The organism is Microbacterium sp. AISO3 (assembly GCF_002204305.1).
GTDB classification, from domain to species: Bacteria; Actinomycetota; Actinomycetes; order Actinomycetales; family Microbacteriaceae; genus Microbacterium; species Microbacterium arborescens.
Genome location: NZ_NHRF01000002.1, coordinates 156,681 through 272,023, shown reverse-complemented (window position 1 = coordinate 272,023; position 115,343 = coordinate 156,681). Strand labels below are relative to the sequence as shown.

General features: G+C 69.4%; 107 protein-coding genes and 3 tRNA genes (2 of these 110 cut by a window edge). 49 read left to right on the top strand and 61 right to left on the bottom strand.

The annotated features are described in order from the left end of the window. The 17 genes in view from CBF90_RS04135 to pyk are tightly spaced (at most 52 nt apart) and all read left to right on the top strand, a layout consistent with a single transcriptional unit that may run on beyond the window. On the top strand, window positions 1–279 hold the 3' portion of the coding sequence (locus CBF90_RS04135) for a hypothetical protein (RefSeq protein ID WP_088379976.1). It extends 1,686 nt beyond the left edge of the window; only the last 279 of its 1,965 coding nucleotides appear in the window; its start codon lies off the left edge, out of view; it ends in the stop codon at window positions 277–279. 8 nt (window positions 280–287) lie between these two features. After that, window positions 288–1,205, top strand: coding sequence for a methionyl-tRNA formyltransferase (gene fmt / locus CBF90_RS04130; RefSeq protein ID WP_064956544.1), 918 nt, complete (start codon window positions 288–290; stop codon window positions 1,203–1,205). Continuing rightward, entirely contained in the window at window positions 1,202–2,554 is a 1,353-nt protein-coding gene (locus tag CBF90_RS04125; protein ID WP_023950616.1) for a transcription antitermination factor NusB, read from the top strand. Before fmt ends, CBF90_RS04125 begins: the two co-directional genes overlap by 4 nt. A gap of 17 nt (window positions 2,555–2,571) precedes the next feature. Then, window positions 2,572–3,249, top strand: a complete 678-nt coding sequence (rpe, locus tag CBF90_RS04120) for a ribulose-phosphate 3-epimerase (RefSeq protein WP_023950617.1) — start codon at window positions 2,572–2,574, stop codon at window positions 3,247–3,249. 52 nt (window positions 3,250–3,301) lie between these two features. Next, the gene (locus CBF90_RS04115) at window positions 3,302–3,565 is read left to right on the top strand and encodes a phosphoribosyl-ATP diphosphatase (RefSeq protein WP_023950618.1); all 264 of its coding nucleotides are present in this window, start codon (window positions 3,302–3,304) and stop codon (window positions 3,563–3,565) included. A gap of 40 nt (window positions 3,566–3,605) precedes the next feature. Next, window positions 3,606–4,448 carry an ATP phosphoribosyltransferase gene (hisG, locus tag CBF90_RS04110; RefSeq protein ID WP_023950619.1) on the top strand — a complete coding sequence of 281 codons (843 nt, stop codon included), beginning with the start codon at window positions 3,606–3,608 and terminating at the stop codon, window positions 4,446–4,448. A gap of 1 nt (window position 4,449) precedes the next feature. Next, window positions 4,450–5,214, top strand: a complete 765-nt coding sequence (gene hisF / locus CBF90_RS04105; RefSeq protein ID WP_088379975.1) for an imidazole glycerol phosphate synthase subunit HisF — start codon at window positions 4,450–4,452, stop codon at window positions 5,212–5,214. Beyond that, window positions 5,211–5,567 (top strand): phosphoribosyl-AMP cyclohydrolase, encoded by a 357-nt coding sequence (hisI, locus tag CBF90_RS04100; RefSeq protein ID WP_023950621.1) that lies wholly within the window; start codon window positions 5,211–5,213, stop codon window positions 5,565–5,567. Before hisF ends, hisI begins: the two co-directional genes overlap by 4 nt. Next, the gene (locus CBF90_RS04095) at window positions 5,564–6,169 is read left to right on the top strand and encodes a Trp biosynthesis-associated membrane protein (RefSeq protein ID WP_088379974.1); all 606 of its coding nucleotides are present in this window, start codon (window positions 5,564–5,566) and stop codon (window positions 6,167–6,169) included. Before hisI ends, CBF90_RS04095 begins: the two co-directional genes overlap by 4 nt. 47 nt (window positions 6,170–6,216) lie before the next feature. Beyond that, on the top strand, window positions 6,217–6,444 hold the full coding sequence (locus CBF90_RS04090) for a DUF6704 family protein (RefSeq protein ID WP_023950623.1): 228 nt from the start codon (window positions 6,217–6,219) through the stop codon (window positions 6,442–6,444). Between the two features lies 1 nt (window position 6,445). Further along, complete coding sequence (gene trpC / locus CBF90_RS04085; protein ID WP_023950624.1) at window positions 6,446–7,222, top strand: indole-3-glycerol phosphate synthase TrpC; 777 nt, start codon at window positions 6,446–6,448, stop codon at window positions 7,220–7,222. Further along, complete coding sequence (gene trpB, locus CBF90_RS04080) at window positions 7,219–8,478, top strand: tryptophan synthase subunit beta (protein ID WP_023950626.1); 1,260 nt, start codon at window positions 7,219–7,221, stop codon at window positions 8,476–8,478. Before trpC ends, trpB begins: the two co-directional genes overlap by 4 nt. Beyond that, window positions 8,475–9,269 carry a tryptophan synthase subunit alpha gene (gene trpA / locus CBF90_RS04075; RefSeq protein ID WP_071918073.1) on the top strand — a complete coding sequence of 265 codons (795 nt, stop codon included), beginning with the start codon at window positions 8,475–8,477 and terminating at the stop codon, window positions 9,267–9,269. The genes trpB and trpA overlap by 4 nt, the downstream gene beginning before the upstream one ends. A 43-nt stretch (window positions 9,270–9,312) precedes the next feature. Continuing rightward, the gene (lgt, locus tag CBF90_RS04070) at window positions 9,313–10,287 is read left to right on the top strand and encodes a prolipoprotein diacylglyceryl transferase (protein ID WP_088379973.1); all 975 of its coding nucleotides are present in this window, start codon (window positions 9,313–9,315) and stop codon (window positions 10,285–10,287) included. Window positions 10,288–10,339: 52 nt separating this feature from the next. After that, on the top strand, window positions 10,340–14,920 hold the full coding sequence (gene gltB / locus CBF90_RS04065) for a glutamate synthase large subunit (RefSeq protein ID WP_036304573.1): 4,581 nt from the start codon (window positions 10,340–10,342) through the stop codon (window positions 14,918–14,920). Then, on the top strand, window positions 14,913–16,379 hold the full coding sequence (locus CBF90_RS04060; protein ID WP_023950634.1) for a glutamate synthase subunit beta: 1,467 nt from the start codon (window positions 14,913–14,915) through the stop codon (window positions 16,377–16,379). The genes gltB and CBF90_RS04060 overlap by 8 nt, the downstream gene beginning before the upstream one ends. A gap of 44 nt (window positions 16,380–16,423) precedes the next feature. Then, entirely contained in the window at window positions 16,424–17,872 is a 1,449-nt protein-coding gene (gene pyk / locus CBF90_RS04055; RefSeq protein ID WP_023950636.1) for a pyruvate kinase, read from the top strand. A 58-nt stretch (window positions 17,873–17,930) separates the two neighbouring features. Here pyk and CBF90_RS04050 read toward each other — a convergent pair. Next, window positions 17,931–18,011 (bottom strand) — tRNA-Leu (locus tag CBF90_RS04050). Window positions 18,012–18,091: 80 nt separating this feature from the next. Between CBF90_RS04050 and CBF90_RS04045 the strand changes: the two genes are divergently transcribed. Further along, a complete protein-coding gene (locus CBF90_RS04045; protein ID WP_023950638.1) occupies window positions 18,092–18,709 on the top strand; it encodes an ANTAR domain-containing response regulator in 618 nt (205 codons plus the stop codon). A gap of 63 nt (window positions 18,710–18,772) precedes the next feature. On the opposite strand, the gene CBF90_RS04040 is transcribed toward CBF90_RS04045, so the two are convergent. Beyond that, window positions 18,773–19,204, bottom strand: coding sequence for a hotdog fold thioesterase (locus tag CBF90_RS04040; RefSeq protein WP_023950640.1), 432 nt, complete (start codon window positions 19,202–19,204; stop codon window positions 18,773–18,775). A 57-nt stretch (window positions 19,205–19,261) separates the two neighbouring features. Here CBF90_RS04040 and polA point away from each other — a divergent pair, with 57 nt between their 5' ends. From polA to CBF90_RS04010, 6 genes are all read left to right on the top strand, one after another. Beyond that, the gene (polA, locus tag CBF90_RS04035) at window positions 19,262–21,901 is read left to right on the top strand and encodes a DNA polymerase I (RefSeq protein WP_088379972.1); all 2,640 of its coding nucleotides are present in this window, start codon (window positions 19,262–19,264) and stop codon (window positions 21,899–21,901) included. A gap of 36 nt (window positions 21,902–21,937) precedes the next feature. Beyond that, on the top strand, window positions 21,938–23,614 hold the full coding sequence (locus CBF90_RS04030) for a DUF885 domain-containing protein (protein WP_088379971.1): 1,677 nt from the start codon (window positions 21,938–21,940) through the stop codon (window positions 23,612–23,614). 73 nt (window positions 23,615–23,687) lie between these two features. Further along, window positions 23,688–24,728 (top strand): LLM class flavin-dependent oxidoreductase, encoded by a 1,041-nt coding sequence (locus CBF90_RS04025; protein WP_088379970.1) that lies wholly within the window; start codon window positions 23,688–23,690, stop codon window positions 24,726–24,728. Window positions 24,729–24,771: 43 nt separating this feature from the next. Continuing rightward, a complete protein-coding gene (locus CBF90_RS04020) occupies window positions 24,772–26,124 on the top strand; it encodes an MFS transporter (RefSeq protein WP_023950648.1) in 1,353 nt (450 codons plus the stop codon). Next, window positions 26,114–26,884 carry an SGNH/GDSL hydrolase family protein gene (locus CBF90_RS04015; protein ID WP_172407783.1) on the top strand — a complete coding sequence of 257 codons (771 nt, stop codon included), beginning with the start codon at window positions 26,114–26,116 and terminating at the stop codon, window positions 26,882–26,884. The genes CBF90_RS04020 and CBF90_RS04015 overlap by 11 nt, the downstream gene beginning before the upstream one ends. A gap of 88 nt (window positions 26,885–26,972) precedes the next feature. Next, window positions 26,973–27,233 (top strand): DUF6458 family protein, encoded by a 261-nt coding sequence (locus tag CBF90_RS04010; protein WP_023950652.1) that lies wholly within the window; start codon window positions 26,973–26,975, stop codon window positions 27,231–27,233. A gap of 30 nt (window positions 27,234–27,263) precedes the next feature. Here the strand turns inward: CBF90_RS04010 and CBF90_RS04005 are convergent, their stop codons facing one another. Beyond that, the gene (locus CBF90_RS04005; RefSeq protein ID WP_023950654.1) at window positions 27,264–28,592 is read right to left on the bottom strand and encodes a nitrate/nitrite transporter; all 1,329 of its coding nucleotides are present in this window, start codon (window positions 28,590–28,592) and stop codon (window positions 27,264–27,266) included. A 147-nt stretch (window positions 28,593–28,739) separates the two neighbouring features. Here CBF90_RS04005 and CBF90_RS04000 point away from each other — a divergent pair, with 147 nt between their 5' ends. Beyond that, entirely contained in the window at window positions 28,740–30,641 is a 1,902-nt protein-coding gene (locus tag CBF90_RS04000) for an alpha-amylase family protein (protein WP_084670278.1), read from the top strand. A 14-nt stretch (window positions 30,642–30,655) separates the two neighbouring features. On the opposite strand, the gene CBF90_RS03995 is transcribed toward CBF90_RS04000, so the two are convergent. The 3 genes from CBF90_RS03995 to CBF90_RS03985 all read right to left on the bottom strand — a co-directional run bounded on the left by CBF90_RS03995 (window position 30,656) and on the right by CBF90_RS03985 (window position 32,645). Then, a complete protein-coding gene (locus CBF90_RS03995; RefSeq protein WP_023950656.1) occupies window positions 30,656–31,120 on the bottom strand; it encodes a hypothetical protein in 465 nt (154 codons plus the stop codon). Between the two features lie 91 nt (window positions 31,121–31,211). Then, window positions 31,212–31,517: a hypothetical protein gene (locus tag CBF90_RS03990; RefSeq protein ID WP_242435580.1), complete on the bottom strand. Its 306-nt coding sequence runs from the start codon at window positions 31,515–31,517 to the stop codon at window positions 31,212–31,214. Window positions 31,518–31,793: 276 nt separating this feature from the next. Further along, entirely contained in the window at window positions 31,794–32,645 is an 852-nt protein-coding gene (locus CBF90_RS03985) for a phosphatase PAP2 family protein (protein ID WP_088379968.1), read from the bottom strand. A gap of 89 nt (window positions 32,646–32,734) precedes the next feature. Here CBF90_RS03985 and CBF90_RS03980 point away from each other — a divergent pair, with 89 nt between their 5' ends. Both CBF90_RS03980 and CBF90_RS03975 read left to right on the top strand, forming a co-directional pair. Continuing rightward, window positions 32,735–33,652 (top strand): AEC family transporter, encoded by a 918-nt coding sequence (locus CBF90_RS03980; RefSeq protein WP_023950668.1) that lies wholly within the window; start codon window positions 32,735–32,737, stop codon window positions 33,650–33,652. Window positions 33,653–33,771: 119 nt separating this feature from the next. Next, the gene (locus CBF90_RS03975) at window positions 33,772–34,323 is read left to right on the top strand and encodes an HdeD family acid-resistance protein (RefSeq protein WP_088379967.1); all 552 of its coding nucleotides are present in this window, start codon (window positions 33,772–33,774) and stop codon (window positions 34,321–34,323) included. 13 nt (window positions 34,324–34,336) lie between these two features. Here the strand turns inward: CBF90_RS03975 and CBF90_RS03970 are convergent, their stop codons facing one another. Further along, a complete protein-coding gene (locus CBF90_RS03970) occupies window positions 34,337–36,319 on the bottom strand; it encodes a S9 family peptidase (protein WP_088379966.1) in 1,983 nt (660 codons plus the stop codon). Between the two features lie 2 nt (window positions 36,320–36,321). Continuing rightward, the gene (locus tag CBF90_RS03965) at window positions 36,322–37,086 is read right to left on the bottom strand and encodes an SDR family oxidoreductase (protein WP_036304576.1); all 765 of its coding nucleotides are present in this window, start codon (window positions 37,084–37,086) and stop codon (window positions 36,322–36,324) included. Between the two features lie 124 nt (window positions 37,087–37,210). Between CBF90_RS03965 and CBF90_RS03960 the strand changes: the two genes are divergently transcribed. The 4 genes from CBF90_RS03960 to CBF90_RS03945 all read left to right on the top strand — a co-directional run bounded on the left by CBF90_RS03960 (window position 37,211) and on the right by CBF90_RS03945 (window position 39,876). Then, window positions 37,211–37,696 (top strand): NfeD family protein, encoded by a 486-nt coding sequence (locus CBF90_RS03960; RefSeq protein ID WP_023950676.1) that lies wholly within the window; start codon window positions 37,211–37,213, stop codon window positions 37,694–37,696. Beyond that, window positions 37,689–38,636, top strand: coding sequence for an SPFH domain-containing protein (locus tag CBF90_RS03955; protein WP_023950679.1), 948 nt, complete (start codon window positions 37,689–37,691; stop codon window positions 38,634–38,636). The genes CBF90_RS03960 and CBF90_RS03955 overlap by 8 nt, the downstream gene beginning before the upstream one ends. Further along, window positions 38,633–39,403, top strand: a complete 771-nt coding sequence (locus CBF90_RS03950; RefSeq protein ID WP_023950681.1) for a glycerophosphodiester phosphodiesterase family protein — start codon at window positions 38,633–38,635, stop codon at window positions 39,401–39,403. Before CBF90_RS03955 ends, CBF90_RS03950 begins: the two co-directional genes overlap by 4 nt. Window positions 39,404–39,513: 110 nt before the next feature. Then, window positions 39,514–39,876, top strand: a complete 363-nt coding sequence (locus tag CBF90_RS03945) for an RNA polymerase-binding protein RbpA (RefSeq protein WP_023950683.1) — start codon at window positions 39,514–39,516, stop codon at window positions 39,874–39,876. 50 nt (window positions 39,877–39,926) lie between these two features. Here CBF90_RS03945 and lnt read toward each other — a convergent pair whose 3' ends face one another. From lnt to CBF90_RS03900, 9 genes are all read right to left on the bottom strand, one after another. Next, window positions 39,927–41,486, bottom strand: a complete 1,560-nt coding sequence (gene lnt, locus CBF90_RS03940) for an apolipoprotein N-acyltransferase (RefSeq protein ID WP_242435579.1) — start codon at window positions 41,484–41,486, stop codon at window positions 39,927–39,929. Between the two features lie 10 nt (window positions 41,487–41,496). Further along, entirely contained in the window at window positions 41,497–43,971 is a 2,475-nt protein-coding gene (locus CBF90_RS03935) for an RNA helicase (protein WP_088379965.1), read from the bottom strand. Continuing rightward, the gene (gene tatC / locus CBF90_RS03930) at window positions 43,968–44,747 is read right to left on the bottom strand and encodes a twin-arginine translocase subunit TatC (RefSeq protein WP_052007547.1); all 780 of its coding nucleotides are present in this window, start codon (window positions 44,745–44,747) and stop codon (window positions 43,968–43,970) included. The genes CBF90_RS03935 and tatC overlap by 4 nt, the downstream gene beginning before the upstream one ends. A gap of 66 nt (window positions 44,748–44,813) precedes the next feature. Continuing rightward, entirely contained in the window at window positions 44,814–45,062 is a 249-nt protein-coding gene (locus tag CBF90_RS03925; RefSeq protein ID WP_023950691.1) for a twin-arginine translocase TatA/TatE family subunit, read from the bottom strand. Between the two features lie 61 nt (window positions 45,063–45,123). After that, window positions 45,124–46,083 (bottom strand): YafY family protein, encoded by a 960-nt coding sequence (locus tag CBF90_RS03920; RefSeq protein ID WP_064956560.1) that lies wholly within the window; start codon window positions 46,081–46,083, stop codon window positions 45,124–45,126. Next, complete coding sequence (locus tag CBF90_RS03915; protein WP_088379964.1) at window positions 46,080–47,081, bottom strand: YafY family protein; 1,002 nt, start codon at window positions 47,079–47,081, stop codon at window positions 46,080–46,082. The genes CBF90_RS03920 and CBF90_RS03915 overlap by 4 nt, the downstream gene beginning before the upstream one ends. 35 nt (window positions 47,082–47,116) lie before the next feature. Further along, complete coding sequence (locus CBF90_RS03910; protein ID WP_023950697.1) at window positions 47,117–48,079, bottom strand: FKBP-type peptidyl-prolyl cis-trans isomerase; 963 nt, start codon at window positions 48,077–48,079, stop codon at window positions 47,117–47,119. A gap of 9 nt (window positions 48,080–48,088) precedes the next feature. Then, window positions 48,089–49,099 carry a tRNA (adenine-N1)-methyltransferase gene (locus CBF90_RS03905; RefSeq protein WP_088379963.1) on the bottom strand — a complete coding sequence of 337 codons (1,011 nt, stop codon included), beginning with the start codon at window positions 49,097–49,099 and terminating at the stop codon, window positions 48,089–48,091. Then, window positions 49,096–49,776, bottom strand: coding sequence for an HAD family phosphatase (locus CBF90_RS03900; protein WP_088380055.1), 681 nt, complete (start codon window positions 49,774–49,776; stop codon window positions 49,096–49,098). Before CBF90_RS03900 ends, CBF90_RS03905 begins: the two co-directional genes overlap by 4 nt. Window positions 49,777–49,898: 122 nt before the next feature. On the opposite strand from CBF90_RS03900, the gene CBF90_RS03895 reads away from it, so the two are divergent. Beyond that, window positions 49,899–50,765: a PAC2 family protein gene (locus CBF90_RS03895; protein ID WP_023950703.1), complete on the top strand. Its 867-nt coding sequence runs from the start codon at window positions 49,899–49,901 to the stop codon at window positions 50,763–50,765. 27 nt (window positions 50,766–50,792) lie between these two features. Here the strand turns inward: CBF90_RS03895 and CBF90_RS03890 are convergent, their stop codons facing one another. The 4 genes from CBF90_RS03890 to CBF90_RS03875 form a co-directional block, all read right to left on the bottom strand. After that, a complete protein-coding gene (locus CBF90_RS03890) occupies window positions 50,793–51,626 on the bottom strand; it encodes an undecaprenyl-diphosphate phosphatase (RefSeq protein ID WP_023950705.1) in 834 nt (277 codons plus the stop codon). Window positions 51,627–51,636: 10 nt separating this feature from the next. Further along, window positions 51,637–52,935 (bottom strand): M20/M25/M40 family metallo-hydrolase, encoded by a 1,299-nt coding sequence (locus tag CBF90_RS03885; RefSeq protein ID WP_023950707.1) that lies wholly within the window; start codon window positions 52,933–52,935, stop codon window positions 51,637–51,639. A 72-nt stretch (window positions 52,936–53,007) separates the two neighbouring features. Beyond that, window positions 53,008–53,092 (bottom strand) — tRNA-Leu (locus CBF90_RS03880). Window positions 53,093–53,188: 96 nt separating this feature from the next. Continuing rightward, window positions 53,189–55,030 carry a DEAD/DEAH box helicase gene (locus CBF90_RS03875; protein ID WP_023950709.1) on the bottom strand — a complete coding sequence of 614 codons (1,842 nt, stop codon included), beginning with the start codon at window positions 55,028–55,030 and terminating at the stop codon, window positions 53,189–53,191. A gap of 80 nt (window positions 55,031–55,110) precedes the next feature. On the opposite strand from CBF90_RS03875, the gene CBF90_RS03870 reads away from it, so the two are divergent. Next, window positions 55,111–55,956 carry an SGNH/GDSL hydrolase family protein gene (locus tag CBF90_RS03870; RefSeq protein WP_023950711.1) on the top strand — a complete coding sequence of 282 codons (846 nt, stop codon included), beginning with the start codon at window positions 55,111–55,113 and terminating at the stop codon, window positions 55,954–55,956. On the opposite strand, the gene CBF90_RS03865 is transcribed toward CBF90_RS03870, so the two are convergent. Then, the gene (locus CBF90_RS03865; protein WP_088379962.1) at window positions 55,957–56,748 is read right to left on the bottom strand and encodes an RNA methyltransferase; all 792 of its coding nucleotides are present in this window, start codon (window positions 56,746–56,748) and stop codon (window positions 55,957–55,959) included. A 55-nt stretch (window positions 56,749–56,803) separates the two neighbouring features. Here CBF90_RS03865 and CBF90_RS03860 point away from each other — a divergent pair, with 55 nt between their 5' ends. From CBF90_RS03860 to CBF90_RS03850, 3 genes are all read left to right on the top strand, one after another. After that, window positions 56,804–57,652: a Sir2 family NAD-dependent protein deacetylase gene (locus CBF90_RS03860; RefSeq protein WP_023950715.1), complete on the top strand. Its 849-nt coding sequence runs from the start codon at window positions 56,804–56,806 to the stop codon at window positions 57,650–57,652. Between the two features lie 37 nt (window positions 57,653–57,689). Continuing rightward, a complete protein-coding gene (locus tag CBF90_RS03855) occupies window positions 57,690–58,292 on the top strand; it encodes a histidine phosphatase family protein (protein WP_088379961.1) in 603 nt (200 codons plus the stop codon). Window positions 58,293–58,359: 67 nt separating this feature from the next. Continuing rightward, window positions 58,360–58,830, top strand: coding sequence for an Lrp/AsnC family transcriptional regulator (locus CBF90_RS03850; protein ID WP_036304578.1), 471 nt, complete (start codon window positions 58,360–58,362; stop codon window positions 58,828–58,830). On the opposite strand, the gene CBF90_RS03845 is transcribed toward CBF90_RS03850, so the two are convergent. Then, the gene (locus CBF90_RS03845; protein ID WP_088379960.1) at window positions 58,796–59,803 is read right to left on the bottom strand and encodes a DMT family transporter; all 1,008 of its coding nucleotides are present in this window, start codon (window positions 59,801–59,803) and stop codon (window positions 58,796–58,798) included. The two genes, CBF90_RS03850 and CBF90_RS03845, sit on opposite strands and share 35 nt — an antisense overlap. A gap of 74 nt (window positions 59,804–59,877) precedes the next feature. On the opposite strand from CBF90_RS03845, the gene CBF90_RS03840 reads away from it, so the two are divergent. Continuing rightward, on the top strand, window positions 59,878–60,438 hold the full coding sequence (locus CBF90_RS03840) for a CGNR zinc finger domain-containing protein (RefSeq protein WP_088379959.1): 561 nt from the start codon (window positions 59,878–59,880) through the stop codon (window positions 60,436–60,438). On the opposite strand, the gene CBF90_RS03835 is transcribed toward CBF90_RS03840, so the two are convergent. Then, window positions 60,398–61,297, bottom strand: coding sequence for an alpha/beta fold hydrolase (locus CBF90_RS03835; RefSeq protein ID WP_071918096.1), 900 nt, complete (start codon window positions 61,295–61,297; stop codon window positions 60,398–60,400). The genes CBF90_RS03840 and CBF90_RS03835 overlap by 41 nt on opposite strands. A 111-nt stretch (window positions 61,298–61,408) precedes the next feature. On the opposite strand from CBF90_RS03835, the gene CBF90_RS03830 reads away from it, so the two are divergent. Continuing rightward, window positions 61,409–62,110: a 3'-5' exonuclease gene (locus tag CBF90_RS03830; protein WP_242435589.1), complete on the top strand. Its 702-nt coding sequence runs from the start codon at window positions 61,409–61,411 to the stop codon at window positions 62,108–62,110. Window positions 62,111–62,205: 95 nt separating this feature from the next. On the opposite strand, the gene leuA is transcribed toward CBF90_RS03830, so the two are convergent. Next, entirely contained in the window at window positions 62,206–63,966 is a 1,761-nt protein-coding gene (leuA, locus tag CBF90_RS03825; protein ID WP_088379957.1) for a 2-isopropylmalate synthase, read from the bottom strand. A 205-nt stretch (window positions 63,967–64,171) separates the two neighbouring features. Here leuA and CBF90_RS03820 point away from each other — a divergent pair, with 205 nt between their 5' ends. Then, window positions 64,172–64,774 carry a hypothetical protein gene (locus tag CBF90_RS03820; RefSeq protein ID WP_036304579.1) on the top strand — a complete coding sequence of 201 codons (603 nt, stop codon included), beginning with the start codon at window positions 64,172–64,174 and terminating at the stop codon, window positions 64,772–64,774. Here CBF90_RS03820 and era read toward each other — a convergent pair. The 11 genes from era to lepA form a co-directional block, all read right to left on the bottom strand. Then, complete coding sequence (era, locus tag CBF90_RS03815) at window positions 64,771–65,670, bottom strand: GTPase Era (RefSeq protein WP_088379956.1); 900 nt, start codon at window positions 65,668–65,670, stop codon at window positions 64,771–64,773. The two genes, CBF90_RS03820 and era, sit on opposite strands and share 4 nt — an antisense overlap. Beyond that, window positions 65,667–66,995, bottom strand: a complete 1,329-nt coding sequence (locus CBF90_RS03810) for a hemolysin family protein (protein WP_088379955.1) — start codon at window positions 66,993–66,995, stop codon at window positions 65,667–65,669. The genes era and CBF90_RS03810 overlap by 4 nt, the downstream gene beginning before the upstream one ends. Continuing rightward, the gene (ybeY, locus tag CBF90_RS03805; protein ID WP_023950734.1) at window positions 66,992–67,456 is read right to left on the bottom strand and encodes an rRNA maturation RNase YbeY; all 465 of its coding nucleotides are present in this window, start codon (window positions 67,454–67,456) and stop codon (window positions 66,992–66,994) included. The genes CBF90_RS03810 and ybeY overlap by 4 nt, the downstream gene beginning before the upstream one ends. After that, on the bottom strand, window positions 67,453–68,490 hold the full coding sequence (locus tag CBF90_RS03800) for a PhoH family protein (protein WP_233494928.1): 1,038 nt from the start codon (window positions 68,488–68,490) through the stop codon (window positions 67,453–67,455). The genes ybeY and CBF90_RS03800 overlap by 4 nt, the downstream gene beginning before the upstream one ends. Before the next feature lie 46 nt (window positions 68,491–68,536). Then, on the bottom strand, window positions 68,537–68,884 hold the full coding sequence (locus CBF90_RS03795) for an HIT domain-containing protein (RefSeq protein WP_023950736.1): 348 nt from the start codon (window positions 68,882–68,884) through the stop codon (window positions 68,537–68,539). A gap of 48 nt (window positions 68,885–68,932) precedes the next feature. Then, window positions 68,933–69,661 (bottom strand): 16S rRNA (uracil(1498)-N(3))-methyltransferase, encoded by a 729-nt coding sequence (locus CBF90_RS03790; RefSeq protein ID WP_064956571.1) that lies wholly within the window; start codon window positions 69,659–69,661, stop codon window positions 68,933–68,935. Window positions 69,662–69,665: 4 nt separating this feature from the next. After that, entirely contained in the window at window positions 69,666–70,787 is a 1,122-nt protein-coding gene (dnaJ, locus tag CBF90_RS03785; RefSeq protein ID WP_064956572.1) for a molecular chaperone DnaJ, read from the bottom strand. 40 nt (window positions 70,788–70,827) lie between these two features. Further along, window positions 70,828–71,865 carry a heat-inducible transcriptional repressor HrcA gene (gene hrcA / locus CBF90_RS03780; protein ID WP_088379954.1) on the bottom strand — a complete coding sequence of 346 codons (1,038 nt, stop codon included), beginning with the start codon at window positions 71,863–71,865 and terminating at the stop codon, window positions 70,828–70,830. A gap of 80 nt (window positions 71,866–71,945) precedes the next feature. After that, window positions 71,946–73,163 (bottom strand): radical SAM family heme chaperone HemW, encoded by a 1,218-nt coding sequence (hemW, locus tag CBF90_RS03775; protein WP_023950744.1) that lies wholly within the window; start codon window positions 73,161–73,163, stop codon window positions 71,946–71,948. Further along, window positions 73,163–73,822, bottom strand: a complete 660-nt coding sequence (locus tag CBF90_RS03770; protein WP_023950746.1) for a DUF1990 family protein — start codon at window positions 73,820–73,822, stop codon at window positions 73,163–73,165. The genes hemW and CBF90_RS03770 overlap by 1 nt, the downstream gene beginning before the upstream one ends. Window positions 73,823–73,848: 26 nt before the next feature. Then, window positions 73,849–75,699, bottom strand: a complete 1,851-nt coding sequence (lepA, locus tag CBF90_RS03765) for a translation elongation factor 4 (protein WP_023950748.1) — start codon at window positions 75,697–75,699, stop codon at window positions 73,849–73,851. Between the two features lie 270 nt (window positions 75,700–75,969). On the opposite strand from lepA, the gene CBF90_RS03760 reads away from it, so the two are divergent. The 3 genes from CBF90_RS03760 (at window position 75,970) to rpsT (ending at window position 82,076) form a co-directional block, all read left to right on the top strand. Beyond that, window positions 75,970–80,844: an ExeM/NucH family extracellular endonuclease gene (locus CBF90_RS03760; protein WP_242435578.1), complete on the top strand. Its 4,875-nt coding sequence runs from the start codon at window positions 75,970–75,972 to the stop codon at window positions 80,842–80,844. A gap of 117 nt (window positions 80,845–80,961) precedes the next feature. Further along, window positions 80,962–81,699, top strand: a complete 738-nt coding sequence (locus CBF90_RS03755) for an alpha/beta fold hydrolase (protein WP_023950752.1) — start codon at window positions 80,962–80,964, stop codon at window positions 81,697–81,699. Between the two features lie 116 nt (window positions 81,700–81,815). Next, complete coding sequence (rpsT, locus tag CBF90_RS03750) at window positions 81,816–82,076, top strand: 30S ribosomal protein S20 (protein WP_023950754.1); 261 nt, start codon at window positions 81,816–81,818, stop codon at window positions 82,074–82,076. A 61-nt stretch (window positions 82,077–82,137) separates the two neighbouring features. On the opposite strand, the gene holA is transcribed toward rpsT, so the two are convergent. Together holA and CBF90_RS03740 are read right to left on the bottom strand one after the other, a co-directional pair. Next, window positions 82,138–83,178 carry a DNA polymerase III subunit delta gene (gene holA, locus CBF90_RS03745; RefSeq protein ID WP_088379953.1) on the bottom strand — a complete coding sequence of 347 codons (1,041 nt, stop codon included), beginning with the start codon at window positions 83,176–83,178 and terminating at the stop codon, window positions 82,138–82,140. A 42-nt stretch (window positions 83,179–83,220) separates the two neighbouring features. Further along, entirely contained in the window at window positions 83,221–84,336 is a 1,116-nt protein-coding gene (locus tag CBF90_RS03740; protein WP_088380053.1) for a zinc-binding alcohol dehydrogenase family protein, read from the bottom strand. Between the two features lie 92 nt (window positions 84,337–84,428). Between CBF90_RS03740 and CBF90_RS03735 the strand changes: the two genes are divergently transcribed. Then, window positions 84,429–84,998 (top strand): TetR/AcrR family transcriptional regulator, encoded by a 570-nt coding sequence (locus tag CBF90_RS03735; protein ID WP_064956577.1) that lies wholly within the window; start codon window positions 84,429–84,431, stop codon window positions 84,996–84,998. A 35-nt stretch (window positions 84,999–85,033) separates the two neighbouring features. On the opposite strand, the gene CBF90_RS03730 is transcribed toward CBF90_RS03735, so the two are convergent. The 8 genes from CBF90_RS03730 to CBF90_RS03695 all read right to left on the bottom strand — a co-directional run bounded on the left by CBF90_RS03730 (window position 85,034) and on the right by CBF90_RS03695 (window position 96,183). Further along, on the bottom strand, window positions 85,034–87,361 hold the full coding sequence (locus CBF90_RS03730; RefSeq protein WP_242435577.1) for a ComEC/Rec2 family competence protein: 2,328 nt from the start codon (window positions 87,359–87,361) through the stop codon (window positions 85,034–85,036). Next, a complete protein-coding gene (locus CBF90_RS03725) occupies window positions 87,358–87,972 on the bottom strand; it encodes a ComEA family DNA-binding protein (protein WP_023950759.1) in 615 nt (204 codons plus the stop codon). Before CBF90_RS03725 ends, CBF90_RS03730 begins: the two co-directional genes overlap by 4 nt. Window positions 87,973–88,040: 68 nt before the next feature. Beyond that, window positions 88,041–89,600, bottom strand: a complete 1,560-nt coding sequence (locus CBF90_RS03720; protein ID WP_088379952.1) for an amino acid permease — start codon at window positions 89,598–89,600, stop codon at window positions 88,041–88,043. Between the two features lie 11 nt (window positions 89,601–89,611). Next, window positions 89,612–90,985, bottom strand: coding sequence for a glutamate decarboxylase (locus CBF90_RS03715; RefSeq protein WP_088379951.1), 1,374 nt, complete (start codon window positions 90,983–90,985; stop codon window positions 89,612–89,614). A 204-nt stretch (window positions 90,986–91,189) separates the two neighbouring features. Beyond that, entirely contained in the window at window positions 91,190–91,705 is a 516-nt protein-coding gene (locus CBF90_RS03710) for a DUF4395 domain-containing protein (RefSeq protein ID WP_023950764.1), read from the bottom strand. A 1-nt stretch (window position 91,706) separates the two neighbouring features. Continuing rightward, window positions 91,707–92,135 (bottom strand): thioredoxin family protein, encoded by a 429-nt coding sequence (locus tag CBF90_RS03705; RefSeq protein WP_036304871.1) that lies wholly within the window; start codon window positions 92,133–92,135, stop codon window positions 91,707–91,709. Window positions 92,136–92,208: 73 nt separating this feature from the next. Next, window positions 92,209–94,791, bottom strand: coding sequence for a leucine--tRNA ligase (gene leuS / locus CBF90_RS03700; RefSeq protein ID WP_088379950.1), 2,583 nt, complete (start codon window positions 94,789–94,791; stop codon window positions 92,209–92,211). 51 nt (window positions 94,792–94,842) lie between these two features. Then, entirely contained in the window at window positions 94,843–96,183 is a 1,341-nt protein-coding gene (locus CBF90_RS03695; RefSeq protein ID WP_088380051.1) for an anthranilate synthase component I family protein, read from the bottom strand. A gap of 42 nt (window positions 96,184–96,225) precedes the next feature. Here CBF90_RS03695 and CBF90_RS03690 point away from each other — a divergent pair, with 42 nt between their 5' ends. The 4 genes from CBF90_RS03690 to CBF90_RS03675 are packed head-to-tail and all read left to right on the top strand — an operon-like array spanning window position 96,226 to window position 99,658. Then, on the top strand, window positions 96,226–96,906 hold the full coding sequence (locus CBF90_RS03690; RefSeq protein WP_036304580.1) for a DedA family protein: 681 nt from the start codon (window positions 96,226–96,228) through the stop codon (window positions 96,904–96,906). A 4-nt stretch (window positions 96,907–96,910) separates the two neighbouring features. Further along, window positions 96,911–97,945 carry an App1 family protein gene (locus CBF90_RS03685; RefSeq protein ID WP_071918110.1) on the top strand — a complete coding sequence of 345 codons (1,035 nt, stop codon included), beginning with the start codon at window positions 96,911–96,913 and terminating at the stop codon, window positions 97,943–97,945. A 44-nt stretch (window positions 97,946–97,989) separates the two neighbouring features. Continuing rightward, window positions 97,990–98,697, top strand: a complete 708-nt coding sequence (locus CBF90_RS03680; RefSeq protein WP_088379949.1) for an SOS response-associated peptidase — start codon at window positions 97,990–97,992, stop codon at window positions 98,695–98,697. Window positions 98,698–98,734: 37 nt separating this feature from the next. Continuing rightward, entirely contained in the window at window positions 98,735–99,658 is a 924-nt protein-coding gene (locus CBF90_RS03675) for a hypothetical protein (protein ID WP_023950776.1), read from the top strand. Between the two features lie 355 nt (window positions 99,659–100,013). Here CBF90_RS03675 and CBF90_RS03670 read toward each other — a convergent pair. The 10 genes from CBF90_RS03670 to rplU all read right to left on the bottom strand — a co-directional run bounded on the left by CBF90_RS03670 (window position 100,014) and on the right by rplU (window position 106,838). Next, a tRNA-Ala gene (locus tag CBF90_RS03670) sits at window positions 100,014–100,086 on the bottom strand. Between the two features lie 27 nt (window positions 100,087–100,113). After that, entirely contained in the window at window positions 100,114–100,503 is a 390-nt protein-coding gene (gene rsfS, locus CBF90_RS03665) for a ribosome silencing factor (RefSeq protein WP_023950777.1), read from the bottom strand. Beyond that, window positions 100,500–101,669: a hypothetical protein gene (locus CBF90_RS03660; protein ID WP_088379948.1), complete on the bottom strand. Its 1,170-nt coding sequence runs from the start codon at window positions 101,667–101,669 to the stop codon at window positions 100,500–100,502. Before CBF90_RS03660 ends, rsfS begins: the two co-directional genes overlap by 4 nt. Next, window positions 101,666–102,262: a nicotinate-nucleotide adenylyltransferase gene (gene nadD / locus CBF90_RS03655; protein ID WP_023950780.1), complete on the bottom strand. Its 597-nt coding sequence runs from the start codon at window positions 102,260–102,262 to the stop codon at window positions 101,666–101,668. The genes CBF90_RS03660 and nadD overlap by 4 nt, the downstream gene beginning before the upstream one ends. Before the next feature lie 10 nt (window positions 102,263–102,272). Further along, complete coding sequence (locus CBF90_RS03650) at window positions 102,273–102,500, bottom strand: hypothetical protein (RefSeq protein ID WP_023950781.1); 228 nt, start codon at window positions 102,498–102,500, stop codon at window positions 102,273–102,275. Between the two features lie 47 nt (window positions 102,501–102,547). Further along, window positions 102,548–103,810: a glutamate-5-semialdehyde dehydrogenase gene (locus tag CBF90_RS03645; protein ID WP_088379947.1), complete on the bottom strand. Its 1,263-nt coding sequence runs from the start codon at window positions 103,808–103,810 to the stop codon at window positions 102,548–102,550. A gap of 38 nt (window positions 103,811–103,848) precedes the next feature. After that, a complete protein-coding gene (gene proB, locus CBF90_RS03640; protein WP_088379946.1) occupies window positions 103,849–104,673 on the bottom strand; it encodes a glutamate 5-kinase in 825 nt (274 codons plus the stop codon). Then, window positions 104,670–106,181: a GTPase ObgE gene (gene obgE / locus CBF90_RS03635; protein ID WP_088379945.1), complete on the bottom strand. Its 1,512-nt coding sequence runs from the start codon at window positions 106,179–106,181 to the stop codon at window positions 104,670–104,672. The genes proB and obgE overlap by 4 nt, the downstream gene beginning before the upstream one ends. 73 nt (window positions 106,182–106,254) lie before the next feature. Continuing rightward, window positions 106,255–106,512 (bottom strand): 50S ribosomal protein L27, encoded by a 258-nt coding sequence (gene rpmA, locus CBF90_RS03630; RefSeq protein ID WP_023950785.1) that lies wholly within the window; start codon window positions 106,510–106,512, stop codon window positions 106,255–106,257. Between the two features lie 17 nt (window positions 106,513–106,529). After that, on the bottom strand, window positions 106,530–106,838 hold the full coding sequence (gene rplU, locus CBF90_RS03625) for a 50S ribosomal protein L21 (protein ID WP_023950787.1): 309 nt from the start codon (window positions 106,836–106,838) through the stop codon (window positions 106,530–106,532). Window positions 106,839–107,070: 232 nt separating this feature from the next. On the opposite strand from rplU, the gene CBF90_RS03620 reads away from it, so the two are divergent. Continuing rightward, window positions 107,071–107,343 (top strand): DUF4031 domain-containing protein, encoded by a 273-nt coding sequence (locus tag CBF90_RS03620; RefSeq protein ID WP_064956589.1) that lies wholly within the window; start codon window positions 107,071–107,073, stop codon window positions 107,341–107,343. 34 nt (window positions 107,344–107,377) lie between these two features. On the opposite strand, the gene CBF90_RS03615 is transcribed toward CBF90_RS03620, so the two are convergent. Continuing rightward, window positions 107,378–109,756 (bottom strand): Rne/Rng family ribonuclease, encoded by a 2,379-nt coding sequence (locus tag CBF90_RS03615; protein WP_088379944.1) that lies wholly within the window; start codon window positions 109,754–109,756, stop codon window positions 107,378–107,380. A gap of 278 nt (window positions 109,757–110,034) precedes the next feature. Between CBF90_RS03615 and CBF90_RS03610 the strand changes: the two genes are divergently transcribed. Continuing rightward, entirely contained in the window at window positions 110,035–110,634 is a 600-nt protein-coding gene (locus CBF90_RS03610) for a vitamin K epoxide reductase family protein (protein WP_088379943.1), read from the top strand. Between the two features lie 63 nt (window positions 110,635–110,697). Here CBF90_RS03610 and ndk read toward each other — a convergent pair whose 3' ends face one another. The 4 genes in view from ndk to ileS are tightly spaced (at most 1 nt apart) and all read right to left on the bottom strand, a layout consistent with a single transcriptional unit that may run on beyond the window. Continuing rightward, window positions 110,698–111,114 (bottom strand): nucleoside-diphosphate kinase, encoded by a 417-nt coding sequence (gene ndk / locus CBF90_RS03605; RefSeq protein ID WP_023950795.1) that lies wholly within the window; start codon window positions 111,112–111,114, stop codon window positions 110,698–110,700. 1 nt (window position 111,115) lies between these two features. Further along, window positions 111,116–111,517, bottom strand: a complete 402-nt coding sequence (locus CBF90_RS03600) for a DUF4233 domain-containing protein (protein ID WP_023950797.1) — start codon at window positions 111,515–111,517, stop codon at window positions 111,116–111,118. Next, window positions 111,505–112,857 (bottom strand): folylpolyglutamate synthase/dihydrofolate synthase family protein, encoded by a 1,353-nt coding sequence (locus CBF90_RS03595; protein WP_088379942.1) that lies wholly within the window; start codon window positions 112,855–112,857, stop codon window positions 111,505–111,507. Before CBF90_RS03595 ends, CBF90_RS03600 begins: the two co-directional genes overlap by 13 nt. Beyond that, window positions 112,854–115,343, bottom strand: partial view of an isoleucine--tRNA ligase gene (gene ileS, locus CBF90_RS03590; protein ID WP_088379941.1) — the 3' portion only. The gene runs 888 nt beyond the window's last position; 2,490 of the gene's 3,378 nt are visible here — the last part of the coding sequence; its start codon lies beyond the right edge, outside the window; it ends in the stop codon at window positions 112,854–112,856. Before ileS ends, CBF90_RS03595 begins: the two co-directional genes overlap by 4 nt.

Genomic DNA, 115,343 nt, shown 5'->3' with positions numbered 1-115,343 from the left:
GCGGTGGAAGGAACCGCGGCAGCCGTCGCCGAAGCGATCGCGCAGCTGCGGGCCGATGTGCCGGCGCTGACCGAGACGTCGATTCTCGGGCCCGTGGCGCGCGAGGACTCGGTCCGCGCGCTCGTGCGGTTCGAGTACGCGCTGGGGCGCGCGGTGGCCGAGTCGCTTCGGGCGTCGGTCGTCGCTGCGGCGCTGCGGGGGCGGCGTCGGCGCGGGGCGCCGTCAGGACAGCGCAATACACTCAGAGTACGTCTCGACGTGCCCGATCTCGATCTGTGAGGAGCGCCATGCGCATCGTCTTCGCCGGGACCCCGGAACCCGCCCTGCCATCGCTCAGACGACTCGCCGCGTCGCGGCACGAGATCGTGGGCGTCGTCACGCGCCGCGATGCGCCGCTCGGGCGCAAGCGCGTGCTGACGCCGTCGCCGGTCGGATCTCTCGCGGCCGAGCTCGGCCTGCCGGTGCTGAAGACCGACCGGCTCGATGCGGAGGCGACCGAGACAATCACGTCATGGGGCGCCGACCTCGGCGTCATCGTCGCGTACGGCGGACTCGTGCGCGAGCCGCTGCTGTCGGCACCGCTTCACGGGTGGATCAACCTTCACTTCTCACTGCTGCCGGCCTGGCGAGGCGCCGCGCCCGTGCAGCATTCGCTCATCGCGGGCGACCGGGTCAGCGGCGTGAGCGTGTTCCAGCTCGTCCCTGAGCTGGACGCGGGCGATGTCTTCGCACAGACCCGACACCCGGTGGATCGCGGAGCCACCGCCGGTGACCTCCTGGCGGCGCTTGCCGACCTCGGCGCAGACACCCTCGCGGATGTCGTCGACGCCATTGCCGACGGCGCCGCGAATGCCGTCCCGCAAGCGGGCGAGGCGTCCCTCGCGCCCAAGCTGACGCTCGCCGACGGACTCCTCGATTTCGCGCTGCCCGCCGATACGGTGCTCGATCGCTTCCGCGGTACGACCCCCGAGCCCGGTGCGCACACCACCATCGCCGGTCAGCGGCTGAAGGTGCTGGCGGCACGCCGCGGACCGGATGCCCCGCTCGCTCCGCGCGAGATCCGCCTCGTCGGCAAGGACGTGCTCGTCGGAACCGCGGACGGAACGATCTCGCTCCTGTCGGTGCAGCCCGCGGGCCGCGGCGCCATGCCGGCTCCCGACTGGTGGCGAGGGCTGCGCGCCGAGAGCATCGAGGCGGGTTCGTGAACCCCGCACGTCGCGTCGCGTTCGACGTGTTGCGCGCGGTGGCCGACTCCGACGCGTACGCGAACCTCCTCCTGCCGCAGGAGCTCCGGCGGGCGGGACTCAGCCCCGCCGACGCCGGCCTCGCCACCGAGCTGACGTACGGCACTCTGCGCCGCCAGGGAACCTATGATGCGATCATCGAGCAGGCATCGGGGCGCTCGATCGACACGATCGATCCGCCTGTGCGCGACGCGCTGCGCCTCGGCGTCCACCAGCTGCTCTCGACGAGGGTCGCGTCTCACGCCGCGGTGAACGAGAGCGTCGAGCTCGTACGGCGCGCGGGGGCGGCGAACGCGGCCGGCTTCGCCAACGCGGTCCTGCGGCGCATCGCCCGGGACAACCCGGGGGACTGGCTGCAGCGGGTGGATGCCGGTGCTCGATCCGACGACGAGCGGCTCGGCCTGCGCTTCTCCCACCCGGTGTGGGTCATCCGCGCGTTCCGTCGGGCGCTCGCGGCCGAGGGGCGTGCAGAGGAACTCGACGAGCTGCTGGCGGCCGACAACGTCTCGCCGAGTGTCACCATGACTGCGCTTCCGGGCCTCGCAGACCTCCCGGCCGACCGGACGCGGACCCCGTACTCACCGCTCGGCTTCCGCCTCGACGGCGGCGACCCCGAGCCGCTGGTGCGTCGCGCGGAGGGCCGCATCCGCGTCCAGGACGAGGGTTCCCAGCTCGCGGCGCTCGCGCTGTCGCGCGCGCTCCCGGTCCGCGGCGGTGAGCGCTGGCTCGATCTGTGCGCCGCGCCGGGCGGCAAGACCGCTGTCCTGGCCGCCGAGGCCCTGGCGGGCGGGGCCGTGCTCGAAGCCAACGAGATCTCGCCTGCGCGCGCACGTCTCGTTCGATCCTCGGTCGCCGGCGTTCCGCTCGAGGTGCCGGTGTCGGAGGAGGACGGGCGCGAGCGTGCCGGCCGAGGTCGTTATGACCGCATCCTCGTCGATGCGCCCTGCACGGGGCTCGGCGCGCTCCGTCGCCGGCCGGAGGCGCGCTGGCGCAAGAGCCCCGCGGATGTCCCCGATCTCAGCGCCCTCCAGCGCGAACTGCTCTCCGCCGCCGTCGCAGCGCTGGCCCCGGGCGGGCTCGTGGCTTATGTGACCTGTTCCCCGCACCTCGCCGAGACCGCGGTGGTCGTCGCCGACGTGCGAGCCGCCCACCCCGATCTCCGGGAGCTCGATGCCCGCGAGGTCGTCCGGGCGGTCAGTCGGGGAGACATCGACCTGCCCGACCAGCAGGACGGGTCGGGCCGCGCTCAGCTGTGGCCGCACCGGCACGGCACCGATGCGATGTCCATCACGCTCCTGCAGAAGCCGTGACCGGCGATAATGGGGGCGTGAGCGACGCCGACGCCCTGCGCATCAACCCCAGCATCCTGGCCGCCGACTTCGTGAACATGCAGACTGAGCTCGGCCGCATCCGGTCGGCCGACTTCGTGCACGTCGATGTCATGGACAACCACTTCGTCCCGAACCTGACGTTCGGGCCGCAGATGGTGGAACGGATCCAGGCCACGAGTCCCGTTCCGCTCGACGTCCACCTGATGATCTCGGACGTCGACCGCTGGGGTCCCGGCTACGCCGAGCTCGGGGCGGCGAGCGTCACCTTCCATCTCGAGGCCGCCACGGATCCCGTCGCGCTCGCCCGCCGGCTGCGGTCGATCGGCTCGCGTGCCGGCGTCGCCGTCAAGCCCGCGACGCCTGTCGAGGGACTCTTCGACGTCCTCGACGAGTTCGACCAGATCCTCGTGATGACGGTCGAACCGGGTTTCGGGGGGCAGAGCTTCATGGCCGACCAGATGCCGAAGCTCCGTCGACTCGCCGACGAGACGCGCCGGCGCGGGTCTTCGGTCTGGCTGCAGGTCGACGGCGGGATCTCCGAGTCGACGATCGCACAGGCGGCCGAGGCCGGAGCCGACACGTTCGTGGCCGGTTCGGCGGTGTTCGGCGCTGCCGATCCGGATGCCGCGATCGCGAGCCTGCGCGACCGGGCCCAGCGGGCGCACCGCCACTGATCCATCGGCCACTGCGGTCGGAGCGCCCGTCGCGGGCCGGTACCCTGGCTAGGTGAAGACGTTCGACGCGCTGTTCGCAGAGCTGACCTCAATCGCCGAAACGCGGCCCGAGGGCTCGGGCACGGTCGCGCAGCTCGACCGCGGTGTGCATGCCATCGGCAAGAAGATCGTCGAAGAGGCCGCCGAGGTCTGGATGGCGGCCGAGTACCAGTCCGACGCCGAGACGGCCGAGGAGATCTCGCAGCTGCTCTATCACCTGCAGGTGCTCATGATCAGCAAAGGTCTGAGCCCCGAAGACGTCTACCGACATCTCTGAGCGACGCCCCGCCCTCCCGCTCCGAGACAGAAAGACCCCCATGCTGCGCATCGCCGTCCCGAATAAGGGATCGCTCGCCGAGACCGCCGCCGAGATGCTGGCCGAGGCCGGCTACACCGGACGCCGCGACTCGAAGGACCTCCACGTCATCGACCCCGTCAACGAGGTCGAGTTCTTCTACCTGCGACCGAAGGACATCGCCACCTACGTCGGCTCGGGTGCCCTCGACGTCGGCATCACCGGTCGCGACCTGCTGCTGGACGCCCGCATGCCGGGCGCACGTGAGATCGAGCGGCTCGGCTTCGCCGGTTCGACCTTCCGCTTCGCTGCGCCGACGGGAACGTTCGCCGACGTCGCCGAGCTCGCGGGCAAGCGCATCGCCACGTCGTACCCCGGACTCGTCGATGCGTTCCTCGACGAGCGCGGGATCGCCGTCGACCTCGTGCCGCTCGACGGTGCCGTGGAGTCGGCGGTGCGCCTCGGCGTCGCCGACGCCGTCGCCGACGTCGTCGAGACCGGCACCACCCTCCGTCAGGCCGGGCTCGAGGTGTTCGGCCCCGAGATCCTGCGTTCCGAGGCCGTCCTCATCGCCGGCCCACACGATGCCGATGGCACCGAGCGGCTGCTGCGCCGGCTCCGCGGCGTGCTCGTGGCGCGACGCTATGTGCTGGTGGACTACGACCTGCCGGCCGCCCTCGTCGACGAGGCCGTCGCGATCGCCGGCGGCATCGAATCGCCCACGATCTCGCCGCTGCGCGACCCCGAGTGGGTCGCGGTGCGGGTGATGGTGCCGCGCGCGAGCGTGAACACCACGATGGACGAGCTCTACGCGATCGGCGCACGTGCGATCCTCGTCACCGCGATCCACAACGCGAGGCTCTGACATGACGCTGGCACACCGCGTCATCCCGTGCCTCGACGTCGCCGCGGGGCGCGTGGTCAAGGGAGTCAATTTCGAGAACCTGCGCGACATGGGCGATCCGGTAGAGCTCGCCCGGCTGTACTTCGAGCAGGGGGCCGATGAGCTGACCTTCCTCGACGTCACCGCGACCGTCGATGGCCGAGCGACGACGTATGACGTCGTCCGTCGCACGGCGGAGCAGGTGTTCATCCCGCTCACGGTCGGGGGCGGTGTGCGCTCGGTCGACGACGTCGCGCGTCTGCTCTCGGTCGGTGCCGACAAGGTCGGCGTCAACTCGGCGGCCATCGCCCGCCCCGACCTCATCGGCGAGATCGCCGACCGCTTCGGCGCGCAGGTCCTGGTGCTCTCGCTCGACGTCAAGCGTGCGCCGGGCACGGAGTCGGGCTTCGTCGTCACGACCCACGGCGGGCGCTCCGCCACCGCCATAGACGCCCTCGCGTGGGCGCGCGAGGCGATCGAGCGGGGTGCGGGGGAGCTGCTCGTCAACTCCATCGACGCCGACGGCACCAAGGACGGGTTCGACCTCGAGCTCATCTCGCTGATGCGCGAGGCATCGTCCGTTCCCGTGATCGCCTCGGGCGGTGCCGGAGCGACCGAGCACTTCGTCCCGGCCATCGAAGCGGGCGCGGATGCCGTGCTCGCGGCATCCGTGTTCCACTCGGGCCAGCTCACGATCGGCGACGTGAAGGATGCGCTGACCGCTGAAGGCATCGAGGTGCGGCGATGACCGAGAGCATCGACGAACGCATCGCCCGGGTCTCGTTCGATGCGAACGGGCTCGTCGCGGCGATCGTGCAGCAGCACGACACGCGCGAGGTCCTCATGCTCGCGTGGATGGATGCCGAGGCGCTGCGCCGCACGCTCACGAGCGGGCGCGTAACGTACTGGTCGCGCTCGCGCCAGGAATACTGGCGCAAGGGCGACACCTCCGGCCACATCCAGCTCGTCCGCGGCGCGCGGCTCGACTGCGACGGCGACGCGGTGCTCCTGCTCGTCGAGCAGGTGGGTGCGGCATGCCACACCGGCACCCGGACGTGCTTCGACGCGGACGACCTCGACCCGGTCGTCGCGGTGTCATGAGACGCCGTTCCCGCATGATCGCCGTGCTCGCGGCCGTCGTCGGCGGCGGCCTCGCGGTCATCGGCGCGACGCAGCCGTGGCTCGAGGCGACGCTGCGCGACGGTGCTCAAGCGGTTCTCCCCGTGCCCGGCACCGAGGCGCTTCCGCTCGTCACCCCGCTCGGGCTGGCGGCCCTGGCTCTCGGCCTCGCGCTCTCGATCGTCGGCACGGTCCTCCGTTACGCCTTCGGGGTCATCGGGGTGCTCATCGGCGCTTCCCTCCTCGTCGAGTCACTGCGCATCGCCCTCACCGCACCGCCGGAGGCGGTAGTCAGCGTCGTCGCCGACGCGACGGGCCTGGCGGGGGTCGAGGCGGTCGGAACACTCGTGTCGGCGATCACCGTCACCGCCTGGCCGTGGATCACGGCGGTCGGCGCGGCGGCGGTGTGCGCAGGCGGCGTGCTCACCCTCGTGACGGCACGCTCGTGGCGCAGCACGGCGCGCCGCTACCGCACCGACGCCGCTGCCGAGGCCCAGCGCCCGGGCGGGTCGCGGCCGCATGATTCGCACGATCCGATCGATTCCTGGGATGACCTCAGCCGCGGGTCCGATCCAACTGTCTGAGCCCCGGTAGACTGACCTCAGCCCGAGAAATCCCGCGAAGGAGAACAATGAGCAACATCGGCGACCCCGGCCACGGACACTCCCCGGCGGCGTGGACCGCTGTGGTGATCATGCTCCTGGCGTTCGCGCTGGGCACCCTGTTCTTCTGGCTCGATATGCCGGTGCTCGTCTGGGCCTCCGCGGGTCTTCTCGTCGTCGGCCTGATCGTCGGCTGGGCCATGGCGAAGGCCGGCTACGGCGCGTACGGCGACAAGTACACCCCGAAAGCGCACTGACGTGCTGGCCGGTCTCACGGCCGGCGCCGTCGAGGATGCCGAGGCCCGTGCGGCCGAGCGGCCCCTCGCCGTCGTCGAGCGCGACGCGCTCGCTCAGGCTCCGGCCCGGGACGCCCTCGCGGCGCTCGCGCCCGCCGAGCGGGTCAAGATCATCGCCGAGGTCAAGCGGGCGAGCCCCTCTCGGGGCGACCTCGCCGCGATCCCGGATCCCGCCTTCCAAGCGGCGCGTTATCAAGAGGGCGGCGCTTCCGTCATCTCGGTGCTGACCGAGGGGCGGCGCTTCAAAGGAAGCCTGGCCGACCTCGAGGCCGTTCGGGCGGAGGTGTCGATCCCCGTTCTCCGCAAGGACTTCATCGCAGGCGCCTACCAGGTGTTCGAAGCGCGCGCGGCCGGCGCGGACCTGGTCCTCCTCATCGTCGCCGCGCTCGAGCAGCCGGTGCTGGCCGAGCTCCACGAGCTCGTGCTCGAACTCGGCATGACGCCGTTGGTCGAGACCCACTCGCTCGACGAGGTGCACCGCGCCGCCGACATCGGCGCGCGTCTGGTGGGCGTCAACGCGCGCAACCTCTCGACGTTCGAGCTCGACCGCGACCTCTTCGGCCGACTCGTCGAGCACCTTCCCGCTGACGCCGTGAAGATCGCGGAGTCCGCCGTCCTCACCCCCGACGACGTGGCCCACTATCGTCGTGCCGGTGCTGACGCCGTCCTGATCGGCGAGGCGCTCGTGACCAACGACCCGGTGACCACCCTGCACGCATTCCTGGAGGCCGGCGCGTGAGCCTGCGAGAACAGCACGGTCCCTTCTTCGGCGAGTTCGGCGGCCGGTTCATGCCCGAGTCCCTCATCGCCGCGATCGACGAGCTCACGGCGGTCTACGAGTCGGCGATGGCCGACCCGGAGTTCGCGGCCGAGCTGGCGCGCACTCTCGCGACCTATGCGGGTCGTCCCTCGGCGCTGACCGAAGTGCCCCGCTTCGCGGAGCACGCGGGTGGCGCGCGGGTCTTCCTCAAGCGCGAGGACCTCAATCACACGGGCTCGCACAAGATCAACAACGTCATCGGCCAGGCGATGCTGACGAAGCGTCTCGGCAAGACCCGCGTCATCGCCGAGACCGGCGCCGGTCAGCACGGCGTCGCGACGGCGACGGCAGCCGCCCTGTTCGGGTTCGACTGCACGATCTACATGGGCGAGGTCGACACCGAGCGGCAGGCGCTGAACGTCGCGCGCATGCGCTTGCTCGGCGCCGAGGTCGTTCCGGTCACGACGGGGTCGCGCACCCTCAAGGATGCGATCAACGAGGCGTACCGCGACTGGGTCGCCTCGGTCGAGACCACCAACTACATCTTCGGCACGGCGGCGGGGCCGCATCCGTTCCCCGCGATGGTGCGCGATTTCCAGAAGATCATCTCCGAAGAGGCCCGCGAGCAGCTCCTCGCCGAGACCGGGCGGCTTCCGGATGCCGTCGTCGCGTGCGTCGGCGGCGGCTCGAACGCGATCGGCATGTTCGACGCGTTCCTCGACGACGAGGGCGTCGCCCTCTACGGTGTCGAGGCGGCCGGTGACGGCGTCGACACCGAGCGCCACGCCGCGTCGATCGAGCGGGGGCGCCCGGGCGTCCTGCACGGGGCGAAGACCTTCGTGCTTCAGGACGAGGACGGTCAGACGGTCGAGTCTCATTCGATCTCGGCGGGGCTGGACTACCCGGGCGTCGGGCCCGAGCACGCGTGGCTCGCCTCGATCGGCCGCGCGTCGTACATCCCGGCGACCGACACCGAGGCGATGGAGGCCCTGCGGCTGCTCAGCCGCACCGAGGGAATCATCCCCGCGATCGAGTCGGCTCACGCCCTCGCCGGCGCCCTGCGGATCGGGCGCGAGCTCGGTCCCGACGCCATCATCGCCGTCAACCTCTCCGGCCGTGGCGATAAGGACATGGACACCGCGGCGCGCTGGTTCGAGCTGTACGACGACGGCGCCGAGCCGGTGGTCGAGCCCGGACACGACGAAGCCGCATCGGGCGAGGGAGTGGAACTGTGACCTCCCGCGTCGCCGCAGCGATCGACGCCGCACACGCCGAGGGCCGTGGTGCGTTCGTGGGCTACCTCCCGTTGGGCTTCCCCGATCTCGAGACGAGCATCGAGGCGGCCGTGGCGCTGGCCGAGTCCGGCGCCGACGTGCTCGAGCTCGGACCCCCGTACTCCGACCCCGTGATGGACGGCGTCGTCATCCAGGAGGCGACGCAGGTCGCGCTGGCCGCGGGCTTCCGCCTGCGCGACACCTTCACCGCGGTGCGGGCGATCGCGGCGCGCGTCGACATCCCGATCCTCGTGATGACCTACTGGAACCCCGTGCTGCAGTACGGCGTCGACCGCTTCGCCGACGACCTCGCCGCCGCCGGCGGCGCCGGCCTGATCACACCCGACATCACCCCGGATGCCGCGCCCGATTGGCTTGCGGCATCCGAGCGCACGGGGCTGGACCGCGTCTTCCTCGCGGCCCCCACGTCGACCGACGAACGACTGCGCATGATCGTCGAGGCTTCGACCGGATTCGTGTACACGGTCTCGACGATGGGCATCACGGGGGAGCGGACCGAGCTCGACGCGGCGGCCCGGACCCTGGTCGGCCGGCTCCGCGAGCTCGGCGCGGTCCACGCCTGCGTCGGCATCGGCATCTCCACGCCCGATCAGGTCGCCGGAGTCGTCGACTACGCCGACGGCGCGATCGTCGGAACCGCGCTCGTGCGCGCTCTGCGCGACGGGGGAGTCGCGGGGCTCGCCGACACCGCGCGCGCACTCGCGGCGGGCACCGCCCGCGCGCGCGTCTAGACTTTTCCGGTCGCACGACCGCCGAATTCCGAGGGACGATCCGATGATCCACGCCGCACACACGCTCGTCGCGAGCATCCCGAGTCCGTCGGTGAGCTACATCGACCTGGGTCCGCTGCGCATCCACTTCTACGCCCTGTGCATCATCGCCGGCATCATCGTCGCGACCCTGATGACCAACTACCGCCTCACGCGGCGCGGCGCCGAGCCGTGGGTCGTCATCGACATCGCACTGCTGGCCGTGCCACTGGCTCTGGTGGGAGCACGGGCGTTCCACGTGCTCACGCACCCGGGGTTCTACTTCGGCGCCGACAAGAACCCGTGGGCCGTCCTGTTCATCTGGGAGGGGGGCATCGCGATCTTCGGCGCCCTCATCGGCGGCGCGGTGGGCGCCTACCTCGGCTGCAAGTGGACCGGCATCCGGTTCTGGAGCTTCGCTGACGCTCTGGCTCCGGGCATCCTGCTGGCGCAGGCCATGGGGCGCTTCGGCAACTGGTTCAATCAGGAGCTCTTCGGGCTCCCCACCGACCTGCCATGGGGCCTCGAGATCGATCGATCCAACCCGGCGTTCCCCGCCGGGCTGGCACCCGACACCCTCTTCCACCCCACCTTCCTCTACGAGGTGATCTGGAACGGCCTGGGCGTGCTCGTCCTGCTCTGGATCGGCCGTAAGACGTGGGCGCAGTGGGGCAAGCTCTTCGGTCTGTACCTCGTCTGGTACGGGGCGGGCCGTATCGTCTGGGAGTCGATCCGCATCGATCCGAGCGAGATCATCCTCGGCCTCCGTACGAACGTCTGGGCGGCGATCTTCGCCGTGGTCGTCGGAATCGCGATCATCGTGGTCCAGACGCGCCGCCACACCGGCGACGAGCCTTCGCCTTATCAGCTCGGTCGCGAGTGGGTGGCTCCGAGCGCGCTACAATCGCAGAGCACCGAAGACTTCGTGGATCTGAGCGCACCCCCGACGCCCGAAGCTCACGCAGACAGCGCCACAAGCGCAGTCACCTCGAAGCAGTAGTTCCCCAGGGCCGACGTCGTCCCGGTTCAGCACCAATGTGAGGACGGTCAGTATGGCCTCGAGCCCTCGACCCCAAAAGTCCGGATTCGCTTCCTTCCCTCCCCAGCAGGGCATGTACAACCCTGCCTTCGAGAAGGACGCTTGTGGTCTGGCGATGGTCGCCACGCTGCGCGGCGAGGCCGGGCACGACATCGTCGAGCTCGCCTTGACGGCGCTGCGCAACCTCGAGCACCGCGGCGCGATCGGCTCCGACGCGGGCACCGGCGACGGCGCCGGCATCCTGACGCAGATGCCCGACGCATTCCTCCGCGCGGTCGTCGACTTCGACCTGCCGCCCGCCGGCGAATACGCGGCGGGCATGGCTTTCCTGCCGCGCGACGCCGACGAGCGTCAGGCGCTCAAGGCCGACATCGAGACGCTCGCGGCATCCGAGGGCCTGACGGTCCTGGGCTGGCGCGAGGTGCCGACCGAGGACGAGAACCTCGGAAAGCTCGCCTTCGCCGCCCGTCCCGCCTTCGAGCAGCTCTTCGTATCGCGCCCCGCGGTGGGCGACGCGCCCGCGCTGGCGGGCATCGAGCTCGACCGACGCGTCTACCGGCTGCGCAAGCGCGCCCGTCACGAGCACGACGCGTACTTCGTCTCGCTCTCGAGCCGCACGCTCGGGTACAAGGGCATGGTCACGACGCTGCAGCTCGAGCCGTTCTACCCAGACCTGCAGGACGAGCGCTTCGCGTCGGAGCTGGCGGTCGTGCACTCCCGCTACTCCACGAACACGTTCCCGTCATGGCCCCTCGCACAGCCGCTGCGCATGCTCGCCCACAACGGCGAGATCAACACGGTCAAGGGGAACCGCAACTGGATGCGGGCCCGGCAGTCGCAGCTCGAGTCGGAGCTGCTCGGAGACGTGCAGCCGCTGCTGCCGATCTGCACCGACGGTGCGAGCGACTCCGCCTCGTTCGACGAGGTGCTCGAGCTGCTCACGCTCACCGGGCGCAGCCTGCCGCACGCCGTCATGATGATGGTGCCCGAGGCATACGAGAAGCAGACCGACATCGACCCGGATCTGCGGGCGTTCTACGACTACCACTCGATCCAGATGGAGCCGTGGGACGGGCCGGCGGCCCTCATCTTCACCGACGGCACGCTCGTCGGTGCCACCCTCGACCGCAACGGACTGCGTCCGGGACGGTGGACCGAGACCACCGACGGACTCGTCGTCATCGGCAGCGAGACCGGCGTGCTCGACTTCGCGCCCGAGCGGATCAAGCGCCGCGGGCGCCTGCAGCCCGGTCGCATGTTCGTCGTCGACACGTCCGCGGGCCGCATCGTCGAGGACGAGGAGATCAAGCGCGAGCTCGCCACGCTGCATCCGTGGCAGGAGTGGCTCGACGCCGGTCGCGTGCGACTCAAGGACCTCCCCGAGCGCGAGCACATCGTGCACCCGATCGCCTCGATCACGCGGCGTCAGCGCACCTTCGGCTACACCGAGGAGGAGGTGCGCATCCTGCTGACCCCGATGGGGCAGGTAGGCGCCGAGCCGCTCGGCGCCATGGGCAGCGACACCCCCGTCGCGGTGCTCAGCGAACGTCCGCGGCTGCTGTTCGACTACTTCACGCAGCAGTTCGCGCAGGTGACCAACCCGCCGCTCGACTCGATCCGCGAAGAGGTCGTCACCTCACTGTCGCTCGGTCTCGGTCCCGAGGCCAACCTGCTCTCGTGGGGCCCGGAGCACACGCGCACCGTGACGCTCGACTTCCCGGTGATCGACAACGACGAGCTCGCGAAGATCCAGCACATCGACACCGCGCTCAAGGGCCGGTCGTCGGTGACCATCCGCGGCCTGTACCGCGTCGAAGCCGGCCACAAGGGCATGCAGAAGCGCCTCGCCCAGATGTGCGCCGAGGCGGACCAGGCCATCGAGGACGGCGCGGAGTTCCTCGTGCTCAGCGACCGCGACTCGAACAAGGACCTCGCGCCGATCCCGTCGCTGCTCATGCTCGCGGCGGTGCACCACCACCTCATCCGTCAGCAGACCCGCATGCGGGTGGGCCTGGTGGTCGAGGCCGGAGACGTCCGCGAGGTGCACCACGTCGCGACGCTCCTCGGCTACGGCGCCTCCGCGGTCAACCCCTATCTGGCGATGGAGACGGTGGAGTACCTCGTCCGGGCGGGATACATCACGGGTGTCTCGCCGGAGAAGGCCGTCAAGAACCTGATCTACGCGCTCGGCAAGGGCGTGCTGAAGATCATGTCCAAGATGGGCATCTCGACGGTGTCGTCGTACGCCGGGGCTCAGGTTTTCGAAGCGGTCGGTCTGTCGGACGAGTTCGTGTCGAAGTACTTCACCGGCACCGAGACGAAGCTCGGCGGTATCGGCATCGAGGTCATCGCGGCCGAGAACGCCGCGCGGCACGCCTACGCGTATCCGGAAGACGCCGCGGTCCGCGCCCACGAGCGGTTGTGGACGGGCGGCGAGTACCAGTGGCGCCGTGACGGTGCCCCCCACCTGTTCAATCCCGAGACGGTGTTCCGGCTGCAGCACGCGACGCGGACGCGCCGATACGACATCTTCCGCGAATACACCAAGCTCGTCGATGACCAGGCTGCGGAGCTGAAGACCCTGCGCGGCATGTTCAAGCTGCGCACGGGCGTTCGCCCGCCCGTGCCGATCGACGAGGTCGAGTCGGTGGCCTCGATCGTCAAGCGTTTCTCGACCGGGGCCATGAGCTACGGCTCGATCTCGAAGGAAGCGCACGAGACCCTGGCGATCGCCATGAACCGGCTGGGTGCGAAGTCCAACACCGGCGAGGGCGGTGAGGACGTCGAGCGGCTGCTGGACCCCGAGCGCCGGAGCGCGATCAAGCAGGTCGCGTCCGGACGCTTCGGTGTGACGAGCATGTACCTCACGCACGCCGACGACATCCAGATCAAGCTCGCCCAGGGCGCCAAGCCCGGCGAGGGCGGTCAGCTGCCGCCCGGCAAGGTCTACCCGTGGATCGCGCGCACCCGCGGCGGCACGCCCGGCGTCGGCCTCATCTCACCTCCGCCGCATCACGACATCTACTCGATCGAAGACCTGAAGCAGCTGATCTTCGACCTCAAGCGCGCGAACCCGGCTGCCCGCGTCCACGTCAAGCTCGTGAGCCAGTCGGGAATCGGGGCGGTCGCGGCGGGTACCGCCAAGGCCCTCGCCGACGTCATCCTCGTGTCGGGTCATGACGGCGGCACCGGTGCGAGCCCCCTGAACTCCCTCAAGCACGCGGGAACGCCCTGGGAGCTCGGCCTCGCCGAGACGCAGCAGACGCTCATGCTCAACGACATGCGCGACCGCGTCGTCGTGCAGGCCGACGGTCAGCTCAAGACCGGCCGTGATGTGGTCATCGCGGCGCTGCTCGGCGCCGAGGAGTTCGGCTTCGCCACGTCGGCACTGGTCGTGGAAGGCTGCATCATGATGCGGGTCTGCCACCTCGACACCTGCCCCGTGGGCGTCGCGACCCAGAACCCCGTCCTGCGCGAGCGCTTCACCGGCAAGCCCGAGTTCGTCGTCAACTTCATGGAGTTCATCGCCCAAGAGGTCCGCGAGTACCTCGCCGAGCTCGGTTTCCGCTCGCTCGACGAGGCGATCGGACGCAACGACGTCCTCGACGTCGATGGCGCGATCGAGCACTGGAAGGCGAGCGGCCTCGACCTCGGACCGATCCTCACCGGCCCGGCATTCGCCGACGACGCCCCGCGCCGTCACTACCGCGCGCAGGACCACGAGCTCGACGAGCACTTCGACGTCCAGCTCATCGAGCGGGCGCAGGACGTCGTCGCGCACGGCGGTCACGTCGAGATCGACCTGCCGATCCGCAACACCGAGCGTGCCGTGGGCACGATGCTGGGCAACCGGGTCACGCTGGCTCACGGCGAGAACGGCCTTCCCGCGGATTCGATCGTGGTGAACCTCACGGGCTCGGCCGGTCAGTCGTTCGGAGCGTTCCTCCCCGCGGGCATCACGCTGCGCCTCGAGGGCGACTCGAACGACTACGTGGGCAAGGGTCTCTCGGGCGGTCAGATCGTCGTGCGGCCGCCGCGCGACGCCGCGTTCGACGCTTCCGAGAACGTCATCGCGGGCAACGTCATCGGCTACGGCGCGACGCAGGGAACCATGTTCCTGCGTGGCGTGGTGGGGGAGCGGTTCCTCGTGCGCAACTCCGGCGCCACGGCGGTCGTCGAGGGCGTGGGCGACCACGCGCTCGAATACATGACCGGAGGCCTCGCGGTGATCCTCGGAGCCACCGGGCGCAATCTCGGCGCCGGGATGTCGGGTGGGAACGCCTACGTCTACCGCCTCGAGACGGCGAACGTGAACCGCGAGGCGATGGCCAGCGGCGAGCTCGTGCTCGAGGAGATGGGATCCGGCGACGCCGAGATCCTCCGCGATCTGCTCGAGCGCCACGTCGCCGAGACGGGGTCCGAGCTGGCAGCGCGCCTGCTCGAGGACTTCGAGACTGAGATCGCCAACTTCGTCCGTGTGGTGCCGCGCGACTACGCCGCGGTGCTCGAAACCCGACAGACGGCGGCCGCCGAGGGGCTCGACCCCGACGGCGACGAGGTCTGGAGCCGCATCCTGGAGGTGACCCGTGGCTGACCCCAAGGGCTTCCTGAAGATCACGGAGCGTGAGCTCCCCAAGCGCCGCCCGGTGCCGGTCCGCATCATGGACTGGCGCGAGGTCTACGAGCCCGGCGACAGTGCGGTGCTCCGCCGCCAGGCGGGACGCTGCATGGACTGCGGCGTGCCGTTCTGCCATCAGGGATGCCCGCTGGGCAACCTGATCCCCGAGTGGAACGACCTCATGTGGCGGGGCGAAGGACGTTCGGCCATCGAGCGTCTTCACGCCACGAACAACTTCCCGGAGTTCACCGGCCGGCTGTGCCCCGCCCCGTGCGAGAGCGCCTGCGTGCTGGGCATCAACCAGCCGCCGGTCACGATCAAGCAGATCGAGGTCTCGACGATCGACGAGGCCTTCGCGAACGGCTGGGTCGAGGCCGAGCCCCCCGGACGGCTGACCGGCAAGACGGTCGCCGTCGTCGGCTCGGGTCCGGCCGGACTGGCCGCGGCGCAACAGCTGACGCGCGCGGGCCACACCGTCGCCGTCTACGAGCGCGACGACCGTATCGGTGGCCTGCTGCGCTACGGCATCCCCGACTTCAAGATGGAGAAGCGCCACATCGAGGCACGTCTGCGTCAGATGCAGGACGAGGGCACGCGTTTCCGCGCCGGTGTCGAGATCGGCAAAGACATCTCCTGGGACGCGCTGCGCGCCCGCTACGACGCGGTCGTGGTGGCGACGGGATCGACGCTGCCGCGCGACCTCGCCATCCCGGGCCGCGACCTCGCCGGGGTGCACTTCGCCATGGAGTACCTCGTCGAGTCGAACAAGGCGGTCGCGGGCGACCAGGTCGCCAACCAGATCCATGCCGAGGGCAAGCACGTCGTCGTCATCGGCGGCGGCGACACCGGCGCCGACTGCATCGGCACCGCTCACCGGCAGGGTGCACTCAGCGTCACGAACCTCGCGATCGGCAAGCAGCCGCCGTCGGACCGGCCCGACACCCAGCCCTGGCCGATGATGCCGACCGTCTTCGAGGTCGCCTCCGCGCACGAGGAGGGCGGTGAGCGCAGCTACCTCGCGTCCACGGTCGAGTTCCTCGGGAACGAGGCGGGAGAGGTGCGCGCGCTCCGTGTGGCCGAGACCGAGTTCGTCGACGGCCGCCGCGTCCCCAAGAGCGGTACCGAGCGCGAGATCCCCGCCGACCTCGTCCTGATCGCGATGGGTTTCACCGGCCCGGAGCGCACCGAGCTGGAGGCCCAGCTGGGTACCGTGTTCACCGATCGCGGCAACGTCGAACGTGCCGACGACTACCAGACGACAGCGCCGGGCGTGTTCGTGGCCGGCGATGCCGGGCGCGGGCAGTCGCTCATCGTGTGGGCGATCGCGGAGGGCCGCGCTGCGGCAGCCGCCGTCGACCGCTACCTGATGGGCGACACCGACCTGCCGGCGCCGGTGCGTCCGACCGACGTCGCGATCGGGCTCCAGCGGGCATAGGCTGGACCCAACCCCCCTCCCGACCCGAGACCACCGGAGATTCAGTGAGACGCGCCAAGATCGTCGCCACCCTGGGACCGGCCACAGCCAGCTACGAGATGGTGCGAGCCATCATCGACGCCGGCGTGGACGTGACCCGATTCAACCTCAGCCACGGAGACTATTCGGAGCACGAGGTCCGCTGGGCCAACGTGCGCAAGGCCGCCGACGACGCGGGCCGTCCCGTGGCGATCCTGGTCGATCTCCAGGGGCCGAAGATCCGCCTCGGCAAGTTCGAGAACGGACCCCACCAGCTCGCGGTCGGCGACATCTTCAAGATCACCACCGATGACATCCTCGGCACCAAGGAGATCGTCTCGACGACCTTCAAGGGCCTGCCCGGGGACGTCAAGCCCGGCGACTTCCTTCTCATCGACGACGGCAAGGTCCGCGTCGAGGTCGTGTCGGTCGAGGGCTCGGTCGTCACGACGAAGGTCATCGTCGCCGGCCCCGTCTCGAACAACAAGGGCATCAACCTGCCCGGTGTCGCCGTGAGCGTTCCGGCGCTGTCGGACAAGGACGAGGCGGACCTGCGCTGGGGGCTGCAGCAGGGCGCCGACATCATCGCGCTCTCGTTCGTGCGCGACGCCGCGGACGTGACGCGGGTGCACGAGATCATGGCGGAGGAGGGCCGCAAGGTCCCCGTCATCGCGAAGATCGAGAAGCCGCAGGCGGTCGAGAACCTCGAGGAGATCATCGACGCCTTCGACGGCATCATGGTCGCGCGCGGCGACCTCGGCGTGGAGCTTCCGCTCGAGGCCGTGCCGATCGTCCAGAAGAAGGCTGTGGCGCTGTGCCGCCGCATGGCCAAGCCGGTCATCGTCGCGACGCAGATGCTCGAGTCGATGATCGAGAACCCCGTGCCCACGCGCGCCGAGACGAGCGACGTCGCCAACGCCGTCCTCGACGGTGCCGACGCGGTCATGCTCTCGGGCGAGACGAGCGTGGGCAAGTACCCCGTCGTCGTCGTCGAGACCATGGCCCGTATCGTCGACTCGACGGAGACCCACGGTCTCGAGCGCATCGCACCGCTGACGGCGAAGCCGCGCACGCAGGGCGGTGCGATCACGCTCGCCGCCATGGAGGTCGCACAGTTCATCGAGGCGAAGTTCCTCTGCATGTTCACCGAGTCCGGCGACACGGCGCGCCGCATGTCGCGGCTGCGCCCCGAGATCCCGATGATCGCGTTCACGCCGGACCCGGCGATCCGTCGTCGCATGGCCCTCACCTGGGGCATTCGCTCCAGCCTGGTCGAGCAGGTCGCTCACACCGACCTGATGTTCCACCAGGTCGACGACTACTTCCTCTCGAACGGCCTCGCCGAGGTCGGTGACAAGGTCGTCGTCATCTCCGGGTCCCCTCCCGGAATCCAGGGATCGACCAACGACATCCGCATCCACAAGATCGGCGACGCCGTCAACGGTCGCGCGCCGATCTACCAGGCGGTCCAGTGACCACCGTGTGAATGCCGAAGGGCGGGCACCTCTCCACGAGGTGCCCGCCCTTTCGTCGTGCCGGTGGTGGGAGTCGAACCCACACGTCCGAAGACAACCGAGTTTGAGTCGGTCGCGTCTGCCATTCCGCCACACCGGCGCACGCACATCGACAATACCGTCTCGTGCGACGTCGCCCGACGGAGACATGGCCGGAACGCCATACCGTAGGATCGAAAGGTGACAGAGCAAGAAGAGGCCCCCACGTCGGCCGCTCCCGCACCGCGTCGTGTCGTCGTGGCCGAAGACGAGTCGCTCATCCGACTCGACATCGTCGAGATCCTTCGCGACAACGGATACGACGTCGTCGGTGAAGCCGGAGATGGTGAGACCGCCGTCCAGCTCGCGACCGAGCTTCGTCCCGATCTCGTGATCATGGACGTCAAGATGCCCGTCCTCGATGGCATTTCGGCCGCCGAGCGGCTCGGCAAGGCGCACATCGCCCCCGTCGTCCTGCTGACCGCGTTCAGCCAGAAGGAGCTCGTCGAGCGGGCGACCGAGGCGGGTGCCCTCGCCTACGTCGTCAAGCCGTTCACGCCGAACGACCTGCTCCCCGCCATCGAGATCGCGCTGGCCCGCTACGAGCAGATCATCACCCTCGAGGCCGAGGTCGCCGACATGGTCGAGCGCTTCGAGACCCGCAAGCTGGTCGACCGGGCGAAGGGCCTGCTCAACGAGAAGATGGGTCTGAGCGAGCCCGAGGCGTTCCGTTGGATCCAGAAGGCGTCGATGGACCGCCGCCTGACGATGCAGGACGTGGCCAAGGCGATCATCGAGCAGCTCGCGCCCAAGAAGTAACCCGCGCCGACGCCGACGACGAGAAAGCCCCCTCCCGGATCGGGAGGGGGCTTCGTCGTCGCATCAGGATGCTGCCGGAGCGTCCTTGATGAGGTTCGTGATGCGGATGGTGGAGCAGCGGCGCCCTTGCTCGTCGGAGACGACGATCTCGTGGACCGTCATCGAGCGGCCGAGGTGCAGAGGAGTGCAGACCCCGGTGACGATCCCGCTCGTCGCCGAGCGGGTGTGCGTGGCGTTGATGTCGACACCGACGGCGAGCCGGCCCGGACCGGCGTGCATGTTGGCCGCCATGGAGCCGAGAGACTCGCCCAGAACGACGTACGCACCGCCGTGGAGAAGGCCGACCGGCTGCGTGTTGCCCGCGACGGGCATGGTGGCGACGCAGCGCTCGGTGGTGAACTCCGTGAACTCGATTCCCATGCGCTCCGCGAGCGCGCCTTTGCCGCGGCCCTGCGCCCACGCGAGGCCGGTGTCGGTATCGGTGTTGTCGGGCATGCTCCACCCTCGGTCGCAGCGGGTCGTGGTGTCCGTGGTCGTCGTTAGGCTGGACGGGTGACGGACTCGCCAAAGCCTACCCTTCTCGTCGTCGACGGCCATTCGCTGGCCTACCGCGCGTTCTTCGCGCTGCCGGTCGACAACTTCACCACGAAGGACGGCCAGCACACCAACGGCATCTACGGCTTCCTGTCGATGTTCGTCAACCTGATCAAGGCGGAGAAGCCGACGCACCTGGCTGTCGCTTTCGACACCTCCCGGCAGTCGTTCCGCACCCGCGAGTACACGGAGTACAAAGCGAACCGATCCGAGTCGCCCGCCGAGTTCAAGGGGCAGATCCCGCTGCTGCAGGAGTGCCTCGCCGCCATGAACGTGACGGTGCTGACGAAGGAGGACTACGAGGCCGACGACATCCTCGCCACCCTCGCGACGCAGGGCGCCGCAGAGGGCTTCGACGTCCTCGTCTGCTCGGGCGACAGAGACACCATCCAGCTCGTCACCGACGACGTGACCCTGCTCTACCCGAGTGTCCAGGGTGTGTCTCAGCTCAAGCGCTACACCCCTGAGACAGTGGTCGAGAAGTACGGGCTGCCGCCGCAGAACTATCCCGACATCGCCGCTCTCGTGGGCGAGACGAGCGACAACCTTCCCGGGGTGCCGAAGGTCGGCGAGAAGACCGCGGTGAAGTGGCTCACGCAGTGGGGATCTCTCGACGCGCTGCTGGAGAACGCCGACAAGATCGGCGGTGTCGTGGGAGGCAACCTGCGCGAGCACCTCGACGACGTTCGGCGCAATCGTTCGCTGAACCGCCTGCTGCGCGACGTCGAGCTCGGAGTCACGCCCGCAGACCTCGCGGTCGGACCGATCGACGCCGAGGCGGTGCGCGACATCTTCGCCCGGCTCGAGTTCCGTACGCTGCTCCCGCGCGTCTTCGAGGCGGCGGGGGCCGATCCCGCGATGGCCGTCGAGACCGCCGCCCCGGCCGTTCCGGCGCCGACCGCCGCCGAGCTCTCCGCCGCCGACATCGGCGCCTGGGCCGCGGCCCGCACCGGTGACGTCGGCGTCACCGTCGTGGTCGCCGGTGGCTTCCCGCAGCGCATCGGCCTGGCCGATGCCGACGAAGCGGTCGAGGCCACGTGGAGCGACGACGTCGCCGAGGCCTTGCGCCCGTGGCTCGAGTCCGACGCGCCGAAGGTGCTCTCCGACGCGAAGCTGCAGGTCAAGGCGCTTCGGCGTGGCGGGGTGCGCCTGGGCGGTCTCGTCTTCGATCCGATCCTGGCGGGATGGCTCCTCCGGCCGAGCTTTCCCGACAAGACCCTCGCCGACCTCGTACACCGGTATCTCGACGAGAAACTGCCCGAAGCCGACCCGACCCAGCTCGTTCCCGAGACCGAGGGCGCGACGCCGGGCCAGCTGTCGTGGTTCGCACTGCGCGTCGCAGAGGCGGTGCGCACGGAGATGCCCGCTTCGGTGCTGTCGGTGCTCACCGGCATCGAGCTGCCCACGCTCGACGCCCTCGCCGATATGGAGCTCGCCGGCGTCGCGGTCTCGCACGAGAAGCTCTCCACCTTCTCCGCCGAGCTCGCAGCGCGCGCTGACGACATCGCGCAGCGTGCCTACGCGACGATCGAGCGCGAGGTCAACCTCGGTTCTCCCAAGCAGCTGCAGGAGGTGCTGTTCGAGCAGCTCCAGCTGCCGAAGACCCGCAAGACGAAGACGGGCTATTCCACGGATGCCGCCGTACTGGCAGACCTGCAGGAATCGAACCCCCACCCCTTCCTCGAGCTGCTCCTCCAGCACCGGGAGGCCACGAAGCTGCGCCAGATCATCGAGTCGCTCGACACCGCGATCGCCGCAGACGACCGCATCCACACGACCTACGTGCAGACGGGAAGCCAGACCGGGCGGCTTTCGAGCACCGATCCCAACCTGCAGAACATCCCGATCCGCAACGAAGAGAGCCGGCGCATCCGCGCCGCGTTCGAGGTCGGCGAGGGATACGAGACCCTGCTGACCGCCGACTACTCGCAGATCGAGATGCGCATCATGGCGCACCTCTCCGAAGACCCGGGTCTCATCGAGGCCTTCGTGTCGGGCGAAGATCTCCACCGCTTCGTCGGCGCGCGCGTCTTCGGCGTCGAGCCGGCCGACGTGACACCGGCCATGCGCACGAAAGTCAAAGCCATGTCGTACGGGCTCGTCTACGGGCTGTCGGCGTTCGGTCTCTCGAAGCAGCTGCGCATCGAGCAGTCCGAGGCCAAGCAGTTGATGCTCGAGTACTTCGCCCGTTTCGGGGCGGTGCGCGACTACCTGCGCTCGAGCGTCGAGCAGGCCCGCATCGACGGTTACACGGAGACGATCTTCGGCCGGCGCCGTCCGTTCCCCGACCTCGCGAGCCCGAACCGGGTCCTGCGCGAGAACGCGGAGCGTGCGGCTCTCAACGCTCCGATCCAGGGCAGCGCCGCCGACATCATGAAGATCGCGCTGTTCCACATCGCTCGTGAATTCCAGGCCGAAGGGCTCCGGTCCCGCGTGCTGCTGCAGATTCACGACGAGCTCGTCGTCGAGGTCGCGCCCGGGGAGTGGGATGCTGCCGAGCGCATCGTCCGCGACCGCATGGGCGACGCCGCCGAACTGACCGTCCCTCTCGACGTGCAGATCGGTCGCGGCGGCGACTGGGACGTCGCCGGTCACTGATCTGATCGCGCGGGGGTGCCGCAGTAGGCTCGGAGGATGACCGAAGCACAGCGCACCCCCACGCCGATCGACCGGATCGCCGATGCGTGGGTCGACACTCTGGCAGAGCTCTCACCCGGGCTCGCGACGTACATCGGCCGTTTCGAGCACAACGCACGACTCGACGACTACTCGCCGGCCGGCACCGCCCGAGCCCTCGAGGCCGCTCGCGGCACTCTCGCCGCCCTCGAGGCAGCCGAGCCGACCGACGACGTCGATGTCGTCACGAAGGCCGACCTCTCCGGCGATCTGCGTCTGCAGATCGAGCTCGCCGAGGCCGGCGCGCACCTGCGCGACGTCAACGTCATCGCCTCGCCCGCTCAGGAGATCCGGAACACCTTCGACCTCATGCCCACGGCCACGGTCGACGACTGGAGCGTGATCGCCGCGCGTCTGGGTGCGGTTCCGGCCGCGATCGACGGCTACATCGAGACGCTCCGCGAAGGTATCTCCCGAGGCATCGTCCCGGCGCGCCGTCAGGTTTCCGAGGTAGCCACGCAGATCGGTCGTTACACGGCGGACACCGGCTTCTTCGCGACGTTCGCCGCTGAGGCCGCGCCCACCGAGGGGGGCCTGCCCGCGTCACTGGCCCGTGAGCTCGCCGACAACGCGAATGCGGCTCGCGTCGCCTACGACGCGCTCGCCTCGTTCTTCACCGGCGAGCTGCTCCCCGAGGCGGGCGAGACCGACGCGGTCGGGCGCGAGCTGTACGCCCTGCACTCCCGCCGTTTCCTCGGGGCCACGATCGACCTCGACGAGACCTACGAGTGGGGCCTCCAGGAGCTGGCCCGCATGGTCGCCGAGCAGGAGTCCATCGCGAACGAGATCCTCCCGGGTGCGACCGTGGAAGAGGCGGTGACGCACCTCGAGAAGGACGAGTCGCGAAAGCTCTACGGCACCGAGGCTCTGCAGAAGTGGATGCAGGAGACGAGCGACCGGGCCGTCGAAGAACTGGGTCGTACCCACTTCGACATCCCCGAGCCCATCCGCACGCTGGAGTGCATGATCGCCCCGACCAACGAGGGCGGCATCTACTACACGGGCCCGACCGACGACTTCTCGCGCCCCGGTCGCATGTGGTGGTCGGTGCCGGAGGGCGTCGACTCGTTCGACACCTGGCGCGAACTCACGACGGTGTATCACGAGGGCGTCCCCGGTCACCATCTCCAGATCGCGCAGGCGGTGTACAACCGTTTCGAGCTCAACTCGTGGCGCCGCCTGCTCGCCGGATCGAGCGGCCACGCCGAGGGCTGGGCGCTGTACGCCGAGCGCCTGATGGAGCAGCTGGGCTACCTCGACGACCCGGCAGACCGGCTGGGCATGCTCGACGGCCAGCGCATGCGGGCCGCTCGCGTCGTCCTCGACATCGGTGTGCACCTGGGCAAGGAACGCCCCGACGGTGAGGGCGTGTGGGATGCGGACTACGCGCTGGAGTTCATGAAGCGCAACGTCAACATGCCCGAGGAGTTCATCCGCTTCGAGGTCAACCGGTATCTCGGCTGGCCGGGCCAGGCGCCGTCGTACAAGGTCGGTCAGCGCATCTGGGAGCAGATCCGCGACGACTTCGCGGCGCGGGCGGGCGACCGGTTCGACGTCAAGGCGTTCCACATGAAGGCGCTGCGGCTCGGCGGTGTCGGGCTCGACACGTTGCGCATGGCGCTCGCGCAGAACTGACAGCACCGACGACGGGGCGGGAATACTCTTCCCGCCCCGTCGTTGTATGCGGATGAATGAAAGGTGGGCCCCCATGACCGCGACATCCGTCCAGTTCGCCCTCGACACGTTCGGTGACGTCACCCGCGGCGCCGACGGCGAGCTGCTCTCCGACGCCCAGACCATCCGAAACGTCGTCGACCAGGCGGTGCTCGCCGACGAGGTCGGCCTGAGCTTCTTCGGGGTGGGGGAGCACCACCGGCGTGAATTCGCCGTCTCGAGTCCCGAGATCGTGCTCGCCGCCGCCGCGGCGCGTACGAAGGAGATCCGCCTGGGCACCGCGGTCACGGTCCTCTCGAGCGACGACCCGGTGCGCGTCTACGAGCGTTTCGCGACCCTCGACGCCGTCTCGAACGGCCGTGCCGAGATCATCCTCGGGCGGGGCTCGTTCACCGAGTCGTTCCCGCTGTTCGGGTTCGATCTCGCCGACTACGAGATCCTCTTCGAGGAGCGCCTCGACCTCTTCGGACGGCTGCGGTCCGAGCAGCCCGTCACCTGGCAGGGTCGGACTCGACCCGCGCTGACGGACGCGGATGTCTTCCCGAAGACCGAGAACGGCCTCCGTGTGTGGGTCGGCGTCGGCGGCTCGCCCGAATCGGTGCTGCGAACCGCCCACAACGGGTACGGCCTGATGCTGGCGATCATCGGCGGCGGTGCGGCGCGGTTCCGGCCGTACGTCGATCTCTTCCACCGCACGCGGGACGCGATGGGCGCCGATCGGCTGCCCGTCGGGGTCCATTCTCCCGGCCACGTCGCCGACAGCGATGAGCAGGCCTGGGAGGAGCTCTTCCCGGCGATGAAGGTCAACCGTGACGCGATCGGTGCCGAGCGTGGCTGGCCGCCGTATTCGCGCCTGCAGTTCCAGCACGATCTCGGCCCCGACGGCGCCGTGTACGCGGGCTCGCCCGAGACGGTGGCGCGCAAGCTCGCCCAGACGATCCGCACGCTGGACCTCGACCGGTTCGATCTGAAGTTCTCGCACGGGACGCTCGCGCACGAGAGCATGATGCACTCGATCGAGCTCTACGGCACCAAGGTCGCTCCTCTCGTGCGAGAGATGCTCGCCGACGACTGACCGGGTGGCGCGCGAGGTCGTCGCGGATCAATAGCATGGTCGAATGACCGATACCGCGACGCCCTCGGTGGCGCGCCGCCTCGACGATCTGCCTTTCGGTCGTCGGCACCTGCGGATCCTGACCGGATCCGGACTGGGATGGGCCCTCGACGCGATGGACGTCGGGCTGATCTCGTTCATCATCACGGCGCTCATCGCGCAGTGGTCGCTCGACACCTCGCAGGCGTCGTGGATCGCATCGGCCGGGTTCGCGGGCATGGCGATCGGCGCGAGCGTCGGCGGGCTGCTGGCAGACAGATTCGGTCGGCGCTCCGTGTTCGCGGTCACGCTTCTCGTCTACGGAGTCGCCACCGGCGCGAGCGCTCTGGTCGGCGGGCTCGCGATGCTCCTCGTCCTGCGCTTCCTCGTGGGGCTCGGTCTCGGCGCCGAGCTGCCGGTCGCGAGCACGTATGTGAGCGAGTTCGCGCCCGCCCGCATCCGCGGCCGGGTCATCGTCATCCTCGAAGCCTTCTGGGCCGTCGGCTGGACCGCGGCCGCACTGATCGGCTACTTCGTGATCCCGCAGGTCGACGAAGGATGGCGCTGGGCATTTGTCGTTGGCGCGATCCCCGCGGTGTACGCGCTGGTCGTGCGCTGGGGGCTCCCCGAGTCGGCCCGGTGGCTCGAACGCCGCGGCCGGCACGCCGAGGCCGAGGCGGTCGTCCGGAGCTTCGAGACGACCAGCGCGACCGCGTCGCGCGAGGTCGGCGTCTCCGCCGGCCCGGAAACGATCGCCGCGCCCGCCGCCGTGTCGTCGACCGGCCGGCTCCGGGCGCTCTGGTCGCCGGAGTTCCGCGGCCGCACCGCGAGCCTGTGGCTGGTCTGGTTCTGCGTCAACTTCTCGTACTACGGCGCCTTCATCTGGATCCCGACGATCCTGTACACGCAGGGTTACGACCTCGTGCGTTCGTTCGGGTTCACCCTGATCATCACTCTCGCTCAGCTCCCTGGCTACGCCGTCTCGGCCTGGTTGATCGAGGTGTGGGGCAGACGCCTGACCCTGTCGGTGTTCCTCATCGGCTCCGCGGCATCCGCCGTCGTGTTCGGCACGGCCGGGACCGAGGCCGTCATCATCGGCGCAGGTATGGCGCTGTCGTTCTTCAACCTCGGCGCCTGGGGTGCGCTCTACGCCGTGACGCCGGAGATGTACCCGACATCGCTGCGCGGCACCGGTGCCGGATGGGCCGCGGGCGTCGGCCGGATCGCATCCATCCTCGCTCCGCTGTCGGTGCCGCCCCTGCTGATGTGGGGTGGCGCGCCCATGCTCTTCGTCGTGTTCGCCATCTTCTTCGTCCTCGCTGCCGTCGGCGCGTGGGGACTCGTCGACCGCAGGGGAGTGTCGCTCGATGACCGCTGAATCACAGGTGCGCTACGTGGCCATCGGCGACTCGTTCACCGAGGGCGTGGGAGACGAGCTGCCCGACGGCGCCGTGCGCGGCTGGGCCGATCTCGTCGCCGCCGGCTGGGCGGACGCGACGGGGCGAGCCGTGCAGTACGCCAACCTCGCGATCCGCGGCAAGCTCGTGCGGCCCATCGTCGACGAACAGCTCGAAGCCGCCCTCGCGCTGCGCCCGACCCACCTGTCGTTCAACGGCGGCGGCAATGACATGCTGCGCCCGCGCACGTCCATCGCGCATATCGTCGACGCCTTCGTGCAGGTGCTGCGCCGGTGCGGCGAAGAAGGCGTCAGCCTCATCCTGCTGTCGGGCGCGAACCCGTCCGCGCAGCTGCCGCTGGGAGGCCTCATCAATCGGCGCGGCGATGCGCTCTCGGATGCCGTCGTCGAGCGCATCGCGGATCGCGACGACGTCGTCCGCGCCTTGAACTGGTATGACCGGGCCCTGACCCATCCGTCGTACTGGTCGGCCGATCGGCTCCACATGAACGCCCGCGGTCACCACCGCGTCGCCGCTCGGGTTCTCGGTTCCCTGGGTCTCGAGGCGCCGGGGGAGTGGTGGTCGCTTCGCGTCGACGAGCAGCCGCCTGCGCTCGCGCGCGGCGAGTACTTCCGCGAGCACCTCGCTCCCTGGGTCCGTCGGCGACTCACCGGACGTTCATCCGGCGACAACCGGCAACCGAAGTTCGGCTCCTGGATCGAGGTCGCGCCGCGCTCGTGACACGCCGCGAGAGCCGGTGTCAAGCCGGTGCACGGTGCTGCGCCCACGCGCCAGGATCGACGGGTCCGCACACCCGAAGGGAACTGACATGAGCATTGGTGCCGGAATCGCTTTGTTCGTCATCGGCGCGATCCTCGCGTTCGCCGTGAACGTCGAGGTCGAGTGGGTGAACCTCGACCTCATCGGCTACATCCTGATGGGTGCAGGAGCCCTCGTCTTCCTCATCGGCCTCATTCTGATGGTGCGCCGCCGCCAGACCGAGACCGTCAGCCGCACCGCCGTCGATCCCGCCAGCGGCCAGCGCGTCACCCGCAACAGCACGAGCACGTCGGGCGACCCCATGCTCTGATGCATCTGCTGCGAAACGGCCGCGGTGGGCTTACGCCCGTCGCGGCCGTTTCGGTAGGTCCATCCCGATGTGGATACGGGTGCGCTTGCGCTCGATCGCGATGAACGTACCGCCGATGAGCCACAGCGGCACCTGGGTGAGGAACGCGACGCGGAACGCCTCGAGCGAGTACGTCGCCGGTGTTCCGGCGCCCTGCAGGTCGAGCGCCACCCCGATGCTGAACACGGCGATGAGTGCGGCGAGGAAGCCGCCGGCGTTCGTGAGCCCCGTCGCCGTGCTGAGGCGATGCGAGGGATTGTGCGTGCGGGCGTGGTCGAAAGCGATCATCGAGGCCGGCCCCCCGGTGGCGAGGGCGATCGCCAGAGCCACCAGCAGCCACGCCGGCGCGGTCCCGGGCCAGAGGATCACCGCCGTCCAGGCGACGAGCTGGACGCCCACGGCGGGAAGCACGAGCGCGCGCGATCGCAGGTTGGGGATGCGGCGAGAGAGCTCGCCCATGATCGGCCCGAGCGCCATACCGGCGAAGACGTAGAGCGTCGTGATGAGCGTCGCTTCGGACTGCGTGCGTCCCTCGCCGGCGGTGAGGAACGGAATGCCCCACAGCAGGATGAACGCCGTGCCGGCGAACGGGGTCGTGAAATGCGACCAGAACGCCAGCCGGGTACCCGGATGCGCCCAGGCCGCGCGGATGCCGACTCCCGTGTCGACGCTCGAGGTGACGACGCGAATGGCTCCGGTGTCGGTGTCGACGCTGACGTCGCGATCGACCTCCGGCGGGTGGTTGCGCACGAGCAGGAACACCAGGACGGCGAACAGGACACCCAGTCCCGCGACGCTGCCGAAGGTCACCGACCAGCTGGTGGCGTGCAGGAGAGCTGAGAGGGGGATGACGGCGACGAGCTGGCCGGCCTGACCGAGGATGCCGGTCATCTGCACCATCAGCGGCCCGCGCTGCGCCGGGAACCAGGTCGCGACGAGTCGGAGGACCGCCGGGAAGATGGCGGCGTCGCCGGCGCCGAGGAGCATGCGCGCGACGATGGCGACCCCGACGCTGGGGGAGAGGGCCATCGTCAGTTGGCCGACCGCCATGAGGATCATGCCGATGGTCATGATGGGGCGCGAACCGTATCGATCGAGCAGGACGCCGATGGGGATCTGCATCCCGCCGTAGACGGCCAGCTGGACGACGGCGAACATCGATAGCGTCGCGGCATCGGCCTGGAAGCGCTCGGCGGCGTCGACGCCCACGGCCGCGAGCGACGTCCGGTTCGTGATGGACAGGACGTACGCCGCCACACCGGTTCCCCAGACGAGCCACGCCCGGAGCCCGGGGCCGCTCATCCGTGCTGCGGCCGTCATCGGCCGATCCGTCGGAGCAGGGGAGGCGCCGGGAAGATCACCCTTCTACGCTACTCCGGCGTCTGCGTCTACCCGCACGGCCCGCGGTGTCCGGTGCCCCGGTCGTTCTGCCATGATGCGGAGCATGAGTGCTCCGGTGGTCCCGCGATGACCGCGCTGTCGGCTCTCGAGACCGACGCCGCGATCCTCGTCGAGCACGTCGCACGGCGTGAGCAGCCGGCCGACGGCGAGACGGTCGCGCGGCTTCGCGCGGAGTTCCCGAGATTGCACGGGCTGTTCCGCGCGCTCTACGGCGATCGCGCGACCTCACTCGAGTCGCTCCTGACGCTCATCGACGCCGTGCTCGATGCACGTGCCGATCGGCCCGCCGAACTGCGGCGACTCGACCGCGACCGCGCGGCGCGGCCGACCTGGTTCGAATCGGAGCGGATGCTCGGCGGTGTCTGCTACGTGGACCGGTTCGCCGGTGACCTCGACGGCGTGCGCAAGATGATCCCGTACTTCCGGGAGCTCGGTCTCACCTATCTGCACCTCATGCCGCTGTTCGCCAGCCCAGAAGGTGACAACGACGGCGGATACGCGGTCTCGGACTATCGCACCGTCGACCCGGCTCTGGGGACGATGGCCGACCTCCGCGCGTTGGCCGCTGATCTCCGCGACGCGGGGATCTCCCTCGTGCTCGACTTCATCTTCAATCACACCTCGAACGAGCACGAGTGGGCGACGCGCGCCCTCGCCGGCGACCCGGTGTACGAGAACTTCTATCTGATCTTCCCCGACCGCGAGCTTCCTGATGCGTACGAGCGGACCACGCGCGAGATCTTTCCGGACGACCATCCGGGCTCGTTCGTGCCGCTTCCCGATGGCCGGTGGATCTGGGCCACCTTCTACCGGTTCCAATGGGATCTCAACTACGCGAACCCCGACGTATTCACGGCGATGGCGAGGGAGATGCTGTTCCTCGCGAACCAGGGTGTCGAGATCCTCCGGATGGATGCGGTCGCCTTCATCTGGAAGCGTCTCGGGACGACGTGCGAGTCCCTGCCCGAGGCTCACCTGCTCCTGCAGGCGTTCAACGCGGTGCTGCGCATCGCGGCGCCGGCGGTGCTGTTCAAGTCCGAGGCGATCGTCCACCCCGACGAGGTGCAGGACTACATCTCGCCCGACGAGTGCCAGCTCTCCTACAACCCGCTGCAGATGGCGCTGACCTGGGAGGCGCTGGCGACCCGTGACGCCCGGCTACTTCAGCTCGCGCTCGACGAGCGCCACGAGCTTCCTCCCGGGACCGCGTGGGTCAACTACGTCCGAAGCCACGACGACATCGGTTGGACGTTCGCGGACGAGGATGCCGCGCGCTTCGGGATCGACGGCGGGCCGCATCGGCGCTTCCTCAACGACTTCTACATCGGCCGCTTCGCCGGCTCGTTCTCCCGGGGCTTCCCGTTCCAGGAGAACCCGCGCACCGGCGATGCCCGGATCGCAGGCACAACGGCCTCGCTGGCGGGGATCGCGGCGGGCGACGACGGCGGTGAGGACCGGGTGGTGCTCGCGCATGCGCTCGCGATGTCCACCGGCGGCATCCCGCTGCTGTACCTCGGCGACGAGGTGGCGCAGCTCAATGACGACACGTTCCAGGACGACCCGGCGCGGCGAGGAGACAGCCGGTGGGCGCACCGGCCCGAGCGACCCTCCGAGCGGTACGAGGAGCGGCGGGACGAGTCCACGGTTGCCGGACGGGTCTTCACGAGGCTCCGGCACCTGATCGACGTGCGCCGAGCCACGACGGAGTTCGCCGGGAACGAGCTCATCCCCTTCCACACCCCCCACGCCGCGGTCGTGGGGTTCATACGTCCGGCGACGGATGAGCACGGGGGAGCGGTGCTCGTGCTCGCCAATGTCGCTGACGAGCCGGCGGCGATCCCCTCCGAGACCGTGAGCGGGCTGGATGAGTCGGCGTGGGACCTCATCCGGGACTCCGCGGTGGGGCTCGGGAGCGGCCTCGTGCTGCCGGCGCACGCGTTCGTGTGGTTGCGCGTCCGCCGGCTGTGAGGCGGGCTACACCGTCAGAGGACGTCCTCGAGTATCAGCTCGCGCAGAGTGACGCGTCGAAGGTCCCGGGCGGTGACGACCGTGCCGTCGCCGAGGTTGCTGCGGCCGCTGAGGTGCTCGGCGATACGGCGCGCCACGAGCGCGCGGTCCTGGTCGTCGTCCAGGACGATGCCGACAGCGGTCAGGTCGCGGCCCAGCGAATTGCTCGAGTGAACGCTCGCGTGGTCGATCAGCTCGCTCGCGAAGGCGCGGCCTTCGTTCAGTCGACTCGCGGCGTGGACGACGGCGACGAGGATGCGCGGTGACACGCGGCTCAGCTCGCGTTCCAGGAGTGCGTCGACGTCGGCGATGCACGCCGGGAGCTCGTCGGGGGAGTCGGGGAGCGACACCCCGATCGTGAGTGCATCGGGCCGGTGATCCGGCGTCGAGACCTGCGTCAGTGCGTCGATGATGTCGGCATCCAAGCCGGCGATGTGCATGGCCGTCTCCCTTCGTCGCGCTCCGTTCGAGCGAGGATGACCGATTACTGTACCAGCTGGACGGTACGAATGCAGGTCGGCGCGACGAGGCTCACCCGGAGGTGACCAGAGTGCGACCCGGGCCGAGGGGAACCAGGGGGGAGCGATAGGAGAGGCCGGTGTCCGCGGGATGCAGCACCACTCGAGCCTCGCCGAACCGCCACAAGCGATTGAAGAGGAAGACGGTGATCTCCACGGCCTCGTCGTCGGGCACGAGCCAGGTGCCGACGCCCCATTGCGCGGGCTGTCCGCGGCCGTCGATCACGACCGTCGGTCGGACGCCGGGAATCAGGTGCAGCATCGGCCGGCGGAGATTCAGCGTGACGCGTCGTCCCTTCGATGCGGCGTCGCCGGTCACGCTCGTTCCGCGCGGGGGTGTGTCGGTGTCATCATCGCACCACGGTATCGGCAGGCGCGCCGGTCACCTACCGGCGGTCCGACCCCGATACGCAGTTATGGGCGTCTGCGGCGGGCGACGAACGCGATTCCGAGAAATAGCAACAGCATGCCGGCGTGCGTCCGTGCGAAGACATCAGACGAGGACAGATGCGGCTCCAGGGGCTGACCGCAACGCGGAACTGACATAATGTGCATTATCGGATGCGGCGAACGGAGCGCGCTGTTTGGCACCAGCTCACACCCGTGGGACGAGCGCGCGACCGCGCGGCCGGCTTGACGGCAGTCCGCCGCTGACTGCGAGAGCGCCGAGAACGGTTGCCGTGATCGTCGACACCGTGAGAAGAGCCGACGCGAGCGTGCGCTCCGACCCCGATGCGTACGACGCGCACAGCGCGACGGCGGTGATCGCCGCCAGCAGGATCAGGACGGGTGTGAGTCCGCGCAGTCGGCGCTGCGCTGTCGTGAGCACGGCCGAGCCGCGTTCCCGGCGATGACGGGCTGCGCTGACCAGGAGCGCAGCGATCGTGCACCAGAAGCCCACGACGAGACTCGCCGTGACGACGTCGCTCGGTCGGTGCCAGCCGGCGGCGATGACGCCCATGCCGGCGACGGTGGCCCACACGACGAGCACAGGCGCGAGGACGAACTTCATCCGCGTCGGGGCGGCGAACAGCGCGGCGCAGGCTGCCGCGATCGCGATGGTCGCATGACCCGACGGCAGGGAGTTGTGGTAAGTGCCCCAGCCGCTGGCGAGATCGGGGCGCGCGATGATGTCGTGCTTGAGCACCTGCGTCACGATGCTCGCGCCGACGAAGACGACCGACGCTGCGCCCGCCTCCGCGAACCGGCGGGTGACGAGCGCCGTTGTGATGCTGACCACCATCGTCACGGCCGCCACGATGAGGATGTAGTTGGCGCTCACGTGCTGCGCCGCCAGCAGGATCGGGTTGCTCGACGATGTCGTGGCGACCATCGCCGCCTGATCGGCGTGCTGTCCGGAGGTCGTGAACACGCACACCGCGATCGTCACGGCGATAGCCGCCAGCTGGACGGCGGCCAGCGGGATGTAGCGCACGCTGCGTCTCATGTCGTCACCTCTTCCACGTCTGAACAACCGTACGAACCGGAGCCTGTGAGCGGGGTCAACGCCTACCCGCACTCCCCTAGGCTCGAAGGGTGCAGGTCGTGACCGGGTTCGTCGTCGTCGGGGTCGCGATCGTCGTCGGTTACGTCATCGGCCGCATCGATCTGCTCGGACCTCACGGCCGTCCCGTGCTCGCGCGCCTGATCTTCTTCGTGCTGTCGCCGTTCCTCATGTTCGTCGTGCTCTCGCAAGCCGACGTGTCGACCCTGTTTTCCGCGTTGCTGCCCGTCTCAGCGATCGCCGCCGTCTCGATGTTCGTCGTCTACGCGTTGATCGCGCGGCTCGTGTGGCGCCGCTCTGTCGGCGAGACGCTCATCGGCATGCTCTCGGCCGGGCAGGTGAACTCCAACAACATCGGCATCCCGCTGTCGCTGTATCTGTTGGGGTCGGCCGCGTTGCCGGCGCCCGTCATCCTGATGCAGCTGATCGTCTTCACCCCGATCACGATGGCGATCCTCGAGGCCGTCACGACCGGACAACGCAAACCGTTGCCGATTTTGAAACGGACCGTCGGCAACCCGATCGTCATCGCCTCGGTGGCGGGAGTGATCGTGTCCGTCTCGGGACTGCGGTTGCCGCCGATCGTGCTCGACCCGCTGCAGCTGATCGCGGACGCCTGTGTGCCGGTGCTCCTGATCGCGTACGGGATGTCGCTCCACGGACAGCGCGTGCTGTCGGCATCCGGCCGTCGCCGCGACATCCTCCTGGCATCGGGGCTCAAGCTCATCGCGATGCCCCTCGTCGCCTGGGCGGTCGCCGCGCTCGCGTTCGGCCTCTCCCCCGCCGACACGTTGGCGGTCACGGTCCTCGCGGCCCTCCCGACCGCGCAGAACGTCTTCAACTTCGCCCAGCGCTACGACATCGGCGAGACGATCTCGCGCGACACCGTGTTCCTCACCACGCTCGGCTGCGTCCCCGTACTCCTCGCCGCGACCCTGCTCCTCGGCTGAGTGCCTCTCACCCCGCGCCACTCCCCCGGCGCTGCACCGCGCGCTCTGATGCCGCTTCGTCATGTCCAGTAGCGTGAGGCGAGACGGGAGCGTCCGACTTCCGTGAAGGAGGCCCTGCCATGACAACTGCGGAGAACATCGCCGGACGATTCATCCGATCGCTGCGGACATCGTTGATCCTGACCGGCGTCCTCACCCTGGTTCTCGGCCTGCTGATCCTCATCTGGCCCGGGCGGACGGCCCAGGTGCTGACGGGCATCATCGCGGCGTACGCGATCGTCGCGGGTGTCGTCTACGCCGCGCTCGGCGTCTTCTCGCGGACGAAGGACGGTTGGGCGCGCGTCGGACACATCGTGCTCGGCATCTTCTTCGTGGTCGTCGGCGTCGTGGCGTTTGCTAACCTCGCCGCGTTCACGGTGTCGTTCGCTGCGTTCCTCGGCGTCCTGGTGGGCATCATGTGGATCATCGAGGGCGCGGTGTCGTTGTCCGTCGTCGGTGAGTCGTCGTCGCGAGGCTGGACGATCGCGTTCGCGATCCTCTCGATCATCGCCGGCGTCCTGCTGCTGTTCACGCCCCTGTGGGGCGTCATCGTGCTCTGGTGGCTGCTCGGCATCTCGGCTGTCGCCCTCGGAATCGTCAACATCATCCGAGGGCTCGCGCTGCGCCCCTGACAGGTGGGGTGCGTCACACCGGGAGGTGGCGCCCCCACCAGTCGAGGATGGCCTCGAACCGTTCCACGCGGTGTCGGGGCCGTCCCGAGCGGGTGAGCTCGTGGTCCTCGCCGGGGAACACCAGCAGCTCGGCCTCCGTGCCCTGCCGACGCAGGGCGGTGTAGTACCGCGTCGCCTGTTCGAGCGGGCATCGGAAGTCCAGCTCGGAATGGATGACGAGCGTGGGGGTGTCCACGCGGCCGACCATGGCCATCGGGCTTTGCGCCCGGATCGCGGCAGGATCGGTGCCGACGTACTCGTCGCCGAAGAACGAGCCGATGTCGCTCGTTCCCTGGAAGGTCTCCGGGTCGAGGAAACCGCGCTCGACGATCGCCGCGGCGAACCGGTGGTCGTGCGCGATCGTCCAGGCGGTCAGATAGCCGCCGTACGACCCGCCCATGATTCCGACCCGTCCACCATCGAGCCGTGCGTCAGAGGCGACTGCTCCGTCGAGGAACGCGAGGACGTCGACGAGGTCGTCGGTGCCCATGCGCCCGCGGATGCTGCGCCCGTGAGCGCGACCGTATCCGGCGCTGCCCCGCGGATTGCAGTACACGACGGCGTAGCCGGCATCGACCAGCACCTGCGTCTCGTCGAAGAGATGGATGCCGTACGAGGCATACGGGCCGCCGTGGATCTGCAGAAGCACGGGGAACGGGCCATCGCCCTCGGGTGTCGCCACCCATCCGTGCACGCGATAGCCGTCGGGTGCCGTCACCTCGAGCTCGCGCGGAACGACGAACCCCGCTCGGCTCGCGGCATCCCCGAAGGAGGTCAGCAACCGCGCGTCCACGCCGTCGGCGTCGAGGAGAAGGAGCTCGCCGGCCGACCGATTGGTCGCGACGGCGCAGACGATTCGCCGGCCTGCAGCGTCAGCGCCGTGGCCGGTCACTTCCATGCCCCGGCGCAGGCGCACGGCGGCGCCGTCGCGCGAGACGCGGAGCAGGTGCACCTCTCCGCGGGTGCGGTTCTGCACCAGGAAGTCGTCGCCCACTGCCGTGATGTGCGAGCCCACTTCCCCGAGGTCGATCGTCTCGGGATCGGTCAGTCTCCGAGGGCCATCGCCCTCGAGGATCCACAGCGCGACGCCCGGCGCGACGAAGTCCGTGCCATCGGCGCCCGCGTCGGAGGCGAGGAGGGCGATGCTGCCGTCGGGGGCGACGGCGACGTCGGCGATCGAGAGGGTCGCGGGCAGCACCACGCGCTCCCCCGTTCCATCGACGCTGATCGCGATCAGGGGCGAGCGGAGGTCGCGACGTTCGCGCTCGATCTCATCCGTGGTGGTGAGGATCTCCGAGCCGTCGGCGGTGAAGACGACACCGTCATGGGAGAGCTCGCCCGAGGTCAGCTGGCGCGCCTCCGCCGGCACGCGCGGTGCAGGCGCGGACGAGCCTCCCTGCGGCTCGGGGGCGGGAGCGTACGCGGGCTCGGAACCGAGGTCCGGTGCGGCGACGACGAAGACCTGAGCGGGGCGGTCCGCGATGTAGCCGATGCCGTTCGCATGCCACCGGACGCCCGTGATCCGCCGAGGAGATTCTGCTTCGGCGGCGAGTCCTTCCACCGAGCCGTAGCGGCCCTGCTCGGGAATTCGCGCGGTGAAGGCGAGGAGATCGCCCGCGGGTGACCACGCGAACGCCCCGACACCGAGGGGCGCGTCGGTGACCTGGACGGGCTCCGAGCCGGATGCCGCGATCACGTGGATCTGCGGCTTACCGCCGGCGTCGCCGCGGATGAACGCGACACGGCGGCCGTCCGGCGAGAGGCGCGGCGAGGAGTCGGCCACGCCGCGGGTGAGCCGGTGAGCCTCGCCCGAGGGCAGCTCGATACGCCAGAGCTGTCCCACGTTCCGGTTCGCCGAGATATCGGGCCGTGACGTCGCGAACACGGCGAACGAGCCGTCGGGGGCGACCGTCGGACGCCCCACGGCGATGAGAGCCTCGATGTCCGTGGGGCGCATGGTCACTCGCCGCCGAAGGACGAGATGTCCCCGACGAGACGGGTGTTGTCGGAGGGGATCGGCTCGACGGCGGCGAGGGCGATCTCGGCGGCGAATTCCGACACGTTGTACAGCTTGCCGGCCGACTCGCGCCGCGTGGCGATCGCCCCCGGATTCGCGCGCTCGAGCAGGGTCGCGGTGATCGTGCCCTCGATCATGTCTCCCGACACGACGACGAATCCGATGCCGCGCTCCGAGAGCTCGCCGATGCGCTCGCGCAGAGCGTCCTCGCCGGCCCGCTTCGACAGGGCGACGGCCTCGTACTCGGGCATCGTCGGGGTCGTGCGGATGAAGTGAGCCTGGTGACTCGTGACGAACACCACGCGCGACCCATCCTCGAGCAACGGCAGCGCCGCGTCGAGGGTGCCGAGCTGCGCGTCGCGGTTGAGGGTGAGGGCGTAGTCCTCGGCCATGCCTCCCTCCATGCCGCCGGATGCGTTCAGCACGAGCAGATCGAGGTGGCCGAACGTGTCGCGCACAGCGGCGAACATCTCGTCGACCGAGGCGCGATCGGTGAGATCGGCTCCGACGACGAGCACCTCGACGCCGAGGTCGCGGAGCTCGGCCGCGAGCTTCTCGGCGCGGGGCGCCTTGTTGCGGAAGTTGATGACGACGTTCGCCCCCGCCTGCGCGAGGTACCGCGCTGTGTCGGCGCCGATGCCACGCGACGATCCGGTCACCAGTGCCGTGCGACCGGTGAGGGTTCCGGCGGGAAGGGGCTGAGTCATGTGACGCTCCTGCGGGGAAGAAAGGCTCTCGGCACGGCGGGCCGCCGGCACCGCACGAGCCTATCAACCGGTCCGGATCGCACCCCCGACTGATAGGTTCGGGATGAGGGACGAAGGAGCGCCGATGTTGCCCGATCTCACGCAATACCTGTGGATAGCGTGGCTCGTGCTGGCCCTGATCTTCGTCATCGTCGAACTGCTCACTCTCGAGTTCACGTTCCTGATGCTCGCCGGCGGCACGCTCGTCGGCGGTCTGGGCACGAACCTCCTGTCCGCTCCGTGGTGGCTGCAGGTCGCCGCGGCGGCCGCCGTGTCGGCACTGCTGCTGTTCACCATCCGTCCGCTGCTCCTTCGCGCCCTGCATCGCAGCAGTCAGCACATACCGACCAACGTGGACGCTCTCGCGGGCCTCGGCGCTCGCGTCCTGGTCCCGTTCGTCGACGGGGCGGGCGCGGTCAAGCTCGACAACGGCGAGACGTGGACTGCTCGACTCGTCGACGACAGCGCAGACGTGTCCGTCGGCGCCCGCCTCGTCGTCCGCGCCGTGCGCGGCGCGACCGTCGAGGTCGGCATCCCCTCCCCCGACCCGAAGGAGAACACCCGTGGTTGACGTCGGCGCTTTCGTGGGGCAGATCTTCGTGATCGTCCTACTCGTCGTCCTGGCGATCTTCGTGATCGTCGTGCTTTTCCGCTCGATCCGGATCATCCCGCAGGCCTATGCGGGCGTCGTCGAACGGCTCGGCCGCTACCAGCGCACCCTCTCGCCCGGGCTGAACCTGCTGGTGCCGTTCATCGACCGGGTCCTGCCTCTCGTCGACATGCGTGAGCAGGTCGTGTCGTTCCCGCCGCAGCCGGTCATCACCGAAGACAACCTCGTCGTCTCGATCGACACCGTCGTGTACTTCCAGGTGACCGACGCCCGTGCCGCCACCTACGAGATCAACAACTACCTGGGCGCCGTCGAGCAGCTGACGACCACGACGCTGCGCAACGTCGTCGGCGGTCTGAACCTCGAGGAAGCCCTCACCAGTCGCGACAACATCAACGGGCAGCTGCGCATCGTGCTCGACGAGGCGACGGGAAAGTGGGGCATCCGAGTATCGCGCGTGGAGCTCAAGGCGATCGATCCGCCCACCTCGATCCAGGACTCGATGGAGAAGCAGATGCGCGCCGAGCGCGACCGTCGTGCCGCGATCCTCACGGCCGAAGGGTCCAAGCAGTCGCAGATCCTCGAGGCGGAGGGCCGTCGTCAGGCGGAGATCCTCAAAGCGGAGGGCGACAAGCAGGCCCAGATCCTGCGCGCCGAGGGCGAGTCCGCGGCGATCCAGTCGGTGTTCCAGGCGATCCACGAGGGCAATCCCGACGAGAAGCTCCTGGCGTATCAGTACCTGCAGACGCTGCCGAAGATCAGCGACAGCGCGTCGAGCAAGCTGTGGATCATTCCGAGTGAGTTCACCGAGGCGCTCAAGAGCATGAGCGCCGGGTTCGCGGGTCGCCGCGACGACCACCCGACCCCGTCGGCGGAGCGGTCGGCGCCGCCCGCACCGTGACGCACCCCTACTTCGCATCGGAGCGCCCGAGGATCCTGGCGCACCGCGGGTTCGTGCCGCCCGACTCCGAAGGCATCGTCGAGAACACCTTCGCCGCGTTCGCGGCCGCCCACGCCCTCGGCGTGCGCTACGTCGAGTCGGACTGCCACCTGAGCGCCGACGGCACGGTGATCCTCTTCCACGACGCCGACCTCTCGCGAGTGACGGGCGACCCCCGTCCCATCGCTGATGTCGGCGACCGAGAGCTGGAGGCGCTCATGGCCGACCGCGGGGGGCTGGTGACGCTCGCTCAGGCGCTCGACGCCTTCCCCTCGCTGCTGTTCAACCTCGATGTGAAGGCCGACGCGGCGGCGGAGAGGGTCGGCCAGCTGGTGGCTCCGTACGCGGATCGGGTTCTCCTCACGAGCTTCTCGGATCGAACGCGCGAACGTGCGCTCCGAGCCGCTCGCGCCGCCGGCGGACGACCGGCGACATCTGCGGGAACGATCCGGATCGCGGCGCTCGTCGCCGCCGTCGCGTCAGGTGTGCCATGGTTGATGAGTCGTGCGCTGCGCGGCATCGACGCGGTACAGGTTCCCGAGCGCCGGGGTCTTGTCCGCATCGTCTCCCCCCGAATGATCCGCGCGGTCCACCGTGCGGGTGTCGAGATGCACGTCTGGACGGTCAACGATGCGGACGGCATGAGACGCCTGCTGGCGGCCGGCGTCGACGGCATCGTCACGGACCGAGCCGACCGCGCCATGACCGTCGCGGCGGGAGAGCGCTGAATACCCCGACACGCTGAACATCGGCTGTGAAACCCCGATGACGAACCGTTGTTCGGATGATGCACACAGCTGCGCACGTTACAACTGATAGCCGACGAGAGGACCACACAATGGCAGACCGCAGCTTGCGCGGCATCCGACTCGGCGCCTCGAGCCTACAGAGCGAAGAGGGCGTCGTCTTTCACGACCGGGTCAACCACACGTATGTGTGTTCGCGCTGTGAGCACGAGACCGTCATGACGTTCGCCGCTGACGCGGAAGCGCCCGAGACCTGGGAGTGCCGCGCGTGCGGCGCCGAGGCTCTCCTGCGCGTGGGCGAGGGCGTCGTCGAGGTCGATCACTCGGGCGACAAGGCCGCCCGCACGCACTGGGACATGCTGCTCGAACGCCGCACGATCCCCGAGCTCGAGGAGCTGCTCGAGGAGCGTCTGGCCATGCTCCGCGAGCGCCGCGGCTCCCGTCTGAGCGCCTGAGCCTCCAGCTCTGAGCGAATGCCGTCGTCCCCTCGGGGCCGACGGCATTCTCATGTCCGGGACGCGCTGGTCGAGCGCCGCCTCGCGATCGCGACGGCGACGCCGCAGACGACGAGCGCCAGGATGCTCCCCCACCCGAGCACGACCTGCACCGCTCCGCCGATGATCACGGCGGGCGTCAAGCCCGTGCGCAGGGGCACGTCGGTGATCATCGCACCGGCTTCCGCCGCCGGTAGGCCGTCGATCTCCGTGCCATCGGGCGCGATGACCTGGCTCGTGCCGACCGTGGAGATGTTCACGACCGCCCGGCCGGTCTCGATCGCGCGCATGCGTGCGAAGGCGAGCTGCTGGAGGTTCTCATCGGTGTCCCGGAAATCGGCGTTGTTCGTTTGGAAGACGTAGACCTGGGCCCCGTCACGCGCGCCCGTCCAGATGACGTCGTCGTAGAGCACGTCGAAGCAGATCGCGAGTCCTACCCCGACTCCCGAGACATCCATGAACGGAGGATTCGTGCCCGGCGTGTACTCGCGCTGGATGAGACCGATGAGGTCGGGGACGATCAGCTCGAAGAACCACCGGTCGGGGACGTACTCCCCCATGGGTACGGGCCGTGATTTGTCGTGGATCGCGACGGGATTATCGGCGCCGGCCCGCCAGAGCATGGAGGTGTTGTAGATGTCGTCGCCGCGCTCCGTCGCGGCGTTGACCAGCAACGGCGCCCCGATGCGCTCTGACAGCCGATCGAGCGTGTCGGCGACGGACGCGTTCGACAGCGGGTCCGCGTCGATCCCGCCCTCGGGCCAGACGAGCAGATCCATGGGTTCGTCGATGATGGGCTGCGTGGCCTCCAGCTGCGACCGCAGAACGCCGTACGCCTCGCGGGAGTCGAAGTATCCGGCCGGACCGTCGCCCTGGACCGAACCGATGCGGTAGGTCCCGGCATCCGTGGTCGGGAAGGCGGGCACGGCGACGAGAACGACCGCGACGACGGCGGCGGGGACTGCCGTCCGGATGTCGCGCAGCCTGCCGAGCCGGAGCCACTCGATGCCGGCGGACGTGACGAAGACCATGAGGAACGTCAGGCCTGCCACCCCCGTCCAGGACGCGATGTGGGCGAGCGGGCTCTCGGACTGGCTCATCCCGATCCGGCCCCAGGGGAAGCCGGTGTAGGGCCACGACCCCATGAAGAGCTCGCGAGCCGTCCACAGCCCCGCCACGAGGGCGGGGAGGGCGACCAGTCGCCCTGCCATGCCGGGCAGCAGACGCGGGACCCAGCGGTACGCCAGGGCGATGGGGATCGAGCCGACCGCGAAGAAGAGCGTCTCGATGCCGGCGAGTCCGAACCACGGGATGGGTCCGAGATAACGGGTGATCCACGAGATGTGGATGAAGTAGAAGGACGCCCCGAAGACGGCTCCGACCGCGAGTGCACCCCACGACGAGCGCCCGATCAGACCGACGAGGGCGAACGCGACACCGACGAACGCCAGCGGCCACCACCCGATGTCGGGGAACGCGGCGTCCAGGACCGCACCGCCGACGATGGCGCCGATCAGTGCCAGCCACAGCGGTATCAGAGGCCGCGCGGCGGCCGGAGACGAGTCGGGCACGTGTTCGAGCCTAAACGGCGGAGTAGGCCACGATGCCGCGGCGGACGGCATCCAGCGCCGCACGCGCCGTCCGTGCCACGTCGGGGTCGGCGACGAGGGAGAGCTGATCCAGGAGATCGATCGTCTGCTTCGCCCAGCGCACGAAGTCGCCCGCGGCCATGTCGGCCTCGAGCAGGACGCGGTCGAGCATCACGCCGCGTGCCCACGAATGCATGGCTTTCGCGAGGCCCGTCGCCACCGGTTCGGTGCCGGGCAGGCGGTGGTCCTGTTCGAGGTCGTCGAGGACGGCCCACAGCTCCTGCGTTTCGGCCAGTGCTGTTCGGAAGGCGCCTCGCGGAAGCCCGTACTCGCCGGGACCGTCGCCCTCGCGGCGCGGCTCGTACACGAGACTGCACGCGAGGGCCGCCAGACCGGCCGGATCGAGGTCGCGCCACAGACCGCGGCGGAGCGCCTCGGCCACCAGGAGGTCGCGTTCACCGTAGATCCGACGCATCGTCGAACCCGCCGACGTCAGGACGGTGGTGCCATCGGCCCCGACGGTGACGTAATCGAGCGCCGTCAGGACGTCGACCACCCGGTCGAAAACGCGCGCGACCGTTCCGGTCCGGGTGTCGATCTGCTGCCGCAGCTTCTGCACGTCACGGCGCAGCCGCCAGTAGCGTTCCGCCCACCGGGCGTGGTGCTCCCGATCCGGGCAGTCGTGGCAGGGATGCCGCTGCATTCGCTTACGCAGGCCCGCCAGCTCGTCCTGACGACGCTGTCGGATGCGGGCCGGCGCGGTGCGGTCGTTGCGGTTGAGCTTTTCGAGGTCGCTGAGCTCCCGACGGATGCCGGAGTACTCCGCGAAGTCCCCCCGATCGCACGTCATGGAGCGGGCGTAGCCGTCGAGCGTCTGTTCCTTCTCCTTGACCTGGCGCGCAAGCCCGACGACCGATCGGTCGGCCTGGAACTGGGCAAACGACGACTCGAGGATCTCCCGCGCCCGGTCGCGACCGAAGCGATCGATGAGATTGACGGCCATGTTGTAGGTGGGGCGGAAGCTCGAATTCAGCGGATATGTGCGACGCGATGCCAGCGCGGCGACCGCCTGCGGGTCGAGCCCATCGCTCCACTGGATGACCGCGTGCCCCTCGACGTCGATGCCCCGCCGGCCGGCGCGTCCGGTCAGCTGGGTGTACTCGCCCGAGGTGATCGCCACGCGCGCTTCCCCGTTGAACTTCTCGAGCTTCTCGAGGACGACGGTGCGGGCAGGCATGTTGATGCCCAGTGCCAGCGTCTCCGTCGCGAAGACGGCCTTCACCAGCTTGCGCTGGAAGAGCTCCTCGACGACCTCCTTGAACGCCGGAAGCAGACCGGCGTGGTGGGCCGCTACGCCGCGCTCGAGGTTGTCGCGCCATTCCCAGAAGCCCAGGACGGCGAGATCCTCCTGAGCGAGCGCGCGGGTGCGCCGGTCGACGATCGCCCGGATCTCGTCGCGTTCCTCGGCCGTCGTGAGTCGCAGGCCCGACCGGCGCACCTGCTGCACGGCACCGTCGCAACCGGCGCGGCTGAAGATGAAGAAGATCGCCGGAAGCAGGTTCGACCGGCCGAGAAGCTCGACGACAGCGGGACGATCGATGCGCTCGAGGCGCTGCAGCGCCGACGGGCGAGCCGGCGCGGTGCCCCCGCGGTGCTTGCGATGCGCTTCGCGGCCTCCTCCGCTGCGGTGAGAGTGCGCGCGGCGGTTGTTCTCGTAACGCTGGCCCTGGGGCGAACGCAGCCGCGTCAGCTCCCGGTTGACCTGCGCCGTCGCGACGCCGGCGCGATCATCGAAGAGCGGAAGGAGGTCGCCGCGCACCAGGACGTGCTGTTCGAGAGGAACGGGCCGGATCTCGGAGACCACGACCGCGGTGTCGCCTCGAACGGTGTCGAGCCAATCGCCGAACTCCTCGGCGTTGGAGACGGTCGCCGAGAGCGCCACCATCCGTACCGACGGGTGGAGGTGGATGATGACCTCCTCCCACACGGCCCCGCGGAAGCGATCGGCGAGATAGTGGACCTCGTCCATGACGACGTAACGGAGGCCGCGCAGGGCCGGCGAGTCGGCGTAGAGCATGTTCCGGAGCACCTCCGTGGTCATGACCACGATGCGAGCGCTGCCGTTGATGTTGGTGTCGCCGGTGAGGAGGCCGACCTCGTCCTCACCGTAGACGTCCACCAGCTCGCGGAACTTCTGGTTCGACAGAGCCTTCATAGGGGTCGTGTAGAACGCCTTGGTGCCGGGCTCGAGCATCGCGAGGTGCATGGCGAACTCGCCCACGATCGTCTTGCCGGCGCCCGTCGGGGCGGCGACGAGCACGCTCCTGCCGTCCTCGAGGGCGTGGCATCCGGCGACCTGGAAGGGGTCGAGGTCGAAGCGCTGCATGCCCGCGAAGGCGGTGGTCAGCGGATGCGCCCGCGCAGACTGCGCCGCCAGGAAGCGCTCGGCGGGACTGGAGTCGCTCACGCGAGCGGATCGGTCGTCGGAGGCGGACCGGGAACGGTCAGCTCGGGCGCGCGGCGCGACCGTCGCAGGTCGAGCAGGAGCGAGAGGGCCGCGGCGGCGAAGTAGAGGACGGTCAGGATCGAGGCCAGCATCAGCATGCTCACGATGTCGGCGGCCGGTGTTGCGAGGCCCGAGAATACGACGGCGATGAGGATGGCGACGCGCCACCCCTTGAGGATCGCCTTGCCGCTCATGATCCCCGCGAAGTTCAGGGCCACGAGGAACACGGGGATGATGAACGCGACACCGACGACGAGCAGCAGCTTGAAGACGAAGTCGTAGTAGTACTTGCCCTCGTAGAAGTTGGCGGAGGCCTCCGGCGAGAACGTTGCCATGATCTCGACGATGTGGGGCATCACGAGCCATCCGGTGTAGACGCCCGCGAAGAAGAGCGGAACAGCGGCGGAGACGAAGCCGACCGTGTACCGGACTTCTTTGCGCGTGAGCCCCGGCATGAGGAAGGCCCAGATCTGCCAGAGCCAGATCGGCGCGGAGAGGATGATGCCGACGGAGAACGAGATCCGCAGCCGCATGTCGAACGGGCCGGTGATCGTCGAGTACATCAGCTTGACGGCTTCGGTGTCGCCGCGCTGCTCAGCGACGACGCGGATCGGCTCGGTCATCGCCCAGATGATCCAGTCGGTGAGGAAGAACGACACCACCATCGACGCCACGAGCGCGAGCGCCGAGATGATGAGGCGTCGTCGAAGCTCGATGAGGTGCTGTCCGAGGGACATGCGCTTGTCGCGCCGGGGCGCGCCTTCCGCCCCTGAGCGCGTGCGCTCAGCCGTCACCACGCGGGACTACGGCGTGGGAGCTGCGGGACCGCTCTTCGGGTCCGCGGGCTTCTCGACGGGTGCGACGTCAGCGGTCGTCGAGGTGGCGGTGCCGGCCGTGGCATCGTCGTCCTTCATGGCCTTCATCTCACCCTTGAAGATGCGGGCCGACTGTCCCATGCTCTTCGCCAGCGCCGGCAGCTTCGCGGCACCGAAGAGCAGCAGGATGACGATGAGTAGGATCCACAGGTGCGGACCTGCGAACAGATTGCTCATTGAGTCTCCTCGTCGATCGTTTCGCACAGTCTAACCCGAGGATTTTGTGCCGGAGCCCGCGTCAGTCGTACTGGTCCAGGCCCGCCTGGGCCCAATCATGGGCGGCTCGCCGCGCGTCCGGCGGAGCGACGACTTCGATGCTGCCGCCGCTGCGAGCCACCAGCCGTTTCAGCGATCGAGGATCGGCGACGCGGATGAACGCTGTATGCGACGCGCCCTCGTCCTGCACCTGCGCGTTGGCGAGGAATTCGCCGACCACGGATGCTGCGTGGGACGGGTAGCGGATCTCGGCGAGCACCTCGTCGTCGCCCGGTTGGAACAGCTCGGGAACCGGCTCGGACGAGTGGAGGGCCGGGATGTCGGTGAGCGCGGGCGCGGTGACGCGGTCGAGGTGAAAGGTCCGCATGGCACGGCGGGTATGGCACCAGCCCTGGAGGTACCACTGCCCGGCTGAGATCGTGACCTTGACCGGATCCACGGTGCGCGTCGTGGGCTGAGCATCGGGGGCGGTGTAGGTGAACGCGACGGCGACATGAGCGCGGAGCGCGCGCGCGACCGTCTCGCGCACGTCGTCGACGGGCGCGGGTGCGACGATGACATCGGCGGGAGTCTGGCCGGCGCCGCGCGCGAGCTTCGCGAGGAGACCCTGCACGATGCCGCTGTCGCCGACGCCGGGAACGGCCGCGGCGAGCTGGAGTCCGGCCAGCAGTGCGGCGGCTTCGCGCGCGGTGAGGCGGGGTGATCGCTCCAGACCCACCGTGTTGGTGATGACGATGCGGTCCTCCCTGTCGAGGAGGTCCCAGTCGATGTCGAACAGATCGTTCGCCATCTGCCAGAATCCGCCCTCGCCGGGGAGCCCGATGACGGTGAGCTTCTCGACCATCGCGCGCATCTGCTGCGGGTCGACGTCGAAATCGCGCGCGGCATCCGCCACGGTCACCTCGCCCTGGGCGATGAGGTACGGGACGAGCTGGAGGATCAGCGCGGCGCGGTCGGTCGCCACGACGGGCTGCGCGCTCATGAGGGCGCAGCCGATCGATCGCGTGCCGCGCGCAGCCGCTGTACAACGGCATCCCGGAGCCCGACCGGCTCGAGGACCATCACCTCGGGCCCGTACGAAGCGAGTTCGTCGGCGAAGACCTCGAGGTCGACGAAGGGGACGTCCAGCTGTCGCCCCGTCGCCGTCCCGGCACGGGCTCGACGGCGCAGACGAAGCTCCGCCTCCGTTCCGGGCACCACCATGACCGTGCTGATCTGGCGGCGGGCGACGTCGCGGAGACCCGCCAGCGCGCGTTCGCCGGCGCCGGCTCGGAGCGTCTCGTTGAATCCCTGGCGGGTGACGACGACGTCGCCGAGGATCCGCGAGAGCAGGAACGTCCGCTCGGCTTCGACCCCGGTGTCCCACCCGAAGAGGTGCCACCGGGCCTCGTACTCCACGAGGGCGAAGGGGCGCACCCGGCGATGCCGTGGCCGTTCGGAACCGGGACGCAGGTAGTCGAACTCCACCTCGCGAGCCTGCTCGATCGCCCGCTGCAAGGGCAGGAACGATGCATCGTGCAGGTCGAGCCGCGGTGCGAAGCCGATGATCGGCTCGTCGACCTCGATTCCGAGCGACCGGATCTTGCGCAGTCCCGAACGTGCACCGGTCGACAGTGTGTGCTCGCCCCACACTCCCCCGGCGAGCGTGAGGACCGCCAGCTCGGCGGGGGTGAAGGTGATGTCGGCGGGCAGCTCGTACTCGGTCGGCGGGATGCGGTAGCGCGCCTCGCGGAGATCGTCCGGGTCGGCGTAATCGCCGATGGTCTCGATCGGGACGCCGAGTCCGCGCAGGTTCTCCTTGTCGCGTTCGAACATCTTCTCGAGCGCTTCGCGACGCGCACCCGACTCGGCCTGCTCGCGATAACCCGACACGGACCCCAGGATCGTGTCCTTCGTCACCCCCTGCTCGGTCGCCATGAGCGCGACGACGAGGTTGACCAGGCGTTCCTCGGGAGGGACGCGAGTGGGCGTGATGGACATGCCTTCGATTCTAGGCGGGCGCGCCGGAGCCCGACTCAGGACGCGGCGTCGAGGCCGAGGATGTCGACGACGAAGACGAGCGTCGAGTTCGCGGGAATCGCGCCCTGCGCCGTGTCGCCGTAACCCTGGTCGGGCGGGATGACCACGAGGATCTGCGAGCCGACCGTCTGACCGCGGAGCGCATCCGCGAAGCCGGGGACCGTGCTGTCGAGTTCCATGGGCTGGGCGCCGCGACCCCACGTGCTGTCGAAGACCTTCTCGTCGGCCCACGTCACGCCGGTGTAGTGCACTCGAACCGGGACGTCTCCGGTCACCTCGGGGCCATCGCCCTTCTTCAGCACCTCGACGGCGAGGTCGCTCGGCGGAGCGTTATCGGGGATGACGATTCCGGGGCGCCCGTCGGGGGCCAGCACGACCGAGGGCATGCCGGGGCGGTCGTTGAACTGGTCCGCGCCGTCGGCGGCGGCGAGGTAGACCTTCTGCAGGTCGAGCACGACGACCGTCGTCGCATCCTCGGTCATTCCGAAGCGGGCGCGGGTGTCTGCCGTGACCTCGTCGGGACCGAGGGCCATCACCACGCGGGATCCCTCAGTCGCGCAGTGGAGGGCGTCGACGAGTCCCGGGAAGGTCGCCTCCCAGCTGTCGAGCGGGTACACCTCCGATAGCGTGCCGGTGTAACCGGATGCCGCGATCGGCGCGCCGGACGACCCGTCGAGGACGGTCAGGTCGAAGACGACGTCTTGAGCGTCGCTCGTGATCGCGCGACCGTCTCCCGTGACGGCGTCGCGTGCCGCGAGGCCGTCGACGTGGACCGGCGCCGACAGCGCGACGGCGGGCTTGGTGCCCACCTCCGTGTCGGTGACGTCGATGAGGTCGAGCGCCGTCGACCCGGATACGTCGCGCGTGCACGACTCCGAGCCCGAGGACGGCGTCGCACAGGCCGTCAGAGCGAGCACGGTCAGGGAGAGAGCGCCGGCGGCGGCGATGATCCTACGCACCGCGCCAGTCTACGCGGAGTCGCCGTCGTGCCCGTCCGACGTGGACACCGAGCTGCGCGCCGCGCGCTGGGCCTCCCGCACGCGCTTGCGCAGGTTCTTGTCCGTGATCTCGCGGTCTCCGACGGCGCCCGGGGTCCAGATCTCGACGTCCGCGTCGTCGTACGACGGCTTCTTCAATGCCCGCTTTCGGACATCGGGCGGGATCGCCCCGGGGGCGAGGCGGCGCGCGGTGATGAGGAAGCCCGTGTGGGCGACCATGCGATGATCGGGGCGCACGGCCAGACCCTCGACGTGCCAGCCGCGGATCATCGTCTCGGACGCGTCGGGATCGGTGAACAGGCCGGTGCCGCGGAGATACTCGGCAACACGGCTGAGCTGGGTGGCCGTCGCGACATAGCAGAGCACGACGCCGCCCGGGGCCAGCGCGTCGGCGACGACGTCGATGCACTCCCAGGGAGCGAGCATGTCGAGGACGACGCGGTCGACGGTCCCCGGCTCGACGGCGCCCGGCAGGCTTTCGACGAGATCCCCGACGACGATGGACCAGTTCGCGGGGGTGCCGCCCGTGAACGTGGCCACGTTCGCTTCGGCCACCTCGGCGAACTCGCCGCGGCGCTCGAACGACACGAGCCGCCCCTGGTCGCCGATCGCGCGAAGGAGCCAGAGCGACAGGGCACCCGAGCCGACTCCCGCCTCGACGACAGCGGCTCCGGGGAAGATGTCCGCCGCGGCCAGGATCTGGGCCGCGTCCTTCGGATAGACGATCGCGGCGCCGCGCGGCATCGACATGACGAAGTCGCGGAGCAGAGGCCGAAGCGCCAGATACTCGTGCCCGCCGCTGTTGGTCGCCACCGAACCGTCGGGCTGACCCACGAGCACCTCGTGCCGCAGGACGCCGTGGTGAGTGTGCAGCTCTCCTCCCTCGCGGAGGGTGATCGTGTGCATCCGTCCCTTGGGGCCGGTCAACTGGACGCGGTCGCCGTAGCGGAACGGGCCGCGCGGCTGGAGATCGTCGGTCATGCGGAGGCTCCGAGTCGGTGGAGGGAGAACAGGTCAGCCAGATCGGACACCGAGCGTCCCGCGAGTGAGTCCCAGAGCGCGTGTGCGCCGAGCCCGTGGAGGGGCACCATCAGCGGCACGCCCAGAGCGACGGCGCCCGAGGCGACCGCGGAGCGCAGGCCGTTGGGAGAATCCTCGATCGCGACGGTGTCGGCGACGTCGACCCCGAGCGCCTCGCACGCCTGCAGATACGGGTCGGGGTGCGGCTTGGGTCGCGTCGCCTCATCGCCGGCGATGACGACGTCGAACGACTCGAACGGGATAGACGACACGACGGTGTCGGCCATGCTGCGCATCGACATCGTCACGAGGGCCGTCTTGATACCGGCTTCGCGAAGCCCCGAGAGCAGCTCGCGGGCGCCGGGGCGGAACGGCGTTCCGCCGATCCGCAGCTGCCCCGAGACGGTCTCGGTCAGATGGTCGATGATCTCGTGCGTGTGCATACGGACGCCGGCATCCTGCAGGATGCGGGCGGAGTCCTCGAGCCCCAGCCCCACGAGGCTGAGTGCCTGCTCGGGGGTCCACACTCCCCCGAAGCTCTCGACGAGGGGGCCCTCCGCGGCCATCCAGTACGGTTCGGTGTCGACGAGCGTGCCGTCCATGTCCCAAAGGACCGCGGCGGGGGAACGAGAAGTCATCCGCACCATGTTACCGACGCAGGGCTGAGACGCCGCGTGGCCCGACCCGCACGCGCCGGCCGCGGCGTATCGTGGAGCAGACCCGCTCGCGCAGAGCGAGCCGGCTCGGAACGGAGGACGGGTTGAACAGTCTGGGACGCCGCGTCCTCGTGGTCGCGTTCGACGGTTGGAACGACGCCGGCGAGGCCGCGACAGCGGCGGCGACGCAGCTGCGCGAGTCCCGTCCCTACGACCCCGTCTACTCGGTCGATCCCGAGCTCTACTTCGACTACATGTACACACGGCCGCACATCCAGGCCGACGCTGATGGCCGCCGCTCGCTGAAGTGGCCGGACGCGACGATCTGGCGTCCGCGCGCGACCGCGCGAGGGACGCGCCTGTGGGTCCTCAGCGGCGCCGAGCCGGCGCGGGCCTGGAAGTCGTTCGCGGCCGAGCTGGTGGATGCCGCGCTGAGTGAGGACATCACCGGTGTCGTCGCGCTCGGCTCGATGATGAGCGACGTCCCCCATACCCGTCCCATCACCGTCTTCAGCGGCAGCGATAACGACGAACTGCGCGCCGCGCTGGGGCTGGAGCGCTCGACCTATGAGGGGCCCGTCGGCATCCTGTCGGTCATCGCCGCGGCCGCGGAAGAGGCCGGCATCCCCACCGCGGCGCTGTGGGCGAGCGTCCCGCACTATGTCGCCGGACACTCGCCGTCGCCCAAGGCGACTCTCGCGCTCCTCGACAAGCTCGAGAGCATCACGGGCGCCAAAGTCGCCCGCGGCTCCCTGCCCGGCGACGCGCTCGCATGGGAGGCGACGATCGACGCCGCCGCAGCGGACGACGAGGAGATGACGGAGTACATCCGTCAGCTCGAGCAGACCCGTGATACGTGGGACTCGCCCGAGGCGTCGGGTGACGCCATCGCGCAGGAGTTCGAGAAGTATCTGCGGCACCGGGGTGACGGCAGCGACGGCCGTGGCCTCGGTCGCGGCCCGCATCGCTGAGACGCACGCCGCGACCCTCCGGCCAGGTCAGTATGCCTGCAGGACGCCGAGCGAGAGCAGGATGATGAGCAGCGCTCCCAGGCCCACCCGGTACAGCACGAAGGGCAGGAAGCTGCCGCGCTTGAGGTACTGCATGAGGAAGGCGATCACGGCGAGCCCGACTCCGAACGCGACGACGGTGGCCACGGCGGTGTCGACGAGCGAGAACACCGAAGCCCCCGGCTCGCGGATCGCCTGCAGCAGCTCGTAGAGTCCACTGCCGAAGACAGCGGGAACCGCGAGCAGGAAGGCCACTTCGGCGGCCGCCGGCCGGGTGTATCCCAGTGCGAGCCCCATCGTCGTGGTGGCGCCCGAGCGCGAGACGCCCGGGATGAGCGCGAGTGCCTGGGCGAACCCGAGCGCCAGGCCGTGACCGTACGTCAGGTCCTTCTCGGTCCGGACGCGTCGCCCGAGGGCGTCGGCCGCTCCGAGGATGAGGCCGAAGACGATGAGCACGATCGCCACGAGCCAGAGGTTGCGAAAGGTGTCGCGGATGACGTCCTGGAAGAGGAATCCGAGCACGCCGATCGGAAGCGTGCCGATGATGACGATCCACCCGAGCCGGACGTCGGCGTCGTCACGCGGAACCGAACCGCTGAACGAGCGGAACCAGCGACCGATGATGCGGGTGATCTTCTTCCAGAAATAGACCAGCACGGCCAGCTCGGTGCCGATCTGAGTGATCGCGGTGAAGGTCGCTCCCGGGTCCTGCGCCGACGGCAGGAACTCCCCCACGATGCGCAGGTGCGCGCTCGAGGAGATCGGCAGGAACTCGGTCAGGCCCTGGACGATGCCCAGGATGATGGCTTCGAGGAGCTGCATGAGCGGCCTTTCAGTACGTGCGGATCAGATCGGTGAGCACGCGCTGACCGAAGATGAGCGCGTCGATCGGGACGCGTTCGTCGACACCGTGGAACATACCCGTGAAGTCCATCTCTGCCGGGAGGCGCAGCGGCGCGAAGCCGAATCCCGCGATGCCGAGTTCCGAGAGCGCTTTGTTGTCGGTGCCGCCGCCCATCAGGTACGGCAGCACCGGCACGCCGGGATCGTGACGGCCGAGCGCACCGACCATCGCGTCGACGAGCGAGCCCGCAAAGGGGACCTCGAGGCCGATGTCGCGGTGCACGATGTCGATTCGGATGTCGTCGCCGACGATCCGCTGGATCTCGGCCAGCACGGCGTCCTCCTGTCCGGGAAGCGTGCGGACGTCGATAGCGGCCGACGCGGCATCGGGGATGACGTTGTGCTTGTAGCCGGCGGTCAGGCCCGTCGGGTTCGTCGTGGTGCGGAAGGTCGACGCGAGGAACGCCGACGTCGGCCCGGTCGCGTCGGCGACGGCATCCGGATCCGACGCGTCTCGGCCGCTGAGCGCCGCGAGGTCGTCGACGAGTCGCCGGGTCGTGTTCGTGAGCTCGATCGGCCAGCGCGCGCGCCCGAGCTTCGCCACGGCCTCGGACAGGCGAGTGATGGCGTTGTCCGGGTGCAGCCGGCTGCCGTGCCCGGCCCGTCCGGTGGCGTGGAGCCGAAGCCACACCAGAGCCTTCTCACCGACCTGCAGCAGGTAGGCGCGGTGCCCGTCGACGCCGATCGAGTAGCCGCCGACCTCGCTGATCGCCTCGGTCGCTCCGGCGAACCACTCGGGCCGGTCGCGCACCACGAGCTGCGAGCCCTCGACGCCGCCGTTCTCCTCGTCGGCGAAGAACGTCACGATCAGATCGCGCTCGGGCTGCTCCCCCGCGCGCAGGAGCTCGGCCACGGACGTGAGGATCATCGCGTCCATGTCCTTCATGTCCACGGCGCCGCGACCCCACAGCATCCCGTCGCGGACGACGCCCTCGAACGGGTCGACGCTCCAGTCCTCCGCCATCGCCGGCACGACGTCGAGGTGACCGTGCAGGACGAGAGCGGGCTTCGAGCTGTCGCGACCCGGGATGCGCACAGAGACGTTCGTGCGCCGCGGGATCGGCTCGTAGTACTCGGGTCGAAGTCCGAGGGCCTCGAGATACGCCCCCACGTACTCGGCCGCTTCGCGTTCGCCGCGCGAGCGCCCTTCGCCGAAGTTGGTCGTGTCGAAGCGGATGAGGTCCCGCGCGACGCGGGCGACCTCGGGCAGATCGTCGTACTCGGACATGCTCTCCACGCTAGTCGCGAACCGTCGCCGGAAATGACGAAGGGCTCCGTTTCCGGAGCCCTTCTCTCACTGTGCGCGAGGGGGGACTTGAACCCCCACGCCCTATACGGGCACTAGCACCTCAAGCTAGCGCGTCTACCTATTCCGCCACCCGCGCAGTGTTTTTCAGTTGTTCCCAACCGAGGAACAACACTAACACGTCACCGGCGCGGCGAAGAATCGTCGGCACGCCGGGCGTGGCGCGGTGACGAACTCACGATCTCACCCGGGAGCGCAGGACGGCGATGCGCGCCTGAAGCTGCGCCACCGTCGCATGTGACACGGCCGGCCCGCCGCACACACGGCGCAGCTCCGCGTGGATCTGCCCGTGCGGTTCACCGCTCTGGCGGGCGTAGAGACCCACGAGGCTGTTGAGCAGCTGCCGCTGTTCCTTCAGTGAGCGGTGAAGCGGCTCGGGCAGCGTCGTCTCTGCGGCTGCTGCGTCTTCGCCGGGCGCGCCGCCGGCCGACTTCTCGCGTGCCTCGCGGCTGTGCCGGTGCTTGGTCTGCCGCGACTGGCGCTGCATGAGGAGCTCGTGCACGTGCTCGGGCTCGAGGAGCCCCGGAATGCCCAGGAACTCCTCCTCCTCGGGTGTGCCCGGCACCGCGAGCTGGCCGAACTCAGCGCCGTCGAAGAGCACGCGGTCGAAGTGTGCGACCGAGCCGAGCGCCTGGTAGCTGAACTCCTGCGTGAGCTCGTCCGATGCTTTGTCTTCGCTCTCGGCTTCCGCGAGCAGCGTGTCTTCGAGACCGTCGTCGTCGCCGGCTTCGCGATCGAGCGCGTGGTCGCGCTGACGCTCCATCTCGGCGGCGAGGTTGAGCAGGACGGGCACGTTCGGCAGGAACACGCTCGCGGTCTCACCGCGGCGACGCGCTCGCACGAAGCGCCCGATCGCCTGTGCGAAGAACAACGGCGTCGAGGACGACGTGGCGTAGACGCCCACCGCGAGTCGGGGGACGTCGACGCCTTCGGACACCATGCGCACCGCGACCATCCACCGGGTGGTCGACTGGGCGAAGATCTCGATGTTGCCCGACGCCGCCTTGTCGTCGGAGAGCACGACGGTCGGGGCCTCGCCGGTGATCTGGTGGAGGATCTCCGCGTACGCCCGTGCGGCCGTCTGGTCGGTCGCGATGACGAGGCCGCCGGCGTCGGGCACGTCCTGGCGCACCTCGGTCAGGCGGCGGTCGGCCGACCTGAGGACCGCGGGGATCCAGTCGCCCTCGGGGTTCAGCGCGGTCCGCCAGGCCTGCGACGTGATGTCCTTCGTGTTGTCCTGGCCCAGGTGCGCCTCGAACTCGTCTCCTGTCTTGGTCCGCCACTTCATGTGGCCGGCGTAGACGAGGAAGAGCACGGGGCGCACGACGCCGTCGGCGAGGGCGCGCCCGTACCCGTAGTTGAAGTCCGTCTTCGACAGACGGATGCCCTTCTCGTTCGGGTGGTACTCCACGAACGGGATGGGAGCGGTGTCGCTGCGGAACGGCGTTCCCGAGAGCAGCAGTCGGCGCGTCGCCCGGCCGTACGCCTCGCGCAGCGCGTCGCCCCAGCTCAGCGCGTCGCCGCCGTGGTGGACCTCGTCGAGGATGACCAGGGTGCGGGCATCCATCGTCAGCCGCTGGTGGACGGATGCTTTGACCGCGACCTGCGCATAGGTCACCGCGACGCCGTGGTACTGGCGCGAGGGCATCCCGTGGCGGTTGCTGAACCGCGGATCGAGACGGATGCCGACTCGGCCGGCGGCATCGGCCCACTGCGTCTTGAGGTGCTCGGTGGGGGCGACCACGACGATGCGATCGACGACGTCGCGGCGCAGCAGCTCCGATGCGAGGCGGAGGGCGAACGTCGTCTTACCGGCGCCGGGGGTCGCGGCGGCGAGGAAGTCGCGCGGTCCGCGCCCGACACCCTCCGGACCGTCGGCGCCGAAGTACTGGTCCAGCGCCTCGGCCTGCCAGGCACGCAGGCGCTGAGCGGTACCCCACGGCGCACGCTGCGGGAACGAGGGTGACAGGTGCTCGGCGGCGAAGCTTCCGAAATGCTCCTGGGGGTCCTCTGTCACGATGGACCACCTTAAACGACCCCACCCACACGATCGCCCGGCAGGAGATAGCGTGGCAGGCACGAGCTTCAGGAGGGGCCATGAGGAACAACGAGCCATCCGAGGACGCGCGTCGCACGCCCTACGTGCCGAACGAGACCGCCCATCCCTGGCGTCGCATGGTGGCGATCGGCGATTCGTTCACCGAGGGAATCGGAGATCCCGAGCCCGGCAGTCCCGGCGGTCACCGTGGCTGGGCCGACCGCGTGGCCGAGGTGCTGAGCTCTCAGGTGCCCGACTTCGCGTACGCGAATCTCGCGGTCCGGGGAAAGCTCATCGGCCAGATCGTGGCCGACCAGATCGAGCCCGCGCTCGAGCTCAAGCCCGACCTGATCACGTTCTCGGCCGGCGGCAACGACGTCATCCGGCCGGGGTCCGACCCCGACGCCGTCGCGCAGCAGTTCGAGGATGCCGTCGTACGGCTGTCGTCGACAGGGGCGACGCTCGTGCTCTTCACCGGCATCGACACGAACTTCACGCCGGTCTTCCGCGGCATCCGCGGCCGGGTGGCGATCTACAACGAGAACATTCGGGCGATCGCCGACCGGTACGACGCGATCGTCGCCGATCAGTGGGCGCTGAAAGAGGTGCAGGACATGCGCTTCTTCGACGACGACCGGTTGCACTACAACTCGCTCGGTCACCACGAGGTCGCGCGCATGGTGCTGCGGGCTCTCAACGTGCCCAACGACCTGCAGCCGATGCAGCCCGACACGACGCCGGTTCTCACCTGGCGGGCTGCCCGCGCGAACGACCTCGTCTGGGCCCGCGAGTACCTGATGCCGTGGGTTCTGCGCCGGCTCCGGCATCAGTCGTCCGGCGACCACATCACCGCGAAGCGACCCGAACCGCTGCCCGTCCTGCGCCGCGCCGACGACGCCGACTGATCAGCGCAGCGCCCACAGCGACACCGCGGCGGCTGCCGCGACGTTGAGGGAGTCCACTCCCCCGGCCATCGGGATCGTGACGACGCTGTCCGCCACAGCGAGCGCACGCCTGCTCAGCCCGTCGCCCTCGGTGCCCATGAGCAGCGCCACCCGATCGGGCCGTGCCGCGGCGAACTCGTCGAGCGGCACAGCGCCCTCCGCGAGAGCGAGGGCAGCGAGGTGCAGGCCGGCCTCGCGGAGCAGCGGGGCCGCCTCCGGCCAGGCCGGCAGACGCGTCCACGGCACCTGGAACACCGTCCCCATGCTGACGCGGACACTGCGGCGGTAAAGAGGATCGGCGCAACGCTCGCTCACGAGGACCGCATCGGCTCCGAGGCCGGCGGCGGCCCGGAAGGCGGCGCCGACATTCGTGTGATCGACGATGTCCTCGAGCACCAGCACGAGCCGGGCGTCCGCGACGATGTCGCTGACCGCTGCGGCGACGGGCCGGTGCATGGCGGCGAGGGCGCCGCGGTGGACGGCGTAACCGGTCACCTCTTCGGCGACCTCGTCGGAGACGACGAAGACCGGTGCGTCGCCTGCCAGGTCGACCACGTCGGGAAGCCATTTCTCCTGCACGAGGAACGAGCGCGCCCGGTGCCCTGCCGCGTGCGCCCGCGCGATGACCTTCGCCGACTCGGCGATGTACAGCCCGCCGGCGGGCTCGAGCACCCGGCGCAGCGCGACATCGGTCAGGTCGCGGTAGTCCGAGAGGCGGGGGTCGGAGGCGTCGTCGATGCGGATCACGGGCACCCTCCCACCCTGGCATGTCGCCCGGGCGATGCGCGGACGCTCGTAGAGTGGAACTGTGACGAACGCCGACCTCGAGACGCCCGCGGGCGACGAGATCGAGAACGCCCTCGAGGTACTCGCGGGACGTCGCATCGCGGTTCTCACCGGAGCCGGCGTGTCGACCGACTCGGGCATCCCGGACTACCGCGGCGCTGGAGCGCCGGTGCGCACGCCTATGACGGCACAGCAGTTCCTCGCGAGCGCTGACGCGCGTCGGCGGTACTGGGTGGGCAGCCACCTCGGCTGGCAGGCCTTCGCGGCGGCGCGACCGAACGACGGGCATGCGGCGCTGGCGGATCTCGAGCGGTCCGGCGTCGTCACGGGCGTCATCACGCAGAACGTCGACGGTCTGCATCTGCGGGCCGGAAGCAGCCGGGTGGTCGAACTGCACGGAACGATGCGACGCGTCTTCTGCCTGCATTGCGGTCAGGTCTTCGACCGGCGCGATCTGGCCGAGCGCGTGGAACGGGACAATCCGTGGATCACGGTTCCCGAGAACGTCGAGCTGGGCCCCGACGGCGACGTCCTGCCCGCGACGAGCGACGGCTTCATCGTGCCCACGTGCACGGTCTGCGGGGGCATGCTGAAACCGGATGTCGTCTTCTTCGGCGAGTTCGTACCGCGAGAGAAGTTCGCGGAGGCCGAGCAGCTCGTGCGCACGAGCGAGGCCCTCATCGTCGCCGGGTCGTCGTTGGTGGTCAACTCCGGCGTCCGGCTCGTCGAGCGCGCCCGACGACGCAAGCTGCCGGTGGTGATCGTCAACCGCGGCGCTACGAGGTCGGACCCCAAAGCGACCGTCAAGATCGATGACGGCACGAGCCGTGTCCTGCGCGTCTTCGCCGACGCCCTCGCGTCGCGGCACTGAGGTCGAGGTCCGGCGCAGGCCCGCGTAGGGTCGAAGGGTGACCATTCTGACCCTCGTGCGCCACGGCGAGACCGACTGGAACCGCGAACGCCGGATCCAGGGCTCCACCGACATCCCGCTCAACGACACCGGCCGTGAGCAGGCCCGCGCGGTCGCGGTCTCCCTACGGGAGTCGATCGCCGGCGATGCGGTCGTGGCCTCGAGCGACCTGTCGCGAGCGGCCGAGACGGCGCGGATCATCGCTGACGGGCTGGGCGCCGCAGCGCCGCGCACCTATCCGGAGCTGCGGGAGCGCGGCTACGGAGATGCCGAGGGCGTGGGGGTCGAGGAGTTCCATGCACGCTGGGGCGAATGGGCCGTGGCCGACGTGCCGAACGCGGAGCCGTGGCCGGTGGTCCGCGAGCGGGCGCTGCGCGGGCTCGAGCGGGCCGTCCGCGACGCGCGTGCCGCCACGGCGCCGACCGCGGTGCCGCTGATCGTCGTTGCCCACGGCGCGCTCATCCGCGAGGTCATCCGGCATGCCACCGCGGAGGAGTTCCCGTTGCAGGGAGTCCGGCTCGCCAACGGCTCGGCGCACACGTTCGTCATGGAGCGCGAGCGGCTGCGCCTCATCGACTCCCCCGCGCTCGCGCCGCTCTGAGCGCCCGCGCCCGCCGATTGCCGACCTGTTCCGGAGCCGGGCTCGGAGCGGTGTATCGTCCAGCATCATGACCATGCACGACCGCGTCGATCTCGCGCTGCTCGAAGCCCTTGCCGACGACCCCCGCGCGACCGTGGTCGCCCTCGCCGAGCGCCTGCGGATGTCACGCAACACGGTCCAGGCGCGCATGGCGCGGCTGGAGCAGTCGGGCGTGTTCCTCTCGTACGAGCGGTCGATCTCGATGCGCGCTCTCGGCTTCCCGATCGAGGCGCTCATCAGCGTCGTGCTCCGCCAACCCGAGCTCCCGCGTATCGCGCAGGAGCTCGCGACCATTCCCGAGGTGCTGCAGGCTCAGGGACTGAGCGGTCAGGTCGACCTGATGGTCCGCGTGGTCGCGCGCGACACGCAGCATCTGTTCGCCGTCGACGCGCGCATCCTCGCCATCGACGGGGTCGACCGCACGGAGACCTCGCTCATCATGGACGACGTGATCCCGCATCGGGTCAAGCCGCTGCTCGCTGAGGGGCGCGCGGGCTGACCTTCTCCGGCTCACGGTCGGCGTCGAGCCGCACGAGGACCACACCGACGAGGATGAGCGCCCCACCGACGAACTGGACCGGTGCGGGCGCCTCGGCCAGGAGCAGCCACGCGAAGCCCAGTGCGAACAGCACCTCCGAGAGGCCGATGAACGAGGCCAGACGCGATCCCGTGCGCGGCACCGCGGAGACCCCCAGGGCGTAGGCGGTCCCGGTGGCGGCGCCGACCCAGAGCAGGACGACGAGGGGCGGCAACTGCATCCCGACGACGTCTGCGAGCACGCCGCTCGTTGCGAAGGGCAGGAATCCCGTGATGAGGAGCGTGCCGATGATCGCGCTCGCGACCACCATTCCTCCCGCGGCCAGGACGAGGGGCGGCAGCGTGTCGCCGGTGCGCTCGGCCATGACGAAGTAGACGCACGTGCAGAGGGCTGCGCCGAGCGCGAGGAGCGTGCCCCAGAAATCGAAACGAGCCCCGGCGATGTCGACGACCAGCACCAGCCCCGCCATGGCGACGACGGAGCCGGCGATCACCGTCCGTGACGGTCGGCGGCGGGTGGTGAGCCAGACCCAGATCACCAGGAGCACGGGCGCGAGGTATTGGATGAGGAGGGCGACGGCGACCGGCATCCGCTGCATCGCCGAGAAGTAGAACAGCTGGCATCCGACGACGGGCATCGCGCCGAACGCGAGCAAGGCGAGCGCGTGCCGCCGCAGGAAGTGTCGCTCACGCGCGATCGCGCGGATGAGGAACGGCGACAACACCAGGGCCGCCACGCCGATCCGGACGAACAGCGCGGCGCCCAGTGACCAGCCGTTCTCGAGCAGCGGCTTCACGAGCGGACCGCTCGACGAGAAGGCCAGCGCCGAGGCGACGGCCATGGCCATGCCCGCCGTTCGCCTGCCGGCCAGGCTGGCGGGCGCCGTCTCCGGTGTGCCTGCGATGATGGGCAGGGGCGCGGTGGGATTGGTCATCGGCAGCCTCGATGGTCAGGGGTGAAAGTTATCTACACTCGTGACAGTAATGCTCGCTATCGTCAGGAGTCAACGTGGTCTTCATCCATGACACGGAATTGTCGCTGCGCGCGACGGCTGCGCTGGTCAACACGCTCCCTCACACGAGCGCAGATGCCGCCGACACGCTCACCGACGGAGACGATCTGGATGCCTTCCTCAGCGAGTTCGCCTTCACCGGCGCGATCGTGCGCGACGACGCCGAGCTGCAGGCGATGCGCGGCATCCGGTCGCGCCTGCACGAGCTCTGGGAGCTCGACCGAGACTCTGCCGTCCCCCACGTCAACGCGATGCTGCGAGATGGTCGCGCCCAACCGCAGCTGGTGATCCACGACGGCTACGACTGGCACATCCATGCGACTCCCGACGACGCACCGCTGGCGACGCGCGTACTCGTGGAAGCCGGTATGGCTTTCGTCGACGTCATCCGCGCCGACGCATACGACCGTGTGCGGATCTGCTCCGCCGACGACTGCGCCGCGGTCTACGTCGACTTCTCGAAGAACGGCTCGAAGCGCTACTGCGACACGGGCAACTGCGGCAACCGCATGAACGTCAACGCGTACCGTCGTCGGAAGGCGCGAGAAACCGCTTGATCGCTGCGGCAGCCTCGCGGGGCTTCTCGTAATGGATGAGATGGCCCACACCGTCGATCTCGACGAGTTCGGCCGCAGGGAACAGCTCGCGCAGCCGGCGTTCGGCCTCGATCGGGGTGATGTCGTCCTGAACGGCGGCGATGAGCAACGTCGGCTGCGGGATGCGCGGAGCGAACGCGCGGACGTCGTTGGAGACCGACGTCACGAACGCGTCGCGGAGGACGTCGCGATCGGCGAAGCTCGAGAAGTAGGTGTCGTGCTGCTCGTGGACGAACCGGCGCAGCGTCCGGTCGCGCGTCTTGACCATGGCCAGGCTCATCACTCGGACGATGAGGCGGTTGCGCAGCAGCGCCTCCCCCACTCGCCTCGGGAGGCGCGCCCCGACGTCGTAGTACCAGACGGCGAGTCGCGTGAAGACGCCGCGCGGCCCTTCGAGTGCGGGCGCGCCGATGGGATTGATGAGAATCAGACGGGGAGCCGGGAGCCCGCCCGCCACCGCGGCGGAGGCGACGATGGAGCCGAATGAGTGGCCGACGACTACCGCGCCGGGAGCGGCCGCGGCCGCGAATTCAGTGAGCCAGTCGGCGTATGTCTCGAGGTCGTGTTCGCGTCCCGGTATCGCGGGTGTCTCTCCGAAGCCCGGCAGGTCGGGCATGATGACGCGCACGTCGGCGAGGTGCGCGACGACGGGCTCGAGCCCGTGGTGCTCCCCCCGGAAGCCGTGCACGGCCAGGAGTGTCTGAGGTGCATCGTCGCGCCCGTAGACCCAGTACGCGGTCGTTCCGCCGAGGACCTCGGTCTCGAGGCGGCGCACGGGGATGCGTGCGAGCAGGGAGTCGTACGGAGAGACGGTCGGCACCCGTCGAGTCTACGGATGCGGCGCGTCGGATCCTGCGTGTCCGACCCGGGCCGTAGCCTCGATTCCGTGGAGCCGGACCGCCCCCTCGTCGTCGCTACGCCCGAACTCGACCTGTGGCCTTGCACGGCACCTGAATGGTGCCAGGTCGTCGGGGTCTTCGATCTCGAGACGACGGGCGTCGACGTCGCGGCGGATCGCATCGTCACAGCGCACGTGGGCGTCCTCGACGCCGACGGCGCGCCCGTGCGGGCCGACAGCTGGCTGGCCGACCCGGGAATCGACATCCCCGATGGTGCGGCGGCGATCCACGGCATCACCACCGAGCACGCTCGCCGACACGGACGGCCCGCGTCAGACGTGATCACGGAGGTCGTCGCGGCTTTGCGCGGCCTGTTCGACGCCGGCATCCCGGTGGTGGCGTACAACGCGCCGTTCGACTTCTCGATGCTGAAGTACGAGGCCCTGCGCCACGGGATCGATCCGATCCTCACGCCCTCCCCCGTCATCGACCCGCTCGTCATCGACAAACGGTACGACCGCTACCGCCGCGGGAAGCGCACCCTGTCTGTCGTCGCCGAGCACTACGCCGTCACGCTCACCGGGGCGCACGAGGCTTCCGCAGATGCGATCGCAGCGGGACGCGTCGCGCAGACTCTCGCCGAGCGGTTCGCCGACGGGATGCCGTCGACCGCGGCCGAGCTGCATACCCGCCAGATCGGCTGGGCCCGGGCTCAGGCGCAGAGTCTCACCGAATACTTCGTCAGCATCGGACGGATCGACGCCGACGTCGACGGGTCGTGGCCCATCCGCTGATAGGCAGGCGATCGGAGGCCCGATAGGCGAACGGCTGAGGCCGCCGCGAGGCGGCCCCGACCTGCGAGGCCGCCTCGCGGCGGGTGCGACGAGCCTCAGACCGCGGTCAGCTCCGCCGAGCGCTCGCGGGTGCGGATCGCGCGGTTGACGCATGACACGACGGCCTTGAGGCTCGCCGTCGAAATGTCGCCGTCGATACCGACGCCCCACAGGCGCTGGTCGTCGACCTGCAGCTCGACGTAGGCTGCCGCCTGGGCGTCGCCACCCGAGCTCAGCGTGTGCTCGACGTAGTCGTAGAGCGAGATGTCGAACCCGCGGTCGCGCAACACGGCGAGGAACGCCGCGATCGGGCCGTTGCCCACCCCCGACACTTCGTCGTGCTCGTCGCCGTCGCGAAGCGTCACGTCGAGGCGGACGTCGCCCGACATGTCGCTCTGGGTGCGGGTGCCCAGCAGCTCGAACCGGCCCCACTTGTCGTCGTCGGACGATGCCGGCAGGTACTCGTCGGTGAAGATCGACCAGATCTGCTCGCTCGTGACCTCGCCGCCCTCGGCATCCGTCTTCTCCTGCACGACTCCCGAGAACTCGATCTGCAGCTTCCGCGGCAGATCCAGAGCGTGGTCGGTCTTCAGCAGGTAGGCGACGCCGCCCTTGCCCGACTGCGAGTTCACCCGGATCACGGCCTCGTACGAGCGCCCGAGGTCCTTGGGGTCGACGGGCAGGTAGGGCACCGCCCATTCGATCTCGTCGACCGAGACGCCCTCGGCAGCCGAGCGCGCGGCCATGGCCTCGAACCCCTTCTTGATGGCGTCCTGGTGCGAGCCGCTGAACGCGGTGAAGACGAGGTCTCCGGCCCAGGGGCTCCGCTCGGGTACGGGCAGCTGGTTGCAGTACTCGACCGTGCGCTTGATGCCGTCGACGTCGCTGAAGTCGATCTGCGGGTCGATGCCCTGCGTGAACAGGTTGATGCCCAGCGCGACGAGGTCGACGTTGCCGGTGCGCTCCCCGTTTCCGAAGAGGCAACCCTCGATACGGTCGGCGCCGGCCATGTAGCCGAGCTCCGCCGCGGCGATCGCCGTGCCGCGGTCGTTGTGCGGATGCAGCGACAGCACGACGTTCTCGCGATGCGCGAGGTGACGGCTCATCCACTCGATCGAGTCGGCGTAGACGTTCGGCGTGGCCATCTCGACGGTGGCGGGAAGGTTGATGATGACCTTGCGGTCGGGCGTCGGCTCGAAGATCTCGATGACCTGGTTGCAGACGTCGACGGCGAACTCGAGCTCGGTGCCCGTGTAGCTCTCGGGCGAGTACTCGTAATAGACGGCCGTCTCGGGGATGGTCTGCTCGTACTGGCGGCACAGGCGCGCGCCCTCGAGGGCGATGTCGATGATGCCTTGGCGGTCGGTGCGGAAGACGACCTCGCGCTGCAGGATGCTCGTCGAGTTGTACAGGTGGACGATCGCCTGCTTCGCGCCGGCGATCGCTTCGTACGTGCGCTTGATGAGGTGCTCGCGAGCCTGCGTCAGCACCTGGATCGTCACGTCGTCGGGGATCAGGCCGTCGTCGATCAGCTGGCGCACGAAGTCGAAGTCGGTCTGGCTGGCGCTCGGGAACCCGACCTCGATCTCCTTGTAGCCCATCTTCACGAGCAACTCGAACATCACGCGCTTGCGCTCGGGACTCATCGGGTCGATCAGCGCCTGGTTGCCGTCACGCAGGTCGACGGCACACCAGCGCGGCGCGGTCTCGATGCGCTTCGCGGGCCAGGTGCGGTCGGGCAGATCGACGCGGATCTGCTCGTGGAACGGCCGGTACTTGTGAATCGGCATGCCCGAAGGCTTCTGGTTGTTCTCCATGGTCGTCTCGCTCTTCCTCTTCGGGTGTGGCGGGCCAACACGAAGCTCCGCGACGAGAGAGGCCCTAGAACGAGGACTCGTCGCGGCGACTAAGGAGGAGAAGTCGGCCGAAGCGCATGCGCCCAGGTTACACCCGCTCGCCGCCGGCGCGCACACGCGCGTGCCTCGCCTGAGACGAAGGCGTCGTGCGCGACACTGTGGGGATATGAGAACTGCGCGCGCGGGCTCGTCCGCCCTCCTGATGTGTGCGATCGCCCTGACGGCGGGCTGCGCCTCGACGCCCGCGGCTGGCCCGACCTCGCTCGACCCGGCGCCCCCGAGCAGCGAGGTCGTCGCTCAGGGGACGGTCCTCGACGATGGCGCCGGCGCCGAGCTCTGTCTCGGAGCGGTCGCGGAGTCGGCACCGCCGCAGTGCTCCGGGATCCCGCTCGAGGGGTGGGACTGGGCGTCGGTGACCGACGCGACCACGATGTCTGGCGCGACGTGGGGCGCCTACGCCGTCCAGGGACGTTACGACGGATCGTCGCTCACGGTGACCGCTTCGGCGGTTCCGCTGGCGCTGTACGACCCCATGCCGCTTCCCGATCCGACGGGTGGTGTGCCCGGCGCCGCGGACGACGCGACGCTGCGAGACGTCGAGCAGAGGGTGCACGACACCCTCGGTGACTCCGTGCTCGCCTCCGGGGCGTACGACGGCCGACTCTGGGTCACGGTCATCTGGGACGACGGCACCCTGCAGGACGCCGCCGACGCCGAGTTCGGCGCGGACGTCGTCGTGATCCAGTCGGCGATGCGCGAGATCGGTTAGAACCCGAGACGTCCGAGCTGCTTCGGGTCGCGCTGCCACTCCTTCGCGACGCGGACGCGCAGCGAGAGGAAGACCCGCGTTCCCACGAGGGGTTCGATCTGCGCGCGCGCACGCGCGCCGACATCCGCGAGCCGCGACCCCTTGCGACCGATGATGATCGCCTTCTGGCTGTCGCGTTCGACGACGATGTTGGCGTACACGTCGGTCAGGTCGGAGCCCTCGCGCGGCGCCACATCCTCGATCGTGACGGCGATCGAGTGGGGCAGCTCGTCGCGGACGCCTTCGAGCGCGGCTTCGCGGATGATCTCGGCGATGCGGTCTTCCGTCGACTCATCCGTCACCACGTCGTCGGGGTACAGCGCCGGCCCTTCGGGCATCAGCCCGAGCAGCTCGTCGGCGAGCACGTCGAGCTGGTCCTCGGTGACGGCGGAGAGCGGGATGACCGCGGCCCAGTCCTCGCGGAGGCTGTCGACCTCCATGAGGCGCTTCATGATCTCGTCACGGGAGGCCAGATCGGTCTTGGTCACGATGGCGACCTTCTTGGCGCGCGGGTACCCGTCGAGCGAGGCGGCGATACGGCGGTCGCCGGGCCCGACCTTGTCGACGGCGGGTACGAGGAAGCCGATGACATCGACGTCACCGAGCACCTGCTCGACGAGGTCGTTCAGGCGCTGACCGAGAAGGGTCCGGGGCTTGTGGATACCGGGCGTGTCGACGATGACGAGCTGCCCACCGGGCCGGTTCAGGATGCCGCGGATCGCGCGCCGCGTCGTCTGGGGCTTGTCGCTCGTGATCGCGACCTTCTCCCCCACCAGTGCGTTCGTCAGCGTGGACTTCCCGACATTGGGGCGTCCGACGAAGGTCACGAACCCCGACCGGGTCTCTGCTGCGGTCATCTGCTGTCGTCTCCTCTCCGTGCCACGCGGACCTCTCCGGTCCGCGGGGGCGTCGTGTCGTCGGTCTCGTCGGCGGGGGCGCGTTCGACGAAGACGGTCGCGAGGCCCCGCCCGCGTCCGCGCGACACGCCCCCGGTGATGGTGATCCCGTCGACGGTCACGGTCGCCCCCGGCATCGGCACCCGCCCGAGCGTCTTTCCCAGCAGCCCGCCGACGGAGTCGACGTCGTCGTCGTCGAGCTCGATGCCGAACAGCTCGCCGACCTCATCCAGGCCCAGGCGCGCGCTCACGCGGTAGCGGCCGGGCTCGAGCTCGACGACCTCGGCTGCGCCACGGTCGTATTCGTCGGCGATCTCACCCACGAGCTCTTCGATGAGGTCCTCGAGGGTGATGAGACCGGCGACGCCGCCGTATTCGTCGACGACGAGGCACACGTGGACGGCATCCCGCTTCATCTGCTGCAGCAGCGATTCGGCCCGCATCGACTCCGGGACGAAGACCGCGGGGCGAGCGACACTGCCGACGGGAACATCGCGCCACCCGGTGGCCTCGCCGTAGGAGAACTGCACGAGGTCCTTGAGGTAGACGACCCCCACGATGTCATCGCGCTCGTCGTCGGTGACGGGGACCCGCGACACGCCGCGCTCGAGGAAGAGCGCAAGCGCTTCGTGGGTCGTCGCCGTCTGCGGCACCGTCACCATGTCGGTGCGAGGCACCATCACGGCACGCACGAGTGTGTCGGTGAAGTCGAATACCGAGTGGATGAGGTCGCGATCATCGGCTTCGATGAGGTCCTGCGACACCGCTTCGTCGACCATGCTCAAGAGCTGTTCCTCCGAGGCGAAAGACGTGCCGCGGGCAACCCCCGGCGTCACGCGATTGCCCACGATCACCAGGAGATGCGCGAGGGGGCCGAGCACGATCCGTGCGCCGCGCACGATCGGGGCGCACGCCATGAGGAGGCCCCGGGCGTGCTGACGGCCGACCGATCGCGGACTCGCACCGACCAGGACGAACGACACCGCCGTCATGAGGAGGGCGGCGACGAGGATCGCCCACCACAGGTTCTCGAGCGCCAGCGTCAGCGCGGCGGTGACGAACACCGCTGCGGTCGACTCGGCGAGGATGCGGATGAACACGACGGCGTTGGCGTGGGCCGTGGTGTCGTCGGCGATGCGGCGGAGGGCCTGCTGTCGTCGGCTCGACTCGGCCCAGTCAGCGAGGTCCGCCCGAGAGGTGACACCGAGCGCGGCGTCGAGAGCGGCCATCAAGCCCCCGAGCGCGACGAGGAACACCGCGCCGAGGACGAGGAGGAAGACGGTCACGCGCGGCGGCGCTCGCTCGCGTGGAAGGCCGAGATCAGCTCGCGCTGAAGTCCGAACATCTCGCGCTCCTCTTCCGGCTCGGCGTGGTCGAATCCCAGCAGATGCAGCAGTCCGTGCGTCGTCAGGAGGATGAGCTCGTCGAGTGTGGTGTGACGCGCGGCCTGCGCCTGCGCCTCGGCGACCTGCGGGCACAGCACGATGTCGCCGAGGAGTCCCGGCGGGGTGGGTGCGTCCTCGGTCCCCGGGCGCAGCTCGTCCATGGGGAAGCTCAGCACGTCGGTGGGTCCGGGCTCGTCCATCCACTGCACGTGCAGAGACTCCATGGCGCCCTCGTCGACGAGGAGGATGGCGAGGTCGGCGTCCGGGCTGACGTTCAGCTGCGCGAGGTTGTGCTCGGTCAGCCGCAGCAGCACGGTCTCGTCGACGGAGACGCCGGATTCGTTGGTGATCTCGATGGTCATGAGCGTCCTCGTTTCGGGAGTCGGTCGCGCGGACCGGCGGGCCGTGTCGCGGTGCGCCGCTCGGCCCGGTTGGCGAACTCACTCGCCTCGTCGCGCTCACGGCGGGCGGCGAGACGCTGCTCGTCGTACTCGCTGTACGCGTCGACGATGCGGCCGACGAGCGTGTGTCGAACGACGTCGTCGCTCGTGAGGGTCGCGAAGTGGATGTCGTCGATGTTCTTCAGAACACGCGTCACGGTTCGGAGCCCCGATGTTCCCTGAGGAAGGTCCACCTGCGTGATGTCGCCGGTGACGACCATGCGCGTACCGAACCCGAGACGCGTGAGGAACATCTTCATCTGCTCGGGGGTGGTGTTCTGGGCCTCGTCGAGCACCACGAACGAGTCGTTCAGGGTGCGTCCGCGCATGTACGCCAGCGGGGCGACCTCGATCGTGCCCGTGGCCATGAGCTTGGGGACCAGCTCGGGATCGAGCATCTCGTTGAGGGCGTCGTAGAGCGGCCGCAGGTAGGGATCGATCTTGTCGGTGAGGGTGCCGGGAAGGAACCCCAGGCGCTCGCCCGCTTCGACGGCGGGACGCGTCAGGATGATGCGATTGACCTCCTTGCGCTGCAGGGCCTGCACCGCCTTGGCCATCGCGAGGTACGTCTTTCCGGTTCCGGCCGGACCGATGCCGAAGACGATCGTGTTCTCGTCGATCGCGTCGACGTAGGCCTTCTGACCGAGGGTCTTGGGGCGGATGACCTTGCCGCGCGAGGACAGAATCGCCTCGCCCAGCACCTCGGAAGGACGGGGCCCCTCATCGCCGCTCCGGCGCTGGAGGATGCGGCTGGACGTCGTGACATCGCTCGGGTCGAGCCCCTGCCCGGCGCGAGCCATGGCGATCAGCTCGTCGACGAGCGATCGGGCCGCGGCGACGGCATCCGCCGTTCCGGTGAGGGTGATCTCGTTGCCGCGAACCAGGACGTCGACGTCGGGGTGCTCCCGCTCGACGACGCGCAGGAGACGGTCTTGGGGTCCGAGCAGCTGGACCATGGCGACACCGTCGGCGAGGATCGTCGCGACGGCGGGTTCGGAAGCATCAGCCACCGAGGCTCCCTTCGGAGAGGCCACCGGCGAGGACGTGGGCGTGAACGTGGAACACGGTCTGTCCCGCTCCGGGGCCGGTGTTGAAGATCAGTCGGAAGTCGCCGTCGGAGTGTTCGGCGGCGACGGCGTTGGCGAGCCCCACGAGTTCGCTGAGGAGGTCGGGATCGCCTGCGGCGAGCTCGACGACCGTGCGGTAGCGCTCGGTCTTGGGGATCACGAGGAGGTGGACGGGCGCCTGCGGTGCGATGTCGCGGATGGCGAACGCGTTCTCTGTCTCCGCGATGATCTCGGAGGGGATCTCGCCGCGGAGGATGCGCGTGAAGACAGACGGTTCGCTCATGCGTTCAGTCTATCGACGGGGCCCGGCGACGGGACGGACGGCTCGGCGTCACCAGCGCCCGAGGGCGACGTTGACGACGCCGAGCGCGGCGGGACCGGCCGTGGAGGTCCGCAGGACCGTGTCGCCCAAGCGCACCGTGAGTGCACCGGCGGCGACGAGCGCGTCGAGCTCATCGGCTGCGATCCCACCCTCCGGACCGACGACGAGAGACACGTCGCCGTCGCTCAGCTCGACATCGCTCAGTCGCCGCGTCGCCGTCGGCTCGAGCACCAGCACCCGCTCGGAACCGCACCGCGCCGCGATGTCGGAGGTCGACACGGGGGCTGCGACGACGGGCAGCCAGGCGCGATGCGCCTGCTTCGCCGCCTCGCGCGCGATGGTCGCCCATCGCTGCACACCGCGCTCGACCTTCGGCCCGTTCCACCGCGAGACGCTTCGACCAGCCTGCCAGGGGATGATCGCATCGATACCCAGCTCGGTGCAGGCCTGCACCGCGAGCTCGTCGCGATCGCCCTTCGCGAGCGCCTGGATCAGCGTCACACGCCGTGCGGGCGCGGGGTGCTCGACGCGAGAGATCACGTCGATGCGCACCAGCTTGGGGTCGGCCGCCGTGACGCTTCCCTCCAGCCAGGCTCCCGCGCCGTCGCCGACGGTCACCGCCTCACCGACCCGCACGCGTCGCACGCCCGCCGCGTGGTGTGCTTCGGCGCCGGTGAGCTCGACGGACTCGCCCGGCCGTGCGATGAGCGGCGGGTCGACGAGGAAGTGCAGAGCCATGGGCTCAGCTGTTCCGGAAGCGATCGCGGAGCTTGGCGAAGAGACCCTGGTGGAACTCGGCGAGCTGCGGAGCCGGAGACTTCGTACGCTTCTTCAGCTCCTCGATGAGCGCCCGTTCCTTCGCGTCGAGGCGCGTCGGGGTGACGACGTGGACGCCGACACGCAGGTCTCCGCGCGTCGAGCCGCGAAGCGGGGTGATCCCGCGACCCTTGATGGTGAGGACATCGCCGGACTGGACGCCCGGACGCAGCTCGAGATCGACGGGACCGTCGAGCGAATCGATCGTCGTCGTGGCGCCCAGGACGGCGTCGGGCATCGACACCTCGAGCGTGGCGAGCAGGTCGTCGCCCTCGCGGCTGAACACGTCGTGCGGAGCGACCGTGACCTCGAGGTAGAGGTCGCCGTTGGGGCCGCCGGCCGGGCCGACCTCGCCGGATCCGGGAAGCTGCAGGCGCAGTCCCGTCTCGACGCCGGCGGGGATGTCGAGGGAGACGGTCCGGCGAGCCCGGACGCGTCCCTGCCCCTGGCAGGTCGTGCACGGGTACGGGATCGTCGTGCCGTAGCCCTGGCAGACGTTGCAGGGCTGCGACGTCACGACGTTGCCCAGGAGGCTGCGCACGGTGCGCTGCACGTTGCCCGCGCCGTGGCAGACGTCGCAGGTCACCGGCTGCGTTCCGGGCTGACAGCACGAGCCCTGGCACGTGTCGCAGAGCACCGCGGTGTCGACCTCGATGTCGCGATGCACGCCGAACACGACGTCGCCCAGCTCGAGCGTGACCCGGACGAGGGCGTCCTGCCCGCGTTCGCGTCGGGAGCGCGGGCGCCCGGCACGACCACCGCCTCCGGCGCCGCCGCCGAAGAAGGTCTCGAAGATGTCGCTGAATCCGCCGAAGCCCGCGGCTCCGCCGAAGCCCCCGGCGGAGTCGCCGCCCATGTCGTAGCGCTGACGCTGTTCGGGGTCGCTGAGGACGTCGTAAGCGTGTGTGACGAGCTTGAACCGCTCGGACGCATCCTCGCCCGGGTTCACGTCGGGGTGCAGTTCTCGTGCCAGGCGTCGGTACGCCTTCTTGATCTCGTCGGGCGACGCGTCGCGCGCGACGCCCAGGACCTCGTAGTGGTCAGCCACGGATCGCCTTTCCGCCCCGAGGGGCGTGGGTGGGTGGGGGTCAGCGGGACTTCTCGTCTTCGTCGAGGAGCCGGCTGAGGTAATGCGCGACGGCGCGGACCGTCGCGAGGTTCGTCGGGTAGTCCATACGGGTGGGGCCCATGAGCCCGACCCGGGCGCGCGAGCCCGGGACGTCGTAGTCGCTCGTGACGACCGACGCCTCGGACAGCCCGTACGGCTCGTTCTCGCGGCCGATACGGGCTGCGACGCCACGGTCGTCGGCGACCATCTCGCCCATGAGCCTGAGCAGAGTCACCTGCTCCTCGATGGCCTCGAGAAGCGGGTAGATGCTTCCGCGGAAGTCGGCCTCGCGGCGGGCGAGGGTGGCCGTTCCAGCCATCACGAGCCGGTCCTGGCGGAACGTCTCGAGCTCTTCGACGAGGATCCGAGCGATCTCCCGCACCGCGTCGCCGATCGGATCGCCGACCGAGTCACCCTCCGCGAGCGCCGAGACGGCGGTGACCGCATCGCGAACGGCCGCGCCGGTGACGGCCGCGCGCAGCGTCGCCTTGGCCACGGCGAACTGCCCTTCATCGAGCACGGTCCGCAGGACTCCCACGCGCTGCGAGACGCGGCCGGTATCGGTCACGACGATGACGACGAGACGTCCGCCGCCGAGGTCGACCAGCTCGAGGTGCGACACCTGGGCGCGGGCGAACGACGGATACTGCACCATCGCGACCTGGCCGGTCAGCTGAGTGAGAGCGCGCACCGTGCGGACGAGAAGGTCGTCGAGGTCGGTCGGGCCGTCGAGGAAGGTCGTGATCGCCGCGCGCTGGGCCGCGCTCAGAGGACGCAGCCCCGCCAGGTGATCGACGAAGACGCGGTATCCCTTGTCGGTCGGGACGCGTCCGGATGACGTGTGGGGCGCTGCGATGAGCTCCTCGTCCTCGAGGAGCGCCATGTCGTTGCGGATCGTCGCGGCCGAGACGCCGAAGGCGTGGCGTTCGACGATCGACTTGCTTCCCACGGGCTCGCGGGTGTCGACATAGTCCTGCACGATCGCCCGCAGCACCTGCAGTCCGCGCTCTGAGACCATGTCCGTCACCTCCTGTTTGGCACTCGATGTCTGCGAGTGCCAATTCTACCGCGTGGGCGACGCAGGGCGTCTCCTCGCGATCACTCCGTGAGCGCGCGCACGACCGCATCGGCCATGAGGCGTCCGCGCCGGGTGAGGACGACGCGACCGCGTACGGCTGCGGCGCCTTCGATGAGACCGTCGGCGATGAGGGAGGCCACGGACGGGCGTGCGTCGGCGTCCAGATCGTCGATCGCGAGTCCGTCGACGATCCGCGAACGCAGGAGCACGGACTCCAGACGACGGGCATCGGCATCGGGGCGCTCGCGTCCGGCCGCGGGTGAATCGCCTGCTGCAAGACGCTGGGCGTATGCGGCCGGGTGCTTGACGTTCCACCATCGCAGGCCCGCGAGGTGGCTGTGGGCGCCCGGTCCGTATCCCCACCAGTCGGTTCCCCGCCAGTAGGCGAGATTGTGGCGCGAGCGCTGGTCGGCCGACCGGGCCCAGTTCGAGACCTCGTACCAGGAGAAGCCGGCGACGGCGAGTCGGTCATCGGCCAGTTCGTACATGTCGGCCTGCAGGTCGTCGTCGGGCGCGGCCACCTCGCCGCGGCGGATCTGCCGCTCGAGACGGGTGCCCTCCTCGATGATCAGCGCGTAGGCGGACACATGGTCGGGCTCGAGCGCTACCGCGGTGTCGACCGAGCGCCGCCAGTCGTCGAGGCTCTCCCCCGGCGCACCGTAGATCAGGTCGACCGAGACGTCGAGTCCGGCTCCCCGCGCGGCGGCGACGGCGGTGGACACGTTCGCGGGGTCATGCGTGCGATCGAGCGCGGCCAGCACGTGCGGTACGGCGGACTGCATGCCGATCGACAGGCGCGTCACACCGGCCGCGGCCAACTCGTCGGCGACCCGCGCGCTCATCGTGTCCGGGTTGGCCTCGACGGTGACCTCCGCCCCGGCGGCGATGCCGAAGGTGTCACGTACTCCCCGCAGCATCCGCGCGAGGTCGCCGGCGGGAAGCAGCGTGGGGGTGCCGCCGCCGAAGAACACCGTCTGCGCCGGACGGCGGGGGCCGCGCTCGTCGATCACGGACGCCGACAGCGCGATCTCGCGCAGCACCTCGTCGGCGTACGCGTCCTGCCGCGCGCCCCGCAGCTCGGTGGCCGTGTAGGTGTTGAAGTCGCAGTATCCGCACCGGACCCGGCAGAAGGGGACGTGCAGGTAGACCCCGAAGGGCACGTCGGGGTCGATGACGAGGTCGTCCGGCAGGGTGCCGCCGGCCGGCACCGGATCACCGATCGGCAGTGCCGCCCCCATCAGGCGCCGGGCGTCGCGTACAGCGGCGAGATCGCGCGGAGATATCCCTGGAAAAGCAGCCGGCGCCGACGGCGGACGAGCCCCTTCAGCATGCGGTAGGCCAAGGCGGTCGGGCGGTCGAACGCACGCACGACGAACCAGACCTCGTCGTTGTCGCGCCACTCCAGGAGGAACGACTCCTCGCCGCTGACGACGGAACCGCCGACGGTTCCGAGGGCGAACGCCACCCGGCGCGGCTCTTCGTCGACGAAGATCACGCGCAGTTCGGCGTCCGCGCTCTGGCCCGCGACCCGGCCGTGGACCTGGAGCGTGGTTCCGGCTCCGACGTACGGGGTGCCGTCCGCGGCGAAGCGCTGCTCGTGCTCCATGCTGCTGGGAGCGACGGCGTTGCCCTGATCGTCGAATGCGACGCCGGTGTACATCGGTCCCGAGGCGGGCCGCACGTCGGCCACACGCAGACCCGCCCCGCGGAGCGCGGCCCACGACATGAGAAGGTCGGCGGCGGTGTCGAAGCGTGCCTGCCCGCTGCCGATCCGCCAGGCGTCTTCGGCCGGGATGCTGTGCTCCGGCGGATACGCCATGAGGTCGTGGGCTCGCGTGGCACCGACCGCCGCGTAGTCGACGGTCTCGTCTCGGAAGGTCCCGCGTCGCTGATGCATGGGTCTCCTCGTTGCTCCCGGAAGGGCTACTTCTTGTCCTTGCCCTCGACGTCACCCGACAGAGCGGCGATGAAGGCCTCCTGCGGAACCTCGACGCGACCGACCATCTTCATGCGCTTCTTGCCCTCTTTCTGCTTCTCGAGGAGCTTGCGCTTACGCGTGATGTCACCGCCGTAGCACTTGGCGAGGACGTCCTTGCGGATCGCCCGGATGTTCTCGCGGGCGATGATCCGCGCGCCGATGGCGGCCTGGATCGGCACTTCGAACTGCTGGCGCGGGATGAGTTTGCGCAGGCGCTCGGTCATCATCGTGCCGTAGGCGTAGGCCTTCTCGCGGTGCACGATCGAGCTGAACGCATCGACCTTCTCGCCCTGGAGGAGGATGTCGACCTTCACCAGGTCGGCGGTCTGCGATCCGGCGGGCTCGTAGTCGAGGCTCGCGTAGCCCTGCGTGCGCGACTTGAGGTGGTCGAAGAAGTCGAAGACGATCTCGCCCAGCGGCATGTTGTAGCGCAGCTCGACGCGGTCCTCGCTCAGGTAGTCCATGCCGAGGAGCGTGCCGCGACGCGACTGGCAGAGCTCCATGACCGTGCCCACGTAGTCCTTCGGGGCGAGGATGCCGACCTTCACGACCGGCTCGGACACCTCGGCGACGCGGCCGTCGGGGTATTCGCTCGGGTTGGTCACCACGACGGTCTCACCCGTGTCGGTCGCGACCTCGTAGGTCACCGACGGTGCCGTCGTGATGAGGTCGAGACCGAACTCGCGCGACAGGCGCTCGGTGATGATCTCGAGGTGAAGCAGCCCGAGGAAGCCGCAGCGGAATCCGAAACCGAGCGCGACCGAGGTCTCCGGCTCGTACTGGAGCGACGCGTCCGACAGCTTGAGCTTGTCGAGGGCCTCGCGCAGGTCGCCGTAGTCGCTGCCGTCGATCGGGTAGATGCCCGAGAACACCATCGGCTTGGGGTCGGTGTATCCCGGCAGCGCCTCGGATGCCGGCTTCCGGTGGTTGGTGATGGTGTCGCCGACCTTGGACTGGCGGACGTCCTTCACACCGGTGATCAGGTAGCCGACCTCCCCGACGCCGAGCCCCTTCGTGGGGATCGGCTCGGGGCTCGACACGCCGATCTCGAGCAGCTCGTGCGTCGCGCGCGTGGACATCATCTGGATGCGCTCGCGCGGTTCGAGCTTGCCGTCGACCATGCGGACGTAGGTGACGACGCCGCGGTAGGCGTCGTAGACCGAGTCGAAGATCATCGCGCGCGCCGGCGCCTCGGGGTCGCCGACGGGTGCGGGGATGCGGTCGACGATGCGATCCAACAGATCCTCGACGCCCATCCCGGTCTTGCCGCTGACGCGGAGCACGTCTTCGGGGTCGCCGCCGATCAGGTTCGCGAGCTCGGCCGCGTACTTCTCGGGGTCTGCCGCCGGCAGATCGATCTTGTTGAGGACGGGGATGATCTGCAGGTCGTTCTCGAGGGCGAGATAGAGGTTGGCGAGGGTCTGCGCCTCGATGCCCTGTGCGGCGTCGACGAGCAGGATGGCTCCTTCGCACGCGGCGAGAGAGCGGCTGACCTCGTAAGTGAAGTCGACGTGCCCGGGCGTGTCGATCATGTTCAGCGCGAACGTACCGGAGTCTTTCGACCACGGCATCCGCACCGCCTGGCTCTTGATCGTGATGCCGCGCTCGCGCTCGATGTCCATACGGTCGAGGTACTGGGCGCGCATGTCGCGGTCGGCGACGACGCCGGTGATCTGCAGCATCCGGTCGGCCAGCGTCGACTTGCCGTGGTCGATGTGGGCGATGATGCAGAAGTTGCGGATGAGCTCGGGCGGCGTTGCGGCAGGCGCGAGCGGCTGGAGTGCGCGCGGAGACATGTCCCGGGAAGTCTACCCGGGGCGGCGCGAGGACACTGCCGTCGACCCTCGCGCGCGGGAGAATACGAGGTCGAAGCTCGGACACGCCAGCATTCGGTCCGGTGATAAACAATTAACCATTCCGCTACTTGCCGAACACATCGGTGACGTCGAATGCTCATTGCGGCGGCCGGTGGTTGCGCGATATCCCCCGCGCCCGGTCCGCCCCGGGAGAGCACCGTGATCACAGCAGCCCCTGTCGCGCCCGCGCGACGACCCTGGCACAGATGGGTGGCCTCCAGCGCCGCCCTCGCGATCGTGACGGGAGGTGTGGGGTGGGCAGCGATGCCCGCGAGTGCCGCGGTCAGCGCCGGCGCGCCCGTCGTGATCAACGAGGTCTACGGCGGTGGTGGCAACAACGGCGCACCGCTGAACCGCGACTTCATCGAACTGCGCAACACCTCGGATGCCGCCGTCTCGCTCGACGGCTGGAGCGTCCAGTACGCGTCGAGCACGGGCTCCAACTGGCAGGTGACCACTCTGGCGGGAGCCACCATCGAGCCCGGCGGGCACCTGCTGATCGGCCAGGCCGTCGGAGGCGACGCGGGGCTGCCGGGCTTCACGGCCGACATCGAGGGATCCATCCCGATGAGCGGCACGCAGGGCAAGGTCGCGCTCGTGAACTCGACAGCCGCGCTCAGCGGCGGATCGGGCCTCGCGCAGAACGACACGGTCGTCGACTACGTCGGGTGGGGCAACGCCACTGATTTCGCCGGTTCCGGCGCGGCACCGGCGACGACCAACGCGACGAGCATCGCCCGTGACGACGTCGCCGGAAACACCGCCGACAACCGGACCGACTTCGCTGCCGGAGCGCCGACGCCCCAGGGCAAGGCCGGCACGACCCCCGAGCAGCCTGGGGAGCCCGCCGTGGTCTCGATCGGCGAGATCCAGGGCCCTGGCGACACCACCCCGCTCGCGGGCGCCACCGTGACGACTGAGGGTGTCGTCACCGCCCACTACGCCACGGGGGGCTACAACGGCTACGTCATTCAAACCGCCGGCAGCGGCGGAGCCTACGACCCGGAGCGTGCCTCCTCCGACGCCGTCTTCGTATACACGCGCACGGCCCAGGTGGCTGACGAGGTCGCACTCGGCGACAACGTGCGGGTCACGGGTGTGGCGGGCGAGTTCAACGGGCTCACGCAACTCGCTGTCTCTCCCGGCTCCGCGGAGCGGCTCGATACGGAGGCCGTGGCTCCCGTGCCGGTGACTCTCGCGGAATGGCCGCGTGCCGTCGCTGCGCGCGAGGCGCTCGAGTCGATGCTCGTCGAGGTCGACGAGCCGTTCACCATCAGCAACACCTACACCACCGGCCAGTACGGCGAGGTGGGTCTGGCGACCGGCGGCTCGCCGCTGCGCCAGCCGACGGATGCCGCCCGCCCGGGATCGGCCGAGGCCGCGGCGGTCGCGGCCGACAACCTCGCGCGTGGAGTCGTGCTCGACGACGGTGGCTCCATCAATTTCGCGGAGCGCAACCGCGACACCGGCCGACTGCTGAACGGCGACCTGATCCCCGCGTACCTGTCGCTCGATGAGCCGCCCGTGGTGGGTGGCAGCGCGACCCTGAGCGGCGCATATGTCCTGGATTACCGCAACAACACCTGGAAGCTCAACCCGACGCAGTTCCGCGTCGGCGACGCCACGGGCGCAGGCGACCAGGTCCTGTTCTCCATCGATCGCCCTGCTGCTCCGGCAGCGGTCGGCGGCGATCTCAGCGTGGCATCGTTCAACGTTCTGAACTACTTCACGACGCTGGGGGTCGACGACAGCGACTGCGCCGCCTACACGGATCGCACCGGTGAGGGCGTGAACGTGCAGGGCGGCTGCGATCAGCGCGGAGCATGGGACGCCGATGACCTCGAGCGTCAGCAGGCGAAGATCGTCGCCGCGATCAACGCCCTGGACGCCTCTGTGGTGGGTCTGATGGAGATCGAGGACTCCGCCGCGCTCGGCGAGACCGCCGATGAAGCGACGGCTTCGCTGGTCGCGGCGTTGAACGCGGCGTCGGAGCCGGGCAAATGGGCCTATGTTCCCTCGTCGACCGAGCTGCCCGCGGCATCCCTCCGGGACGTCATCACCAACGCGATCATCTACCAGCCTGCGCTCGTCGAGCGCGTCGGCGATGCTCGCGCTCTGGGCACGCTATCGGCCGACGGACAGGCCTTCGGAAACGCTCGCGAGCCGATCGCACAGACCTTCGTTCCGGTGAACGGCGGCGAGGCTTTCCTTTTCGTCGTCAACCACTTCAAGTCGAAGGGATCGGCTGGGCCGTGGCCGGGTGATGAGGAGGACCCGAACGGTCAGGGCCGGTCGAACGAGTCGCGAGTGCGCCAGGCGACGGCGCTGGCCGAGTGGGTGCCGAGCATCCAGGGTGACACTGACGCCGTGTTCCTCGTCGGTGACTTCAATTCCTACACCTACGAAGACCCCATCGAGGTGCTGCGCGGCGCCGGCTATGAGTCGGCCGAAGTTGCCCTCGGCATCGAGAAGTCGAGTTACTCGTTCTCGGGGCTCGCCGGCTCGCTCGATCACATCCTGATGAACGGTGCCGCGCGCGAGCGCGCGACCGGCGGCGACATCTGGAACATCAACTCCGGTGAGCCGCTCTCGTTCGAGTACAGCCGCTACAACAACCATGGCGCCCTGTTCTACGACGACGGCCCCTACCGCTCTTCCGATCACGATCCGGTGAAGGTCGGGCTCTCGGCGGAGGCGTCGGCTCCGGCCGAGCCGATCGATCTGACGCTGCTCGGGATCAACGACTTCCACGGCCGCATCACCGGCGTCACGCCGGCCAAGCCTGCCGAGGGCAAGGTGGAGGCCCAGCCCGAGGTTCCGGGGACCGTCGGGTTCGCCGGAACCATCGAAGAGCTGCGCGCGGCCGCTCCCGACGCTGTCCTGCTGTCGGCCGGCGACAACATCGGGGCGTCGCTCCCGGCGTCGTCACTCGCTCAGGACGAGCCGACAATCGATGTGCTCAACGCCCTCGATCTGCGGGCGAGCGCGGTGGGCAACCACGAGTTCGATCGCGGCTTCGCCGATCTGCGCGACCGCGTCATCCCGCGCGCCGACTTCTCGCACCTCGGGGCGAACGTCTACGCCGCCGGCACGACCGACCCGCAGTTCGACGAGTATGAGCTCGTCGAGTCGCAGGGCCTCACGATCGGCGTCATCGGCGTCGTGACGGAGGAGACCGCGTCGCTGGTGAGCGGCACGGGCATCGCCGGTCTCGACTTCGGCGACCCTGTCGAAGCGGTCAACCGCGTCGCAGCCGACCTCATCGACGGCTCCGGCGACCAGGCCGACGTCATCGTCGCGCTCTATCACGAGGGCGCGGCCGACAGCGCCTCGGACGCCAGCCTCGATGAGGCCGTCGCCGACAGTGCGGTGTTCGCCCGCATCGTCAACGAGACCTCCCCCGAGGTGGACGCGATCTACACCGGTCACACGCACAAGCTCTACGCGTGGTCGGCGCCGATCCCGGGAACGGACCGGACTCGTCCGATCGTCCAGACCGGCTCGTACGGCGAGTTCGTCGGCAAGGTCGTCCTTTCTGTCGATCCCACGAGCGGCGAGGTCCTCTCGCACACGCAGGAGAACGTCGGACAGACCGAGACCCCCGCCGCCGACCTGATCGCGACGTACCCGCGCGTGGCCGAGGTCGACGAGATCGTCCGGCAGGCGCTCGCGGACTTCGCTGAGATCGGCAACACGCCGGTCGCGACGATCTCCGCCGACATCACCAGCGCGTACTCGGGCGGGTCGTACGCCGACGGCGCCTACGCCGGCGGCAAGCGCGACGATCGAGCGTCGGAGTCCTCGCTCGGAAACCTCGTCGCGGAGTCGATCCGATCGAACCTCGCCAACCTGCCGAACGGCGCGCAGATCGGCGTGACCAACTCGGGCGGTCTCCGGGCCGACCTGTTCGACACGCAGGCCGAATTCGGCGCCAACGCGGTCGCGGGCGTGTCGGACGGCACGATCACCTGGGGGCAGGCGTACGCCGTGCTGCCGTTCAACAACACGATGGCCCTCGTGACCCTGACGGGAGCCGACTTCGTGCGCGTTCTCGAGCAGCAGTGGCAGCGCGACAAGGACGGCAACGTGCCGTCGCGTCCCTACCTGCAGCTGGGCCTGTCCGACAACGTGACCTACACGTTCGACGACACCCGCCCGGAGGGCAGCCGGATCACCTCGGTCACGGTCGACGGGCAGCCGCTCGACCTCGACGCCGAGTACCGCATCGGCACGCTCTCGTTCCTCGCGTCCGGCTCGGGAGACAACTTCCGCGCCTTCGCCGCGGGCACCGACTACGTCGACACCGGGTTCCTCGACCACGAGGCCTGGATCGAGTACCTCGGCGCGAAGCAGCCCGTCGCGCCCTCGTTCACGAAGCACGCCGTGCGTGTCCAGGGCGTCCCCGAGACCGCGGCCGCGGGCTCGACACTCGAGCTGACCGTGTCGAACCTCGACATGACGAGCCTCGGTGCACCCCAGAACGGCGCGGTGGATGTGTCTCTCGGCGGCGAGGTCATCGCGACCGCACCGGTCGCGGGAGGAAGCGCGGTCGTGTCGGTGCCGCTTCCGGCCGACCTCCCGGACGGCGTCGCCGAGCTCGTCCTGACGACGGATGCCACGGAGACGACGGTCATGATCCCGGTCCGGATCGGCGAGCCGGGCACCGAGCCGGGTACCGACCCGGGCGCGGCGGCGTGGGCACAGGTCGAGCTCTCCACGACCCGGGTGGAGCAGGGCGGGTTCATCGATGTGCGGGTCTCGGGCCTCGAGCCCGGCCAGCGGATCGGCGCGACCCTGTTCAGCGAGCCGATCGAGGTACGCGGCATCCCGGCCGCCGACAGCTCCGGTGTGACGTCCTTCCGGGTGTCCATTCCCGGGGACTTCGCGGTGGGAGCGCACACGCTGCGGATCTCCACGGCCGGCGAGGAGCCGCTGGAGTTCGCGATCACCGTCGTGCGCTCCGGGCAGCTCGCGGTGACCGGCGCGGAGACGCCGCTGGGCGTTCTGCTCGCAGGAGCGATGCTCCTCGTCGCGGGCGGCGTCACCGCGGTGACACGGCGACGGGGTGCCGCCTCGGAGCGATGAGCTCGCACGCACGCTGATACGACGTGAGGGCGGCCGGGCTCACCGGTCGCCCTCACTCGTTCATGTGCGCGCCGAGCTGCTCCAGCGGCGCACGAGTCGGGTCCGTAGGGTGGGAGCATGACCGCGCAGGTGGTGCTCGTGCACGGGATCCGGACCTCGGCCACGATGTGGCGCGCTCAGGTGGCCCATCTTCAGGATCGCGGCATCCCCGTCACCGCGCTCGACCTGCCCGGCCACGGCACGCGCATGGCCGAGACCTTCACCCTCGACGGCGCGTTCGCGACGATCGACGATGCGGTTCGGGATGCCGCCGAGCGCGGCCCCGTCCTGCTGGTGGGCCACTCGATGGGTGGGCTGCTGAGCACCGCTTACGTCGGCCGTGAGGAACGTCCCCCGGTGTCCGCGTTCATCGCCGCATCCTGCACCGCGATCCCCCGTGGATTCGGCCTCGCGGTATATCGAGCGCTCGCCCTCGGGTTCGATCGCTTGCCCGGCCGCGGCCAGCGGATCACCGACTGGGTTCTCGACCGCACGCTTCCCGTCGAGACCCGGCCGGACTTCGGCGCCGGCGGATACGCATACGACGCTCAGGACGTCGCGCTGGCGAGCCTGTCGGTGCTCGACCTGCTCGCGGCGATCCGACGAATCGATGTGCCGACCTGGTTCGTCAACGGCCAGTACGACCAGTTGCGCGTCAATGAACGGCTGTTCGCGAAGCTGGCGCCCGAGGCGGAGTTGATCGTCGTCCCTCGCACCAGTCACCTCGTCACGGCCATGCGACCGCGCGTGTTCAACGCGGTCATCGATCTCGCCCTCGCGACCCTCGCGAATACCGGCTCTCGCGACGCGACCTGATAGACTCTCAAGTCGGCTTGCCGTGTGGGTTCCTCCCTCACACGACCGCCGTGCGGCATCCCTCTACTGTCGCCCGGCACATCCACCGAAAACTCCGAACGAAAGATACGTCGAACGTGGCGAACATCAAGTCGCAGATCAAGCGCAACAAGACCAACGAGAAGGCGCGCGAGCGCAACAAGGCCGTCAAGAGCGCGCTGAAGACCGAGGTGCGTCGCACCCGCGAGGCCATCGCCGCCGGCGACAAGGCTGCTGCCGAGAAGGCGCTGGCCAAGGCTTCGAAGAAGCTCGACAAGGCCGTGAGCAAGGGCGTCATCCACGAGAACCAGGCTGCGAACCGCAAGTCGGCTATCGCGAAGCAGGTCGCCGCTCTCTGAGCCGTCGCTGTTGAAGGCCCGTCCCCGTGTGGGGCGGGCCTTTCGCTTTGCCGCTGAGCGGTCAGGACCCGTAGGGTGACCGCGTCGCGATGACGGTGACGAGCCGCTCGACCGCGAAGACGGGGTCGCGCGAGGCACCCTTGACCTCGGCATCCGCGCGGGCGGCCGCCTGGATCGCGGTCGCGAGGGCCGACTCGGTCCATCCGACGAGGTCGCGCTTGGCTCGGTCAACCTGCCAGTCCTTCATGCCGAGCCGGGCAGCGAGCGCGGCAGACGGCTCGCGCGTGCCGACGACGCGCGCCATGGTGCGCAGCTTCGAGGCGATCGCGGCGACGAGCGGCACGGGATCGGCCCCACTGGCCAGAGCGTGCCGCAGCGTGATGAGCGCCTCGCCGTAGCGACCGGCGATCGCGGTATCCGCGACGGCGAAGGCTGTTGTCTCGACCCGGCCCCCGTAGTACCTCTCGACGACCTGGTCGCCGATGTCACCGGGCACGTCCGAGATGAGCTGCTGACAGGCGGCCGCGAGCTCGGTCAGGTCGTCGGCGAAAGCGGAGACGAGGCTCCGGAGCGCCGACGGAGCGATCCGCTTGCCCGCAGCCTTGAACTCCCCCGCCGCGAAGTCGAAACGGTCGGAGTCGCGCTTGATCGCGGGAACTGAGATCTCGACCCCGCCCCCGATGCCCGAACGGATGGCCTCGAGCAGCTTCTTGCCCCGGACACTCGCACCCGTGTGCCGCAGGACGATCGTGGCGCCCTCCTGCGGATTCTCGAGATACGCGAGCGCCTCCGTGAGGAAGGCATCGGAGCACTTCTCGACGCCCGCCACTCGCACGAGCCGAGGTTCGCCGAAGAGCGAGGGTGACGCCACCCCGAGAAGGGCGCCTGCGGCGTAGTCGTCGGCGCGGATGTCGGAGACCTCGAGGCTCGGGTCCTCGGCCTTCAGATAGTCGCGGAGTCCGGCGATGGCGCGCTCCGCGCACACCTCTTCGGGGCCTGCCACGAGCACGATCGGCGCCGGTTCCGGCGCGCGCCACGACAGCTGCCGGATGGCCGATTTCGCGGCACCGCGGGCGGCAGGACGTCGGGGACTCGGCGGCATGCTCCCAGCCTAATCGGGACCACCGACCCCGAATGGTGGTCGCTACAGGCGGACGACGAGCTTTCGGGCGGAGACGCCTGCGTGAAGCAGATTCAGCGCGTGTTGAATGCTCTCCAGGCCTTCCCCAACGATTTCGGCCTCGGGGGCGCAGACATGCCGGCCCTCGGCGAGAGCCCCGGGCAGATACTGCTCCCACAGCATGGGTCCGACGCTGCTGGTCATGAGAGAGCTCCCCCACACGAACCTGGCGTTGATGCCGTGGCGGCGAGCCCGAGCCTGCGTCGCGAGCTGGGACAGCCCGATCGTCGTCATCGTCCGCAGGAACGCGATGCTCGGGCCACCGCGGCGGGGAAGCGTCGTGAAGGCGACCGGCGGGCTCAGGAGAGCGACGCGACGGGTACCGGCCGTGGCTGCGATCCTCACCGCGGCATCGCCCGAGCCCGCCCCGATCGCGACCACGCCGGCGAGGGGGCGGCCTCCGACGCCCGAGACGATGGCTGCGACGGCTCCGGGCTCGCGATAGTCCACGACGAGCTCCGCGCCGAGCTCGCGCATTCGGGACTCGTTATGCGGTGAGGCGGTGGTGATGACGCGATAGCCCGCCGCGACCGCCAGCTGGATCGCGTTGCTCCCCACGCTCGTCGAGCCGCCCCACACGACCAGGGTCTCCCCCGTCGGTGCTGCGTCAGCGGTCGGGGTGCGGAGTGCGAGCTGATCGTCCTGGAAGAGTGCCGTGGCCGCCGTCGAGACGGCGAGCGGCAGCACCGCGGCCTGCTCGAACGAAAGACCGTCGGGCAACGGCGTCGCGAGATCTTCTCGCACGACGACGTAGAGCTGGAACGCGCCCTCCGCCTCATGGCGTCGGCCGCGCTCCATCCCGACCGCGTAGGCGGCGACGCGGTCGCCCACCGCGAAGCGCGTCACGCCCTCCCCCACGGCGGCTACCTCACCCGCGACATCCTCTCCGAGCACCGCGGGATAGCCCAGCCAGCGGTACATCAGATCGCCGGTCCATTGCTTGACGTCATCGAGCGGGTTCACCGCGACCGCCCGGCTGCGGATGAGCATCTCCCTCGGGCCCGGCTCATGCATCGCAGCGGGCCCGACGACGAGATCGGCTCGCGGAGACGGGAGCCAAGCGGCGGCGTTCGATGACATGGGGCGGGCTCCGTTCCGAGAGGTGATGACATGCTCTGTCATCAATGCGTCCGCTAATGATGACACACAATGTCATCGGGTAGGCTCGCCCCATGCCACGCTGGGCCCCCGACGCCGCACTGCGCCTGGAACAAGCCGCCATCGAGCTGTTCCGGTCGCAGGGGTATGCGGCCACCACGGTGCCGCAGATCGCGGAACGGGCGGGTCTGACCACGCGGACGTTCTTCCGTCACTTCCCCGACAAGCGCGACGTGCTGTTCCTCCGTGAGCGCGAGTTTCCGGATGTCGTTGCCGACCTGCTCGCCGCCGCGCCCGACGGGCTCGACCCGATGGCACTGGCCATGCATGGGTTGCTCGCCGTCACGCCTGAGCTCGAGGCCTGGCGCGACGCGATCCGCGAGCGCCGATCGATCATCGCGACCGATGCGCATCTCATCGAGCGCGAGCGATCGAAGTCCGCGGTTCTGGCGCAGGCGATCCGCGACGGGCTCCGGCGGCGCGGTGCCGATCACATCGACGCTCTGCTCGTCTCCCAGACAGTCGTGGGGCTCTTCGACACCGCGCTCGAGCTGTGGACCGCCGAGGACTGCACCGCGACGCTGACCGCGATCATCACCGACTCGTACGCGCGTCTGGCCCAGCTTGTCGCCCCGCCCGAGTAGCCGCTGGCCCGGGCGATGCGGACGGAATCCGCGTTTCATCCCGGTGGCGGGACGCGCTGGCGCCACACCCGGATGCCGCCATCGGTCATGGTGAGTGCTGCTGCTCCGGTTTCGTCGGTGCGGACGATCTCGTGCCCGAGCGAGCGCAGGAGGGCGATGGTCTCCTCGCGCGGATGGCCGTAGGAATTCTCCCCCACCCCGATCAGCGCGACACGTGCGCCGAGCCGGCCGTACAGCGACTCGGCTTGGTCCGCGCTGCCATGGTGCGACACCTTGACGACGTCGTATGTCGACCGCAGCGCGGCGCCGAGGGTCAGCTGGGGCGTCTCCGAGAGATCGCCGAGAAGCAGGACGGCAGGAATCCCGCCGCCGCGGACATCGATCACGACGCTCGAATCGTTGCCGGGCGCGAACCCGCTCGCGCTCCTGCGCGGCCACAGTACTTCCCAGTCGGCGCCGCCCAGCGCCCCCGCCATGCCGGCGGAAGCCGTGCGGACCGACGCTCCGGCTGCGGCGAGTCGCGCGAGCAGCTGATCCTCCTGCGAGTCCGCGACCGGGCCGTGGAGGACGGCGCCGACGCGCCCGATGACCGCGTCGGTGCCGCCGACGTGGTCGAGGTCGAAGTGGGTGAGAACGAGGAGATCGATGCGGCTGACCCCGAACCGGTTCAGACACGCACCGAGTGCCTCGGGGTCGGGGCCGGTGTCGACGAGCGCGACAGCGTCGCTCGAGCGCAGGAGAACCCCGTCACCCTGGCCCACGTCGCAGACAGCGATCGCCCAGTCATCGGGGGTCCGCGCCCGCTCGAGCGGTCCCGTCACGAGGCCCGAGCCGACCACCCCGCCCACGGCGAGAGCGACGAGCGCCGTCGAGGCGCGACGAACCCGGCGGGGGGTGCCGGGAAGCACAGCCAGCAGCAGGGCGGCGCAGAGGGCCGCTGCGAGCACGACACCCGGCGCGTCGGGGAACCAGGCGATCGAGTTGCCGGGGACGGCGTCGACCGCCTGTGCGGTGGCTGCGATCCAGGCGCACGGGACCCAGGCGATGGCGGTCAGGCCACTCGCCAACAGCGGCGCCCCGACGCTCAGGCACGCCGCGAGCCCGGCGATGGTCGCCAGCGGTGCCGCGGGCGCGGTCAACGCGTTGGCGAGCACGGCGTACACCGGTAGTCGCGGATCGATCATCACCAGGATCGGAGTGCACGCGAGCTGCGCGGCGGCGGGTACGGCGATGGCGAGCGCGAGGGGGCGCGGCATGAAACGTCGTAGCGAGTCGCTCACGGGGCCGGCGAACAGGATCAACGCTGCGGTCGCGGCCGACGACAGCGCGAACCCGATGCTGCCTGCGAGCCAGGGATCGGCGATCAGGCAGATGACGATCGCGAGGCACAGAACGGACGCCCCCGCACCAGCGCGCCCGAGCAACGCTGCGAGCATCGCTATAGCGGCCATGGCGGCCGCCCGCACGACGCTCGGCTCTGGTGAGACGAGGATCACGAAGCCCGAGAGCGCCGCGAGCCCGATCGTGACGCGCCACGGACGGCGCAGCCCCAGCATCCCGGCGCCGAGGAACGCTATTCCGACGACGAGCGCGCAGTTCGCCCCGGAGACCGCGGTCAGATGCGAAAGCGACGCCGTCTTCATCTGCGCATCGAGCTCGGCAGTGACCCCGGCCGTGTCTCCGACCGCGAGGCCTGCGACGAGGCCCGCGCCCGGCTGCGGCAGCGAAGAAGCCTGTGTGAGCAGCGCCGTCCGGAGCGTGGAAGCCAGTGCGAGAGGACCCCGCGGCTGCGCGACGACCTCCGGCGGATCGCTCGCCGTGATGATGAGGACCGCCCGCTCCCCCGACCGGGCGGGCGCGGCGGAGCCGGTGAGCAAGACGGTGGCACCCAGATCGAGACCGACGGAACGCTCGGCTGTGCGGACGACCACTGGCACCCGGGTCGCGGTGACGTCGCCGCCGGCGCGGACGCTGGTAGCCACGGCATCGAAACGCCAGCCCGTGGCAGAGCTCTCGATCTTTCCCGTGACATCGGCCTCGATCGCCACCACCCGCCCGCCGGTGAGGGGCAACGCGAGGGCCCGATCTCGGTCGGGCACGCTCATCGCGGTGTGCGACACGGCAGCCGCCGCGAAGGCGAGCGTGACGGTGGCGATGGCGATGCCGGTCCGCCGTGGGCGTGAGTCGTCGCAGAACCGGCGACGGAGGATCGTCACCGCCAGCATCCCCGTCGCGGCCGTCCAGAGCGCGGCCGCCAGGATTCCCGCGACGTCGGGATCGTTCGTCGTCACGAGTGCGGCGACCCAGACACCGACCGCGACGGGCAGCAAGCGGAGGTCGCGACGGCGGATGCGGCCGCTCACACGCGCACCCGGTCCCGCAGTGACTCGAGCATCTTCTCGCCGATCCCCGACACCGCCAGCAGGTCTTCGACGCTCGTGAATCGCCCGTTCTCTTCGCGCCAGGCGATGATCCTCTCGGCCAGCGCAGGGCCGACCCGTGGGAGGGTGTCGAGCGCAGCGGCATCCGCGGTATTGAGATCGACGAGGCCGTCTGCACCGGCCCCGCCGGACGACCCACCGTCTGCCGATTCGGGCGGCGCTTGACCGGGCTCGGGGACGAAGAGCTGCTCGCCGTCGGTGACGGTGCGCGCGAGGTTCACTCCAGCCGGATCAGCGGTGTCGCTGAAACCGCCCGCCGCGGCGACGGCGTCGATCACGCGCGCGTCGGCTTCGAGGCGATACAACCCGGGGCTCACGACGGCGCCGTGGACGTGGACGTAGACGGCGGCGGTGCCGGTGTCGCCGTGAGCCTCGACCGTCGGGCTCACGGCCGGGGTCACCACCGACGCCGGCGCCGCGAGAGAGCGGATCATGCCGATCGCGACGGTGACCGCCGCCGCTGCGAGGACGAGGACGATCAGCGCCCCGACGCTCCAGCGGCGCCGGGCCGGAGCGGGGTCGGGAGCAGTCACGCCGTCAGGCTAGGCGGGATGCTCCCGACCGTTCCCTTCCCCGTCGCCGCTGCGGAACAACCTGCGCGTCACCCCGTGTGGGGAGAGCCCGGCGACTCGTCCGGGCGCCGTCGACTTGTCGGCACAGATCCCGAATCCACTCCGGCGGGTGGATCCGTCTCATGGGTGACCGGAACGTTCTTGTCCTCCGCGGTGCGCATGTCCCACGACGGCTTGCGCACGGCGTAGAAGATGAGCGGCGGAGCCCCGAGGACGATGATCACCAGCCCGACGATCCAGGGATACAGCGCCGGAGAGAAGGCGCTGAACCCCGACGGCGGGATGAACGAGAACACGAACGCGGCGAGGCTCGCGAGGAACCCGACACCGGCGACCAGCCCCATGGCCGGTACCCGATACGTGCGCTTCACGCCCGGCTGCGTCCGTCGGAGCACGAGCGCAGCGGCGAACATCATCATGTACATGATCAGGTAGAGCGCCGCGGCCATGTCGATCAGTGCCACGAATGCCGCGCTCACGTTGGGAACGATGATGAAGATCGCCGCCAGGATCGTGACGATCGTGCCCTGCAGCATGAGGATGCCCGACTGCACGCCGGCCTTGTTCTTCTTCTGCAGCAGCGGCGGGAGCAGCCCGGTCTCCGCTGCTGCGAGCACGCCCTTGGACGGGCCCGCGATCCAGGTGATCACCGAGGCGAGCGCGCCCGCCGCGATGAGCGCCGACATCGCGGCCGTCGCCCACTGCCCCACGCCCCAGTGCTGGAAGTACTCCTGGAACGCGAGCATGATGCCATTCGTCAGCCCGAGCTCCTCCTGCGGCACCGCAACCGAGATGGCGAGGGTCGGCAGGATGAACACCAGCAGGATCAGGATCGACGAGATGAGGATCGAACGCGGGAAGCCGCGGCCGGGGTCTTTCATCTGATTCACGTGGACCGCGTTGACCTCCATGCCGGCATAGGCGAGGAAGTTCGACACGATCAGCACGATCGATGCGATGCCGGTGAACGGCGGGATCACCGCGTCGGGCGTGAGCGGCACCTGGCTCTTCTCGCCGCCGAAGACCCAGATCGCTCCGAAGACGATGAGGATGGCCGCCGGGAGCAGCGTGCCGAGGATGCCGCCCCAGGAGCCCAGTTTTGCGAAGAGATTCCCGCCGCGCAGCGTCACCAGCGTCGAGCCCCAGTACAGCACGAGGATCACCACTGCCGTGAAGAAGCCCGAGCTCGACAGTGACGGATCGAGGAAGACGAACGCGAGCGCGGCCGCGATGAACGCCAGCTGCGTGGGGTACCACACGACGTTCTGGATCCATTGGAGCCAGACGGCGGTGAAGCCCCAGCGGTTGCCCATCGCTTCACGGATCCAGACGTAGATGCCGCCTTTCCAGCCCGTTGCGAGCTCTGCCGCGACCAGTGCTGTCGGAATCAGGAAGAAGATCGCCGGGAGGATGTACAGGGTCACGCTGCCGAGGCCGAAGACCGCCATCGCCGGCAGCGAGCGAAGACTGGCGACGACCACGAGCGTCAGCAGCGCGAGTTGGCCGACACCGAGGTAGGTCGTGACGCTCGACCGAGGCGCGAGGGGATGGTTCGGCGTCGTACGGGAGGATGGCTGAGACGTGGACATGACGACGCGCCTCAGTGGTGGAACGCCGAATTCGCGGCGGCCGTGGGCATGGGCGACTGCAGGCCGTCGAGGTACGCCACCTCACGCTGGATGTCGGCCAGCAGCGACTGAGCGAGATCCATGCTCAACCCATTGCGCACGACGATGCGCTGCACCGTGATGTCGGTGAGATCGTCCGGCATCGGATAGGCCGGCACCAGCCAGCCGCGCATCCGCAGTCGATCCTGCAGGTCGTACAGCGTCCAGTTGTCGGTGTGTCCCTTCTTCAAGCGCCACGCGAACACCGGGATGTCGCTTCCGTCGTTCCACAGCTCGAACGCATCGAGCGCGCCGATCCCGGCGGCGAGATACTTCGCGACGTCCTGCGACTCCTGTTGAACGGCACGGTATCCCTCGAAGCCGAGCCGGAGGAACAGGTAGTACTGGAGCAGCACCTGAGCGCCCGGCCGCGAGAAGTTCAGCGCGAACGTCGGCATCTCGCCACCGAGATAGCTCACCTGGAAGACGAGGTCTTGGGGCAGCCACCGCGCTTCGCGCCACACGACCCAGCCGAGGCCCGGATACACCAGGCCGTACTTGTGGCCCGAGGTGCTGATCGAGTGCACCCGCTCCAGCCGGAAGTCCCAGACCAGGTCGGGCTGCAGGAAGGGGGCGATCATCCCGCCCGATGCGCCGTCGACGTGAATAGGGATGTCGAGACCGGTGTGTTCCTGGATCGCGTCGAGCGCAGCAGCGATCTGCGCGACGGGCTCGTACATCCCGGTGTACGTCACGCCCATGATCGCGACGACGCCAATCGTGTTCTCGTCGACGTATTTCTCCAGGTCGTGGCCGTCGAGCGTCTTGTGCTCCTCCGTGATCGGAACGAACCGGGGCTCGACGTCGAAGTAGTTGCAGAACTTCTCCCAGCACACCTGCACGGCGCTCGACATGACGAGGTTCGGAGTGGACGCGTCCTTGCCCTGCGCCCGGCGGAGCTGCTGCCAGCGGCGCTTGAACGCGAGCCCGCCGAGCATGCACGCCTCCGAGGAGCCGATGGTCGAGGTGCCGATGCTGTGCCCGGCATCCGGCGAGTTCCACAGATTGGCGAGCATCCGCCAGCAATTGTCCTCGATGGCCGCGGTCTGCGGGTACTCATCCTTGTCGATCATGTTCTTATCGAAAGACGAGGTGTAGACGTCCTTCGCCTCGTCATCCATCCACGTGCTCACGAACGTGGCGAGGTTCAGACGCGCATTTCCGTCGAGGATCGTTTCATCCTCGACGATCTGCTTCGCGGTCGCGGGAAGCGATTCGTTTTGGGGAATCACGTGCCGCGGCGCACCCTTCGCCTCCGTGGGCCTGGTGAACAGAGGGGCTGCGGGGCTGATCGTTTCGTCGTTCATTTCGTCTCCTCATTGCACGCCGAATAGAGGCGGCGAGGGGTCGACCGTGTCCCCGCGGCCGAAGCCGCCCCTGTGAATGCCACCCAAGCTAGGACGGGCCTCCAGGCGTCACAAGGGGGGTCGACGACACCGCGAATCCCCCCGAACCTGGAGTTCAGAAACCGGATCAGGCGCAGAAATCGGAGGAGGTACGGTCAGAGCGGGCTACGCCCGCGCACGCCCGAGAAGACCCGCCCGCTGCAGCAGCAGATACATCTGGCAGCCGAGGCAGAAGCCGAACGCGGCATTCAGGAATGCGGCTGCGAACGCGAGCGCAGCCGCGATGGGCAATGCCCACGGAACGCCTGCGAGATGCAGCAGCAGCCCTGCCGCGGTCACCGTGAGGCCCACACCCTGCGCGAAGCGCGGCGGACGCGCGTCCTCGAACTCTCGCGGGGGTGACAGGCGCGGCCGCACGACGCGGCGGAAGAGCACCGCCCAGGGCGCGGTCCGCGGTGACACGACGCCCCACAGGAACAGGAGCGCCGCGAGGAGCACGAGCAGGAAGCCCCCATCGACGACCCGATCGGCGAGTGGCGCGGCTCCGAGGCGCCACTCGGCACCCGTCGGCGCCGTCGCGATTCCGAGCAGCGATGCGAGGAAAGCCGCGAGCAGCAGGACGGCCGTGATGGATGCCGCGAAGCGTGGCGCACGGACGTCGAGACGTTCGATCGCGGTCATCTCACGCCTCCTGCAGCAGACGGGTGAGCTCGGTCTCGAGCGCGGACCGATCCGGGACTCCACCCGTGCGCTGACGCACCCTCCCGGTGCCGTCGAGCACGAGCACCGTGGGTGTCTGCATGACGTCGAACCGGCGAGTGAGGTCGGGACGATGCGTCAGGTCCACCTCGACGTGTCGGACGCCGTCGTGGTCCCCCGCGAGCGACGTCAGCACGCGCCGCGCCGCGGGGCACCGAGAGCACAGCTCGGTGCTGAACTGCAGCAGGGTCGCGGACTGGCCGAAGGCCGGCGTGCCGACCATCGAGGGAGTCAGGAGCTCACCGTCTGCGACGTCGTGCGTACGACCGCGCGAGCGCCGGGCGATCATGCCGATCGCTGCGACGAACGCGACGAGCACGATGGTCAGGACGACGGCGGGAAGCGGCTGCACGATCGCCACGGTAGTCCGCGGGTGACGGCGGCGGGGGAAGTGTGTCACCCTGTGACGACTCCCCCCGCCGTCGTCAGCGAGCGGTCGTGAAGCTGACCACCTTGGGAGCGCGAACCACGGCTCGGGCGATCTCGCGGCCGTTCAGGGCGCGGACCACCTTCTCGTCGGTGCGGGCGAGTGACTCCAGCTCATCCGAGGAGATCTTCGCCGACACGTTGAGCGTGCCCCGGACCTTTCCGTCGATCTGGACGACCGCGGTGACGGACTCCTCGACGAGAAGCGTCGGGTCGGGCTGGCGCCAGACGGCGAGGCCGACGAAGGGCTCGTGCCCGAGGGTCTCCCACATCTCCTCCGCTGTGTGCGGAGCGAACAGATCGAGGATGACGGCGACCGCCTCGGCCGCTTCGCGAACTGCCGGGTCGCTCGCGCCGGCGCCGCTGTCGATGACCTTGCGGGTGGCGTTCACGAGCTCCATGAGCCGCGCGACGACGACGTTGAACTTCGTCTGCTCGACGAGCCCCGGGGCGTCTGCCCACAGGCGGTGCGTGACCCGACGCAGCGCGGCATCCCCCTCGGCCCAGACGACGTCGATCTCGCTGTCCACGTCCGCGGCGACCCGCAGCGCACGGGCGAGGAACTTCGCCGCGCCCGTCGTGGAGACATCCGCCCAGTCCTTGTCGTCCTCGACCGGACCCGCGAACGCGAGGGCCACACGCAGGACGTCCGCGCCGTGCTGCTCGAGCTCCTCCTGGAAGAGCACGAGGTTGCCCTTGCTCTTCGACATCTTCGCGCCGTCGAGGATGACCATGCCCTGGTTGATGAGGCTCGAGAACGGCTCGGTGAACTCCACCTGGCCCATGTCGAACAGGGCCTTGGTGATGAACCGCGCGTAGAGCAGGTGCAGGATCGCGTGCTCGACGCCGCCGATGTAGAAGTCGACCGGGCCCCATTTGTCGGCCTCGCGAGGCGCGAACGGCTGGCCGGCGTCGTTCGGCGACAGGAATCGCAGGAAATACCACGAGCTGTCGACGAAGGTGTCCATCGTGTCCGGGTCGCGGCGCGCGGGATCCCCCGTCTCCGGGTCGGTCGTGGTGCCCCAGTCGGTCGCGGCACCGAGCGGCGACGCGCCCTTCGGCGTGAGATCGAGGCCAGCCACGGACGGGAGGCGAACCGGAAGCTCCTCGGCGGGCACCGGAACGATCCGGCCGTCCTCGGTGTGGATCATCGGGATCGGCGTACCCCAGAAGCGCTGCCGCGAGATCAGCCAGTCCCGCAGGCGGTAGGTCTTGGCCGCACGGCCGGTTCCGCTCGCGGTCAGCTGCTCGATGGCACGCCCGATCGCGTTGCGCTTGCTCAGGCCGTCCAGTGCACCCGAGTTGATCATGCGTCCGTCACCCGTGAGGGCGACACCGGTGCGGGCAGGGTCGAGGTCATCGATCGCGGGGGCGGAGTCGACGGGCACACCCTCGTCGTCGAGCTCGATGACGGGCATCGCACCCGTCACGGGGGCCGTCGTGTCGACGACGACCCGGACGGGCAGGTCGAACGCTCGCGCGAAGTCGAGGTCACGCTGATCGTGCGCCGGGACGGCCATGACCGCACCGTGACCGTAGTCGGCGAGCACATAGTCGGCAGCCCAGATCGGCAGCCGCTCACCGTTGATGGGGTTGATGGCGAACCGGTCGAGGAACACGCCGGTCTTCGGACGGTCCGCGGTCTGCCGGTCGATCTCGCTCGTCTTCTGGACGGTCTGCAGGTACTCGCGGAAGCGCTGCTGCACCTCGTCGGAAGAACCGGCCGCGAGCTCCGCTGCGAGGTCGGAGTCGGGTGCGACGACCATGAAGGTCGCACCGTGCAGCGTGTCCGGCCTGGTCGAGAAGACGGTGACCTTCTCGTCACGGCCCTCGATCTCGAAGTCGATGTCGGCGCCGACCGATCGACCGATCCAGTTGCGCTGCATCTGGATGACCTTCTGCGGCCAGAAGCCCTCGAGCTGGTTCAGGTCGTCGAGCAGGCGGTCGGCATATTCGGTGATCTTGAAGTACCACTGTGTGAGCTTCTTCTTGATCACCTCGGCACCGCAGCGCTCGCAGTGCCCGTCGACGACCTGCTCGTTGGCGAGCACCGTCTGGTCGTTCGGGCACCAGTTGACCGGGCTCTCCTTGCGGTAAGCCAGCCCCTTCTCATAGAGCTTCTGGAAGAGCCACTGGTTCCAGGTGTAGTACTCGGGGTCGCTCGTGTGAAGCACGCGGCTCCAGTCGAACGAGACGCCGTACTCGTGCAGGCTCTGCTTCTGCTGAGCGATGTTGTCGTACGTCCACGCTCGGGGGTCGGCGCCGCGCTTGATGGCGGCGTTCTCAGCGGGCAGACCGAAGCTGTCCCAGCCGATGGGATGCAGCACGTTGTAGCCGCGGTGCCGCCAGAAGCGGGCCACGATGTCGGAGTAGAGGTAGTTCTCGGCGTGCCCCATGTGGAGGTCGCCCGAGGGGTACGGGAACATCGCCAGGACGTACTTGCGGGGACGCTTGTCGTCATCGCCGCCGGCACGGAAGGGATCGGCGTCTGCCCAGGCGCGCTGCCACTTCGCCTGAACGGCGTGGGCGTCGAATGCGGCGGAATCGGGCGTGTTGGCGCGATCAGTGGAGCTGTCGGTCACGGGTGAACCAATCTGGGAATGCGAAAAAGGCGCGAGAGCACCGCTTCCAGGCTACCGGACCCGCTCCCGCCACCGGGGCGGCAGGTCGGCTCCGAGCGCGGCGAGCGGTGCCTGCGCCTTCAGCGCCACCTCGTCGACCTCGGCGTCCGGCTCGGATCCCCATGTGATGCCACCGCCCGCCCCGACGTAGGCGGTGACGGCGTCGACGACGATCGACCGGATGATCATCGCCAGATCCGCATCGCCGTCGTGGCCGACCCAACCGAAGCACCCCGCGTACGTCCCGCGCGGGGCGCGCTCGAGAGCATGGAGGATCGTCATCGCCGAGAGCTTCGGCGCGCCGGTCATGCTCCCGGCCGGGAACGTCGCGGCGAGGACCTCCGACAGTCGCGTGCCCGGTCGGATCGATCCCGACACGCTGCTGACCAGCTGGTGCACGGTCGGATAGGTCTCGACCTCGAGCAGCCGCTCGACCACGACGGAGCCGGGCTCGCTCACGCGCTGGAGGTCGTTGCGCATGAGGTCGACGATCATGACGTTCTCCGCGCGCTCCTTTGGGCTCGTCAGGAGATCCCGGACGAGCCGGGCATCGGATGCCGCATCGCCGCCGCGACCCCGGGTTCCTTTGATCGGGCTCGTCAGGACGGTTCCATCGGCGAGTCCGAGAAATCGCTCCGGGCTCGCGCTGATCAGCGCCCGCTCCCCCGATCGGATCAGCGCGCCGTGATGCGACGACGACGCGCCCCGGAGCCTCCGGAACACCCCGAGCGCATCGATCGGGCGCTCGTCCCGCACCGTGAACCGGGTCGTGAGACAGAGCTGGTACGCGTCACCCCGGCGGATCGCGCTGCGGCAGTCCTCGACGAGTGCGGCGTAGCGTTCGGGCCCGACGCGAGCCGCGGCCACGAGGCGACGAGGGAGCGCCGATGGCTCGCCGACGCCGGCAGCGGCAGCGGCAGCGGCCGTACGCCAGCGGTCGACCTCTGCGGCGAAGTCCGCCACTGCGTCCGCCGGTGCCGCCACCCACACGCGCCGCTCCGCGTGGTCGAACGCCACGAACCGATCCACCCGCAGCCAGAGCGCGTCGGGTTCCTCGGCATCGCGCTGCGCCGGCGCTCCCGCTCGTGCGGCCGCAGCGTCGTAGCCCGTCCAGCCGACCCAGCCGCCGCCGAAGGGCCCGACGCGCTCCCCGCCGCTCCTCGCACACGTCGACGACCCGTCCACGATCGGGTCGGGAGCGTCGGCCGGCTCGCCGGAACCGAGCCAACTCCATCCCGAATCAGCGTCGACACCGGCGTCGAGCCAGAAGACGTGCTCGCCGGGCACCGTGCCGATGAGGTCGGCGGGATCGATCCACCCGTCGAGGCAGCGGAAGCTGGTCGTCTCGGGCACGATCACAGGTTATGTCTTAGGTCGCGCCCCTAGGCTCGGAGCGTGAACGAGATCCTCGACTGGATTCTGAACACTGTGCAGAGCATCGACCCGGTGCTGCGCACGGTTGTGGCGGGAATCGCGATCATGCTCGAGACCAGCGTGCTCATCGGCCTGGTGGTGCCCGGCGACACCGTGGTGATCGTGGCCGCGACCGCGGTCGGGAGTGTCGGCGAGGGCTTCATCCTCGGCGCGGCGGTCGTCGCCGGCTCGCTCGCAGGAGAGTCGATCGGGTTCGCGCTCGGGCGCTGGCTCGGCCCCCGCATCCGCTTCTCTCGGCTCGGCCGCCGCATCGGCGAGGACAACTGGGTGCGTTCGGAGCTGTATCTGCGCCGCCGTGGCGGGCCCGCGATCTTCCTCTCGCGGTTCCTGCCCGTCCTGCACTCGCTCGTGCCGCTGACGGTCGGCATGAGCGGCTTCTCGTATCGCCGCTTCATCGCGTGGACGGCCCCGGCCTGCGTCATCTGGACCTCGCTCTACGTGGGCGTCGTCGCCGCGGCGGCGAAGACCTATCGCGCCGTCTCGGACAACATCCAGTACGCCGGATACCTCTTCGTCGCCGTCATCGTCGTGTTCCTGGTTCTCGCGTACCTCGTGAAGCGTCTGATCACCCGGCGGGAGGCGCGCCATCTGCGGCTCGAGGAGGAGAAGACCCGACTCGCGGACGGGGACGTGAAAGACTGAAGCGATGGCTTCCTCACCCGCACCACGGAAGAAGATCCTGTGGTTGGCGCGCCTCGAGCGCCGCTTCCACTCGTGGCGCGAACGACGCGCCCGCGCGCGCGGTCAACGACCGACCGTCGCCGCATACCCGGGCTACGGCGGTGACGGGTGGGTCCGCGTCCTCGGGCGCGTGCTGATCGCACCCCAGAAAAGCCCTACGAAGGGCGGGGAGTACGCGTCGGTCCGTGGCTGGCGCAGCTTCGCGTCGGTGCCGGTGGCGTTCGCGCAGGTCGAGGTGACCGTCGCCGGCACGACGCACGCGATCGTGGCGGACCGCGGTGGCGTCATCGACGTCGAGCTGCCCGGGACGCTCGAACCCGGCTGGCAGACGATCACGATGACCGTCGAGGGCAGCGAGGTCATCGAGACACGGGTCTTCGTGATCGCCGGCGACACCGACTTCGGCATCATCTCCGATATCGACGACACCGTCATGGTGACCGCTCTGCCGCGCCCGTTCGTGGCGGCATGGAACTCCTTCGTCCTCGACGAGCACGCGCGTCAGCCGGTTCCCGGGATGGCCGTCATGCTCGAGCGCCTCACGCGTGACCGTCCCGGCAGCCCCGTCATCTATCTCTCGACGGGCGCCTGGAACGTCGCGCCGACCCTCATGCGGTTCCTCAGAAGGCACGTCTTCCCGTCGGGTCCGATGCTCCTGACCGATTGGGGACCGACACACGACCGCTGGTTCCGCAGCGGACGCGATCACAAGGCCGAGAATCTGCGGCGCCTCGCGAAGGAGTTCCCCAACGTCCGCTGGCTCCTCGTCGGCGATGACGGTCAGCACGACGACGCACTGTACACGGCCTTCGCCAGCGAGAACCCCGACCGGGTGCGCGCGGTCGCGATCCGGCGGCTGTCGCCCGCTGAGGCCGTCCTCGCGGGTGGCCGCACCGCGGTCAACGATCACTCCGCGGCACAGGTGCCCTGGGTCACCGGGTCGGATGGAGCGGCGCTCCTGGACCGGCTCGCCGATGTCGGCGTCATCGAGCGCGACTGAGGGCGGTGCGGACGGATGTCGCACGCGCGCCCTACGCTGAAGACATGTGCGGTCGTTTCGTCGTAGCCCGCGTCGGTTCCGAGCTCGCGAGCGTTCTGCACGCCGAAATCGTTCCCGACGATCTGCCCTCTCCCTCGTTCAACATCGCACCCACGGCCCAGGCGACGATCGTGCTCGACTCGGCCAAGACCGAGCCGCCGACGCGTCGACTGGCGTCGGCACGGTGGGGCCTCGTGCCCGCATGGGCCAAGGATCCGTCGGTGGGCGCACGGGCGTTCAACGCGCGGTCCGAAGAAGCAGCTGAGAAGCCGACGTTCCGTGATGCGCTGGTCTCGCGCCGTGCCGTCATCCCGGCCTCGGGCTACTACGAGTGGCAAGGCGCCACCGGGGACAAGACGCCTCACTTCATCCGGCCCGAGAACGGGGAGCCGCTCTTCTTCGCCGGGCTCTACGAGTGGTGGAAGGATCCGTCGCGTCCCGCCGACGATCCCGGCCGCTGGCTGCTGACCTTCACCATCCTGACCCGCTCCGCGGTCGGCGGTCTGGCGGAGATCCACGACCGGATGCCGCTGATGATCGACGCCGAGTACGCCGACGTGTGGCTCGATCCCACCACCGAGTACCCGGCCGATCTGCTCGACGCGGTGGCGGATGCGGCACCGTCCGTGGTCGACACGCTCACCTGGTTCGCCGTCGGGTCTGCTGTGGGCAACGTGCGCAACGACGATCCATCGCTCATCGAGCCGGCATGACGCGGTCTCCCAGCGCACCGGTGTCTATCCTCGAGAGGTGACGCTCCGCCCCTTCGAACCCGTTCAGCTCGCGCCGGAGGTCTGGCGCGCGCTGTCCGATGCGCATGCGGAGCGCGCTGAGGCACTGACCGAGGCCCACCGGCGGCGCGCTTCGCGCGCTGAGAAGCATCCGGTCGAGGACTTCCTGTTCACGTATTACTCCTACAAGCCGGCCATCCTCCGGCGCTGGCACCCGGGCCCGCACGTTGTGCTCGAGGGCGCTGCGAAGGAGCGTGGCGGCTGGCGCTGGTACGAGACGGTCGGCGACGCCCACGCGCGCGTGGCCGACGAGCAGTTCCGGACCGAGCGCGCATCGCTCTACCGCGGCGTGACGGGCATCCTCCGTGCGACGCGCGATCGCCCGGCTGCTTTCGGGTGCTTCGGCCTGCACGAATGGGCGATGGTCTACCGCGCCGACGCCACGCGGCACGAGATCCCGCTCCGGCTCGGCGCGGCGGGAACGGATGCCGTTGTCGAGGCCCACGACCTACGCTGCACGCACTTCGACGCTTTCCGCTTCTTCACCCCCGAGGCGGTGCCGCGCAACCGCGAACCGCTCGACCGAGAAGGGGCGCCCGGACGCGAGCAACCGGGATGCCTGCACGCCGGCATGGACGTCTACAAGTGGATGCTGAAGCTCGGCCCCCTCGTTCCGGGGCATCTGCTCCTCGACGCATTCGTCCTGGCTCGCGACATCCGAGAACTCGATATGCGCGCCTCGCCCTACGACCTGCGTGACTGGGGCTACTCCCCCGTTGCGATCGAGACGGCCGACGGAAAGGCCGAGTATGTGCGCCAGCAGCGGCTGCTGAGCGCCCGCGGCCAGGCGTTGCGCGCCGCGGTGCTCGATGTCGTCGGATCAGAGCCCGAGCGGCGAGCCGCGCGTGCAGATCGATCCGCGGCCCCACCACGTGATGTGTGACCGTGCGGTCGGGCCGTGAACACCGTCGACGCCGATTACCACGACGCTCTGCGCATTCCTGAGGGTCTTATCGGTGCAGCACGGTCACCGCATTGCTGTTGTTCCCCGATTCGAGGATGCAGTCGTCTGTGTTCCCGGCGCGGGGGATCGTGTACCACGCCCCGTTTTCCCGAGGTGATGTTCCCGGAGCTGCAACAGTGAGAGGCGGCTGAGAACGTCATCGTCTGCCGCGGTGATTCCGGTGAATTCGATGAACGGATACAAATGATCCGCGGCGCGCATGAGGAAGCTTTGATGCGGACGACGACGCACACGAAAAAACCCCGCCGGAGGCGGGGCATTTCATATTGATCGGTGGACCTGAGGGGACTCGAACCCCTGACCCCCTGCATGCCATGCAGGTGCGCTACCAGCTGCGCCACAGGCCCGTGGTTTCCGCTCTCGCGGGAACTCATTTAGCTTACAACATCTCCGGGGGTGCTCGTGACCACGGTGGCCTCGATGGGGATCACCGGGCAGTCCTTCCACAGGCGCTCAAGCCCGTAGTAGACGCGCTCCTGCTCGTGGAACACATGCACGACGAGGTCGCCGAAGTCGAGCAGCACCCAGCGCGACTCCGTACGTCCCTCACGACGCAGGCGCTTGTGCCCGGCTTCGAGCATGCTCTCCTCGACCGCGTCGGCGATCGCGGCGACGTTGCGCTCGCTGTTGCCGCTGACGAGCAGGAAGGCGTCGACGAGCGGGAGGGGCTGCGACACGTCAAGGGCGACGAGATCTTCGCCGCCCTTCGATTCCGCGGCCGCCGCCGCGACGGCGACCATGTCGATGACTGCTTGTGAACTCATCCGAAGACTCCTGTGAAAAGCGAGACGAGCAGAACGCCCGCCAGAGCGAGAGCGAGCGCCCCCGCGGTGATAGCGAGGGCGACCGTCCAACGGCTGCCCTTCTCCGGCGCCGGCGGACGGATGACGTCCTCCGCGCTCTTGATGGTCGAAATGGCCGCGCTCGCGGCGATGGGCGTCGGAGACGATGAGGCCGGCAGCTCGCCGTCCACGAGGACCGCATCGACCTCCTTTCCGTCCGCAACACCCGGGACGACGCCGGTCGAACCGAAGTTCTCGGGCAGGGTGAACGTCCCGGTGATCAGGACCTCGCCGGTCGCGGTGACCGGTGCTACCAACGGCCCGCCGTCCGGGTTCTCCGCGAGGATCAACGCGTTCGGCGTCGTGAAGGCGCCCGTCGCGGCGGCACTGCGCGAGAGCAGCTGATCGAACGATGCGGGCACATCCGTTGCCGCGGACTCCCCCGCGAGCAGATCAGCGCCGAGGTCGTTCGAGACGACGTGACGCTCGGGCTCCGTTGCGTCCGCGCTCTCGTGGTCCGCGCTCTCATCGTTCGCGCTCTCATCGTTCGCGACGATGTCGTCTTCCGCGACGTGGTCCTCGGCGACGTGATCCTCGGCGATGGTCTCGGAATCGACGGCGTCGGAGTCGGTGGGCTCGAACTCGGAGGCGATGACGTTCGGCGGGGCCGCCGTCGTCTCGGCATCCGTGCCGTCGGCACCCTCGGCCTCAGGAGCGTCGTGCTCGCGATCCGACTGGACGGCCTCGTCGGAGGCGTCGGGCTCGATCGCACGAGCCGCATCGTCGGCGTCGCTCTGACCGGGCGCATCCGCGTCGGGTTCGGCGACGACGGCCGCATGCTCGCCGGTGGAGGTCACGACCGGGATCGAAGCCGTGCGGATCTTCTCCTGCAGTCGAGCCTGACGGCGGGTCAGCGCGGGCGATCCGAGATCGACCGAGGCCTGCGGCACCGGAGCCGGGGGAACCTCGACCGGCTCCGCCGCACGCGGCAGCGGCGCGGGGGCGGGCGTCTGCTCCGCTGCGGTCGCCGACGCGTCGTCGGCGGCTTCGGGGTCGACGATGATCGGATTGGAAGCCGTGTTGCGCAGCTCACGCAGTTGCCGGCGCGTCAGCTGCGGAGTCGGTGGCTGTTGCTCTTTGTCGCTCATGCCTTGCTCCGATAGAGATGATGCTTCGCAATGTATTGGACGACCCCGTCTGGAACGAGGTACCACACCGGATGTCCGCGTCCGACGCGTGCCCGGCAGTCGGTCGATGAGATGGCCAGCGCGGGGATCTCGAGCAGGCTCACGTCATCGCTGGGCAGTCCGGCACTGGAAAGCGTGTGGCCGGGACGCGAGACCGCGACGAAGTGGGCGAGCTCCCACAGTTCATCATGGTTCCTCCAGCTGAGAATCTGCGCGATGGCGTCAGCCCCGGTGATGAAGAAGAAGTCCGCCTCGGGACGTTGGGCCTTGAGATCACGCAGTGTGTCGATCGTGTACGTCGGGCCGTCGCGGTCGATGTCGACGCGACTCACGGTGAACATCGGGTTCGACGCCGTCGCGATCACCGTCATGAGGTACCGGTGCTCCCCCGGTGACACGAACGACTTCTGCCACGGCGTGCCGGTCGGCACGAAGACGACCTCGTCGAGGTCGAACGACTGCGCGACCTCGCTCGCGGCCACGAGGTGCCCATGATGAATCGGGTCGAACGTGCCGCCCATCACGCCGATACGCGGCGCACGCGTTCCCGTCATCGGAGCAGCCTCAGTGGTGGCCGTTCTCCGACTGCGTCAGTTGGTTGCCGTGGGCCGCGGCGTAGGCCTCCGCCTTGCCGGCGTGGCGGTTCGCGACGTTGCGGTACGACAGCGTCACGAGACCGAGGGCGAGGAAGATGACAAGGGCGATGACGCCGAAGATCATCGTCTCCGCCTGCACATTGCCGTGGTGCTCGGTCTGCTCGGCGGCGAATGCGGTGATCGTGGCGAGGGTCATCGGGGCTCCGTTCGTTTCGCGCGGCGGCGCATATCAAGTTTAGGTGGTCAGGCGCGTGTCTGCCCGGCGCCGCGCGCGAGCCACTTCGTGCTGGTCAGCTCGGGAAGTCCCATCGGACCGCGGGCGTGCAGTTTCTGGGTCGAGATGCCGACCTCGGCGCCGAAGCCGAACTCGCCGCCGTCGGTGAATCGCGTCGAGGCGTTGGCCATGACGACCGCGGCGTCCACCTCGGCGAGGAAGCGTTCGGCATGAGCGTCGTCGGCCGTCACGATCGCCTCGGTATGCATCGTCGAATAGCGGCGGATGTGCTCGAGGGCTTCGTCGAGGTCGTCGACCACCCGCATCGAGAGGTCGAGGCTCATGTGCTCGGTTGCCCAGTCGTCCTCGGTCGCCTCGACGGCCTCTGGCACCAGTCGACGCACCGCGTCGTCGCCGTGGATGGTGACGCCGGCTTCGACGAGCGCCTCGGACACCGGCGGGATGAGGCGGTCGGCTGCCGAACGGACGACGAGCACGGTCTCCACGGCGTTGCAGACGCTCGGTCGTTGCGCCTTCGCGTTCACGACGATGTCGCGAGCCCAGTCGAGCGGCGCGGACTCGTCGAGCACGATGTGCACGACGCCCGCGCCCGTCTCGATGACGGGAACCGTCGACTCCGTCACGACGGTCTCGATGAGCTGAGCGCTGCCGCGGGGAACGAGCACATCGACCAAGCCTCGCGCGCGCATGAGGAACCGAGCGCCGTCGCGGCCGAAATCATCGACGGTCTGGATGCCGTCGGCGTCTACTCCGGCACGATCGAGCGCATTTCGCATCGACGCGATGAGGGCGCCGTTCGTCGACTGCGCGGCCGATCCTCCGCGAAGCGCCACGGCGTTTCCGGAACGGAGCGCCAGGGCCGTGATGTCGACCGTGACGTTGGGCCGCGCCTCGTAGATCGAGGCGACCACGCCGAAGGGCACCGAGACCTTCTGCAGCCGCACGCCTCCGGGCAGTTCCCGCTCGTCGAGCACACGGCCGACGGGGTCGGGAAGCCGCGCCACATCGCGGACCGCGCTCGCGAGCGCGGCTATGCGCCCGTCGTCGAGGAGGAGACGGTCGCGCAGGCCCGCAGAGATACCCGCCGCATCCCCGCGCTCGAGGTCATCGCGGTTGGCCGCGACGATGCGCGCGGTGTCGGCGATCAGCGCGTCGGCGATACCGTCGAGGAGGGCCGTCTTGGCGGCATCGTCGAGGAGGCCGATCGATCGGCTCGCGCGCTTGGCGGCGCGGAGGCGCTCGGAGACGTCGGTAGCGACGGCGGTGGTCATCCCGTCAGTCTAGCGACGGCGACGGTGGCGAACCCGTCTCAGGCGACGCCGATGGCTCCGGTGCCCTGCGGGAGAATCGGCGCCGGATTCGCTTCGAACCACGTGCCGACATCGGCCCCGGCGAGCACGTCGCTCGCGAGGTCGATGCTCGTCACGAGCGCGGCTACGCCGCCTTCGGCAGCCAACCGCGCCGCCGAGGCCTTCGTGGCCGCGCCGCCGGTGCCGACGCTGTTGACGACCGTCGCCCCGAACTCGTATGCGCTCAGGTCGTCGTCGAACGCGACCTTCTCGATGGGGCGTGCGCCAGGTTCGCTCGGGGGCCGGGTGTAGAGGCACGCGATGTCGCTCAGGAGCACGAGGGCATCGGCACCGATGAGGCGCGACACGAGCGCGGCGAGCCGATCGTTGTCGCCGAAGCGGATCTCGTGCGTGGCTACGGTGTCGTTCTCGTTCACGATCGGCAGGATCCGCAGTCCGAGCAGCCGCTCCATCGCGCGCCGTGCATTCGAGCGGTGCGTCGGATCGTCGAAGTCGCCGGCTGTCAGCAGAACCTGACCGGCGACGATGCCGTACTGCCGCAGCGCGTCCTGATAGCGGTAGACGAGGACGTTCTGGCCGACCGCGGCGGCGGCCTGCTGGGTCGCCAGGTCGGTCGGTCGCTCGTCGAGACGCAGATACGGCATACCGGTCGCGATCGCTCCCGACGACACGAGCACCACTTCGGTGCCCCGAGCGTGCGCCTGCGCGAGGGCGTCCACGAGCGAGTCGATCTTGCCCGCGTTCTCACCGCTGATGGACGACGAGCCCACTTTCACGACCACACGTCGGGCACCGTTGAGCTCGGCGCGCGAGATCAGGCTCATGCGTCGTCCTCGTCGGCACCTCGCGACTTCTCCGCGCGGCGCTCCGCCTCGAGCTCGGCACGGGCCTCCGCCTTCGCATCCATACGCTCGTGATAGCGCTCGCGGCGCTGATTGGAGGTCCGGCGCGGGTTCAGATCGAGGCGCGGGTCGGTACCGCGCGGAGCGGACATCAGTTCGGCGGCAGACGAGAGTGACGGGTGCCAGTCGAAGACGATCCCGTCGCCCTCGCCGATGACCACCGTCGACCCCGGGGTCGCACCGAGGCGGAACAGTTCGTCCTCGATACCGAGCTTGTCGAGACGATCCGCGAGGAAGCCCACGGCCTCCTCGTTCTGGAAGTCGGTCTGCTGGACCCACCGAACCGGCTTCGCACCCAGGATGCGGTAGACGTTGCCGTACGTCCCGCCTTCGACGCGGACGGTGAAGTCGCGCTCGGCGCCCTTGGGGCGGATGACGATCCGCTCGGCGGGCACCTCGGCCGCTGCCGCAACGCGGTGCTCGGCGACGAGCTCCGCCATGGCGAACGAGAGCTCGCGCAGGCCCTGCCGGCTCACGGTGGAGATCTCGAACACGCGGTAGCCGCGCGCTTCGAGATCCGGACGGACGAGGTCCGCCAGGTCGCGTGCCTCGGGGACGTCGGTCTTGTTCAGCGCGATCAGCTGCGGGCGCTGGAGCAGCGGAATCTGCCCCTCGGGCACCGGGTAGGCGCCGAGCTCGGCGAGGATCACGTCGAGATCGGTGATCGGGTCGCGTCCGGGCTCCAGCGTGGCGCAGTCGAGCACGTGGACGAGGGCCGAGCAGCGCTCGACGTGACGGAGGAACTCGAGCCCGAGCCCTCGGCCTTCGCTCGCACCCTCGATGAGGCCGGGCACGTCCGCGATCGTGTAGCGGATGTCGCCGGCCTGCACGACGCCGAGGTTCGGGTGCAGCGTCGTGAACGGGTAGTCGGCGATCTTGGGGCGCGCGGCGGACATCGCGGCGATGAGGCTCGACTTGCCCGCCGACGGGAATCCGACGAGCGCGATGTCGGCGACGGTCTTCAGCTCGAGCTGAACGTCGCCCTCCCAGCCGGGGGTGCCCAGGAGCGCGAAACCGGGAGCCTTGCGCTTCGGAGAGGCCAGCGCCGCGTTGCCGAGTCCGCCCTGGCCGCCGGGAGCCACGACGAACCGCATCCCCGGGGTGACCATGTCGACGAGCGTCTCGCCCTCGGGCGTCTTCACGACCGTGCCGACCGGCACCGGGAGCTCGAGGTGCTCCCCCGCCGCGCCCGAACGGTTGTCGCCCATGCCGAATCCGCCGTTGCCACCCGAGCGGTGCGGCGAGTGGTGATACGACAGCAGGGTCGTCACCTGGGGGTCGGCGACGAGGACGACGTCTCCGCCGTCACCGCCATTTCCCCCGTCGGGGCCGGCGAGCGGCTTGAACTTCTCACGGCGCACCGACACGCAGCCGTTGCCGCCCTTGCCGGCACGCAGATGCAGCGTGACCCGGTCGACGAACGTCACCATGCGGTGCCTCCTGGAAAACAGGGCGAGGGGCGAGCCGAAGCCCGCCCCTCGCCGCGAAGTGGTCTGGTCCGAATTACTCGGCTGCCGCCACGATGTTGACGACCTTGCGGCCACCCTTCGTGCCGAACTCGACGGCACCGGCCGCAAGTGCGAACAGGGTGTCGTCGCCGCCACGGCCGACGTTGGCGCCGGGGTGGAAGTGCGTGCCGCGCTGGCGGACGAGGATCTCGCCGGCGTTGACGGCCTGGCCGCCGAAGCGCTTCACGCCGAGGCGCTGTGCGTTGGAGTCACGACCGTTACGGGTGGAGCTTGCGCCCTTTTTGTGTGCCATCTCTGCGTCTCCCTGGCTTACTTGATGCCGGTGATCTTGACGCGCGTGAGGTCCTGACGGTGGCCCTGGCGCTTCTTGTAGCCGGTCTTGTTCTTGAACTTCTGGATCACGATCTTCGGGCCGCGCTCCTCACCGAGAACCTCGGCGGTGACCGTGACCTTCGCGAGCTTGTCAGCGTCGGTGGTCACGGCGTCGCCGTCGACGAGGAGAACGGCGGGAAGCTCGAGCTTGTCGCCGATCTGAGCCGCCTGACGATCGAGGACGACGATCGTGCCGACCTCGACCTTCTCCTGACGGCCGCCGGCGCGCACAACTGCGTAAACCACTTCACACCTGTTTCTTCTGTGGAGCGCACGGCTCCGATTGTCTTTGCGAGACTGGAAAGTCTTGGTGCGCGTGCCCCAGATGATCCTGTGGCTGAGCCGCGATAACGACGGGACGTCGACGGACTCGCTGCACCAAGGGTCCACTTTACCGGATGCCGGGAGATCCGGCAAAAGGACGGCCGGGTGTGTCGCGGCCGGCGCCCCCGCGGCATCCGCTTCGTAGGATCGGAGGATGGCGATACTGATCGACGATCCGCGCTGGCCGGCGCACGGCAGGCTCTGGTCGCACCTCGTCAGCGACTCGGATCTCGATGAACTGCACGCGTTCGCCCGTCGTCATGAGGTGCCCGCCCGCGCCTTCGACCTCGATCACTACGACGTCCCCGACTCGGCGTTCGACCGCCTGGTCGCCGGCGGCGCACAGCACGTGTCCGGCCACGAACTGGTGCGTCGCCTCATCGCCTCCGGGCTGCGTGTCACCGCGCGCGAACGCCGCGGGATCTGAAGCGATCCCGCGGCGTTCGTCGTGACGATCGACCTCAGTCGTCCGAGGCCGGCGCCGCCGATACCGGGGTGCCGCTGAGGGCGGCGGTCGTCACGCGGCGACGTCCGCGGCCCTGACCGGGAGCCTTGGGTTCGGGGAGCGCGTTGAGCACCGAGTCGAGGAGCAGGTCCTTCTCGGTTCGCGGCGCCTTGGGCTCGGCCTTCTTGCGCCGTGGCTTCTTCGGGCGCTCGACGGGTGCGGACTCCCCCTCCACCGGGACGGTGATGATCTCGGCGTCCTCCTCCGCAGCAGTCGCCTGGATCGTCGACGCGGCGATCTGGGCGAGTGCCGACTTCGCGCCCTCGGTGATGACGTGGGTGCCGCCGTTCGCGGGCGCGGGAGCCGCGTTACCGCCGCCACGGCCGTTGCGGCGCGCCGAACCGTTGCCGTTGCCGTTCTGCGAGCCGGCGCCGCGGTGCTTGACCACCGGATCGTGGTGGACGATGACGCCGCGGCCGGCGCACACCTCGCACGCCTCGCTGAAGGTCTCCAGGAGCCCGAGGCCCAGCTTCTTGCGCGTCATCTGGACCAGACCCAGCGAGGTGACCTCGGCGACCTGGTGCTTCGTGCGGTCACGGCTCAGGCATTCGATCAGACGCCGCAGCACGAGATCGCGGTTGGACTCGAGCACCATGTCGATGAAGTCGACGACGATGATGCCGCCGATGTCCCGCAGGCGCAGCTGCCGGACGATCTCCTCGGCGGCCTCGAGGTTGTTCTTGGTGACGGTCTCCTCGAGATTGCCGCCCGATCCGACGAACTTCCCCGTGTTCACATCGACGACGGTCATCGCCTCGGTGCGGTCGATCACGAGCGAACCGCCCGAGGGCAGCCACACCTTGCGATCCAGCGCCTTCTCGATCTGCTCCGTGACCCGGAACGCGTCGAAGGGGTCCTGCTCGTCCTCGTACTTCTCGACGCGCTCGAGGAGATCGGGCGCGACTCCCGTGAGGTACGACGTGATCGTCGAGTAGGCCTCGTCGCCCTGGATCAGCATGCGCGAGAAGTCCTCGTTGAAGACGTCGCGGACGATCTTCACGAGAAGGTCGGGCTCGGAGTGCAGGAGCGCGGGAGCCTGGATCTTCTCGAGCTGCGAGCTGATGTGCTCCCACTGCGAGGTGAGCCGCTGCACGTCTCGCGTGAGCTGGTCTTCCGTCGCGCCCTCCGCGGCGGTGCGCACGATGACGCCCGACGACTCGGGGAGGACCTCCTTGAGGATGCGCTTGAGACGCGCCCGTTCGGTGTCGGGAAGCTTGCGCGAGATACCGTTCATCGCGCCGCCCGGGACGTACACGAGGTAGCGGCCGGGGAGCGAGATCTGGCTCGTCAGGCGAGCACCCTTGTGCCCGACCGGATCCTTCGTGACCTGGACGAGGACGCGGTCGCCGGATTTGAGTGCGAGCTCGATGCGGCGCGGCTGGTTGCCCGTCTCGACGGCATCCCAGTCGACCTCGCCGGAGTAGAGCACGGCGTTGCGACCACGGCCGATGTCGACGAAGGCGGCCTCCATGCTCGGGAGCACGTTCTGCACGCGCCCGAGGTACACGTTGCCGATCAGCGAGGCGTCCTGGTTGCGCGCGACGTAGTGCTCGACGAGCACGTTGTCCTCGAGGACGGCGATCTGGATGCGACCGTTCTTGGATCGAACGATCATGACCCGGTCGACCGCCTCGCGGCGGGCGAGGAACTCGGCTTCGGTCACGACGGTGCGCCGACGACCCGCTTCGCGGCCGTCGCGGCGGCGCTGCTTCTTCGCCTCGAGCCGGGTGGAGCCCTTGATGCGCTGCGGTTCGGTGATGAGCTCCACCGCGCGCTGGCGCGGAGCAGGCTCATTGCCCTCATCGCCGTTCGACCCGCCGCGGCGGCGGCCGCGACGGCGCGAGCTGCTCGAGCCCGATGAGGACGCGGAGTCGTCGTCCTCGACGTCGTCCGGCAGCGCCGGAAGCGGCGGGATCTCGGGAGCGTAGAAATGCAGCGCGGTGGATACCGCGGAGACGAACTCGGCGGGCAGGAGACCGAGCGAGACCGCGGTCGGAGGGCCGGCGTCCGCCGGCTCTTCGGCGGGGGCGGGCTCTTCTGCGGGGGCGGGTTCCTCCGCGGGCTCGGGCTGCGGAGCAGGAGCCTGCTCTTCCCCACGGACCTCCTCCTGCGCCGGGGAGGACTCCTCAGCAGGCACGGGCTCGTCGGGAGCGGCGGCCGACTCATCGGCGCCAGGAGCGGGCTCCGGGGCATCGTCCTCGGCTGCCCGTCCGCTGTCGATGTGCTCCTCGGTGGCGTCGATCGACGTCACGGCATCGGCCAGTTCGGCCGCGGCGGGGTCTACCGCGTTCTCGGACTCATCGGGGGTCGGGTTGTCATTGCGATCGTCGGCCATCACTGGCGTACTCCTCTTCGGGCGGCACCGCGCGCCACCCGGCACATCTCTGGCGGCGTCGCTCCCGGAAGGACGAGCCGCGAACTCACTCGGTGTGCAGCCGGCTCTCGGCGCGGCCTGCGTGGGCAGCCATTGCCCGAAGTCTCTCGTGACGCACTGTCGCAGCGCGGCTGCGTGCGTGCATCGACATCCATTATCGCACTACGCGCGTCCCTTCGTGGGACGCGGGCCCCGACGCTCACGGCCGGGCCATCGGTAGCGATGCGATAATCGCGATCATGCCCGCTTCCCGAAGCCATGCCCGCCCCGTCGCACTCGCCGTCTGGCTGATGATCGCGGGCGTGATCGGATGGATCGCCGCCTTCGCTCTGACGACCGAGCGACTGCACCTTCTCGAGGACGCGACGGCGACGGCATCCTGCGACTTCAACATCGTCGTGCAGTGCGGTGCCAACCTGACATCGCCGCAGGGGTCGGTCTTCGGCTTCCCCAACCCGCTGCTCGGGCTCACCGGCTGGGTCGCGCCGATCGTGGTGGGCGCGGCGATCCTCGCCGGCGCACGCTTCGCGCGGTGGTTCTGGCTGTTGTTCTGGGCGGGCATGGCGTTCGCGTTCGGGTTCGTGATCTGGCTCATCTCGCAGAGCATCTTCGTGCTCGGCACCCTCTGCCCGTGGTGCATGGTCACCTGGTTCGTGACGATCCCGAGCTTCTACGCCGTGACTCTCCACGTCCTGCGCTCGGGCACCGTTCCGCTCCCGCGTCGAGGCCGCGCTGTCGCGGGCACGCTGTCGGGCTGGGTCCCGCTCCTGGCCGTCCTGAGCTACGTCGCGATCGCCGTCGTCGCGCAGCTCCGGCTGGACTGGATCGGCTTCCTCTGAAACGACGACGCCCGCGAGCCGACGTCGTGACGTCGAGTCGCGGGCGGGATGCCGCTGTGCCGCTCAGCCGAACCAGATCTGCAGCTCGCGGGCTGCGGACTCGGGGCTGTCGGAACCGTGGACGAGGTTCTGCTGAACAGCCAGGCCCCAGTCGCGACCGAAGTCGCCGCGGATCGTTCCGGGGGCCGCCGTCGTCGGATCGGTGGTCCCGGCGAGGGACCGGAAGCCCTCGATGACACGATTGCCGGCGAGGCGGATGGCCACCGACGGACCGCTCTGCATGAACTCGAGCAGCGGCTCGTAGAACGGCTTGCCCGCGTGCTCGGCGTAGTGCTGCTCGAGCAGCTCACGGTCGGCCTCGACCAGACGGATGTCGACGAGCGCGTATCCCTTGGCTTCGATACGAGCCAGGATCGCGCCGGTGAGGCCGCGAGCCACGCCGTCGGGCTTGACGAGAACGAGGGTCTCTTCGGTGGGCATGTCAGTCTCCGTTCGATTCGTCGGCTGCGAGGGCGGCGTTGCGCCGGTCGAGAGCAGCCCCCTTGATGGTCGCATACGCGTACATGCCGCCGAAAACCAGTGCGACGATTCCGAGCGCAGGTACGAGGAACACGCCGAGAGCCAGGATGACCTGGAGGGCCCAGCCCAGCACGATCCCCCACCGGTGGCGCAGGACGCCGGAGGTGACGATCATCGCGACGGCGAGCACCGCGCCCGCGACGACGCCCCACCAGTCCGGCACGCCGTCGGGCAGGACGCCGAGTCCGTACACCGTGAGGCCTCCGAGGAAGACGACGATCGACTCGAACCCGAGGACGACCGAGCCGAGGGACTCGGCGGCACCACGGCGCCGGCGTTCCCGGGGCCGACTCACGCCTGCCATCCCGACTTCCAGTCCTCCGCGGCGGCGAGGGCGATCGCCTCACCGGCCAGCACGACCGAGCCGGCGATGACAACCGCTCGCCGCTCCCCGTCCGCTGCCCACTCGCGCGCTGCCTCGGCCGCCTCGACGAGATCGCGGTGCTCGGTGACGCCGAGCCCCTGTTCCTCCGCGAGGTCGGCCACGAGGGTCGGATCCGAGGCGCGCTCCGAGTCGGGCGCGGTCGCGAAGACGTGAGCGGCGACCGGCGCCAGCGCGTCGACGATTCCGGCGGCGTCCTTGTCGCCGAGGACACCCAGCACGACACCCCACTCGTCGAAGTCGAACGATTCGCGCAGCGCCGCGGCGAGGGCGGCGGCCCCGTGGGGGTTGTGGGCGCTGTCGACGAGCACCGTCGGACTGATCCCGAGCAGCTGCAGCCGGCCGGGAGAGGTGACCGCGCCGAGACCGTCCGCGACGACCTCCGGGTGAAGGGCCTGGTCCTCGGCCCCGATGAGAGCCTCGACGGCGGCGACCGCCAGTGCGGCGTTCTCCGCCTGATGGGATCCGTAGAGAGGCAGGTAGAGCTCGGGGTACTCCCCCGCCCGACCGCGCACGCTGATCTGCTGACCACCCACGGCGAGGCTGTGACCGGACAGGCCGAACTCATCGCCGGCGAAGCCGACGGTGGCAGCGACCTCCGCAGCGCGCGCCCGGATCTGCGCGGCCGCCTCGGGGGTCTGCACGGCCGAGACGACCGCCGCGCCCGGCTTGATGATGCCCGCCTTGACCGCGGCGATCTCGCCGATCGTCTCGCCGAGGCGGTCGGCGTGGTCCAGCGCCACGGGGCCGATGACCGCGACGTCACCGTCGGCGGTGTTGGTCGAGTCCCACGACCCGCCCATGCCCACCTCGACGACGGCGACATCCACCGGAGCGTCGGAGAAGGCCACGAAGGCGAGCACCGTCAGCAGTTCGAAGAACGTCAGGGGGGCGTCGTCCGCAGCGGCCAGCTCGGCGTCGACGAGGTCGACGAAGGGCGCGATCTCCTCCCAGGCGTCGGCGACCGCGGCATCCGCGATCGGCTCGCCGTCGATGAGAATCCGCTCGGTGAACCGCTCGAGGTGGGGGCTCGTGAACAGCCCGGTGCGCAGTCCATGCGCCCGCACGAGGCTCTCGATCATGCGGCTCGTCGAGGTCTTCCCGTTGGTTCCCGTTACGTGCACGACGCGATAGGTGCGCTGCGGGTCGTCCAGCAGCTCGAGGACGCGCCGGGTGCGCTCGACGCGCGGCTGCACCCATTGCTCCCCCTGACGCTGCAGCAGCGCCGTGTAGACGGCATCCGCACGGGCCTGATCGGTCATGCGCTCTCTCCTGTCAGACGGGTGACGCTCACGGTAAGGTCGCCGCGGTTCGCGTAGGTCTTCGCGGCGACGACCGCCGCGAAGTCGGGCTCGTCCGCGGCGTCGAACTCCGCGGACGCGGCAAGGGTCTGCGCGGATGTCCGCACGATCCATTCGCGAGCCAGGGTCTCTCCCGCGACGTCGGCCGCATCGAACGCCGATGCGACAGCGGCGGCGTCCTCGTCGGCATCGAACGCGAGCGCGAGACGGATGCGGTCGCTGACCTCGAAACCGGCGGCCTTGCGCGTGTCCTGCACGGCCCGGATGACGTCGCGCGCGAGGCCTTCGGCCTCGAGCTGCGCAGTGGTCGTCGTGTCGAGCAGCACGAATCCGCCCCCGGACAGGAGAGCGATGGCGGTGCCCTCCGCGACGCCGCCCGCCTCGAGGGTCAGGTCGTATTCGCCGGGCTCGAGGGCGACGCCGTCGACGGTCACGACGCCGTCCTGCTCGCTCCACAGGCCCGCCCGGGCACCCGCGATGACATGCTGCACCTGCTTGCCCAGTCGCGGACCGGCCGCGCGCGCATTGACGGAGAGGCGCTGGCTGATGCCGTACGAGGCCGCGAGGTCGTCGGAGAGCTCGGCGACGGCGACATCCTTCACGTTGAGCTCGTCGCGGAGGATGTCGGCGAACTGCTCCAGAGCCGCCGCATCGGTGATCGCGACGGTGAGCTGCGGCAAGGGCAGCCGGACGCGCTTGCCTTCCTTCTTCCGCAGCGCGTTGGCCACCGACGACACCTCGCGGACGGCATCCATCGCCGAGCGGATGTCGGCGGCCGGAGCGAACTCGGCGGCGTCGGGCCAGTCCTCCAGGTGGACGCTGCGTCCTCCGGTCAGGCCCTGCCAGACCCGCTCGCTCACGAGCGGGAGGAGCGGTGCAGCCACACGGGTCAGCGTCTCGAGCACCGTGTACAGGGTGTCGAAGGCTTCCGTCGACGAATCGTCGCCGGGAACGACGCCCACCCAGAAGCGATCGCGCGAGCGGCGGATGTACCAGTTCGTGAGCGCCTCGGCGAAGTCGCGGAGCTTCGCGGCGGCCATCGTGGAGTCGAGAGCCTCGAGGTCGGCGGCGACATCGCGCACGAGGTCGCCGGTCAGCGCCAGGATGTAGCGGTCGAGCACGTTGGTGGAGTCGGTGCGACGTCGCGCCTGGTAGCCCGTCCCGCCCTCGCCGCCGGCGGCGTTGGCGTAGGTGGCGAAGAAGTACCAGGTGTTCCACAGCGGAAGCAGGAACTCGCGCACGCCGGCGCGGATGCCCTCCTCGGTCACCACGAGGTTGCCGCCGCGCAGCACCGACGACCCCATGAGGAACCAGCGCATCGCGTCGGACCCATCGCGGTCGAAGACCTCGGACACGTCCGGGTAGTTGCGCAGCGACTTCGACATCTTCTGACCGTCGCTGCCGAGCACGATGCCGTGGCAGGCGACGCCCGAGAACGCGGGCCGGTCGAACAGGGCGCCCGAGAGCACGTGCATGACGTAGAACCAGCCGCGCGTCTGCCCGATGTACTCCACGATGAAGTCGGCCGGCGCGTGCTCGTCGAACCACTCGCGGTTCTCGAAGGGGTAGTGCACCTGTGCGTAGGGCATCGACCCCGAGTCGAACCACACGTCGAAGACGTCCTCGATGCGGCGCATCGTGGAGCGGCCCGTGGGGTCGTCGGGGTTCGGACGCGTCAGGTCGTCGATGAACGGCCGGTGCAGGTCGATCTCGCCGGCCTCGTTGCGCGGCAGACGCCCGAAGTCGCGTTCGATGTCCGCGAGCGAGCCGTACACATCGGTACGCGGGTACTCGGGGTCGTCGCTCTTCCAGACCGGGATCGGGGAGCCCCAGAAGCGGTTACGACTGATGGACCAGTCGCGCGCGCCCTCGAGCCACTTCCCGAACTGCCCGTGCTTGACGTTCTCGGGCGCCCAGGTGATCTGCTCGTTGAGCTCGAGCAGGCGGTCCTTGATCGCCGTGACGCGCACGAACCAGCTCGACACAGCCTTGTAGATGAGCGGGTTGCGGCAGCGCCAGCAATGCGGGTAGGAGTGCTCGTAGCTCGCCTCGCGAAGGAGGCGGCCATCGGCCTTCAGCAGGCGGATGAGGGGCCGGTTGGCGTCCATCCACAGCTCGCCCGCCACGTCGGTGACCTGCGGGAGGAAGCGCCCGCCGTCGTCGAGGCTCATGATCAGCGGGATACCGGCCGCGGCAGTCACGCGCTGGTCGTCCTCGCCGTAGGCCGGCGCCTGATGGACGATACCGGTTCCGTCCGTGGTGGTGACGTAGTCGTCGACGAGCACGCGCCATGCCGAACCGGTGCCCCAGGTCTCGGCATCCGCGTAGTAGTCGAAGAGCCGGTCGTACTGCACATCGGCGAGCTCGCTGCCCGGAAGCGTCCGCTCCACCGCCGCGCGCGCTTCTTCGGCGTCGGCGTACCCGAGGTCCTTCGCGTAGCCGCTGAG

Coding starts and splice junctions, on each gene's coding strand:
- fmt (WP_064956544.1), top strand. CDS start 288: ATGCGCATCGTCTTCGCCGGGACCCCGGAACCCGCCCTGCCATCGCTC.
- hisG (WP_023950619.1), top strand. CDS start 3,606: ATGCTGCGCATCGCCGTCCCGAATAAGGGATCGCTCGCCGAGACCGCC.
- hisF (WP_088379975.1), top strand. CDS start 4,450: ATGACGCTGGCACACCGCGTCATCCCGTGCCTCGACGTCGCCGCGGGG.
- hisI (WP_023950621.1), top strand. CDS start 5,211: ATGACCGAGAGCATCGACGAACGCATCGCCCGGGTCTCGTTCGATGCG.
- CBF90_RS04095 (WP_088379974.1), top strand. CDS start 5,564: ATGAGACGCCGTTCCCGCATGATCGCCGTGCTCGCGGCCGTCGTCGGC.
- CBF90_RS04090 (WP_023950623.1), top strand. CDS start 6,217: ATGAGCAACATCGGCGACCCCGGCCACGGACACTCCCCGGCGGCGTGG.
- lgt (WP_088379973.1), top strand. CDS start 9,313: ATGATCCACGCCGCACACACGCTCGTCGCGAGCATCCCGAGTCCGTCG.
- gltB (WP_036304573.1), top strand. CDS start 10,340: ATGGCCTCGAGCCCTCGACCCCAAAAGTCCGGATTCGCTTCCTTCCCT.
- CBF90_RS04040 (WP_023950640.1), bottom strand. CDS start 19,204: ATGCCCGACAACACCGATACCGACACCGGCCTCGCGTGGGCGCAGGGC.
- CBF90_RS04030 (WP_088379971.1), top strand. CDS start 21,938: ATGACCGAAGCACAGCGCACCCCCACGCCGATCGACCGGATCGCCGAT.
- CBF90_RS04025 (WP_088379970.1), top strand. CDS start 23,688: ATGACCGCGACATCCGTCCAGTTCGCCCTCGACACGTTCGGTGACGTC.
- CBF90_RS04020 (WP_023950648.1), top strand. CDS start 24,772: ATGACCGATACCGCGACGCCCTCGGTGGCGCGCCGCCTCGACGATCTG.
- CBF90_RS04015 (WP_172407783.1), top strand. CDS start 26,114: ATGACCGCTGAATCACAGGTGCGCTACGTGGCCATCGGCGACTCGTTC.
- CBF90_RS04010 (WP_023950652.1), top strand. CDS start 26,973: ATGAGCATTGGTGCCGGAATCGCTTTGTTCGTCATCGGCGCGATCCTC.
- CBF90_RS04005 (WP_023950654.1), bottom strand. CDS start 28,592: ATGACGGCCGCAGCACGGATGAGCGGCCCCGGGCTCCGGGCGTGGCTC.
- CBF90_RS04000 (WP_084670278.1), top strand. CDS start 28,740: ATGACCGCGCTGTCGGCTCTCGAGACCGACGCCGCGATCCTCGTCGAG.
- CBF90_RS03995 (WP_023950656.1), bottom strand. CDS start 31,120: ATGCACATCGCCGGCTTGGATGCCGACATCATCGACGCACTGACGCAG.
- CBF90_RS03985 (WP_088379968.1), bottom strand. CDS start 32,645: ATGAGACGCAGCGTGCGCTACATCCCGCTGGCCGCCGTCCAGCTGGCG.
- CBF90_RS03975 (WP_088379967.1), top strand. CDS start 33,772: ATGACAACTGCGGAGAACATCGCCGGACGATTCATCCGATCGCTGCGG.
- CBF90_RS03970 (WP_088379966.1), bottom strand. CDS start 36,319: ATGCGCCCCACGGACATCGAGGCTCTCATCGCCGTGGGGCGTCCGACG.
- CBF90_RS03965 (WP_036304576.1), bottom strand. CDS start 37,086: ATGACTCAGCCCCTTCCCGCCGGAACCCTCACCGGTCGCACGGCACTG.
- CBF90_RS03960 (WP_023950676.1), top strand. CDS start 37,211: ATGTTGCCCGATCTCACGCAATACCTGTGGATAGCGTGGCTCGTGCTG.
- CBF90_RS03945 (WP_023950683.1), top strand. CDS start 39,514: ATGGCAGACCGCAGCTTGCGCGGCATCCGACTCGGCGCCTCGAGCCTA.
- tatC (WP_052007547.1), bottom strand. CDS start 44,747: ATGTCCCTCGGACAGCACCTCATCGAGCTTCGACGACGCCTCATCATC.
- CBF90_RS03925 (WP_023950691.1), bottom strand. CDS start 45,062: ATGAGCAATCTGTTCGCAGGTCCGCACCTGTGGATCCTACTCATCGTC.
- CBF90_RS03920 (WP_064956560.1), bottom strand. CDS start 46,083: ATGAGCGCGCAGCCCGTCGTGGCGACCGACCGCGCCGCGCTGATCCTC.
- CBF90_RS03915 (WP_088379964.1), bottom strand. CDS start 47,081: ATGTCCATCACGCCCACTCGCGTCCCTCCCGAGGAACGCCTGGTCAAC.
- CBF90_RS03905 (WP_088379963.1), bottom strand. CDS start 49,099: ATGACCGACGATCTCCAGCCGCGCGGCCCGTTCCGCTACGGCGACCGC.
- CBF90_RS03900 (WP_088380055.1), bottom strand. CDS start 49,776: ATGACTTCTCGTTCCCCCGCCGCGGTCCTTTGGGACATGGACGGCACG.
- CBF90_RS03890 (WP_023950705.1), bottom strand. CDS start 51,626: ATGCAGCTCCTCGAAGCCATCATCCTGGGCATCGTCCAGGGCCTGACC.
- CBF90_RS03885 (WP_023950707.1), bottom strand. CDS start 52,935: ATGTCCGAGTACGACGATCTGCCCGAGGTCGCCCGCGTCGCGCGGGAC.
- CBF90_RS03870 (WP_023950711.1), top strand. CDS start 55,111: ATGAGGAACAACGAGCCATCCGAGGACGCGCGTCGCACGCCCTACGTG.
- CBF90_RS03850 (WP_036304578.1), top strand. CDS start 58,360: ATGACCATGCACGACCGCGTCGATCTCGCGCTGCTCGAAGCCCTTGCC.
- CBF90_RS03845 (WP_088379960.1), bottom strand. CDS start 59,803: ATGACCAATCCCACCGCGCCCCTGCCCATCATCGCAGGCACACCGGAG.
- leuA (WP_088379957.1), bottom strand. CDS start 63,966: ATGGAGAACAACCAGAAGCCTTCGGGCATGCCGATTCACAAGTACCGG.
- CBF90_RS03820 (WP_036304579.1), top strand. CDS start 64,172: ATGAGAACTGCGCGCGCGGGCTCGTCCGCCCTCCTGATGTGTGCGATC.
- era (WP_088379956.1), bottom strand. CDS start 65,670: ATGACCGCAGCAGAGACCCGGTCGGGGTTCGTGACCTTCGTCGGACGC.
- ybeY (WP_023950734.1), bottom strand. CDS start 67,456: ATGACCATCGAGATCACCAACGAATCCGGCGTCTCCGTCGACGAGACC.
- CBF90_RS03800 (WP_233494928.1), bottom strand. CDS start 68,490: ATGGTCCAGCTGCTCGGACCCCAAGACCGTCTCCTGCGCGTCGTCGAG.
- CBF90_RS03795 (WP_023950736.1), bottom strand. CDS start 68,884: ATGAGCGAACCGTCTGTCTTCACGCGCATCCTCCGCGGCGAGATCCCC.
- CBF90_RS03790 (WP_064956571.1), bottom strand. CDS start 69,661: ATGGCTCTGCACTTCCTCGTCGACCCGCCGCTCATCGCACGGCCGGGC.
- hrcA (WP_088379954.1), bottom strand. CDS start 71,865: ATGGTCTCAGAGCGCGGACTGCAGGTGCTGCGGGCGATCGTGCAGGAC.
- hemW (WP_023950744.1), bottom strand. CDS start 73,163: ATGGGGGCGGCACTGCCGATCGGTGATCCGGTGCCGGCCGGCGGCACC.
- CBF90_RS03770 (WP_023950746.1), bottom strand. CDS start 73,822: ATGCATCAGCGACGCGGGACCTTCCGAGACGAGACCGTCGACTACGCG.
- lepA (WP_023950748.1), bottom strand. CDS start 75,699: ATGTCTCCGCGCGCACTCCAGCCGCTCGCGCCTGCCGCAACGCCGCCC.
- CBF90_RS03755 (WP_023950752.1), top strand. CDS start 80,962: ATGACCGCGCAGGTGGTGCTCGTGCACGGGATCCGGACCTCGGCCACG.
- holA (WP_088379953.1), bottom strand. CDS start 83,178: ATGCCGCCGAGTCCCCGACGTCCTGCCGCCCGCGGTGCCGCGAAATCG.
- CBF90_RS03740 (WP_088380053.1), bottom strand. CDS start 84,336: ATGTCATCGAACGCCGCCGCTTGGCTCCCGTCTCCGCGAGCCGATCTC.
- CBF90_RS03735 (WP_064956577.1), top strand. CDS start 84,429: ATGCCACGCTGGGCCCCCGACGCCGCACTGCGCCTGGAACAAGCCGCC.
- CBF90_RS03720 (WP_088379952.1), bottom strand. CDS start 89,600: ATGTCCACGTCTCAGCCATCCTCCCGTACGACGCCGAACCATCCCCTC.
- CBF90_RS03715 (WP_088379951.1), bottom strand. CDS start 90,985: ATGAACGACGAAACGATCAGCCCCGCAGCCCCTCTGTTCACCAGGCCC.
- CBF90_RS03710 (WP_023950764.1), bottom strand. CDS start 91,705: ATGACCGCGATCGAACGTCTCGACGTCCGTGCGCCACGCTTCGCGGCA.
- CBF90_RS03685 (WP_071918110.1), top strand. CDS start 96,911: ATGGCTTCCTCACCCGCACCACGGAAGAAGATCCTGTGGTTGGCGCGC.
- CBF90_RS03680 (WP_088379949.1), top strand. CDS start 97,990: ATGTGCGGTCGTTTCGTCGTAGCCCGCGTCGGTTCCGAGCTCGCGAGC.
- rsfS (WP_023950777.1), bottom strand. CDS start 100,503: ATGAGTTCACAAGCAGTCATCGACATGGTCGCCGTCGCGGCGGCGGCC.
- CBF90_RS03660 (WP_088379948.1), bottom strand. CDS start 101,669: ATGAGCGACAAAGAGCAACAGCCACCGACTCCGCAGCTGACGCGCCGG.
- nadD (WP_023950780.1), bottom strand. CDS start 102,262: ATGACGGGAACGCGTGCGCCGCGTATCGGCGTGATGGGCGGCACGTTC.
- CBF90_RS03650 (WP_023950781.1), bottom strand. CDS start 102,500: ATGACCCTCGCCACGATCACCGCATTCGCCGCCGAGCAGACCGAGCAC.
- CBF90_RS03645 (WP_088379947.1), bottom strand. CDS start 103,810: ATGACCACCGCCGTCGCTACCGACGTCTCCGAGCGCCTCCGCGCCGCC.
- proB (WP_088379946.1), bottom strand. CDS start 104,673: ATGAGCCTGATCTCGCGCGCCGAGCTCAACGGTGCCCGACGTGTGGTC.
- obgE (WP_088379945.1), bottom strand. CDS start 106,181: ATGGTGACGTTCGTCGACCGGGTCACGCTGCATCTGCGTGCCGGCAAG.
- rpmA (WP_023950785.1), bottom strand. CDS start 106,512: ATGGCACACAAAAAGGGCGCAAGCTCCACCCGTAACGGTCGTGACTCC.
- CBF90_RS03620 (WP_064956589.1), top strand. CDS start 107,071: ATGGCGATACTGATCGACGATCCGCGCTGGCCGGCGCACGGCAGGCTC.
- CBF90_RS03615 (WP_088379944.1), bottom strand. CDS start 109,756: ATGGCCGACGATCGCAATGACAACCCGACCCCCGATGAGTCCGAGAAC.
- CBF90_RS03610 (WP_088379943.1), top strand. CDS start 110,035: ATGCCCGCTTCCCGAAGCCATGCCCGCCCCGTCGCACTCGCCGTCTGG.
- ndk (WP_023950795.1), bottom strand. CDS start 111,114: ATGCCCACCGAAGAGACCCTCGTTCTCGTCAAGCCCGACGGCGTGGCT.
- CBF90_RS03600 (WP_023950797.1), bottom strand. CDS start 111,517: ATGGCAGGCGTGAGTCGGCCCCGGGAACGCCGGCGCCGTGGTGCCGCC.
- CBF90_RS03595 (WP_088379942.1), bottom strand. CDS start 112,857: ATGACCGATCAGGCCCGTGCGGATGCCGTCTACACGGCGCTGCTGCAG.